We start from the raw sequence: 112495 nt of genomic DNA, 5'->3' as shown, positions 1-112495 counted from the left end.
TCTTGAAGACCAGGCCTTTCAGACCCAGCAGGCCGGCACCGTTATAACTTTCGGGGTTCAGCTTCTTGAGCGACTTGCGCGCCAGCAGAGCACCGAGTTTCGACATGGTGCTTTCCATGAACGTCGTCTTGAAGAAGCGCGACAGGCCCTCGATCGCCTTCAAGGTCACGTTGCCGACGAACCCGTCGCACACAACGACGTCGACCGTGCCCTTGAAGATGTCGTTGCCTTCGACGTTGCCATGGAAATTCAGCACGCCGCGTTCATGGTCGGCCCGCAGCAGGGGCGCGGTGGCCTTGACCACTTCGTTGCCCTTGATCTCTTCCGTGCCGACATTCAGCAGGCCGATGCTCGGGCGGCGGTGCTCCATCGCCTCGAACAGCACGGCGCCCATGATGGCGAACTGGTGCAGGTGGTGCGGTTCGCAATCCACGTTGGCGCCCAGGTCCAGCATGTACGTCGGACCGCCCTTCGAGTTCGGCAGGATCGAGCAGATGGCCGGACGGTCGACGTCGGCCATGGTTTTCAGGACATAACGGGAGATGGCCATGAGCGCGCCCGTATTGCCGGCGGAGACGCAGACGTCGGCGCTGCCATCCTTGACGAGCTCGATGGCGACGCGCATCGACGAATCCTTCTTGCGGCGCAGGGCGACTTCGATGGGATCGTCCATCGCGACCACTTCGGCGGCATGGCGGACGGTCAGGCGCGGGTTCTCGCCCGCATGATGTTTCTTGAGTTCAGCGCGGACCAGCTCTTCCTGACCGACGAGGATCAGCTCGGCGTCGGGTTCGCGCTTGAGGAATGCGAGGGCTGCCGGGATGGTCACGGCGGGGCCGTGGTCGCCGCCCATGCAGTCGATGGAAATTTTGATTGTCATTTGTCGGGATGAACCGCGGGCTCAAGGTCGGCCGGCGGCGGCGTGTTCTCGGCGGGGTACAAAGCGAGCCGAGTCAGCGGGATGGTAAATGACGGGGTTACCGCGAAAGAAAAAGCGGCGCCACGCATTCGACATACGTTGCACCGCTTTCATGGAACAAAACAGCAAGACGTCGATTACTCGTCGTTCTTGGTCTTGAGCACTTTACGGCCACGGTAGAAACCGTTCGGGCTGATGTGGTGACGCAGGTGCGTTTCGCCGGTGGTCGGCTCGACTGCCAGGTTCGGGGCGGTCAGGAAATCGTGCGAACGGTGCATGCCGCGCTTCGACGGGGACTTCTTATTCTGTTGAACTGCCATGATGACTCCTAAACTTAAGTTCTAAAATTCTAACACATTCGACTTGCAAGTACATGCGCATCGAGTATCCCAGCGGCAATAACGTTGGGACTGCCATTGCCGACATGTTTAACGCTGCCTTACAACGATGACTCAATACTCGAGCTGCACGCGTTTGACACGTTTTGACGCTGCGAATCCTACCTGTCAGTAGCACCCACTGCAATTCTTTTATTCAGATTTGAGGCTCTTCAGTGCCGCGAACGGCGATACCTTCTCGGACTTGATGGCGTCCAGCAGCTTGGTATCGGGGCACACCTCGTGCTTCGGTGCCTGCGGCAGGGCCAGCAGGGCTTCATCTTCCAGCAGATCGCGGATGTCGCAGGTGTGGCTGCCGACGATCACATCGATACTTTCATCGTCGAGGATTTCCTCGATCTCGTCCGCTTCCTGGTCGTCCTTGCCCAGCACCAGCACGGTCGACGAATCGAGCTCGTAGCCGAACGGGGTCAGGCAGCGCTGGCAGACCAGTTGCACGGTACCGGAGACGGACAACGTCAGCATCGGATACCCTTGCCGGGTCTGGCCGCCGTCGATGGACCACGCGATCTCGCCGGACTTGTCGGCGCAATCAGCCGCCAGGCGGGGCATTTCCGCCACCGGCGTGACGCCTTCACGATGGCCGTTGTTCCGACAAAATTCAAAGGCGTCGATGACAAAAGCGCTCATTTGGAAAAACATCCCCGGAAAACCTGCGATAATAGCAGGCTTCTGCCCGCGTAGTCAAAGACTTCCTCGCAAAGCGCTATCTTCCTGTTTTATTTACGAAAATCGATGCCGAGCTCCACCCTTCCGCGCCTCATCCTGGCCTCCAGTTCCGCCTACCGCCGCGAGCTTCTGGGTCGCCTGCGCCTGCCATTCGAAGCCATGTCTCCCGACATCGACGAGACGCCGCATCCCGGCGAAACACCGGAAGCGACGGCGCTGCGGCTGGCGCGCGAGAAAGCCGCGGCCGTCGCCCTTGCCAACCCGGGCGCGCTCGTGATCGGCTCGGACCAGGTGGCCACGCTGGACGGCATCCAGATCGGCAAGCCGGGCGACCACGCCCGCGCCCTCGCCCAGTTGCAGATGATGCGCGGCCGCCGCGTCGTGTTTCATACGGCCCTGTGCCTGTGGGACGGGCGGACGGGCACGGCGCAGGTCGAGAATGTCCAGGTGTTCGTGACGTTCCGCGACCTGCCGGATGCGGAGCTGGACGCCTACCTGCGCATCGAACAACCGTACGACTGCGCCGGCAGCGCCAAGAACGAGGGACTCGGCATCGCGCTGCTCGAACGTATCGACAGCAGCGATCCGACCGCCCTTACCGGCCTGCCCCTGATCGCGCTGACCGGCATGCTGCGCCGCGCCGGCATGCCATTCTTTAATCTCCAACAATAACAATCATGCCCGGTACGCTCTACCTGATCCCGAACACCCTCGGCCCGACCGAGGCCGCACCGCACGCGCTGTCCCACATCCTGCCCGAACAGGTGCAGGACATCGCCAGCAAGCTCGACTACTTTGTCGCCGAGAACGCGAAGACGGCGCGCGCCTTCCTGAAACTGGTCGCCATCGACCATCCGCTCGCCCTTCCCTTGCAGGACATCCGGATCGCCGAACTCAATGTGAATACGCCGCCGCAGGCGCTGGCCGCCCTGCTCGCGCCGCTGCTGGAGGGCCGCGACGCGGGTCTCGTGTCGGAAGCGGGCGTGCCGGCCGTCGCGGACCCGGGCGCCGACCTCGTCCGGCTGGCGCACCAGCACGGCGTACCCGTGCGCCCGCTCGTGGGGCCGTCGTCGCTGCTGCTGTCCGTCATGGCGAGTGGGCTGAACGGCCAGAGCTTCGCGTTCAACGGCTATCTGCCGACGGATGCCGCCCAGCGCACCAAGCGCATCCAGCAACTGGAGCAGCGCTCGCGCAGCGAGAAACAGACACAGTTGCTGATCGAGACGCCGTACCGCAACGGCGCAATGCTGGAAGCCCTCGTCGCCACCTGCCAGCCGGGCACGCTGGTGTGCGTGGCGACCGACCTCTCCCTGCCGACGGAAACCGTGCGCACGCAGACGGCCGCGAAGTGGAAGGCGCAACTGGCTGCCGGCAAGGCGCCGGATTTCCACAAGAAGCCGACCGTCTTCCTCTTCCTGGCGCAATAAAGGTCAGTGGACTTCGGCGCCGAGTTCGCGCACCCAGCCGAACGCGGCCAGTTCGATGTCGCGCACCTGCTTCACCGATAGCCCAAGCCGGTCCAGCGCGGCCGCCAGGTTGCGGCCGGGCTCCGCGTGCTCCAGCGCTTCCGCCACGCTCAGCATCGCACCATAGTCGCCGTCGCGCTCCAGCAGGGCGGCGCGGACGTCGCGCGACAGGTCGACTTTATCGAGAATCTCGCGCAACGGCAGGTCGAACAGCGCATCCATCAGCGACATGATCCCGACCGTGAAGGCCGTGTTGGCCCCGGCCACGTCGCCCGGACGCAGGGTCAGGGTCATCAGCTCGAGCAGGCGGCCGCGCGTCGTCGCCATCTGCAGCAGCGGCGAATTCAGTTCGACGTGTCCTTCCGGGCTGCTGTACAGCAGGATCTGCACCCAGCGCTGCAACTGGCTGCGGCCGAGCTGGACGAGCGCTTGCGGGATCGATTCGACCTGCGGCGCGCCCGTGCCCGCCAGGTGACCGTTCACGAGGCGCAGCAGGTTCAGGCTCAGCAACGGGTCGCGCTTGACGGCCGCCTCGATCGCGTCGTTGTCGGCTTGCGAATGAATGAGATCGAACAGACGCAGCAGCACGAGCTCGGACGGCGTGATCTTCTTGCCGGACAGGATCGCGGGGCGCGCAAAATAATAGCCCTGGAAATATTCGAAGCCGAGTTCCAGGCATAACTCGAATTCCTCGATGGTCTCGACCTTTTCCGCGAGCAGCTTCTGGTGCGGCCCGCGCAAGGTGTGGACGAGTTCGGCGAGTTCGTCGCGCCCGACGCCCTGCAGGTCGATCTTGATGACGTCGACGAGGTTCCTCAGCTTGCTTACCTGCTCGGAATGGCCTATAACATCGTCGAGTGCGAACTTAAAGCCGAGCTCTTTCAATTCCCGCACGCGGGCCAGCAGGGCCGTGGTGGGACGGACGGTTTCCAGGATTTCCAGAATAACCTTATCGGGAGGCAGGAAGCGGACGAAATCGCTCATCAGCACGACCTCGTCGACATTGACGAAGGCAACCTGCTCGCCCACCACCTCTCTCATCCCCAGTTGCGACGCATGGGAGATCACGGCGGCGGTGGCGGCGGCATAATCGGTCAGCTGCGCGTCCTCATGCTCCGGCGCGGCGCGAAACAGCAACTCGAACGCCACCAGTTTCTGGTCGCGTCCGAGGATGGGCTGGCGCGCCAGAAAGAATTCGTCGGACGGCGTGGACGTGGCTGCCGTTGCTACCGCATGCATGTAAAAACTCCTGAAACGACGGCACGCACCATGCGTGCCGGGACCGGTCTGGCCGGAATACCGGTCCGACTATACTACAGACGGGAAGTCTTTACATTTCGACATCGTATCAAAACGTTTCAGACATAGATGTGCTTGCCGGAAACGATTGATGCAAACTGGGTCAGGAACGGCCCGATCCGTTGCGTTTGGAAGGGGCGCGCGGTGCCGGTTTGGCTTCCGTGCGCGGGCTGCGCGGAGTACGCTGCTCGGCGCTCTCGCCTTCCTTGCGCGTGCGCGGATCGTCGCCGAACGGCTGCCCCGGCAAACGCAGGCTGCCGCGGCCGGACAGCGGGCTCGCGCGGCGCGCGTTGCCTACCGGCTTGCGCGGACCGCCCTGGGCGGGCACTGTGCCCGTGGCCTGCGTGCCCTTCTCGATACGGAACGTCGCACCGGCATCCTGGCCCAACACCTGTACGAGATACGGCATCGTCTCGCGCAGGGTTGCTTCCAGCGTATACGGCGGATTCAGAATGAACATGCCGCTGCTGTGCAGGCCGTTGCCGTCGGCACGCGGACCCGCCACGCTCAAGGTGACGTGCAGCCATTCCTTGGCCGGCAGGCGCTTCAGGCGATCGGCAAACTCGCGCGATTCCATACGCTGCAGCACCGGATACCAAACGGCATACATACCCGCTGGGAACCGCTTGAGCGCTTCCTCGAGCGCGTCGCGTACGTGTTTGTAGTCGAGCTTGACCTCGTACGGCGGATCGACGAGCACCAGCGCCCGGCGCGACGGCGGCGGCAGCAGTGCCTTCAGGCCGTGGAAGCCGTCCGCGTGGTCGACGAGGATGCGGCGGCCGCGCGCGCGCTCGCCCTGCTCCGCGTGATGCGCTTCCAGCTTGCGCACGTTCTCCGCCAGCACCCTGATGTCGGCCGGGTGCAGTTCGAACAGGCGCAGGCGATCCTCCAGGCGCGCCTCGGCATCGGCCACCCACGGCGAGCCCGGATACCAGCGCAGCTTGCCGCTGGGATTGAGTTTGCCCACGAGGTCCACGTACTCGGCCAGCGCCGGCGGCAGGTCGTCGCGGCCCCACAGGCGCCCGATACCGTCGATGTATTCGCCGCTCTTGACCGCCTGCGCGCTGTCGAGCGCGTACACGCCGGCACCGGCATGGGTGTCGATATACGTGTAGGCCGTGTCTTTCTGGTTCATGTACTTGTGCAACTGAACCTGAATAAAGTGCTTCAGGACATCGGCGTGATTACCCGCGTGGAAGGCGTGGCGGTAGCTGAACATAGAGATTCCAATCTGGTTGATGCGGTGCCCGCGGTGCGATCGCTGAGCGGGCCAACCGTCATTATCCCTCAGATACGCCTTCCACCCAACAAACACCGGGGTCAGAGCCCTTTTTTAGGAAATTGCCCAAAACCGGGCTCTGACCCCGAAGTTTGGAAACAAAAAATGCCGCAGCGGCTTGTGGCCACTGCGGCAGACCATCGCGAGGATGGGTGGAGGAAAGTTAGCGACGGGCTCAGGCGACTTTCTTCTCGTCGAAGAATTGTTCGTCCTCGGTCGAGCCGTGCAGTGCCGTCGTCGAGCTCTGGTGCTGCTGGATGGTCTGGGTCACGGCGTCGAAGTAGCCAGTGCCCACTTCGCGCTGGTGCTTGACGGCCGTGAAGCCCTTGTCGGCTGCGGAGAATTCCGCTTCCTGCAATTCGACGAAGGCCGACATGCCGCGACGCGCATAGCCGTGTGCCAGGTTGAACATGCTGTAGTTCAGCGCGTGGAAGCCGGCCAGCGTGATGAACTGGAACTTGTAGCCCATCGCCCCCAGCTCTTTCTGGAACTTGGCGATCGTCGCGTCGTCCAGGTTCTTCTTCCAGTTGAACGACGGCGAGCAGTTATATGCGAGCATCTTGCCCGGGAATTTCGCGTGGATGGCGTCGGCGAAGCGCTTGGCGAATTCCAGGTCCGGCTTCCCGGTCTCGCACCACACGAGGTCGGCGTACGGCGCATAGGCGAGGCCGCGCGCGATCGCCTGGTCGACGCCCGGCTTGACGCGGAAGAAGCCTTCGACCGTGCGCTCGCCCGTGCAGAACGGCTTGTCGTTCGCGTCGACGTCGGCCGTCAGCAGGTCGGCCGCCTCGGCGTCCGTGCGGGCGACGAGGATCGTCGGCGTGCCCATCACGTCGGCCGCCAGGCGGGCCGCCGTCAGTTTTTCGACGGCTTCGCGCGTCGGCACGAGCACCTTGCCGCCCATGTGGCCGCATTTCTTGACGGAGGCCAGCTGGTCTTCGAAGTGCACGCCGGCCGCGCCCGCTTCGATCATGGATTTCATCAGCTCGAAGGCGTTCAGCACGCCGCCGAAGCCGGCTTCCGCATCGGCCACGATCGGCGCGAAGTAATCGACGTCGTCCTTGCCTTCCGACCACTGGATCTGGTCGGCGCGCTGGAACGTGTTGTTGATGCGCTTGACGACCATCGGCACCGAATTGGCCGGGTACAGCGACTGGTCCGGATACATCTCGCCGGCCAGGTTGGCGTCGCCCGCGACCTGCCAGCCCGACAGGTAGACGGCTTTCAGCCCGGCCTTGACCTGCTGCATGGCCTGGTTGCCCGTCAGCGCGCCCAGGGCGTTCACGTACGGCTCGTTGTTGATCAGGTTCCACAGCTTCTCGGCGCCGCGCCGCGCCAGCGTATGTTCGATCTGCACGGAGCCCCGCAGGCGTACGACATCTTCCGCCGTGTAATTGCGGACGACACCGTTCCAGCGCGGGTTGGACTCCCAGTCTTGTTGCAGGGCGGCGATTTGCTGTTCACGAGTTGCCATGGCGATCTCCTGATGAAAAAACGAGGTTGGACAGTGATTCCGTTAGAAACATGATAGCGCTGGTTGTGCGCAGCACCAACACTCTTATATAAGACATATGACGATTTTTATTTACTTAAAAATCATATGCTTACATTGCATATTCCATGATGCGGGAGCATATTTCTCAAAATGGAAACTGCCGGGCAAGCGCGTGTTGTGCGCTTTTCACATCTGCGAACAAGTTTTCATAATGTGAGATTAGCGACTTTGTTTCCACGAAGTATTTCGTAAATACTGCGCCAAATCTGACAATTTTGTCTGATTAAACAACACTATTTCGGTAATAAATAATCACAAATTGACGATTTGCATCAAATCGAGCGAGAATAATTTCCTAGCACCATCAATACATTCCAAACAGCAACTTTGCCGCATTCCCGAAAGCGATAACCGATGAAACTGCGACTGACCGCACTTGCCGCCCTGCTGGGCGCAATGACGATGACGGCCCACGCCGGCGTCCTGACCCTGGATGGCGTGACCTTCACGTCGAGCTGGAGCGGCAATGTGCTCTCGCTGGAAATCGACGCCGCCAAGCGCAGCGGCGGATGGAGCGGCGCCACGGGACTGGCCGCGCTGGCGATCAAGGGCGTGGGCACTTACAGCAGCGTGAGCGTGAGCGGCGGGCCGGGCGGAACGGATGCGTGGAAACTGTCGACCTCCGAGCTGAAAGCGTCCGGCTGCTCCGGCACCAGCAACGGCGCGGCCGGCAGCCGCATGTGCTTCTACGGCCAGCAGATCGCGCTGGCCGACGACATGGTGTTCAAATTCACGTTCAACGGCGCCAGCGTCGCGACGAACGAGCCGCACGTGAAGGTCGAGTTCGTCAACGCCCAGGGCACCAAGGTGGGCTCGCTGCTGTCGCAGGTCCTGCCGGCATCGCCGACGACCACGACTCCATCGACCCCGGCCGCGCCCGTCACGCCGGTCGTTCCGGTCACGCCGGTCGTTCCGGTGATCCCTGAGACCCCGACCACGTCCACTGGCACGCAAACCAACACGACGGCCGACACCAAAACGCCGACCGGCACGCCCGACATCGCCTCCCCATCCGACACGCCGGCCGCCGTGCCGCCGCAGGAAGACCTGCCGTCGACACTGCCCGTCAAGGGGCCCGACGTCGTGCAAACGCCGTCCGGCAACGCCGCCGCCTCGACGCACGTGCCGGAACCGGAGAGCATCGCCCTGCTGCTGGGCGGCCTGGGCCTGATGGGCTTCGTGCTGCGCCGCCGCCCGCGCTGAACGCAATCCCCCAAACGCCCCGCCCGGCCAAGCGCCCGGCGGGGCGTTGTTGTTACAACCGATGAGTTAGTCGGCTAACAGAGCCATATCGCCCCCCCCTTCTACCCTTGCGGCACGGATCTGATCCGTATGTGCCCGGCGGTCTCGCAGGACGCGAGCCGTCGGGTTCTTGCATTTCGTGGAGAAGGAGAGAACATGACATCACGCATCCGCACTACCCTGCTGGCGGCGCTGCTGGGCGCCGGCGCGCTCGCATCAGCCCAGGCCGGCACGATCGAATTCCAGGGCGTCGACTTTACGTCATCCTGGTCCGGCAACGTGCTGACCCTCGAGGTCGACGCCGCCGCCCCGACCGGCAGCTGGGCCGGTGCCACCTCCCTCGGTGCCCTGCAACTGAAGGACCTCGGCAGCTTCGACAGCGTGTCGCTGACGGCCGCACCGGGCGGCGCGGCGAACTGGACGCTGTCCAGCAAGGAGTTGAACGCAAACGGCTGCACCGGCGGCAGCCATGCCGGCAGCTCGCTGTGCTATTCGGGCGCGCGCCTCGCCCTGACGGACGACATGGTGTTCCAGTTCACCTTCTCCGGCGACAATGTCGACCCGACGTCGCCCCAGCTCAAGCTCACCATGTTCGGCGCGGACGGCAATAAAAAGGTCGGCAGCCTGATGGGCGAACATCTCGTGGTCTCCGCCGTGCCGGAACCGCAGACGTACGCGCTGATGCTCGGCGGCCTGGGCCTGCTCGGCGTCATGGCGCGCCGCAAGCGCGCGTAAAAAAACGCCCTGCCGGCGCTGGCCGACAGGGCGTTTCCATTCCAACGACAGCTTACTTCGCCAGCTCGACGGCCGGCTCTTCGCCGAACACCAGCTGGCCGCCGCGCACGCCGACGCGGATCGTATCCTTCGGTCCGAAGCGGCCCGCCAGGATGTCCTTCGACAGCGGATTCTCGATCTGCTGCTGGATCGCGCGCTTGAGCGGACGCGCGCCATACACCGGATCGAAGCCCGCTTCCGCGATCTTCTGCAAGGCCTCGTCGCTGATGTCGAGCGCCATTTCCATCTTCTCGAGACGCTGCTCCAGGCTCTTCAGCTGGATCTTCGCGATCGCGCCGATGTTCTTCTCGTCCAGCGCATGGAACACGACGATCTCGTCGATGCGGTTGATGAACTCGGGGCGGAAGTGTCCGCGGACCTCGGCCATCACCGCCAGCTTCACGACGGCCGGATCGTCGCTGTCCATCGACTGGATCTTGTGCGAACCCAGGTTCGACGTCATCACGATCACGGTGTTCTTGAAGTCCACCGTGCGGCCCTGGCCGTCCGTCATGCGGCCGTCGTCGAGCACCTGCAGCAGGACGTTGAACACGTCCGGATGCGCCTTCTCGATCTCGTCCAGCAGGATCACGCTGTACGGCTTGCGGCGCACGGCTTCCGTCAGGTAGCCGCCCTCCTCGTAGCCGACATAGCCCGGCGGCGCGCCGATCAGGCGGGCCACGGAATGCTTCTCCATGAACTCGCTCATGTCGATGCGGATCAGCGCGTCTTCCGTATCGAACAGGAAGTTCGCCAGCGCCTTGCACAGCTCGGTCTTGCCGACACCCGTCGGGCCCAGGAACATGAACGAGCCGTACGGACGGTTCGGATCCGCGAGACCCGCACGCGAGCGGCGGATCGCATCGGACACGGCCTCGATCGCCTCGTCCTGCCCCACCACGCGCTCATGCAGCTTCTCTTCGATGTGCAGCAGCTTGTCGCGTTCGCCCTGCATCATGCGGGCGACGGGGATGCCGGTCGCGCGCGACACGACTTCCGCGATTTCCTCGGCACCGACCTGCGTGCGCAGCAGGCGCGGTTTACCGTTCGCATCTTCCGGTTGCTCGCCCGCAGCCTCGGCATCCTTCAGCTGTTTCTCGAGCTCCGGCAGGCGGCCGTACTGCAGCTCCGATACCTTCTGCCAGTTGCTCTGGCGCTTCGCTTCATCCATCTGCAGGCGGATACGCTCGATCTCTTCCTTGATGTGCGTCGTGCCCTGCACGGCCGCCTTCTCGGATTTGAGGATTTCCTCGTAGTCGTTGTACTCGCGCTCCAGGCGGACGATCTCGTCGTTGATCAGCTCCAGGCGGCGCTGCGACGCCTCGTCCGTTTCCTTCTTGACGGCTTCGCGCTCGATCTTCAGCTGGATCAGTCGACGGTCGAGCTTGTCCATCACTTCCGGCTTCGAGTCGATCTCGATCTTGATCTTCGAGGCTGCCTCGTCGATCAGGTCGATGGCCTTGTCCGGCAGGAAGCGGTCGGTGATGTACCGGTGCGACAGCTCGGCCGCGGCGATGATCGCCGGGTCCGTGATCTCCACCTTGTGGTGCAGTTCGTACTTCTCCTGCAGGCCACGGAGGATGGCGATGGTCGCCTCCACGCTCGGCTCGTCGACGATGATCTTCTGGAAGCGGCGCTCCAGCGCGGCATCCTTCTCGACGTACTTGCGGTACTCGTCCAGCGTGGTCGCGCCGATGCAGTGCAGCTCGCCGCGCGCCAGTGCCGGCTTCAGCATGTTGCCCGCATCCATTGCGCCTTCGGCCTTGCCGGCGCCGACCATCGTGTGGATCTCGTCGATGAAGACGATCGTCATGCCCTCGTCCTGCGCCAGTTCCTTCAGCACGGCTTTCAGGCGTTCCTCGAACTCGCCGCGGAACTTGGCGCCCGCGAGCAGCGCGGCCATGTCGAGCGACAGCACGCGCTTGCCTTTCAGCGAATCGGGTACTTCGCCGTTGACGATGCGCTGTGCCAGCCCCTCCACGATCGCCGTCTTGCCGACGCCGGGTTCGCCGATCAGCACGGGGTTGTTCTTGGTACGGCGCTGCAGCACCTGGATGGCGCGGCGGATCTCGTCGTCGCGGCCGATCACCGGGTCGAGCTTGCCGTTGCGGGCCCGTTCCGTCAGGTCGAGCGTGTATTTCTTGAGCGCTTCGCGCTGGCCTTCGGCATCCTGGGAATTCACGGATTCGCCGCCGCGCACGGCCTGGATGGCCGATTCGAGCGCCTTGCGGGCGAGACCGTTTTCGCGGGCCAGGCGGCCGGCTTCGGACTTATCTTCCGTAAAGGCGAGCAGCACCATTTCGCTCGACAGGAACTGGTCGCCACGCTTCTGCGATTCGCGGTCGGCCAGGTTCAGCAGCGCGACGAGCTCGCGGCCGACCTGTACGTCGCCGCCCGTGCCGTGCACTTTCGGCAGGCGGTCGAACGCCGAGCGCAGCGCCGTCTGCAGGCTGCCCACATTGACGCCGGCCCGCTGCAGCAGCGAGCGCGCGCTGCCGTCGCTCTGGCCCAGCAGCGCAGCCAGCAGGTGGACGGGTTCGATGTACTGGTTGTCGTTGCCGACCGCCAGGCTCTGCGCGTCGGCGAGCGCTTCCTGGAGCTTGGTCGTCAATTTATCTTGTCGCATGTTTTGATCCCTGTGGGTTGGATTTTGGATTGACATCAAGTTAGGGATGCCGTAGCGACTTTTCAAGATGTGAATACACGGCTGGGGTGGCAAATCGTGCTGGGATAAAATGTCCACCATGGAACATTCATTCTTGTCCGAGCAACGTCGCCTGCTGCCCTACATGGGGAAATGGCTGCTGCTCGCCCTCGCCGTCGGACTGCTGTCCGGGTCCGCCTCCGCCTTCTTCCTGTTCGCGCTCGAACTGGCGACCGGGACGCGCAACGCTCACCGCTGGCTGATCGCGCTGCTGCCGCTGGCCGGGTTCGCCGTCGGCTGGCTGTACCTGCGCTTCGGCAGCTCGGTCGAGGCCGGCAACAACCTGCTGATCGACGAGATCCACGACCCGAAAAAGGTGATTCCGCTGCGCATGGCGCCGCTCGTGCTGGGCGGCACTGTGATCTCGCACCTGTTCGGCGCCTCGGTCGGGCGCGAGGGCACGGCCGTGCAAATGGGCGGCGCGCTCGCGGACCAGCTCACGCACGTGTTCAGGCTGAAGATGGAAGACCGGCGCATCGTGCTGATGGCCGGCATCAGCGCGGGCTTCGCCTCCGTGTTCGGCACGCCGCTGGCGGGCGCGATCTTCGGCCTGGAAGTGCTGGCCATCGGCCGCCTGCGCTACGACGCCCTGCTGGCCTGCCTGGCGGCCGCCATCGCCGGCGACCAGGTCTGCCTGCTGTGGGGCCATGCGCTGGGCCTCCACCACACGCATTACGCCATCGCGTCCGTACCGGCGCTGGGCCTGTGGCCGCTGGCGGCCGTCGCCGTCGCGGGCGCGCTGTTCGGGCTCGCGGGGAAACTGTTCGCGGATTGCACCCATGCGCTGTCGGGCTGGATGAAGCGGCGCGTGCCTTACGGTCCGCTACGCCCCCTGCTGGGCGGCAGCGTCGTCGCGGCCGTCGTGCTGGTATGCGGTGCGGACCGCTACATCGGCCTCGGCATCCCGACCATCCAGGCCGCGTTCGCACAGCCGCTGGCGCCATGGGACTTCGCCGGCAAGCTGGTGTTCACGGTCGCGTCGCTGGGCTCCGGCTTCAAGGGCGGCGAGGTGACGCCGCTGTTTTACATCGGTGCCACGCTCGGCAATGCGCTGGCGCCGCTGCTGCATCTGCCCTTTTCGCTGTTGGCGGGCGTCGGCTTCGTGGCCGTGTTCGCCGGCGCGGCCAACACGCCGATCGCGTCGACCCTGATGGCCATTGAGCTCTTCGGTGCGGAGGTGGGGGTGTATGCGGCCGTCGGATGCGTGCTGGCCTATCTGTTTTCCGGCCATACGGGGATTTACCGGGCGCAGCGCATCGGCCACGCCAAGCCCGGCAAGTCGTGATCGGCTATGCCTGCTGCGCTTCGGGCACGTCGCCCGCGGCGGCCAGGTCGCGCACGTTCTTTTGCACGGCGATGATGGCGAACAGGGTCAGCACGAACGACATCGCATAAAAGCCTTTTTCGCTGAGCAGCAGCGTCGCATTCCACAGGCCGACCGTCAGCAGCACGACGGCGGCCATCAGCGAGGTCCAGCACAGGCCGACGTACATGCCCGTCACCGGCAGGCCCTCGGCGCGGTCGCGCACCGTCTTTTGCAACGACACGGCGGCAAAGCAGCCGTACAACAGGATCGTCAGGTAATAGCCCTTCTCGTTGAGCTGCATCTGCGCATTCCATAAACCGATGAGGTAGGCAAGGATGCCGACGATCATGGCGCCCCAGGATGCGCCGACGAAGGCAGGGCTCGGGCGTGCGGACGGTTGCTTGGTCATACTGGTCTCCGGTCAATGAAAATTAGAACATTGCCAGATTGCAGTTCCTGCGCATTGCGCGCAAGCGAATGACGCGACGGTATCAGGCGATGGCACGCCAGGTCGCGTATCCCGCGACGCAGCACCCGATCGACCCCAACAGGTGCGCCGCCGAATGGGCCAGCGCCCAGCCGTAATGGCCCCGCTGCAGCAGCACCATGGCTTCGCCGGAAAAGCTGGAAAACGTGGTCAGCCCCCCAAGGAAGCCCGTGATGACGAACAGGCGCCAGGCCGGGGACAGCGCCGGCATGGCGTCGAACAAGCCCAGCGCCAGCCCGATCAGATAGCCGCCGACGAGGTTGGCGACGAGCGTTCCCAGCTGGATGTGTGCGTGCATCTGGCTGAGGAAGACGGTCAAGCCCCAGCGCAGCCAGGCACCGAGGGCCGCCCCGACGGCGACCGCGATCCAGCTCAGCGGCTGGCCCACTTGGCCCGGGCCGTGTCGTCCGTCACGCGCGCATCGACCCAGCGCGCGCCGTTCGGCGTCTGCTCCTTCTTCCAGAACGGGGCGTCGGTCTTGAGGTAGTCCATGATGAATTCGCAGGCCGCGAACGCCTCGCCGCGGTGGGCGGACGTGCAGGCGACGAGGACGATCTGGTCCAGCGGCCGCATCGGCCCGATGCGGTGGATCACGAGGACGCCGTACAGCGGCCAGCGCGCCCGCGCCTGCTCCACGATGTCGTGCAGGGCCTTCTCCGTCATGCCCGGATAATGTTCCAGCTCCAGCTCGGCCACGTCGTCGCCGTCGTTCATGTCGCGCACCGTGCCGACGAAGCTCACGACAGCGCCCACGCGCGCATCGCCCGCGCGCAGGCGCGCGATTTCCGCGCTCAGGTCGAAGTCCGCGGTCTCGACGCGGACTTCCGTCACATCCTTCTTCACTTGCCCTCCTTGGCCACACGCAGCGCGAGCTGCTCGATCCGGGACGCCGTACGCGCATCGACGAGCGCCGGCAGCGCGCACAGGTCGCGCAATTGCGCCGTCGCACCGCCCTGGGCGCCACGGCCTGCGCTTTGTCCTGACTTGAGCGACGATTGCAGCACCTCGACCTGGAGCTTCAACCGCTCGCGCGCGAATTCCGGTCCGCTGTCGATGCCGGCGCCGATTTCCAGGCGCAGCAACTCGTGCAGGAGCTTGCCGCTGTTCTCTTCCAGCTTGCGCTTGTACGCGGCCGTGTCGGCCGGACTGCCGCGCAGCGCGGCCAGTGCGGCGTCGAAACGGGTGCGCAGCGTGCGTTCCATGTCGGCGTCGAGGGGCGGCAAGGCAGACCAACGCGCCTCCCAGTCCGTGTCACCGTTTTGGTCCGCCGCGATGGCCTGCTCCAGTTCCTGCACGAGCCGCAGCTTGTCGCGCAGCACACCCGCCTGGGCGACGCCGGCGGCGCGCTTCGCCTGGTCGGCATGCTGCTGCACGAGCGCCACGGCGGCGTGATAGCGTTTTTCCACGCGGGCTTCATGCGCGCGCGGCACCGGGCCGATCGCCTGCCATTCCGCCTGCGCCTCGCGCAGCAGCTTGCCAACCGTGGCCGGCGTGACGCTGTCCGCCGCCGCTTCCAGTCGCGCGCTGATCGCTTCCTTGGCGGCTTCGTGGGCGCGGCGTTCGATGTCGGCCTCGTGCATCGTTTCCTTGCGGCGCTGGAACACGTCGTCGCACACGGCGCGGAAGCGCTGCCACAGGGCCTGCTCGCTCTTGCGTTCGAGCGGCAGCGCGCGCGCATGCTCCTGCCACCGTTGCTGCAGGGCACGCATCGTATCGATCGCGTGGCGGTCGTGCGGATCGATGGCGGCCGCTTCCTCGATGATGGCTTCGCGCTCGGACATCTCGGCCTTGCGCTGCTCTTCGAGCGGCCCCTGCAGCACGTTCAGCGCATCGGTAAACAATGCGTCGAGGCGCTTCTTTTCCTTGCGGTCGATGGCACCCAGGTGGCTCCATGCGAGACGCAGCCGCTGCACCGTGCCCGCCACGTGCTTCCACTCGACGCTGCCGTCACGCAGGCGCGCGATCTCGGCTTGCGCTTCCTCGACGAGCGCCTGGCCGCGCGCCGCATTCGCATGACGTTCGTCGGCCAGGTGACGGAAGTGGGCCGCGGCCGGCGCATAGGCGGCCGTGCAGGCGGCGTCGAAGCGCTCCCACAGGCTCTTCGGCGCGGCGCCGGACAGGCTGTCGAGCGCCTTCCAGCGGTCGCGCATGCTGCCGACCTTCTTGGCCAGCTCGCTCATCGCCAGGTTTTGCGTGGTCAAGGCCTCGACCGTCTTGATGAGTTCCTCGCGCGAGACGTTGCCGCCCCAGCGCGCCCAGTCGGACAGGCGCTTGAGCTCGGCCCGCAGATGGGCCAGGCGGTCGGATTGCGCGGGCGTCAGTCGCATGCCCTTTTCGCGCGCGTCTTTCAGTGTCTTGTCGTGGTCGGCGGCCGCGCCCAACGAACCCTGCTGCAGGGCGGCTTCCATCGCATCCATCGTGTCGATGAAATGCTGGTCGGCGCCGCGCGGCTTGTTGTCCTTCGCGCCCTCTTTCGCGGGGGCTGTCGTGGCGGTTTTTGCGCCGCCTTCGTGCGCAGGCCTCGGCTCGCGCGGCTCCTTCGCCTTGCGCGGCTCGGGCTGCGGCACCGTGGCCAGCAGGGCGTCGAAGCGGCGCTGCAGTTCGGCCGACTGCTCGTCCTGGGGCAGATGCGGCAGCGCTTTCCATTCGCGCCGCAGCGTCTCGGCATTCAGCTCGGCAACCGGCTTCGCCTGCTGGGCGTCGATGAATGCGGCGCGCGCCGCCAGTGCGGCCTGGCCGGCTTCCTGCACCTGCAGACCGGCGCGCAGCTTTTCCATACCGGCCGCGAATTCGGCCACGAGGGCGCGCGGCAGCGACGGGTGTTCGGGCGAACGCAGGGCCTCGTCCTGTTCCTGGGCCAGCGTGTCCAGGCGCTGGGCCAGTTCCGCCGCCGGCAGGCTGGCGCCACCCAGCTGGCGCAACGCGGCCACGCGGTCGATCATGGCGCGCTGCAGGGCCACCTGCGCTTCCAGGCGCTGGGCCAGCGCGGCGCGCGCGGTCTGGAACGCGGCGTCGAGCTCGGGCGCGGAGATCACGGACCATTTGCGGTCCAGCTCGGCCACGTGGTTCGGGGTCAGCACCGCGTCCTTGAGGAGGGATTCGGCCTGCTCGACGGCGACCTGCGCGCGCCGGTGCTCGGCTTCGCGGTGACGGTGCGCATCGAGGCGCGACTGCATCAGTTTGGCGACGCGGCGATCGGTGTTGCGCATCGCGGTGTGGACACGCTCGAGTTGCTCCGGGCTATGGACGAACTCGGCGGCGGTGAGCCGCAGTTCGGAGAATTCGCACTGGAGGATGAATTCCACCGCGGCGGCTTCATCATCCCCGATCCGGCCCAGCTTTTCAGCCTGGGCCGCACGTTGATGGTTGGACGAATGCGTGGCGGCGGACGCGGACGGTTCCGCTTGCGCCCCCGCCTGTCCTCCCTGCCCGGCCGGCTTGTCGCCGGGCTTGTCGCCCGGCCGCTTGAATAGGAACTCGAACATGATGAAATCGCACTTCCAAAATCGCCATCATAGCAAAGAACCCTGATGGCCTCGTGACACCGGCCTGGCGCGTGCGAGCAACATGTTCGTCATTGCCCACTGACAAGATCGATGCGGTCAGTGGGCAGCGGTCAAGGCCGCATGCCGTCGCCCATGTACATCGTGGCCGGCATGTCCGACCAGCTCGTGACGCAGGCGGCCCGGGTCGCCCCGGCGCTCCTGCGCATAGGCGTCATGGGCGAGCATCTGGTTGGCGATCGCAAACCACGCGTCGCCGCCGACCGCCGTGCGCGCCAGCGGGAACAGCTCCTTTTCCTCGCGCTCCAGCCGGCTGCGCAGGGCCCCGACGCAATACTCGACGGCATGGCAGAACACCTCGCGCGGCACGGGATGGTCCGCCGCGCCGACGCAGGCCTCGGCCGTGCTCATCGCGACGGCCGCCTTGCCGCTGAGGCGTTCGAGTTCTTCCAGCAAACCATCGGCCGCCGCCGTGCTGCGGCGCAGGGCCGGCACGAGGAACTTGTCGAGCTTGCGCCAGTGACAGTTGTCGTACACCTGGCGCAGGGCAGCACACAACTGTGCCGCCCTGCCGGCGGCCAGGGTACTGAAGTCCCCCGGCAGCGCGCGCAGCTCGTCGAGCAGCGACTGCAGGGCCGCGCGCACCGTCGTCTGTTCGACAGACAGGGCGACGAGGGTATAAGTCGATGTCAGCATTCAGTCTCCACCTTTTTCTCACGAGTGAGTTCGACAAATCCGCTCCCCGGCCACATGGCATTCGCGGCGCTATGCAGGGTCCGATGGGAGCGTTGTTGACAGGCCCGGGGCACTCTCGAATCGCGAGTCTCGGATCGCGAGGCGTCCTCTGGTTGGTTTTGGCCTGAAGGAAGGTCTAGTGTAAGGAGCCCGGCCGGGTCAACGTTTGATCTATCACAAACGGTACCCGGCCCTGGGAATGCCGATGCGGGCCCCGGCGTCAGGCCGCGGCCGCCAGTGTCTGGCCCAGGGCGGCGCCCAGCGGCGCGGCGAGCCCGGCCGGCTCGGCATGCGCCAGCACGACCTGCGGACAGCCGTGCCAGCGCGCGCAGCGGGTGAACGCGGCGGCCAGGTCGCGTACGAAACGGTCGCTGATGCGCACACCGGGTTCCAGCACGAGCGACTTCAGCTCGAACACGCCGGTCTTGCGGTGCGCCTTGGCGTCCACGCGGCCGACGAGCGCCCCGCGCCGCAGCAGCGGCAGCGTGAAATAGCCGTAGCGCCGTTTCTCGGCGGGCGTGTAGCACTCGAGGCGGTAGTCAAACCCGAACAGGTCGAGGGCCCGGCGGCGGTCCCAGACGATGGGATCGAACGGCGACAGCACGGTGGTCAGCGTGGCCTGCAGCGCGCCGTCCACGGCCTGCCCGAGCAGCGCCGCGTGATCGGGGTGGACGTACACGGGCTCCTTCCACCCCTCGACGCGGGCGCGCAGCAGCAGGCCCTCGTCGGCCAGCCGCGCCGGATCGAGGTGCGGCGGCTTCGTGCGGTGATAGTCCGGGATCCAGGCCGCCTTCGCCACGCCCAGCGCACGCACCGCATCCAGCACGAAGCGGCGCCGCGTCTCGTCGAGCGACGGCATGCGCGCATCATCCCAGCCGGGCAGCACGCGCTCGGCGAGGTCGTACACGCGGTGGAATTGCTGGCGCCGCGCGATCATCAGCCGCCCCGTCGTGAACAAGACCTCCAGTGCGCGCTTTTCCGGCTTCCATTCCCACCAGCCGCCGGCCTTGCCGTCCGTGCGCTCGAAGTCGGCCGAGCGGGCCGGCCCGCTGGTGCGGATGTGCGCGAGCACGCGCTCGACCTCGTCGCGGTGCGACGCCAGCCACGTCCCCGCGTATTTCCAGCCGAGCGAGCCCGGATCGACCATCCGGTGCCGGTACAGGCCGTAGTCCTCGATCGGGATGAAGCACGCCTCGTGGGCCCAGTACTCGAACAGCTTTCCCTCGGCCAGCAACTGGTCGAGCCACTCCGGGTCGTAGTCGCCCACGCGGCTCCACAACACGAGATAGGGGCTGCGCGCGACGACGCTGATGGTGTCGATCTGCAACACGCCCATGCGGCGGATCGCGGCCAGCACGTCGGCCTTCGTGGCGCGGCCACGCCTTGGCTGCAGCATGCCCTGGGCCGCCAGGTGGAGGTTACGTGCGACAGCGGGAGTCAGAATTGGTTCGCTCATCCGCACATTCTAGTGACATCCCATCAACATTTGTACAGGTCGCTGCGAAAAAGTACTGGTTTTTTTTACAGTATCTCGCTCCATGCGATATAGTTGGCGCCCTGGCTCAACCCCTGTTGCGGATTTCTTAACGACCATGCGGCTGCTGCACACATCGGACTGGCACCTCGGCCAGACCCTGCACAATTTCGACCGGACCTACGAACACCAGTGCTTTCTCGACTGGCTGCTCGACACGATCGTCGCCCAGGAAGCGGACGCCCTGCTGATCGCGGGCGACGTGTTCGACAACTCGAACCCGTCCGCCGCGTCGCAGCGCCAGCTGTACCGATTCCTGCAGCAGGCCCGGGCACGCGCGCCGCAACTGGACATCGTCATCATCGCCGGCAACCATGATTCGCCGGGACGCCTGGAAGCGCCGGGGCCGCTGCTGGAAGCGCACGGCACACGCGTCGTGGGCCATGTCGTGCGCGATGCCGAAGGCGGCATCGACCTGGAACGCTTCATCGTCCCGCTGACCGGCAAGGATGGGAACGTAAAAGCCTGGTGCGTCGCGATCCCGTTCCTGCGGCCGGGCGACGTGCCGCGTGTCGCGTCGCAGGTAGCAGGCGACGATGCGTTCGACGCCTACCTGGCCGGCATCCGCCTGCTCTACCAGCAAGCGTACGACCTGGCGCGCGCCCGGGCCACCGGGGGCCAGGCGATCCTCGCGATGGGCCACTGCCACATGGTCGGCGGCGATGCGTCGCCCGACTCGGAACGCCGCATCGTCATCGGCGGCACCGAGGCCCTGCCCGCGTCGATGTTCGGCCCGGACGTCGCCTACGCCGCGCTGGGCCACCTGCACCTGGCCCAGCGGGTCGGCCAGCAGGAGCACCTGCGCTACAGCGGCAGCCCCCTGCCCCTGTCGTTCGCCGAGGTCGGCTACCGGCACCAGGTGCTGCGCATCGACCTGGACGGCCCGCGCGCGGCCGCCATCGAACCGCTGCACGTGCCGCGCGCCGTCGAACTGCTGCGCGTGCCGGCCAGCCCGGCGCCCGTCAAGCAGGCGATCGCGGAACTGGTCGCCCTCGACCTGCCCGACCTGCCGCGCGACGTCTGGCCCTACCTGGAAGTGCGCGTGCTGCTCGACGCGCCCGAGCCGGGCCTGCGGGCGCAGGTCGAGGCGGCGCTGGAAGGCAAGCCCGTGCGCCTCGCGAAGATCGAACCGACGCGCCGCGTCGTGACGACGGCCGGCGTGGAGCCCGCACTGAGCCTGGACCAGCTCGCCCAGCTGCAGCCGGACGACATCTTCCGCCGCCTGTGGCAGCAGCGTTTCGGCGAGGACGCGCCGGACGACCAGTTGGCCGCGTTCACGGAACTGCTGCTGCCGGCCGACGGTAGCGCGAAGAACCGGGAGGCCGCATGAAGATCCTGCGCATCGGCGGCAAGAACCTGGCCTCGCTGGCCGGCGAATTCGAGGTCGATTTCGAGAGCGAACCGCTCGTCTCCTCCGGCCTGTTCGCGATCAGTGGCCCCACCGGCGCCGGCAAGAGCACCCTGCTGGACGCCCTGTGCCTGGCCCTGTACGACGCCACGCCGCGCCTCATCAAGGGACCGCGCGTGGGCAACTACCTGCCCGACGTCGGCGACGAGACGCTGTCCGTGGCCGACCGCCGCACGCTGATGCGGCGCGGCACGGCGGACGCGTTCGCCGAAGTGGACTTCGTCGGCAACGACGAGCAGCGCTACCGCGCGCGCTGGAGCGTGCGGCGCTCGCGCAACCGCGCGGCCGGCGCGCTGCAGCCGTCGACGATGAGCATGCAGCAACTGCCCGGCCTGCAACCGCTGGGCGGCACGAAGACGGAGGTGCTGGCCGAGATCGAACGCCGCATCGGCCTGTCGTTCGAACAGTTCACGCGTTCCGTGCTGCTGGCGCAGAACGAGTTCTCCGCCTTTCTCCGCACCGACGAGAACGAGCGCGGCGAACTGCTGGAAACGCTGACGGGCAGCGCCGTCTACAGCGACATCTCGCGCCGCGCCTACGAGCGCTGGCGCGTGGAGCAGGAAGCCATGCGCCGCCTGACGTCGCGCCTGCAGGACCACGCTCCGCTCGGTCCGGACGCGCGCGCGCAACTCGACGCCGACCATGCCGCCGCCCAGGCCGCGCTGACGGCGGCCGAGACGCGCCGCGCCGCGCTGGAACGGCAACTGCGCTGGCACCAGGAACTGGACCGCCTGCGCGCGGCCGAAACCCAGGCGGACGGCACGCTGGCGCGGGCCCGGTCGGAGGCCGATGCCGCCTCCGACCGGCGCCGCCGGCTGGCCACGCTGGACGCCGTGCAGCCGGCGCGCGCCCTCGTCGCCGACCTGAACCGACTGGCCGGCGAACAGCGCCAGGTACAGGCGCAGCTGGCCGGCAGCGAACACGAACTGGCACGTGCCCTCGATGCCCAGCAACAGGCCGCGCGCGGCCTGATGGAGGCCGAACGCAAACTGGAAGCGGCCGAGGACGCGCAGCGCGCCGCCGCCCCGCAACTGGACCGTGCGAAAGCCCTCGACGCCACGCTGGACACGCTCGCGCCCGCCCACGCGAAGGCGCGCGCAGCGCAGGGCGACGTGCGCGCGGAATCGACGCAGGCCCAGGCCGCCCTGCGGGCCAAGGCCGAGGAAGTGGAAACGAGCCGTCGCGCCCTGCACGACGCGACGGGCTGGCTCGCCGCGCACGGCACGCGCGAACTGCTCGCCACGCAATGGACGCGCTGGGACCAGCGCCTGGCCCAGGCCGAGCAGGCCGCGCGCCAGGACGCTTCCAGCGCCCAGGCCCTGAACGCGGCTCGCGCCGGTGCCGAACAGGCCGCCGCGATGGCGCAGCGCACGGCACACGCGCTGTCGGCGTCCGTCGAACTGCTGGCCGTGCGCGAGGCCGCGCGCAGGCAGGCGGCCGCGGCGCTCGACGGCATCGACGCCGATGCCCTGCGCGCGGAACGGCGCACGCTCGACAAGCGGCGCGAACACCTCGCCTCGCTCGACCACACGTGGCAGGCGCTGCGCACCCAGCGCGGCCGGATGGCCGACCTCGATGCGCAGACGGCCCAGGCCACCCAAGTGCAAGGCAAAGCCCAGGAAGGGCTCGATGGCGCGCGCGCGGCGGGCATCGCGCTGGACGCGGCCGTCACCCAGGCCGAACGCATGCTGAAGACGGCCCAGCTGGCCTGCGCCGACGGCGTCGAGAAGTTGCGCGCCACGCTCGTGGACGGCGATGCCTGCCCGGTATGCGGCGGCACGGAGCATCCGTACCGGCACCAGGACGACCGGCTGCACGCCGTGCTGGACGAGCTGTCCGCCGAACTGGCCGCGCGCCGCGCCGAACAGCGCGCCAACGTCGACCAGCAGGCCGGCCAGCGCGCCGCCTACGATACGGCCGGCGAACGGCTGGCGGCGCTGGCGCGCGAACGCGACAGCCTCGCCGCCGCGCTTGTCCAGCTGGACGCGGAATGGGCCGACAATCCGCTCGCGGCGGATGCGCCGGACGGCGATGCCGGCACCGACGCCCGCGGCCGCTGGCTGGCGGCGGAACAGGCCGCGCTACGCAAGGCCTACGAAGAACTCGAGACGCGCGACGGCGACCTGCGCCGCGCCGAGCTCGCGCGCGATGCCGCCCAGCAGGCCTGGGACCAGGCCAACCGCGAACACGCGCGCCTGCTCGACGCGGCGCAGACGGCGCAAGGCACGCTCGCGCGCCTGGATGCCGACATCGCCGCGCTGGCCGCCCGGCGCGAGGCGGCCGCGGCCACGCTCGCCGAATTGCTCGCGGAACTGGACCCCGTGCTGGCGGAAGCGTGCGGCGACGGCTGGCAAATGCAGTGGCAACGCGACCCGGCCGGCTGGCGCCAGGCCCGCGCCAACGAGGCGCGCGAATGGAACGACCAGGCGGCACGCCAGGCGCGGCTGCAGGGCGCCATCGGCACCCTTGACGCCGAACACGCCGCGCTGGCCGCGCGCGTGGAGCAATCCGGCCGGCGACTCGTGGAAACGGAGGCCGAGTTCGCGCGCATCGATGCAGACCTGGCCGCGCGCCGCGCCGAGCGTGCGGAACTGTTCGACGGCCGCGCCGCACGCGACGTCGAGCAGGTCCTGACCGGCGCCGTGAACACCGCACGCGAAGCCGTCAACGCCTGCCAGGCGGCGAGCCTGCAGGCCGCGCAGGCGGAAGCGCGGGTGCGGGAAGCGCAGTCGCTGGCGGCGCGCCGCATTACCGACCTGCAGGGCGAACTGGCCGATGCCGGCGAGCGCCTCGCGCAATGGATTCAGGATTTCGACGGCAGCGATCCGGCACTGGAAAGCGTGGCCAATGAACAGCAGTTGGCCAACCTGCTCCAGGTCGGCGCGGCCTGGATCGCCCAGGAACGGACCGCCCTGCAGGAACTGGACACGGCCGTGCGCCAGGCGACGGCCGTGCTGGCCGAACGCCGCGCGCAGCGCGAGCAGCACGAGCGGTTCCGCGAGGACGTGGCGCCGGCGCAGGCGGATATCGAGCAGCCGGACACGCCCGCCGAGGATGGCGCACCCGCCGCGGTGCAGGCACCGGCAACCGCGCCGGCGCAGGACGCCGACGCGGTCGCCGCCGCGCTGCGCCGTGCCCAGTCCGAACGGGAGGCCGCGCACGAAGCGGCGGCCAGCCTCGCCATGCGCATCCGCGAAGACGAGCAGCGGCGCGAGCGCGCCCGCTCGATGATGGCCGAGATCGAGCGCCAGCGCGCCATCGAGGACCGGTGGGCCAGGCTGGCCGAACTCATCGGCTCGGCAGACGGCAAGAAATTCCGCAACTATGCCCAGCAATTCACGCTCGACGTGCTGCTCGGCTATGCCAACACGCACCTGGCCCAGCTGGCGCGGCGCTACCGGCTGGAGCGTGTCGTCAGCACGGCCGGCCCGTCGCTGGCGCTGATGGTGCGCGACCAGGACATGGGCGGCGAAGTGCGCTCCGTGAACTCGCTGTCCGGCGGCGAATCGTTCCTCGTCTCGCTGGCGCTCGCGCTGGGCCTCGCCTCGCTGTCGTCGAACCGTGTCAAAGTGGAATCGCTGTTCATCGACGAAGGATTCGGCAGCCTCGACAGCGATACGCTGGGCGTCGCGATGGATGCGCTGGACGCGCTGCAGTCGCTGGGGCGCAAGGTCGGCGTCATCTCGCACGTGCAGGAGATGACGGAGCGGATCGCCACCAAGGTGCTCGTCCGGCCGGCCGGCGGAGGCAGCAGTGCCGTGACCGTGCAGTGCTAAAATGCGCCCCTTCCATTGATCTGTCATTCGCATTCATCATGACCAAACCCGCCCGTTTCCTGACCTTCAAGTGCGCCAAATGCGCCAAGCCGGTCAAGGTCACCCTGCAAAAAGTGTCCGCCTGCTCGCACATCCAGCCCTACCAGGGCATTTGCGAATGCGGCGAAATCAAGCGCCACGCGACCGGCAACCCGGATGCCGTGAAATCCTTCGTCGAGTCGAACGAACTCAACTGGCACCACCACCACTGATCGGACGCGGCGATGACGACTCCCGACGGCGCGGCGCGCATCCACTGGATCGAACACGGCGAGGAACGCTCGGCGCGCTGGCGCTCGGAAAGCGGCTGGCCGGCGCCGAAGAAGGTCGTGCTCGCGGACGACACGATGTCCGCCGACGCGGCCTGGCGCCACGCGCTGAACGGCACGGCCCTGCTGTGGCGCGGCGACTTCCAGAACGCGCGCCAACTGCTGCAGGCGCTCGTGCGCCGCGTCGACCATAAAGGCCCACGGGCCAAGCGCGCCAGGACGGGCAAGGCCCCGGCGACGCTCACCGAACAATTCCACCGCCACCGCCTCGCGCAACTGCAGCGCGCCCGCACGCTGGCCATGCTCCTGATCCCGTTCGACGCGGAGCACGGCATCCCGCTGCGGCGCGCGCCCGACGTACGCGAAGCGTGCATGGAAGCCTACGGCGCCGCGACGGAACCGTACATTGCCTCGCTGCGCGAACTGCTGGGCGTGATCGGCGCGCACGAATGGCGCCGCAAGGGCGTGTTCATTCCCGCCCTCGACGAGCGCATCCACCCGTGGTACGGCGTGTTCTCGCCCGTGCGCGGCGAATATGTCGAGCTCGTCGCGCAGGCCCCGTTGCCGGCTGGCGCGACACTCGCGTTCGACATCGGCGCGGGTACGGGCGTGCTGTCGGCCGTGCTGGCGCACCGCGGCCTGCAAGGCGTGCTCGCCACCGACGTGGACGAGCGCGCGCTGGGCTGCGCCCGGGCCAACGTCGAGCGGCTGGGCCTTGCCGGGCAGGTCGAAATCGTGCGCGCGGACCTGTATCCCGAAGGCCGCGCCGACCTCGTCGTCTGCAATCCGCCGTGGCTGCCGGGCAAACCGAGTTCCGCCATCGAATACGCCGTCTATGATCCCGACAGCCGCATGTTGAAAGGTTTCCTCGCGGGATTGAAGGATCACCTGCGCGATGGCGGCGAAGGCTGGCTCATCCTGTCCGACCTGGCCGAGCACCTGAGCCTGCGATCGCGCGATCAATTGCTCGGCTGGATCAACAGCGCCGGACTGGACGTTGCGGGCCGCCACGACATCCGCCCCACGCATCCGAAAGCCAGCGATCCCGACGATCCCCTGGCGGCGGCACGCATGGCCGAGGTGACGTCGCTGTGGCGCCTGCAGGTAGCCGGGTAACCCGATTTGCGCTTCCGCGCCGATCGGGTTACAATAGCGTTCTCAGACGCGGGGTGGAGCAGTCTGGCAGCTCGTCGGGCTCATAACCCGAAGGTCACAGGTTCAAATCCTGTCCCCGCAACCAAATACCGTAACAACAAGCCCGACTCTTGTAGCCGGGCTTTTGTTTTCTGGGCCAGCGCAGCGCATGAGAGACAAGAAAGACAACGCGACCTTCGACCTGCCCGGCTTCGAGCCGGCGCCGCCTGACGATGCCGCCGCAGCTTTTTCTCCGTCTCCGTCCTCGGATCCCGCGCCCGCCAAGCGTCCAAGGGCGCGCCGCACGGCACAGAAACAGGAACAGCTGATGCTGATGAACCTGGCAGAAACGGATGCGACCGGCCTGCCGGTCTGGAAACACGATCCCGATCTGGACCTCACCGGCTTGCCTGTCTGGAAGCCGGCACCCTGAAGCACGCGACATGAACGCCGGTTCGTCGCGCCAACGAAACGCCGACACCATGTCCGACACCGCCTTCTCCTCGCTGCAGCTCGCAGCCCCCTTCCTCGCCAACCTCGACCAGCTCGGCTATAAAGACATGACGCCCGTGCAGGCGGCCACCTTGCCGCTCGCACTCGAAGGACGCGACCTCATCGCACAGGCCAAGACGGGCAGCGGCAAGACGGCCGCGTTCGGCATCGGCATGCTGCTGAAGCTGAACCCGACCCTGTTCGCGGTGCAGGGCCTCGTCATGTGCCCCACGCGCGAGCTGGCCGACCAGGTCGCGAACGAGTTGCGCCGCCTGGCGCGCGGCATCGGCAACGTCAAGGTCGTGGTGCTGACGGGCGGCACCTCGATGCGTCCGCAGATCGCGTCCCTGGAATTCGGCGCGCACATCGTCGTCGGCACGCCGGGCCGCATCCGCGACCACCTGCAGCGCCGCACGCTCGACCTCGCGCGCCTGCGCACCCTCGTGCTGGACGAGGCCGACCGCATGACGGACATGGGGTTCTACGACGAGATCGCCGCGATCGTGCGCGAATGCCCGGCCCATCGCCAGACCCTGCTGTTCTCCGCGACGTATCCGGACGACATCCGCGCCGCCACCGCGCGCTTCCTGCGCGATCCGCTCGAGGTCGCCGTCGACACCGCGCACGCGCCGGCCCGCATCGAACAGCGTTTCTACGAGATCGGTTTCGACGGCCGCGTGGACGCCGTCGCGCGTCTGCTGCGCCATTACAGCCCGAGCTCGGCGATCGCATTCTGCAACACGAAGGCGCGCTGCCGCGAAGTCGCGGACGCCCTGCGCGATCAGGGCTTTTCCGCGCTCGCGCTGTACGGCGAGATGGAACAGCGCGAACGCGACGAGACGCTGGTGCGCTTCGCCAACCGCAGTTGCGCGGTGCTCGTCGCCACCGACGTGGCGGCGCGCGGCATCGATATCGCCGGGCTGGAAGCCGTCATCAACGTCGACGTGTCCAAGGATCCGGAAGTGCACGTGCACCGCGTCGGCCGCACGGGACGCGCGGGTGCGAACGGCCTCGCGCTGTCGCTGTGCGCGCCGAACGAAAAGCGCTGGGTCCGGCTGATCGAGGACGCGCAGGGTTTCACGGCCGAGTGGCATGCGCTCGACGAACTGGCCGACGACGACGGCGCGGTCGATCCGGCGCCCATGGTCACGCTGTGCGTATCCGGCGGCAAGAAAGAGAAGCTGCGGCCGGGCGACCTGCTGGGCGCCCTCACCGGCGACGCGGGCCTGACGAAGGAACAGGTCGGCAAGATCGCCATCTTCGAATTCGTCAGCTACGTCGCGCTCGACCGCCGGGTGGCGCAACAGGCGTTCGACCGGCTGAATGGCGGGAATCCGCTGGGCGAGGAATTCGGCACCATCAAGGGACGCAACTTCAAGATGCGTTTCATCGACGACTGAAGTCCAAGCCGCCGCACTTGTAACAGTTGTAACAGGCGCGCACGGTTGAGTTGTGCTCGGGCACCGGTGCTACAAATCTGGCATGATTTTGCCAAGCCCATGCCTTAGCAAAATGACCAGCCTAACTACCATCGGACCGGAGCAGCAGCACCTCGAAGGCCGCACCGTCCGGGACATCGTCGAGTACAGTCCCGAACAGGTCAACGAAGTGTGGTGCCGCAAGATCTTCCGCCAGATCCTGCAGTCGCTCGAACTGCAGTACGCGATGCACATGCCGCATCGCGCCATCACGCCCGACACGATCGTGTTCCACGAGAATGGCGAGCCGCTGCTGATCCCTTCCGACGTCGGCCCGCCGGAAGCGCAGGAGGCCGAGGACCTGAACGCGCTGGCACGCATCATCCACTACGCCATCACGCGAGAGCTCGCACCGACGGGCCCGCTGGCCGGCCGGGCGGAAGGCTACAGCGATTCGCTCGTGGGCGCCGTCGACCGCTGCATGGATCCCGACCCGGCACGCCGTCCGCAAAGCATCGAACAATTGCGCGACCTGCTCGGCATCGTCCCGCTCGGGCCGCCCGTCGGGGCCGCGGTGGCGTCGCACATGACACCGCCGGCGCCTTACGACACGCCCGCCCCCGATTTTGGCCCCGCTCTCGGCCCTGACCTCGCCCCGGCCGCCGCACCGCCTGCCGCCGTGCCGCCCGCGTTCATGCAGACGGACGAACGGCCGCGCCGACGCCTGAATCTGAGCCGCTGGCAACGCTGGGCCGTCGCGGCCGGCGGCGGGGCCGTGCTCATCGCGCTGGCGCTCGCCATGTTCGCGGAAATGCGCGATTCGGGCTCGTTCGACCACATCGTGCTGACCTTGCCGCAACAGGCCGACAAGCCGCACGCCGACATGGCAGCGACCGGCGCCACAGCCGCGGGCGCACTGGACAGCGGCGAGGGTTATGTCGCGCCGGATACGCCGGCATCGAGCCCGGCAGCCGTACCGCAACCGCCCGCCAACCCGTCCGCGCCCATCGCCGCTCCCCAGGCCCAGCCCGCGCCGGACACGCGCCTGCCCGGCGTCGTCGTCACGCCGAACGGCAATGTGTACAGGCTGCAGATCCAGCCATGGGGCGTCGTCTACGTGGACGACGTCGACCGCGGCGTCAGCCCACCCATCAAGCGACTCGTGCTGGCGCCCGGCCGCCACACGATCCGCGTGACGAACCCGAACTTCCACGACCGCGTGCTCGAGGTCGACACGGCGAGCGGCGACGGCCAGATCACCGTCGACTTCAATTCAGAGCCCCGATGACCCACGACCGGAGACCGATGAAGAACCAACGCTTCGCCCAAGCCGTCCTGCTGGCCGCGACTGCTGCCCTGCTCGGCGGTTGCGCCGACTTCCCGCTCTTCGACAAGAAATTGGCACGCAGCCCCAGCCATCCGAAGGCGACGGCGCCAGTGGAGCGGGACACCCCGGCGGTGCGTGAGGCCCCTGCGCGGCCGAAGGAAAAGCCGCGCGACCGCGACGACGCGCCGACGCCCAGCGCCGGCCTGCAGGAAGGCATCCGGCTGTACAACGATGGCGATTACAACGGCGCGATCAAGCGGCTGTCCGCGCGCGACGTGAACAATGGCCCGCTCGCCACGCGCCTTACGGCCCTGAAATACATGGCGTTCAGCTATTGCGTGACGTCGCGGCCGGGACCGTGCCGCCAGGCGTTCGACCGCGCGCTGCGCCTCGACCCGTCGTTCGACCTGGCACCGGGCGAACACGGCCATCCGCTGTGGGGCCCCGTCTTCACGAAGGCCAAGCAGGCGGCCGCGCCGCGCTGACAACGTGAGCGCCGTTCCGGCCCACTGCGACAGCCCGCTGGCCGACAGCACGCCGCCCAGCGGCCACACCGATCATCCTCACCTCGTCCTCGCCACGTCGATCCTCGCGAGCAGTCTCGCGTTCATCGACGGCTCCGTCGTCAACGTGGGCCTGTCCGCGATCGGCCGTGACCTGGGCGGCGCAGGCGCCGACCTGTCGTGGGTCGTGAGCGGCTATCTTTTACCCTTGAGCTCTCTTCTGCTGCTGGGCGGCGCGGCCGGCGACCGCTACGGCCGGCGCCGCATCCTGCTCGCCGGCATCGCGACGTTCGCGCTGGCTTCGCTGCTGTGCGCATGGGCGCCGCGGCTGTGGCTGCTCGTCGGCGGACGCGTGCTGCAGGGCATCGGTGCAGCCTTCCTGCTGCCGAACAGCCTCGCGATCCTCGGCGCCACGTTCGACGGCAAGGCGCGCGGCAAGGCCATCGGGATCTGGGCCGCGGCCGGGGCGGCGGCGGGTGCCGTCGGGCCATTGCTCGGCGGCTGGCTCATCGACACGGTCGGCTGGCGCGCGGTCTTTTATATCAACCTGCCCATCGCGGCGCTGGCGATGTGGCTCGGCTGGCGCTACGTGCGCGTGCCGCGCGGCGAGAAGCCTGTCGCGCTCGATCCGGCCGGCGCACTGCTGGCAAGCGTCGGCCTGGGCTGTTTGACGTGGGGCCTGGCGGCGGCATCGGCGGACAAAGGCGTGACGGCCGCGCCCGGCGGCGCGATGGCGGCCGGCGTGCTCGTGCTGCTCGGGTTCCTGTGGGCGGAGCGGCGCGCGGGCGACAAGGCGATGCTGCCATTGACACTGTTCGGGTCCAGCAGCTTTTCCGGCCTCAATTTGATGACGTTCCTGCTCTACGGCGCCCTCGGCGCGCTGATGCTGCTCGTGCCGTTCGTGCTGATCCAGGCGCTGCACTACTCCGCCAAGCAGGCGGGTGCGGCGCTGCTGCCGTTTCCCATCGTCCTCGCGATCGGCTCGCCGCTGATGGGCAAGGTGGCGGGCAACCACGGCTCCCGGCTGCCGCTGGCGATCGGGGCCCTGGTCGTGGCGGGCGGATTCCTGCTGGGCACGCGCATCGGCGACGGCAACTATGCGACGACCGTGCTGCCCGCCATCCTCGTCATCGCCGTCGGCATGGCGTGTGTCGCCGCGCCGCTGACGACGGCCGTGCTGTCGTCGGTGGACTCCCGCCACACGGGCGTCGCGTCCGGCTTCAACAGTGCCGTCGCGCGCGGCGGCGGGCTCATCGCGACGGCGTTGCTGGGCGTCGTCCTGACGGCGCAAGGCCGCTCGCTGCTGGCACCGTTCCACGCGGCGATGGCCGTGTGCGCCGCGTGCGCGCTGGCGGCGTCGATTTGCGCGTTCGTCTGGGTTAGGCGCGAACGTTGACGGACGCCGGGTAAGTGGGCATGCGGCGCCGCTGGCTCGCCTGCTCGTAGGCATAGGCCATCGCGATCAGCGCCGCTTCGCTCCACGCGCCACCGACGAACGACAGCCCGACAGGCAGCCCGTGCACGAAACCGGCCGGCACCGTCACGTGCGGATAGCCGGCGACGGCCGCGGGCGACGAAAAGCTCGGGCCGTCGTGGTCGCCGTTGATATAGTCCGTCAGCCAGCCCGTCCCGCCCGTCGGCGCGACGAGCGCATCCAGCTTTTCTTCGCGCAGGACCTGGTCGATGCCTTCTTCGCGGCTGTAGCGGCGATTATCGGCGAGCGCGTCGCGGTAGGCCTTGGCATCGAGGCCCGGCCGGGCCGCCGCCGCGATCAGGTGTTCCTGGCCGAAGTGGCGCAGTTCCCGGGCGGCGTGCTTGTCGTTGAACGCGATCACGTCGGCCATCGTCTTCACGGAGGCATGCGGCGCGTAGCCGGCGAGGTACGCTTCCAGGTCGGGACGGAATTCGGACAGCAGCACTTCCAGTTCCGTGTCGCCGTACTTGTCCACGTTGGGCACCTGCACGTCGACGAGCGTCGCCCCTTGCGCGCTCAAGATGGCCAGCTCGGCCTCGATCACGGCGTTCACGGCCGGGATATTGAAGAAATTGCGCGCGACACCGATGCGGCGGCCGCGCAGGCCGTCAGTTCGCAGGGCCGCCGCGAAATCGCCCGGCTTGCCCGGCATGGCGCCCGTGGCGGCGTCGTCCGGGTCGGCACCGGCAATGGCGGCGAGCAGCAGCGCGGCGTCGGCCACGGTGCGCGTCATCGGGCCGGCCGTGTCCTGCGAATGCGCGATCGGGATGATGCCCGCGCGGCTGACGAGGCCCAGCGTGGGCTTGATGCCGACGATGCCGCAGATCGACGACGGCGACACGATCGAGCCATCCGTCTCCGTACCGATGGCCAGTGTGGCGAGCGCGGCCGCCATGGCGGCGCCCGAACCGGAACTGGAGCCGCTCGTATTGCGGTCGAGCGCATACGGGTTGCGCGTCTGGCCGCCGCGTCCGCTCCAGCCGCTGACGGAGTGGGTGGAGCGCATGTTCGCCCATTCCGACAGGTTCGTCTTGCCGAGGATGACGGCGCCGGCCACGCGCAGACGCGCTGCGACGAACGCGTCGCGCGAGGCGCGCACGCCATCCAGCGCGAGCGAGCCGGCGCTCGTGCTCATCCGGTCGCCCGTCGCGATATTGTCCTTCAGCAGGACAGGAATGCCGTGCAGCGGGCCGCGCACCTTGCCGGCCTGGCGTTCGCGGTCGAGATCGGTCGCGATCTTGACGGCGTCGGGATTCAGTTCGATGACGGCATTCAGGCGCGGTCCGGCCTTGTCGACGGCGGCGATGCGCGCGAGATAGCGCTGCACCAGCGTCTTCGACGTCAGCTTGCCGGTTTCCATCAGCGCCTGCTGCTCGCGCACGCCGGCGTCCAGCACGGCATCGAGTTCCTTGCCCGCTGCCGGCGCGGTCACACCGGCGGCGGCGCTCGCCGCCAGCCCCAGTCGAACGAAATCCCTGCGATCCATGCATCCTCCTCGAGAATGCTCCAGCATATCAGCAATCTTGCCGATGTGACATGCATGCGTGTCGGACGTACGGACGAAAAAAAACGCTGCCCGATGGACAGCGTTTTTTCAGAGAGCGGTCGGCTTAGTTGCGGACGACTTTCTTGTACTCGGCGGTACGGGTGTCGATCTCGATGACGTCGTCCTGGTTGACGAACAGCGGCACCTGGATGGTGAACTGCTTGGACTCGATGGCGTTCTCGATCTTGGCTTCCTTCAGGACGTTGCCCGAGGTGTTGCCCTTGACGGCCGGTTCCGTGTAGATGATCTGGCGCGCGATGGTGATCGGCAGTTCGACCGAGATGGCTTTGCCGTCGTAGAACACGGCTTCGCATTCCATGCCGTCTTTCAGGTAGTTGATGGCGTCGCCCAGGTTTTCTTCTTCGATTTCGTACTGGTTGTACTCTTCATCCATGAAGACGTACAGCGGGTCGGCGAAGTACGAGTAGGTCACCGGCTTCTTGTCCAGGACGACGACGTCGAACTTGTCGTCGCCGCGGAACACGTTTTCCAGCGGTGCGTTGGTGAGAAGATTCTTCATCTTCCACTTGTACGTGAAGCCCGTGCGGCTCGAGCCATTGACGTCGGAGCGCAGCACGATGAAAGGCTTGGCATCAACCATGATGATGTTGCCGACACGGATTTCTTTTGCGGGTTTCATAGGAGGGTTTTAACCTAAAAATGAGTTGCAGTAATCAAGCATGATACCATGTTCCTCGCCCGTCGCCTACCGCAGCGACCGGGCGAAATCCAGCAGATTGCTCACCAAGTCGCCATTCGCCAACATCCGCGCCTGCCATTCTGCACTGCGCTTTGTAATCGTTGGCAAACCGGCTTTCAGGGATGTCCACAGCGCCGGCCAATCGGCGGGCACTTCACTTTCCACGCCGTTCCAGCGCAGGGAAAAATCGATCAGGCTGTCCAGGTTCTCCGCGTACGTTTGCAGGAACGCGCGGAGTTTAACATGATGCAAGTTTTCATCTTGCGGATAAATGTGCCAGATGAATGGTCGCCCCGCCCATTGCGCGCGCACCCAGGAATCCTCGCCGCGGACGAAGTTCACGTCGCACGACCACAGCAGACGGTCGTAGTCGTCCTGCGAGAGGAACGGGATCACGCGGACCGTCAGGTTGCCGTGCGTTGCCACTGCGTCCGCGCCGACGAACGCCGCGACCTGCTCGCGCGCGACGCCTTCCGGCACCAGGCATGTCACGGGCGCCCCGCCGTCGCGCCATGCCGCGAACAGCGCCGCCACTGGAGCGGGCGGATAGCAGAACAGGCTGACCGTCAGCGCGGCCATCTCGTCCTGCGTCACGCCAAGACGCGCGAGGAAGCCGGCTCGTGCCGCCGGGTCGGCCTGGAAGCGGTCGCGGGCGTCGAGCAGACCCCGTTCACGCAGCAGGCCACCTGTCTTGCCCGTAAAACCCGGGAAGAAGAAATGCTTCGTCAGCTTCAGGCGCGGATGCATCGACGGCAGCGAATGGCAGCCCTCGACCCATTCCTCCGCACTGAGGCCTTCGTAATTGATCCACACGGGACGCGGCTCACGCTGCGCCATCGCGGCGATATAGCCCGGCGGGATGTCGACGCCGAAGAATTCGATGACGATGTCGGCCACGTCTTCCGGCTGGAAGCTGCCGTCCTGGTCGCGCCAGTGCAGCACGCGCACGCCGTCCACGATCTGTTCAAAGGCATCGACATCGACGGCCGGCCAGATGCGCCGGAAGCTGGCGAGGTCGTCGACCCACAAGGTCACGGCGATGCCATGCTCGCCGTGGAACTGCCGCGCGAGGCGCCAGCAGATGCCGATGTCGCCGAAGTTGTCGACCACCTTGCAAAAGATGGCGAGTGTCGTGGAGCGTTGAACGTTGAGCATGTTGTGCGAACCCAAAGAAAAACCGGAGCACCTTTCCGCATGTGCGGGTGGTCTGCTCCGGTCTTTGACTGGCGTCCCCACGGGGATTCGAACCCCGGTACTCACCGTGAAAGGGTGATGTCCTAGGCCTCTAGACGATGGGGACCTAAAACTGTTTTTTACTGCTTGCCGTAAGTATGCTTGGCGTCCCCACGGGGATTCGAACCCCGGTACTCACCGTGAAAGGGTGATGTCCTAGGCCTCTAGACGATGGGGACCCTGGAACTTTTACCGCTATGCCTGATCGCAGGCATATTACACCAAAACCTTGGCGTCCCCACGGGGATTCGAACCCCGGTACTCACCGTGAAAGGGTGATGTCCTAGGCCTCTAGACGATGGGGACCCGAACTACCGTACTGCTGAAACTTGGTGGAGGTAAGCGGGATCGAACCGCTGACCTCTTGCATGCCATGCAAGCGCTCTCCCAGCTGAGCTATACCCCCCAAAACTTCAATAAAAAAGCCGCTCAAGGCGGCTTTCCTTGCAACTCTTCTTAAAACAAATTCTTGGCGTCCCCACGGGGATTCGAACCCCGGTACTCACCGTGAAAGGGTGATGTCCTAGGCCTCTAGACGATGGGGACCCTGGACTGCAATGTGATACTCTGTTTTTCCCTGCTTGGTGGAGGTAAGCGGGATCGAACCGCTGACCTCTTGCATGCCATGCAAGCGCTCTCCCAGCTGAGCTATACCCCCTACGGGAAAACAGCACTATAACACACTACATTTACTGCTTACGTCGTTTTTCAACGTCGCTGCCGAATCTGGCGTCCCCACGGGGATTCGAACCCCGGTACTCACCGTGAAAGGGTGATGTCCTAGGCCTCTAGACGATGGGGACCTGGACTACGACATACTGCACTTCAGAGTTGGTGGAGGTAAGCGGGATCGAACCGCTGACCTCTTGCATGCCATGCAAGCGCTCTCCCAGCTGAGCTATACCCCCGCAGCGCTGAAGTGCGAGCATTATAGCGGACGCACTTGCATTACGCAAATAGTCACAACCCTTTGTTCACTCGGGCAAGCACCGTGTCGCGGCCGAACAATTCCAGCACCGCGTCGATGGCCGGCGTCTGCAACTGGCCCGTGACGAGCAGGCGCAGCGGCATGGCCAGTTGCGGCATCTTGAGGCCGTGCGCGGCCAGCACTTCCTTCATCGTCGCGGACAGGGCCGGCTTGGTCCATTCCACGTCGCGCAGGCGCTCGGCGAACTGGGCCAGCGCCGGGCGCACGGCGTCTGTCAGGTGCTGGGTCAGCAGTGCCGCGTCCGGCTTCGGTTCGCGGTAGAACAGCATGGCGGCGTCGGCCAGCTCGTTGATGGTGTTGGTGCGCTCCTTCATCAGGCCCAGTACGGCGGCCAACGGCGGCGCGCCGTCGAACTGGGCGCCTTCGCGCTCCATCTTCGGACGCGCGAGGCCCGCCAGGCGTTCGTTGTCCGCCTGCTTGATGTAGTGGTTGTTCAGCCAGCCCAGCTTTTCCGGATTGAACTGCGCGGCCGACGCGGTCAGGTGGTCGAGGTTGAACCACTCGGTGAACTGCTGCATCGAGAAGATCTCGTCGTCGCCGTGGCTCCAGCCCAGGCGCGCCAGGTAGTTCAGCATCGCTTCCGGCAAATAGCCCTGCTCCGGGTATTCCATCACGCTGACGGCGCCGTGGCGCTTCGAGAGCTTCTGGCCGTCCGGACCGAGGATCATCGGCAGGTGGCCATACTGCGGCAGCTCGGCGCCCAGCGCGCGCAGGATGTTGATCTGGCGGGGCGTGTTGTTGACGTGGTCGTCGCCGCGCAGCACGTGCGTGATCTTCATGTCCCAGTCGTCGACGGCGACGCAGAAGTTATAGGTCGGCGTGCCGTCCGGACGGGCGATCACGAGGTCGTCCAGTTCCTTGTTGGCGATGGTGATCGGGCCCTTGACGACGTCGTGCCACGTGACTTCGCCGTCCAGCGGATTCTTGAAGCGCACGACGGGCTTGACGCCTTCCGGCACCGGCGGCAGCGTCTTGCCCGGTTCCGGGCGCCAGGTGCCGTCGTAGCGCGGCTTGTCGCCGGCGGCGCGCATGCGCTCGCGCATCGCTTCCACTTCTTCCGGCGAGCAGTAGCACAGGTAAGCCGTGCCGGCTTCCAGCATGCCCTTCACGACTTCGCGGTAACGGTCCATGCGCTGCATCTGGTAGAACGGGCCTTCGTCGTGCGCGAGGCCCAGCCATTCCATCCCCTGCAGGATCGCCTGCACGGCTTCCGGCGTCGAACGCTCCAGGTCGGTGTCTTCGATGCGCAGGACGAAGGTGCCGCCGAAATGGCGGGCATAGGCCCACGAATACAGCGCGGTGCGCGCGCCACCGAGGTGGAGATAGCCAGTCGGGCTGGGAGCGAAACGGGTACGGACGGTCATGGTCGGATGCGAAGGGAACGCATGAATATTAATGAAGCGGCTATTTTACCGCGTGGCCCGTCAATGAGGGAGCGGGCCATCCTGCAACATGGTTGCCCACGACGACTGAAAATTACTTTACAGAAATTTAAGTTTTGGCTACAGTCTCGTCCGGCTTTTCCACCCCATGCATATATCACCCCACCCATGACGAACGATCCAAGCACCGCTGCCATTGCGCGCCTGCGCGGCGAATTCGTCTGCGCGGCGACCGAAGTCGCATTCCTGCACGAGCAGGCGCCGACGATCCTGCGCGACCTGCGCCGCGCGCTGATCGTATGCTCGCTGTTCTACCTGATGTTCAGCGTGGCCGACGTGCTGGCGCTGGGCCTGCCCGGCGCCATCCCGTCCCTGCTCGCCCGGTCCGTCGTGCCGCTCCTCGCCTGGGCCGGCCTGCGCCATGCGCGCCGGGCCGCGGCGCCCGTCACGGCCGCGTACCGGGTGGCGAGCGTGTTCACCTTGCTGGGGATGCTCACCTATATGTTCGTCGCGTGGCGCCGCCCGGCCGACACGCTGCTGCACGGGACGTCCGTCGGCCTGATGGCCGTCGTGATCCTGATCTTCATCCCGAACCGCCTGCGCACCTCCGTCGCCATCGCACTCGGTTCCAGCCTCGTGTTCGTCGCGCTGGCGTGGATCCAGTACCTCGAATCGACGCGCCACCTCGTGTCGATGACGATGCTGGTCCTGTTCGCCAACGCCTTCGGCGCTGTCGCCGCGAACCGTCATGCACGCCTGTGGCGCGAGCAATATCGCACGCGCCAGGTACTGACGAACCTGTCCGTGCGCGACCCGCTGACCGGCTGCTACAACCGGCGCCACCTGAATGCCGCCCTGCTCGACGGCGAGATCGCCCGCGCGCGGCGCTACCGGTTGAGCCTGTCGCTGATCATGTGCGACCTGGACGGCTTCAAGGCCATCAACGACACGTACGGCCACCACGCGGGCGACGAACTGCTGCGGTGCTTCGCGAACCTGTTGCAGACGATGACGCGCGACGCCATCGACACGGTCGTGCGCTACGGCGGCGAGGAATTCCTGATCATCCTGCCGGAGACGCGGCTGGACGGCGCCGTCGAACTGGCCGAGCGTGTCCGCGCCGCGTTCGCCGCCGAACGCATCCCGTACGGCGACACGGTGCTGGCCACGACCGCCAGCTTCGGCGTCGTCGGCGCGGATTTCGCGGCGAACCAGGCCATCACGCCGCAATCGCTCATCGCCGTCGCGGACGATCTGATGTACGACGCCAAGCGGGGCGGCCGCAACCAGGTGCGCGCACGGCAAATCGAGACGGGCATCGCACGCGTGGCATAGAATCGCCCGGATGAGCGATCTTTCCTTACCCGACCTGCGCGTCCACTACGATGCCATGTGGGACCGCGCCTGGCCGGACGTCTCGCGCGGCGACGTCGACTGCGACCGGCACCTCGCCGGCGGCCTCGATCCGCGCCGGGGCCTCACGCTGATCGCGCGTCCCGGCGCAACGCTGGCGGTCCGCTTCGAAGCCGTGCAGGATGCCTTGCTCGCCGCCGACCCGCAGCAATACCGGCAGCCCCTCTCCGATCTGCACATGACGGTGCTGTCGCTGTTCACGGTGACGGCAGATTACGCACCGCACCTGGCCCGGCGCGCGGATTACGCGGCGGCCGCGCGCGCGGCGCTGGAAGACCTGCCGGCGTTCGACATCGACTTCCAGGGCATCACGATCTCGCGCGGCGCCGTGCTGGCCAAAGGTTTTACGCGCGACGGCACGCTGGAACGGCTGCGCGCGCGCCTGCGCGACGTGCTGCGCGCACGCGGGCTCGATGGGACATTGGATCAGCGCTACCGGCTCGTCACCGCGCATTCGACCTTGCTGCGCTTCATCGCCCCGCCGGACGATCCGGCGCGGCTGGCCGCAGTGCTGGCGGCGATGCGCGACGTGCCGCTCGGGACGATGCGGGTGGACAGCCTGCAGCTCGTGATCAACGACTGGTATATGTCGAGCGCGGCGGTCGAACCGGTCGCGACATTTACGCTGCGGCCGCCGTACGACGCAACGTGACCGTCTGCTCGCCGGTGGCCCGCGCCCGCAACTGGCCACAGCCGCCATCGACGTCCTGCCCCGCCGAATCGCGCAGCTTCGTCAGGATGCCCCGCTCGAACAGCCAGGCCGCGATCGCCCGCGCCTTGTCCCAGTCGGGCCGGCGGAACGGCAAGCCGGGATTCGTGTTGTAGGGGATCATGTTCAGCACGGCATACTTGCCGCGCAAGAGGTCCACGAGCGCCTCGAGTTCGTCCAGCCCGTCGTTGACGCCGTCCAGCAACGTCCACTGGTACTGGATCGGATAGCCGGTCAGGCGCGCATAGCGTTCGCCCTCCTCGACCAGGTCGCGGGCCGTGAAGCGCGGTGCGCGCGGCAGCAGGCGTGCGCGCAGGTCCGTCTTCGTCGTGTGCAGCGACAGCGCCAGCGCCGGTTTCACCCGGCCTTGCGGCAGGCGTTCGAACACGCGCGGATCGCCCACCGTCGAGAACACGAGGTTCTTGTGCGCGATATTGCCTTCGATGCCGAGCAGCTCGATGGCTTCCAATACGTTGTCGAGGTTGTGCGCGGGCTCCCCCATCCCCATGAACACGACCTTCTTGACGGGCCGCAGGCGGCGGGCCAGCACGACCTGGGCGACGATCTCGCCGCTCGTCACCTGCCGGATCAGGCCACTTTGACCCGTCATGCAGAACTGGCAGCCGACCGCACAACCGACCTGGCTCGACACGCACACGCCGTCGCGCGGCAGCAGCACGGATTCCACCGTCTGGCCATCGGCGAGGCCGACCAGCAGGCGGGCCGAGCCGTCATCGGCGGGATGGGTGCTGATGACGCGGGCGAGCGCATCCAGTTCCGCATCCAGCTGCGGCAGCGCCTCCCGGACGGGCTTCGGCAGGAAGTCGTCGGGACGGCGACGGCCGCGGTCGTGGGCCATCACGCGGACCCAGTCGCGCAGGACGCGGTCGGCGTGCAGCGGCTGGGCGCCTAATGCATGCAGGCGGGTGCGGATTGCTTCAATTCTCATGTTGACGCCAAATCGTCATTCCCGCGAACGCGGGAATCCATGCTGAGCCACTTCGATGAGCTCAGTATGGGTCCCCGCTTTCGCGAGGACGACGGGTTAGTCGTTCTTGACGACGATCGTCGGGAACTTCGCCGACATATCCTTCGACTGCTCCGCCACCTTCACGGCCACCTTGCGCGCGATCTCTTTATAGATCGCGGCGACGGCACCGTCCGGCTCCGCCACGACGGTCGGCGTACCGGAATCCGTCTGCTCGCGGATCGACAGCTGCAGCGGCAGCTTGCCGAGGAAGTCCACGTGGAAGTCTTCGCACATCTTCTGGCCGCCGCCTTCGCCGAAGATCGCTTCGACGTGGCCGCAGTTCGAGCAGATGTGGGTGCTCATGTTCTCGACGACGCCGACGATCGGGATGCCGACCTTCTCGAACATCTTGAGGCCCTTGCGCGCGTCCAGCAGGGCGATGTCCTGCGGCGTGGTGACGATCACGGCGCCCGTCACGGGGACCTTCTGCGACAGCGTGAGCTGGATGTCGCCCGTGCCCGGCGGCATGTCGACGATCAGGTAGTCGAGGTTCCGCCAGTTGGTCTGTTCCAGCAACTGCTGCAGGGCCTGCGTGACCATCGGGCCGCGCCACACCATCGGCTCGTCCGGGTCGATCATGAAGCCGATCGACGACACCTGCACACCGTGGTTTTCCAGCGGCTCCATCGTCTTGCCGTCCAGGCTCTGCGGACGGCCGTTCACGCCCAGCATCATCGGCTGCGACGGGCCGTAGATGTCGGCGTCCAGCAGGCCCACCGACGCGCCCTCGGCGGCCAGCGCCAGCGCGAGGTTGACGGCCGTCGTCGACTTGCCGACGCCGCCCTTGCCGGACGCGACGGCAATGATGTTCTTCACGTTCGGCATCACCTTCAGGCCGCGCTGCACGGCGTGCGACAGGATCTTGCTCGTGACGTTGACGCTGGCGTTGTCCACGCCGGGGAGTTTGCGCAGCGCGTCGACGACGGACGCGCGGATGCCCGCGACCTGGCTCTTCGCCGGATAGCCGAGCTCGATGTCGAGGGCGACGTTGCCGCCGTCGACCTGGATGTTCCTGACTGCCTTGGAGGTGACGAAATCTTTATGGGTGTTGGGATCGACGACAGCGGCCAGCGCGGCCTTGACGTCATCTACAGTGATGCTCATTGGGTTCTCCGGATGTGATGCGCAAGTTTAGCGCAAAACAGGGTATCCCCTGTTGTCAGGCCGGCAAATGCGCAAAGTACCCCCTGCGCGCTTGGGGTCATCCGCTGGTAAAATGCCTGTTTTCCTCGACAACCTCGACCTTCGACCATGACACGCAAGCTGTTCGTCACCACCGCCCTGCCCTACGCCAACGCTGCCTTTCACATCGGCCACATGATGGAATACATCCAGGCCGACATCTGGGTCCGCTTCCAGCGAATGCAGCGCGACGCCGGTGCGCAGCGCGTCGTGCACTTCGTCGGCGCCGACGACACGCACGGCACGCCGATCATGATCGCCGCCGAGAAGGAAGGCGTGACGCCGCAGGAATTCGTCGCGAAGATCGCGGCCGGCCGCGCGCAATACCTGGACGGCTTCCACATCGCGTTCGACAACTGGTATTCGACGGATTCGCCGGAAAACGTCGACCTGTCGCAGGGCATCTACCGCCGCCTGCGCGACAACGGCCTCATCTACACGAAGACGGTCGACCGCTTCTACGACACGGCCAAGGGCATGTTCCTGGCCGACCGCAACATCAAGGGCGAGTGCCCGGTCTGCCACGCGAAGGACCAGTACGGCGACAACTGCGAAGTGTGCGGCGCCGCCTACCAGCCGACCGAGCTGATCAACCCGTACTCCGTGTTCACGGGCTCGACGCCGATCCTGAAGCCATCCGAACAGTACTTCTTCAAGCTGTCCGACCCGCGCTGCTTCCAATTCCTGAAGGAGTGGCTGAACACGCCGGGCCGCCTGCAGCCGGAGATGGTCAACAAGGTGTCCGAATGGCTCGGTGAAAACGGCGAGAAGCTGGCCGACTGGGACATCTCGCGCGACGCGCCCTATTTCGGCATCCCGATCCCGGATGCGCCGGGTAAATTCTTCTACGTGTGGCTGGACGCGCCGGTCGGCTATCTCGCCAGCCTGAAGAATTACTTCGAAAAACAGGGCATCGATTACGAAGCATTCCTGAACGATCCGTCCGCCGAGCAAGTGCACTTCATCGGCAAGGACATCGTGTCGTTCCACCTGCTGTTCTGGCCGGCGATGCTGAATTTCTCGGGCCACCCGATCATCGACAAGCTGAAGGTCAATGTCCACGGCCACCTGACCGTGAACAACGAAAAGATGTCGAAGTCGCGCGGCACGGGCATCTCGCCGCTGCGCTACCTGCAGCTGGGCATGAATCCGGAATGGCTGCGCTACTACCTCGCGTTCAAGCTGAACGCCCGGGTCGAAGACCTGGACTTCACGGGCGACGACTTCGTCGCGCGCGTGAACAGCGACCTGATCGGCAAGTACGTGAACATCGCCAGCCGCTGCGCCGGCTTCATCGCCAAGCGTTTCGACGGCAAGCTGGCTTCGACCCTGTCGGACGATGCGAAACAGTGGATCGCCCGCGCCCTGAACGGCGACAACGGTGAGCGCCAGGCCGCGATCGCCGCGAACTTCGAATCGCGCGAATTCGGCAAGGCGCTGCGCGAAATCATGGAAGTGGCCGACGTCGCCAACCGCTACGTCGACGAGAACAAGCCGTGGATCCTGGCCAAGGACGAAACGAAGACGGCCGAGCTGCACGACGTGTGCACGACCGCGCTGATCCTGTTCCGCCAACTGACGATCATGCTGTCGCCGGTGCTGCCGCACGTGGCCGCGCGCGTGCGCGAATTCCTCGGCGACGACGCGTACTCGTGGGAAGACACCCAGGGCGACCGCGTGTACGCCCCGCTGCTGGGCCGCACCATCGGCGCCTACAGCCACCTGATGCAGCGCGTGGATGCCAAGATGGTCGAGGATCTGTTCGACAAGCCGGCACCGGCCGCGGCCGCCCCCGCTGCTGCCGTCGAGACCGCAGCAGCAGCGCCGGCTGCCGCGGTGACGACCGCCGAAGCCTCGGACATCGAGGAACTGGCCCCGGAAATCTCGATCGACGACTTCACCAAGATCGACCTGCGCGTGGCGAAAATCGTCAATTGTGAGCACGTCGAAGGGTCGAGCAAGCTGCTGCGCCTCACGCTGGACGTGGGCGAAGGCCGCTATCGTAATGTGTTCTCGGGTATCAAGTCGGCTTACCAGCCGGAGCAATTGATCGGCAAGCTGACGGTGCTCGTGGCCAACCTGGCGCCGCGCAAGATGAAATTCGGCGTGTCGGAAGGCATGGTGCTGTGCGCGTCCGCGAAAGACGAGAAAACGAATCCGGGCCTGTACCTGCTGGAGCCGGTGAGCGGCGCCCAGCCGGGCATGCGGATCCGCTAAGCGGGCCCCGTCGGTGGCGTCAGTTGCTCTGCAGCGGCGCCATCAGCGAGCTCTTGTTGTCCTTGTAGTCCTTGCCGCCGACCTGGCTGACCATCTTTTCGGTGCGCTTGGCCGGGATGCGGCTGCCGGTAATCACGGCGGCCGTGTCCGTCGACGACGTCGCCGCCGCGCCGAGGGCGGGCATGTCCGGCGTTTCCTGGGTGCTGGCGCATCCGGCCAGGGCGAACGACATAGCGACGGCAAGCAGAGCTTTCATGGATCACCTGTGGGATAGGAGTGGAAAGGGAGCGTCAATACCTTGCCAGAATACCATCAGTTTCCGCGAACAAGTGGCAGTATAATGCGCTGTTTTTAAAAAATAATAGGACGCAGGTAATAGCCCGACGTCCATCCTCCACACTTTTGAGTAGTAGCGACTAATATGACCGAATACAAAGCCCTGAGGCACATCCCGCAAGCGAATCTGTTCCGCCAAGGTGACGTCTTCGTCCTGTTCGGCGAACTGTTCGGCCGCGGCTATGTGAACGGCCTGATCGACGAGGCGCGCGCCGCCGGCATGACGATCCTCGGCATCACCGTCGGCCGCCGCAACGACGATGGCACGCTGCGCGCCCTGACGCCGGAAGAGCATGCGGAAGCGGAAGCCAAGCTGGGCGGCCGCATCATCAATGTGCCCCTGATGGCCGGTTTCGACATGGACGCGCCTCCGGGCGAGCAGAATCCGACCGAGATGCTGTCCGGTATTACCCTCAAGAGCTGGCAAGAAGACAAGCTGGACTGGACCAAGATCGAAGCCTGCCGCACCGCCGGCGTGCAGCGCTTCACCCAGTCCGCCCAGGACGTCATGGCCGAGATCGACAAGCTGATCCCGGACGGCGCCAACGTGTTCTTCGCGCACACGATGGCCGGCGGCATCCCGAAGATCAAGGCCTTCCTCGCCATCGCCAACCGCATTTATAAAGGCCGCGGCGACCGCTTCATGTCGTCGCGCGCCCTGCTGGACAGCGACCTCGGCAAGCTGATCCTGATGAACTTCGACGAAGTGTCGGCGAACACGCTGAAATACCTGATCGACGCCTCCGCCGGCATCCGCGCACGCGTCGAAGCCAAGGGCGGCCAGGTGCGCTACACGGCGTACGGCTACCACGGCACCGAGATCCTGATCGGCGACGAGTACGTGTGGCAGACCTACACGAACTACACGCAGGGCTATGCCAAGATGCGCCTGGAGTCGATCGCCGAGGCCGCATGGGCCCAGGGCGTCACCGCCACCGTGTTCAACTGCCCGGAAATCCGCACGAACTCGTCCGACATCTTCGTCGGCGTCGAACTGTCCCTGTTCCCGCTGCTGCTGGCCCTCAAGAAGGAAGGCGGCGGCGCGTGGGCACAGGAACAGTGGGACATCTGCCAGGCCCTGCTGGGCGAAGGCGTGTCGCTGCAATCGATCCTCGACAAGCTGGAAGCCTATCTGCAGACCGCCACCAGCGCGTCGTTCCGCAACTTCGAGGCCTGGCCGATGGACAACACGCCCGAACTGGCCGACCTGATGATCGGCACCTCGGACGAAATCACGTCGCTGCACACGGACAAGAAGGCGCTGATCACGGACCACCTGTCGGCTCTGGTGCTGGAAGGCACCGGCCCGCTGATGTTCCACGGCGCGGCCGAGAAGATCGCACCGGTGCTGTGGCTCAACCACGACATCATCGCCCGTCAGCTGAATGCGTTGCACCAATAAGCGCTGACTCGCAGTATCATTCCTTGTTTTTATGATGCGGCGGCTCCCGATAAACGGGGCCGCCGTTTGTACGACTTGCCTAGAAAAGCCATGAAACACATCCAGTACGAATCCGAGCACACCAAGTTCATCAAGGAACTGAAGGAAAAGACCCCGGGCATGGAAGAGCGCCAGCAAGCCGGCCGCTCGCTGCTGTGGGACAAAGCCCCGCTGTCGCTGGACGAGCAGCGCCGCGTCAACGAATCGCGCCTCCGCCAGCAGGCGTATCCGTACCAGACCAAGGTCTGACGCTCGACCTGCTGCATTCCGAGGCCGACGACGATGATGCCCGAGCAGGCGCCGCCCGATGGGGGCGCCGATCCCGAAGCGGGCGACGGCATCGCGGCTCATGTGCCCAACCCTCCGCCTGAGTCCGCTGATGCCGACGCCCACGTCGACAGCGCCATCGCGCGCCTGTATGGCGAACCGCTGCTGCACCTGCCCACCGACCTGTACATCCCTCCCGATGCGCTCGAGATCTTTCTCGACGCGTTCGAGGGTCCCCTCGACCTGCTGCTGTACCTGATCCGCAAGCAGAACTTCGACATCCTCGACATCCCGATGGCCCAGGTCACGTTGCAGTACCTGGAATACGTCGAGCAGATTCGCAAGAGCAACCTGGAACTGGCGGCGGAATATCTGCTGATGGCCGCGATGCTCATCGAGATCAAGTCGCGCATGCTGTTGCCCAAGCGCGTCGACACGCTCGTCGAGGAAGCGGAAGATCCGCGCGCGGAACTCGTGCGGCGTCTGCTGGATTACGAGCAGATCAAGGTCGCGGCCCAGCAGCTGGGCGCCCTGCCCCAGGAAGGGCGCGACTTCGTGCGCCCGCAGCTGCACATCGAGCAGGCGCTGGGCCCGGTCTGGCCGCAGGTCGATCCGCACGACCTGCAGCGCGCGTGGATGGACGTGCTGCGCCGCGCCAAGCTGACCCAGCATCACCGCATCGGCCGCGAGGAATTGTCCGTGCGCGAGCACATGTCGGCCATCCTGCGCACCTTGCAGTCGGCCCGCTTCGTCGAGTTCTCGGAACTGTTCGGCGGCCAGGCCAGCGTGCCCGTCGTCGTCGTGCATTTCGTCGCGATGCTCGAACTGGCGAAAGAAACGTTAATCGAAATAACCCAGGCCGAACCTTTCGCCCCCATCTACGTGCGGCTCGCCTATTCCCCGGCGTGACCCATTTCGAATCTGACACTATGAAAATCATCTCCACCATTGACGAACTGCGCGACCAGCTGCGCGGACAACTGCGCACCGCCTTCGTGCCGACGATGGGCAACCTGCACGAAGGCCACCTGTCGCTGATGCGCCTGGCGCGCCGCCACGGCGATCCCGTCGTCGCCTCGATCTTCGTCAACCGCCTGCAGTTCGGCCCGAACGAGGACTTCGACAAATATCCGCGCACGTTCGAGGCGGACGTCGCCAAGCTGGAGAAGGAAGGCGTGTACGTGCTGTTCGCGCCGACCGAGAAAGACCTGTATCCGGAACCGCAGGAATACCGCGTGCAGCCGCCCGATGACCTGGGCAATATCCTGGAAGGCGAATTCCGCCCCGGCTTCTTCAACGGCGTGTGCACCGTCGTGACGAAGCTGTTCTCGTGCGTGCAGCCGCGCGTGGCCGTGTTCGGCAAGAAGGATTACCAGCAGCTGATGATCGTCCGCAACATGGCGCGCCAGTTCGCGCTGCCGACGGAAATCATCGGGGCCGAAACCTTCCGCGCGGAAGATGGCCTCGCGCTGTCGTCACGCAACGGCTACCTGGGCACGGCGGAACGCGCCGAGGCGCCGTTCCTGTACCAGACGCTGCAGTACGTGGCCGAGCAGACCCGCGCCGGCCACGCCGACCTTGCGCTGCTCGAACGCGACGCGATGGAACGCCTGGCCGCGCGTGGCTGGCAGCCCGACTACGTGTCGATCCGCAAGCGCATGAACCTGCAGGCGCCGAGCCGCGAGGAATATGAAGCGGGCGCCCCGCTCGTCGTCCTGACGGCGGCCAAACTTGGTGCGACGCGTCTGATCGATAATCTTGAGATCTGACTCTAATAGTTCCATTGTTGCAAATATGTTGTAGGAATTGGCAACTCTTCTTGCTAGACTCGGAGTTTGGCTTTTTACCCAAACCACGTAAAAAGAAGGAGTAGCGTCTTGACCGACCTCTCAATGGCTATGATGCGCAAAGGTCCGCCCAAACCGGACGACGTCGTCGACCGGATCCACCTGAACACGGGCGCGCACGACATGCGCGAACCGTTCGACATCGGCGACGCGTTGACCACGCTCGCCCTGACCGGCGAAGCCGTGACCGTGTATCCGCGCGGCCAGGATTTCTTCCTGGCGCGCATCGACAGCGTCGATCCCGAGGGCAAGGTCTTCAGCCTCGAGCTCGCTGGTGACCTCGTGCTGGCGGAAGGCCCGGCCACGTTCGTCGCCGCGCTCGGCGGCAACGCCAAGATCCAGTTCGAACTGGATGCCAACTGGGCGGTCGTGCCGGGTCGGCCCGATCTCGTGCAGCTGCCGCTGCCGGACGTCTGCCTCGTGCTGAACCGCCGCGCCGAGCCCAGGCTCGAATCGCCGGTGGGAATGAATTACAGCGCCCGCTTCACCATGATGGGCAAGGTGTTCGAGATGCCGCTGTACGATTTTTCGCGCGGCGGCGTGGGCCTGCGCGCGACGCCGGACCAGGCGCTCGAACTGTACGTGGGCAAGAAACTGGACGGCGTGCTGCTGGAAATGGGAACCACGCTCGTCGTCACGGCCGACCTCGAAGTCCGCCTGCTGCGGCCGTTCCGCACGTTCCTGCTGGGCCAGCAGGTGCAGGTGGGATGCCGCATCTCCAACATCTCGATGCAGATGCGTCAGACGCTCGACCGGGCGGTCGACAAGATACAGAAGCGCAGATAAGAAAACCAGGCAAAACGGCCCGCGATGGGCCGTTTTGCCTGGTGGATCACGCCGCCACGTTTTGCGCCCACGCCAGCGCCGACAGGTGCGCCTTGTTGACGTCGAGCGGGCTGATGTCCAGCGACGCCGCCAGCGACGCGACGAGATCCGAATTCAGCTCGCATGCCTCCGCCAGCGCGAGATAGGGCCCGTAGGTCCCCCGCGTCCCAGCAGCGCCTGCACGACCTGCTCCGGCAACTGGATCGTGTCCAGCACCTCCTTCATCGGCAGTCCCAGCAGGCGGTCCAGCAGCGAGAACATGCCCGCCACGAACAAGTGCTCGCCCTCGCCGCGCGGCAGGCAGGTCTGGCCCAGCAGTTCGCACAGGCGCGCACGCACGACGGCCGTTTCCATCAGCACCGGCGAATAGCCGCTCGTGCTGGCCGTGGCCAGCAGCAGGACGAGCCAGCGGTACAACGGCGCGTAGCCGAGCATCGCGATCGCCTGGCGCAGCGACTGGATCTCGCGGCCCGAGCCGAAACCGGCAGAGTTAATGAAGCGCAGGAGTTTATAGATCAGCGCCGGGTCGCGCTTGAGCACGGCCTCGATCTTGGGCACGTCCTCGTTGTTCTGCACCATCTGCATCAGCTGCAGGATGATCGTCTGGGCCGGGTTCATGCCCTTGACGGGGTTGCCCGGCCGCGGCGTCAGGTGCAGCTTGCCGACGAAGGCGTCCAGGCCCAGCGCCGCGCAGGCGTCGAAGTCCTGCCACGTCGACACGGGACGCCCGACGAGCCGCAACGCCGACTGCTTCGCGGCCGCGTAGGTGCGCGCCTGGGCCGCCACGTCGGCGCCGGCGAAGCGCACTTCGGCGTAGGACGCGTAGGGCGCCAGGTTCTTGCCCAGCAGCGCCAGGTCGGCGCCGCGGATCGAGATGCCGACGCCGCCGGCGCGCAGCGCCTGCACGGCCGCACGGGTGTCGGGGTTCGCGAGCTCGCGCACGGAGAGCGAGAGGACGGTGCGTTCCGGCGGCAGCGCGTGCAGCGCATCCAGCGACAGCATCGCGGGCACGGCGTCGAGAAACAGGATCTTGTCGCGCAGGAGCCAGCCCTGCTCCTCGTCGACCACGTGTTCGGCGACGAAGGCGACGAGGCGTTCGAGGTCGGCGTCGCCGAGTGCCTGGCCGTCGCGCTGTTGCCAGCAGAGCTCGTAACCGATCACGCGCTGCTTCGGGTCGAGCAAGGGTTCACGGACGAGGAAGTGAGTCTGGTGCATGTCTTGTAACGATCGCCGGGTGGAACGAAAAACGGCGGCTTGAAGCCGCCGCGTCGGGATCAGAAGCCCAGGCTGTCCAGCAAGTCGTCGACCTGGCCCTGGTCGGCCACGACGTCGGTATTGCCTTCCGGGTTGATCTGCGGACCGTTCAGCAAGCCATTGTCGAGCTCGCGCTTGATCTCGCTCGGGGCGAAATCGACGAGCACTTGCACCAGCTGCTTTTCCAGGTTCTGGGCGATGCCCGTGATACGCGAGATCACCTGGCCGGTCAGGTCCTGGAAGTCCTGGGCCATCATGATGTCCATCAAATGCGCCTTCGTGGCGCTGGCCGCTTCGCGTGATTCGGCCAGGCTGGCGACGGTCCGTTCGGCCAGCGCACGCCAGTCGCCGTCGGCGCCCGGTGCGGCCAGCAGGGCCTGCCACGACTGGCTCAGTTCGGCGGCACGGTCGTCGATGCCATCCTGCAGCGGATTGGCGGCATCGGTCGCGTCGAGCACACGTTTGGCCGATTGCTCGGACAGCCGGACGACGTAATCGAGACGGTCGCGCGCATCGGGGATGTCGCTGGCGGCCTTCTCGATCAGCTTGTCCAGGCCCAGCCCGCGCAGGCTTTCGTGCAATGCGCGGGTCATGTGCCCGATCCGGCTCAGGACCTCGTCGGACGAGGTCGAGTCGGCGATGTGCTCGCTCATTTACGCGGCCTTTTCCATCTTTTCGAAAATCTTGTTCAGCTTTTCGTCCAGCGTGGCCGCGGTGAACGGCTTCACAACGTAGCCGTTGGCGCCGGCTTGCGCCGCCGCGATGATGTTTTCCTTCTTGGCTTCGGCGGTCACCATCAGCACCGGCAGCTTGGCCAGTGCGGGATCGGCACGGATGTTCTGCAGCATCGTCAGGCCGTCCATGTTCGGCATGTTCCAATCGGACACGACGAAATCGAACTGTTCGCTGCGCAGCTTGGCCAGTGCCTGGACACCGTCTTCCGCCTCGTCGACATTGCTGTAACCCAGTTCTTTCAGCAGATTCTTGACGATGCGGCGCATCGTCGAAAAATCGTCAACAACCAGGAAACGCATCTTAGGGTCAGCCATGAATTACTCCGTTGTTTCTCTTAACTCTGATTATGAGGCCTATTCAACCGGATTCGGTTGTAAACCTCTTGTGTGTTGGTAGATTCGGCACTGCGATACAAGCTGAAGCATAGCATTTTTGTTGCTCTACGGCGATAAAACCGCAGCGAAACCCACCCCTGCGGATCAAACGCGCAACGCCCGGCCCCCATGCGTTGCCAGATGGCCAAGCACGAGGCCCGGCAGTGCGCTCAGGGCGGCCACCTCGTGGGCGGCGCCGATGGCGATCGCTTCGCGCGGCATGCCGAACACGACGCACGACGCTTCATCCTGGGCGAAATTGTAGGCGCCCGCGTTCTTCATCTCCAGCATACCCTGTGCGCCGTCTTTCCCCATGCCCGTCAGGATCACGCCGACGGCGTTCTTGCCGGCCGCCTGCGCCGCCGAGCGGAACAGGACGTCCACAGACGGACGGTGGCGGTTGACGGGCTCGCTCTGCTCGATCTTCGTCATGTAGTTCGCACCGGAGCGCGTCAGCAGCAAATGCGAGTGGCCCGGCGCGATGTACGCGTGGCCCGGCAGCACACGTTCGTTGCCGGCGGACTCGACGACGCTGATCTTGCACAGCGAATCGAGGCGGCGCGCAAACGAACTGGTAAAACCTTCCGGCATGTGCTGGGCGATCAGGATGCCGGGGCAGTCGGACGGCATCTGCATGAGAAATTCGCGGATGGCTTCCGTGCCGCCCGTCGAGGCGCCGATGATGATCAGCTTTTCCGACGACGTCAGCGGATTGCGCAGTTGCGGCAGCGGCGTGGCGCCGCCGGCCGCGGGCGCCTGCAGGGTGCGCGGCTTGATGCGGGCGCGCGACGCGCCACGGATCTTGTCGGCGATCAGTTCGGTGTACTCGCGCATGCCGCTCTGGATCGAGATCTTGGGTTTCGTCACGAAATCGACGGCGCCCAGTTCCAGCGCGCGCATCGTGATCTCGGAACCGCGCTCCGTCAGCGACGACACCATCAGCACGGGCATCGGGCGCAGGCGCATGAGCTTTTCGAGGAAGTCGAGGCCGTCCATCTTCGGCATCTCGACGTCCAGGGTGAGCACGTCCGGATTCGTGCGCTTGATCAGGTCGCGGGCGACGAGCGGATCGGGTGCGACGCCGACGACTTCCATGTCGGGCTGCGAATTGACGATCTCGGTCATCACGCTGCGGATCAGGGCGGAATCGTCCACGATCACCACTTTGATCTTTGTCATTGGTTTTGCCTTTCTCTTCAGAACAGGTCGACGGCGCCGGAGACGGGCGTGACCTTGAGGCGGCTGGCGTAATCGAGCTCGCGCTTCGCCAGCGTGTCGTTATGGGTCTGCATCAGTTTCTTGACGAGCACCTTGCCCGTGCGCGGGAAAAAATACACCTTGCGCGGGTAGATGTCGTTCAGGTCCTCGGCCAGCACGGGAATCCGTTCCGTCTTGAGGAATTGAATGACGAACGCGGCATTGCGCTCGCCGACGTTCATCGCGGAAAAACCGCGCAGCACGGCGCCGCCGCCGAACACCTTCGCTTCCAGGTGCTCGCGCCGGGCGCCGGCCTTGAGCAGGTCGTTGATCAGCACTTCCATCGCATACGTCCCGTAGCGCATCGAGGCCGAGACCGGGTTGCCCGGATCGCCGCCGTCCGGCAGCATGAAGTGGTTCATGCCGCCCAGGCCCTTCACGCGGTCGCGGATGCAGGCCGACACGCACGAGCCAAGCACCGTCACGATCAGCATGTCCTTGCCCGTGTAGTAGTACTCGCCGGGCAGGATCTTGGCCGCGTCGCAGTCGAAGGTGCGGTCGTAGTAGACGTTGGTGGCGAAATGGCTGTTCGTTTCCATGGGCGAGTGTCGTGGGCGTCAGCCGTGGTTCAATTCGTAAACCGTCTTGCCGCGCAGGCGCAGCGAGTCGGAGACGTACAGGAAGTTCTCGGAGTGGCCGGCGAACAGCAGCGCGTCCGGTTTCATCAGGGGCACGAAGCGCGACAGGATCTTGCGCTGCGTGGCCTTGTCGAAATAAATCATCACGTTGCGGCAGAAGATGACGTCGAACGGGCCCTTGACGTCCCAGCCGTCGGCCAGCAGGTTCAATTGCCGGAACGTGATCAGCTGGCGCAGCTCCGGGCGCACGCGCACGAGGCCTTCCTGGGCGCCCTTCCCTTTCAGGAAGAAGCGGCGCAGGCGCGCCTGTTCCATCTTGTCGACGCGCTCGATCGGGTAGACGCCGGCGCTGGCCGTGGCCAGCACGTTCGTGTCGATGTCGGTGGCGATGATCTGCACCGGCGGGGTCAAGGTGTCGAACGCCTCGCACACGGTCATCGCGATCGAATACGGTTCTTCGCCGGTGGAGCTGGCCGAGCACCAGATCGTGAGCGGTCCGCCGTGGCTCGCGCGCGCCTTGAGCGCGTGTTCGGCCAGCAGCGGGAAATGGTGCGCCTCGCGGAAGAACGACGTCAGGTTCGTCGTCAGCGCGTTCGTGAACGATTCCCACTCGGCCGGCATGCGGCCCGCTTCCAGCGCGTCGAGGTAGGACGCGAACGAGGCGATGCCGTTGGCGCGCAGGCGGCGCGCGAGACGGCTGTAGACCATCTCCTGCTTGCTGTCGGCCAGCGAGATGCCGGCGCGCTGGTAGATCAGGCCCCGTACGCGCTCGAAGTCGGCGCGCGTGAAGTCGAACTCCTTGCCGGTCTCCTGTTTTGCCACCGGCTTCGTATTGTGCGGCACGTTGTTTGCCATGGGTTGCATTCGTTCTGCGGACCGCGTGCGGTCCGGGTGTGTCCCTTGCGCCGCGCTGCCTGTCTTATGCTGCCATCCGGTCCATCAGGCCCATCTCGCTGGACGACATCAGCTTGTCGATGTCGATCAGGATGAGCATGCGCTCGTCGACGGTACCGAGGCCGGTGAGGTAGTCGGAGTTGAAGGCGCTGCCCATCTCCGGCGCCGGCTTGATCTGGTCCGGGGTCAGCGTGGTCACGTCCGACACGCTGTCCACGACCATGCCCATGATGCGGCCGCCGATGTTCAGGATGATCACGACCGTGAACTGGTCATAGGTCGGCGTGCCCAGGTTGAACTTGATGCGCATGTCGACCACGGGGATGATGATGCCGCGCAGGTTGATGACGCCCTTGATGAATTCGGGGGCGTTGGCGATGCGGGTCACGGCTTCGTAGCCGCGGATCTCCTGCACCTTCAGGATGTCGATGCCGTATTCCTCGGAGCCGAGGGTGAAGGCCAGGTATTCGCTGCCGTTGCCGTCGTGGGCATCGTTCGGCTTGTTCGTCGGTTGAGTGGACATGTCGGTTCCTTATCGGAGCAAAAGTACGGTTTAAATCAGGAGATGACGGATTCGTCGGACAGTTGGCGCGACGAACGCAGCAGCGCGCCGACGTCCAGGATCAGCGCCACGCCGCCATCGCCGAGGATGGTGGCGCCGGAAATCCCGGCCACCTTGCGGTAGTTCGCTTCCAGGTTCTTCACGACGACCTGCTGCTGGCCGACCAGTTCGTCGACGAACAGCGCGGCCTTGCGCCCTTCCGCCTCGAGGATCACGAGGATGCCCTCGCACGGGTCGGTGATGCGCGGCTCGATGTTGAACATCTGGTACAGCGGGATCAGCGGCAGGTATTCGCCACGAACCTTCACCACGCGGCCCTGGCCGTGGATTTCCTTGACGTCGGCGCGCGCCGGCTGCAGGGACTCCACGACGAAGCCCAGCGGCAGGATGTAGATCTCTTCGCCGCTGCGGATCGACATGCCGTCCAGGATCGCGAGCGTGAGCGGCAGCGAGATCAGGATCGTCGTGCCGAAGCCGCGCGCCGAGCGGATGTCGATCGTGCCGCCGAGCGCCTGGATATTGCGCTTGACGACGTCCATGCCGACGCCGCGGCCGGAGACGTCGGTGACGATTTCCGCCGTCGAGAAGCCCGGTGCGAAGATCAGCTGCCAGACGTCGGCGTCACTCATGTTGTCCGACACCGGCAGGCCGTTCTGCTTTGCCTTGGCCAGGATGCGTTCGCGATTCAGGCCGCCACCGTCGTCGGCGACTTCGATCACGATATTGCCGCCCTGGTGCGCGGCGGACAGGAACAGGCGTCCCGACTCCGACTTGCCGGCGGCCACGCGCGCGGCGGGCAGTTCGATGCCGTGGTCGATCGAATTACGCACCAGGTGCGTGAGCGGATCGACGATGCGCTCGATCAGGCCCTTGTCCAGTTCCGTGGCAGCGCCGTTGGTGATGAAGTCGACCTTCTTGCCCAACTTGCCGGCCAGGTCGCGCACCATGCGCGGGAAGCGCGAGAACACGAAGTCCATCGGCATCATGCGGATCGACATGACGGCTTCCTGCAGGTCGCGCGTATTGCGCGTCAGCTGCGACACGGATGCCAACAGGCGCTGGTGCACCATCGGATCGAGGCCCGAGCTGCGTTGCTCGATCATCGCCTGCGTGATCACCAGCTCGCCGACGAGGTTGATCAGCTGGTCGACCTTTTCGATCGACACGCGGATCGACGACGATTCGGAACCCTGCGCATGGCCACCCTCGGCGGCCTTCTTGGCGGCTTTCTTTTCGGCCGCCACTTCCGTCACTTCAAGCGGTTCCGGCTTCGCGGGCACGGGCGGCGGCACCTCGGCCACGATGCCGACTTCCAGGCGGATCTGCTCGATCGGCTGGAAGAAGCCGTAGCCGAGTTCGTCCTCCGACGAGTCCGTGGTGGCGTCATCGACCGGGTCGGCCGGGTCGAAGAAGCCGTAGCCCTGCTCGTCCTCGATGCGGGCGCGTTCGGCGGCTTCGCGCGCGCGCTGCTCGGGCGTGAGCGGGGGCGCCTCGAAGATCCTGAGGTCGTTCGGATCGAGCACGAAGGAGCAGATGGCGATGATGTCGTCCAGGCCCTCGTGCGTCATGATGATCAGCGCCGTGCGGCCCGCTTCGAGCGGCACGACGGACACGCGACCCAGCAGGCCGAGTTCGTCCACCAGTGCATCGACGTCGCGCTTGGCGAGGTCGGGCAGCTCGATCTTGTAGCGGTGGGCGCCTTCGGTCACCTGCTGCTTCTGTTCCGCGTGCAGGAACGACGGCACGGTCGGCTGGTGCGTCGGCACGATCACGCCTTCGGACAGGTCGTGCAGCATCATGCGCACGTTGGCGACCGCCTCCTGGTCGACCTCCGCGCCGTTGCGGTGGCCGTCGAGCTGCATCTTGAGGATGTCCTTGGCGGCCAGGAAGGCGTCCACGTGCTGGCTGGTCAGTGCCATCTCGCCCTTGCGGATGCGGTCCAGCAGGGACTCGAGCACGTGCGTCACCTCGCTCATGTCGTTCAGGCCGAAGGTCGACGCCCCGCCCTTGATCGAATGGGCGGTGCGGAAGATCGCGTTCAGGTCTTCCGGGTCCGGCGAATCGATATCGACGGCCAGCAGCAGACGCTCCTTTTCGGCGAGCAGCTCTTCCGCCTCGTCGAAAAAGACCTTGTAAAACTGGCTGATGTCGATGGTCATGTCAAATATCCGTCTGGTGCGATCGGCGGGAAACCCATGGGCCCCTTAGCCGATGACTTTCTTGACCACCTCGATCAGGCGCTGCGGGTCGAACGGCTTGACCAGCCAGCCGTTGGCGCCGGCCGCGCGGCCTTTCGTCTTCATGTCTTCGGACGACTCGGTCGTGAGCATGAGGATCGGCGTCTTCTGGTAGCCCGGCAGGCCGCGCAGCGACTTGATGAGGGTGAGCCCGTCCATCTTCGGCATGTTCTGGTCGGTCAGGACCAGGTCGACGGTCTGAAGCTTCGCCTTTTCCAGGCCATCCTGTCCGTCGACGGCTTCCACCACTTGGTAGCCCGCGGCCTTCAGGCTGAAAGCCACCATCTGGCGCAGGGAACTGGAATCGTCGACTGCGAGAATAGTTTTTGCCATCTTTATGCTCCTGCTGTTTTTTCTGTAGTCAGTCGGGGTCAGAGCCCACCCGAGAAATTCGGGCTCTGACCCCGTAAATTAAAACAATTCCACGTCGCCGCTCTCGAGATGCCGCTGCTCCACCGACTTGCGCAGCATACTCCGCAGCTCGAGCGACTGGATCGCCAGCGCCATGCTGACCTTCCCGAGGCGCTCGACGATCTCGTCGCCGTCGCTCTCCGGCAGGATCTCGTCGCCATGCTCGGACAGCGTCGTCAGGAAATCGCGCAGGCCGGTCACGCGGCGCAGCGTGCGGTCCAGCAGCTGGCTCGTCATGTCCTGGAACTGCATGCTCGTCACGGCCGCGTTCACGTGGCCGGCGATCTCGCCCGACATGCCCGTCAGGCATGCACTCTCCTCGGCCGTCGGGGCCTGCCCCGCCAGCAGGCGGTTGATCGCCTCCTGGCGCGAGTCGACCACGTGGTGGATCGCCATGAAGCTGTTCGTCAGCTTCTCGACGGCTTCCTCCAGCAACAACGTCGTCTGCACGAGGTCGGTCTCGACTTCGGACAGGTGGCGCCGGCCATGGTCGGATACACCCGACAGGAGGCGCTTGACGTGTGACCCGAGAATCTTTTTTCTTGTCGTCATAAAATCCTCCAGAACTCCCCGCCCGTTATTTCTTCCCGGCCGGCGCTGCCGCCGGCTGTGCCAGACCGCCACCCGTTGCCTCAGCTACGGCTTTTACCGCCGCATCCGCACTTTCGCCCGGCACGTCCAGCGGCGTACCGTCGTGCAGCACGGCGTTCTCGGTCCGCTTGTTCATCACGAGAATGCTGATGCGGCGGTTGATCGGGTTGAATGGATCCGCGCGGTCGAGATGGACGGCCGAGCCGAGACCCACCACGCGCAGGATCTTGGCGTCGGACAGGCCGCCATGCACCAGTTCGCGGCGCGAAGCATTGGCGCGGTCGGCCGACAATTCCCAGTTCGTATAACCTTCGGCGGTCGAATACGGCGTGGAATCCGTGTGCCCCGACAGCCCGATACGGTTCGGCACGTCGTTCAGCACGAGGCCCAGCACATCGAGGATGTCGCGGGTGTACGGTTGCAACTGCGCACTCGCCGAGGCGAACATGGGGCGATTCTTTTCGTCGACGATCTGGATGCGCAGGCCTTCGCTCGTCACGTCGAGCAGCAGCTGGTTCTTGTACTTGCGCAGCAGCGGATTGGCGTCGATCGTCTGCTGGATGCGTTGCTTCAGCTCTTCCAGGCGCGCCGCCTCGGCCTTCTCGAGGGCTTCGCGCGCGGACTTCAGGTCCATCGATTTCTTGTTGGGCTCGATGTCGCCGTTCTTGACCTGGCCGTTGCGGCGCGTCAGGTCCTTGCCGCCGCCCTGCAGGATCGAATTGCTGTTGCCGGCGCCTGAGCCGCCCTGCATGGCGACCTTCAGCGGCGTCTTGAAGTACTGGGCGATGCCTTCCATGTCGCCCTTGGTCGTCGAGCCGAGCAGCCACATGAGCAGGAAGAATGCCATCATCGCCGTCACGAAGTCGGCGTACGCGATCTTCCAGGCACCGCCATGGTGACCATGGCCGCCCTTCTTGACGCGCTTGACGATGATCGGCTTCTGGCCTTCGTCAGCCATGACGGACTCCCGCGCCGATGTGGTTACCTCGCACCATTACTTGCTCTTGGCCTTCTTGATGTGGTCCTCGAGTTCCGCGAACGTCGGACGCTCGGTCGAGTACAGCACTTTGCGGCCGAATTCGACGGCCAGCGCCGGCGCGTAACCGTTCAGGCTCGCCAGCAGCGTCACCTTCACGGTCTGGAACATCTTGCTCGATTCTTCCAGCTTCTGTTCGAGCAGGCTGGACAGCGGTCCGACGAAGCCATAGGCCAGCAGGATACCGAGGAACGTACCGACGAGCGCGTGCGCGATCAGCATGCCCAGCTCGGCCGGCGGCAGGCCCACGGATTCCATCGTGTGCACCACGCCCATCACGGCCGCCACGATACCGAACGCCGGCAGGCCGTCGCCCAGCTTCGCGATACATTGCGCCGGGACCGCACCTTCATGATGGTGGGTCTCGATCTCGTTGTCCATCAGGTTCTCGATCTGGAACGCGTCCATGTTGCCCGAAACCATCAGTCGCAGGTAATCGGTGATGAATTCGATAATGTGGTGGTCCGCCAGCACCAGCGGGTACTTCGAGAACACGGGGCTCTGCTCGGGGCTCTCGATGTCGCCTTCGATCGACATCAGGCCTTCCTTGCGCACCTTCGACAGCACGTCGAACAGCAGCGACATCAACTCCATGTACATTTCGCGCGTGTATTTGGAACCCTTGAACAGCGTGGGCAGCGCCGCAACGGTCGCCTTCACCGCCTTGGGCGTGTTACCGACGAAGAATGCACCGAAGGCCGCGCCGCCGATCATCAGCAGTTCGAGGGGCTGGAACAATGCTGCCAGGTGACCGCCGGCCATGGCAAAGCCGCCGAAGACGCACGCGCAGACGATTACGTAACCAACAATGACAAACACGGGACTCCCGATGCGTGATTCCGGGGTTCGCCCGGATTGGATCCAAGTTGATGAATCCAAAGAGAAATATTTACGTAGGGAACTAGATTAGCTTGAGAATGGCCCACGGGCAAGTAAAAGTGCCCCGACGACCGTCAAAATTGCCAAAGAAAGAGAATTTTCTTACTGTTAGTCGTCACAATGCGACGGTCGGGCATTCTCCCGGGAATGTCGAATTCGTAACTTAACAGGATGCTACCGGGGCGCATTTCGCTCTCCGCCTTGCGCCACAACCCTGCCATCGCGGCCGGTGACAGATAGGCGAACACGACGTCGTAGTGACTGAAATTCACCGATTCGTAGTCGGCACGCAGGAAGCGCGCCCGGCTGCCGGACAGTTTTGCGCGCACGCGGCTGACGAACCACGGCAGCGGTGCCAGTTCGATGCCGTCCACCCGGGAATCCGGCCGGCGCCGCGCCAGGTCGAGCACGAGGCCGCCCAGGCCGCTGCCCACGTCGGCGATCGCGAGCGGACGGTCGGCGGGCAGCACGTCCGCGACGGCATCCCAGGCCGTACGCCCGGACGGGTAGTACGGCACCTGCGTGCGGAACGTCGACCAATATATTAGAAGGAACAGTACGAACAGCACGAGGAACAGGCCCGGCGGCAGATCGAAGCCGCGCGCCAGCAGCACGCCGGTCGGAAATACGAGTTCGATGGCGCGCCACCAGATGGCGAGCCGGAAGGCCCAGGCCAGCAGCGCGGCGAAGGCACCCTGGATGAGGGCAACGCCCTCCCACGACATGGGCATGCCCGCGCGGGCGAGCAGCCAGACGGCGATCAGGGTAAGCGGGAAAGCGCCGGCCTGGGCCAGCAGCGCGCGGACGGACGGCGCCGCGAATGCGCGGCGCGAGGCAGGCTGGGTCATCGACCTGGAGGGAGGACCGCTCAGGCGGCGGCGAGTGCGGCGGCGTCCTTGGCCTTGCGGGTCTTGCCGGCACGCGAAGGCATGTGGCACAGGCCGCACTGGTAATCGTTGTTCAGGTCGAGGGCGTTGACGACATATTTACCCTGGCACTTGGAGCACGGCGCCAGCTGGAGCATATTGCCCTGGAAGAAGCGCACGAGGGTCCAAGCGCGGGTCAGCGACAGCAGCGGCTCTTCGCCCGCGGCCGGCGGCATTTGTTCCAGGTACAGCTTGTAGGCCTTCATCACGGCTTCGATGCCCGTGGCACCGGCGTACTCGACCAGGAATTTATAGATGTTGATGTACAGCGAAGCGTGGATATTCGGTTGCCAGGTCAGGAACCAGTCGGTCGAGAACGGCAGCATGCCCTTCGGCGGCGACACGCCCTTCAGTTCCTTGTACAGCTTGATCAGGCGCTCGCGCGACAGGGAGACTTCGCTTTCCAGCAGCTGGAGGCGGGCACCGAGCTGGATCAGTTCGATGGCCAGCTGGATTTCCTGGGCTTCCGAGACGACGCTTTTCTTGGTCATGCTGTTCTCCGTGACTTCGCTTGAGTTCGACTTTGATGGGGCTGCAGGCCGGGACACCCGGGTTAGAGCCCTAACTGAAAAACCGGGCTCTGACCCTATGCGATTTCTTCGGCGGGCTGGCCAGCCATCAGGATGGCGGCGTGCGACTGGGCCAGGGCGCGGTCTTTGCTGTGGCTCGTCAGCATGCCGAGGATCGCGGCGTCGTCGAAGCGGAAGCGGGCCAGCATCATGTTGCCGCCGGCGAGTTTCAGGATCTGGGCGTTGCTCATGCCTTCGAGCAGGTCGGCGATGTCGGCCGAGATGCCGAGACGGAAGATTGCGGTGACCTTGTCTGCGCGGATCATCTGCTGTGCCAGCATCAGGTAGCTCAGGTTTGCATCACGAATTTCAGCCATCATGTCGTTCGCAGTCATTTCCATCTCTCCGGTTGATCTATCTGTGAGGCGTTGTGTGTTGCCGTTGAGATAGATTCTGACTGTGAGGAAACTTTTGGAGAATTGGAGAGTGTCTGTATTTTTCGTCCGGCAAAGACGAAGTCGATCCGTAGGAGTTTGTCTGACAAACCCTGCCGAATCGTGGTGGCTCCCCTATGAAAAGGGGGCGGAAGAATGATGTGCAACCGGGGCGTTTTCCTGCCCTTCGACGTCGCCAACAACGTATTGCTGTGTTGGTTTACGTCAACGGTTTCGGGAACTTTAGGGTTCCTCAAAAAAAATTTTTTGTCCCTCAAGCAACCCTACTGACTCGTTATCGGACCGTTTTTGCCGAACTTTAGGGTTTCGACAAACTTTTTTTGATCCAATCCCGGTCATCTGAGAGGGTTATCGGCAGCCTTTTTGAAAACTTTAGGGTTCCTGCAAAAATTTTTTTCGAGACCCTTTCCCGGGTATCTGGATGGGTTATCGGACGCCTTCCGGAGAACTTTAGGGTCCGGACCAAAAATTTTCGAAAAATTTTTTCTGCGCCCGATTGATGTAAAAGTGGCTACACTTCCCGCATGAACCCACCTACGTATGACACCGCCGCCGTCACCACGCGCGCGGCCAGCCTCGCGCTCGACGCCGCCGACCCGGCCGCACCGCTGCGCGACCGATTCGACCTGCCCGAGGGCGTCATCTACCTGGACGGCAATTCGCTGGGCGCCCGCCCGCGCGCCGCCCTCGACCGCGCACGCGACGTCGTCGCCCAGGAGTGGGGCCAGGGATTGATCCGCAGCTGGAACACGGCCGGCTGGTTCGCCCTGCCCGGCCGCCTGGGCGACCGCCTCGCGCCCCTGATCGGCGCCGGGGCCGGCGAAGTGGTCGTCACGGACACGACGTCGCTGAACCTGTTCAAGGCGCTGGCCGCCGCGCTCGCGATCCAGGCCGACCGCGACCCGGCCCGCAAGGTCCTCGTCACGGAACGCAGCAACTTCCCCACCGATATCTATATGGCGGACGGTCTCGCACGCTGGCTGGACCGCGGCTACCGCATCCACCTGGTCGACACGCCGGAAGAACTGGAAGCGGCCGTCGACGCCGACTGCGCCGTACTGATGCTCACGCACGTGAACTACCGCACGGGGCGCATGCACGACATGGCCGCGCTGACCCGTCACGCGCACGCCCGCGGCGCCCTCGTGCTGTGGGACCTCGCCCATTCGGCCGGCGCCGTGCCGGTGGACCTGAATGGGGCCGATGCCGACTTCGCCGTAGGCTGCACGTATAAATACCTGAACGGCGGGCCGGGCGCGCCCGCCTTCATCTGGGTGCCCAAGCGCCACCAGGCCGCGTTCCGCCATCCGCTCACGGGCTGGTGGAGCCATGCGGCGCCGTTCGCGATGTCGCACGGGTTCGAGGCCGCCGACGGCATCGGGCGCGCGCTGTGCGGCACGCAGCCGGTCGTGTCGCTGGCGCTCGTCGAGTGCGGGCTCGAGATCTTCGAGGCCACCACCATGGCCGCCCTGCGCGCCAAATCGCTGGCGCTGACGGACCTGTTCATCGCGCTGGTGGAAAGCCGCTGCGCCGCGCATCCGCTGGGCCTCGTCACGCCGCGCGAGCATGCCGCGCGCGGGAGCCAGGTGAGCTTCACGCATCCGCACGGGTACGCGGTGATGCAGGCGCTGATCGCACGCGGCGTCATCGGCGACTACCGCGAGCCGGCGATCATGCGCTTCGGCTTCACGCCGCTGTACACCAGCTTCGCGGACGTGTGGGACGCCGTCGAGACCCTGCGCGACATCCTCGACCGCGAAGCATACGACACCCGCGCCGAACGCAGCGCCGTGACCTGAGGAGGCACCGTGGACACCGGTAAGGAAGACAAAGCAGACGCGCAGTGGCACGGCGCGCAGATGGATTTCAGCCGCAGCATGAGCTACGGCGACTACCTGGGCCTGGACCAGATCCTGTCGGCCCAGCACCCGCGCTCGCCGAACCACAACGAAATGCTGTTCATCGTCCAGCACCAGACGAGCGAGCTGTGGATCAAGCTGATGCTGCACGAACTGCAGGCCGTGCGCGCCCACATCCGGGCCGACGACCTGCCGCCCGCTTTTAAAATGCTGGCGCGGGTGGCGCGCATCATGGACCAGCTGGTGCACGCGTGGGACGTGCTGGCCACGATGACGCCGCCGGAATACAGCGCGATCCGCCCTTACCTGGCCTCGTCGTCCGGCTTCCAGTCATTTCAATATCGCGAGCTGGAATTCATCCTCGGGAACAAGAACGCCGCTATGCTGGCCGTGCACAAGACGTCGCCCGAGCACCACGCGCTGCTCGAACGCGAACTGCACGCGCCGTCGATCTACGACGAAGCCGTGCGGCTGCTGGCCCGGACCGGCCTCGCCATCGCCCCGGGCCGGCTGGACGCCGACCCGACACAGCCGACCGTCCATGACGACTCCGTGATGGCCGCGTGGCTCGAGGTCTACCGCGACCCGGAGCACCATTGGGCCCTGTACGAACTGGCCGAGAAGCTGGTCGACCTGGAGACGGCGTTCCGCTTCTGGCGCTTCCGCCACGTGTCGACGGTGGAGCGCATCATCGGCTTCAAGACCGGCACGGGCGGCACGGCGGGCGTGAGCTATTTGCGCAAGATGCTGGACGTCGTGCTGTTCCCGGAACTGTTCGCGCTACGCACGGCGCTGTAGCGGCGCGCCATCGTACAATGACCGGCAAGACCACACTGGAGCGAACATGAAGTGCGACATCCTGACCCTGGCCGGCCTTTGGAACTCGGGCCCGCAACACTGGCAGACCCACTGGGAGCGTAAATACCCGGCCTGGACGCGGGTGCCGCATCGCGACTGGAACAACCCGGACCGGGACGAGTGGGTGGCCGAACTGGATGCCGCCATCGCCGAATGCGAAGGCCGGCCGATCCTCGTCGCGCACAGCCTCGCCTGCATGCTGGTGGCGCAATGGGCCCAGTCCGGATCGAAGCTGAAGATCGCCGGCGCCTTCCTCGTCGCGCCGAGCGACGTCGAAGCCACGTCCTACCCGATCGATGCCAACGGCTTCAAGCCGATCCCGCTGGCAAAGCTGCCGTTCCCGTCGATCGTCGTCGCCAGCAGCAACGACGAATACGTGGCGCCGGACCGCGCCCGCACGTTCGCGCAGGCGTGGGGCAGCAAGCTGGTGGAGATCGGGCCGGCGGGCCACATCAACGGCGGCAGCGGCTACGGTCCATGGCCGGAGGGCGAAGCGATGCTCGACGAATTCTGCCGCGACCTGAACCCGTAACGCCGGACGGCACGATGACCCCGGCGCGGGCCGGCGCGCTCGACGCGCGCTTCTCCCTCTACCTCGACCTCGCGCGTGCCTGCGCGGCGCTGGCCGTGGTGGTGGCGCACTTCGGTTATTTCCGCATCTTCGACGACGCCCAGATCGCCCGCATCCCCGACTTCGGGCGCGAGGCGGTCATCGCGTTCTTCGTCCTGTCCGGCTTCGTGATCGCGTACAGCGCCGAGCACAAGAACCTCACGGCGACGAGCTACGTCGTGGCACGCGCCGCACGCCTGTACTCCGTCGTGCTGCCCGTGCTGGCCCTGTCGTTCATCCTGGCGATCGGCGTGCGGGACCTCCTGCAGCTGCCTGTCGAGGACAGCTACGAACTGCGCCGCCCCTGGCTCTACGTGCCGTTCCACCTGGCCTTCCTGGGCGACGCGTGGGGCTTCGTCGAGCGGCCGCCATGGCTGATCCCGTACTGGTCGCTCGATTACGAAGCCTGGTACTACGTGCTGTTCGGCGTCTTTCATTTCACACCCGGCCGGCGCCGCTGGCTCGCCGCCGGCGCCGTGCTGGCCGTCGTCGGCCCGCGCCTGTGGCTGTTGTTGCCCGTCTGGCTGTCCGGCGTCGCGCTGTACCGCCTGCAGGGCCGCCTGACGTTCGGCCCCGCCCTCGCCCGCGCCGGCTGGGTGCTCTCCGTCGTGCTGATCGGCCTGTGGGGCCGGTTCGATCCGGAGCCGTACCTGCGCGGCGTCGCCAATGGCCTGTGGCCCTTCCCCGGCATCCGCATGGGCAGCGCCGACCGCGTGCTGGCCGACTACACCGTCATGCTGCTCGTGCTGCTGAACTTCGCCTGTGCGCGCCAATCGCGGTTCGACGCCCTGCTCCGGCTGGCGCGCCCGATCCGCTTCGTGGCCGGGCACACCTTCACGTTGTACCTGTCGCACGGGATCGTGATCGGGTTGTGGCAAACGCTGCTGCCGATCGAGCGCGGCGCATCGCACGAGATCCTCGCGATCGGCACCGCGATCGCCGTCGTGGCGCTGGCGCTGAATCCGCTCACGGAAGCGCTGCAGCGGCTGTTGCGGCGCGCGATCGATGCCGGGCTGGCGTTCGGGGCGCGGGGCCTCGGCATCTCCTGAATTGTGGAAGTGTGTGTATTTTTAAGGAAACGGCTGCGTTATGCTGTCCCTTTCCGATTGCACATTTATGCATACACTAACGTGAACATCTTTTCCATCGCCCTGGCCTGCGCGCTGGCGTGCGGGATTACCAGCGCACAGGCCGCCGCACCGGAAGGACCCGCCGAGGAATTGCGCGCACAGATGCTGCGCAGCCTGCACGGGGGCGTGGCGCCGGCCTTCGTGCTCGACAAGGACCTGCCGCTGGACCCTGCGCTGCGCGCCGAGGCGGACCGGCTGAGCGCCGAGCACCTGGAACGCGTCGACAAGCTGCTGCCCGCCTGGCTGGACGAGGAACGCACCCGCCAGACCCGCGCAGGCAAGGCGCCCGCGTCGACCGCGGTGTATTACGCCGTCCTCGCGCGACTGCTCAATGAATTGTCGCTGTGGCAGCTCGAACCGGGCGACGCGCACTACGAGAGCACGACGCTGGCCGTGCTGCGCAGCGCGGCCGGGGTCTGCGACCTCAGCGGCGACTACCGCCTGACCGATTTCGCCAGCCGCATCCTCCGCATCCAGGCCTTGCCGGCGGCGGAACGCAAGGCCATGCTGGCCAGCGAACGCGAACTGCTGGCCCATTGGGGCCGGCCTCGCGCCGAACCCCCGCCCTGGCCCGATCCATTGCCGCAACGGGCCGCATTCGCGTTGCTCCAGCGCGGGCCGGCCGATGCCGGGCATCCCCGGCTGGCGCTGCCGCCCCGGCTGGCGGCGGCCACACTCGGCCTGGGCCGCGACTACACGACCATGCACCCGGTGGAGCGGTGCGCCCTGCAGCAATGGTGGTTGCGCGAAAGCATGCGCGCTGGCGTGACGCCGGCCGCCGCGCTGAACGCCTTCCGTTACGGCACCATGCTGACCGCCGTCGACCGCTTCGGCGATGCGTTCGACAAGCCGGGTGCCGCCGAGAAAAAGGATCCTGCAGGCCCGCCACCCTATCCCGGCATCGCGTCGCACTTCGGTGCAACCGGTGTCACGACCGTGAGCGTGCGCGTGGATGCGGCAGGCAAGCCGGTGCAGGCGGCCGTGACGGGTCGCAAGGTCGACGTGCCGGGCATCCATGGCGTGCGGCCGGTAGCATTCGAAAACGTCTTCGACGCCACGATCGAGACTTATGCGGCCCAGGAAGGCCGCCATTATGACAAGGCGTCAGCGAACGTGCCCTATACGTTCCAGATGGTCTGGCGCCTGGATGGCGACAAGAACGCCACGACGGCGAAAGGAGCCAAACCATGACGCCGACCTTGCGCCGCCTCGTGGCCTGGGCCTTGGGCGCGCTCGCCTGCGCGGCCCTGCCGGGCCACGCGCTGGCGGCCAAAAACCCGCTCACGACCGAGACCGAACAGGCCTTCTGGAAAGGCGATTTCGCCGCGCTGGACAAACAGAACGAGTTCCTGAAGCACGGCAAGCATTTCGCCCCCGACGCCGGTTCCGAACTCGAATACTTCCGCCTGGGCCTGGGCAGCGTGATGCGCACGAAGGTCGACCACAGCGAACCGTTTCTGCGCGAACTGGAGGCGCTCACGCTGCAATGGGCGACCGAGCACCCGAAGTCGTCGCTCGCCCATATCCTGCACGCCGAGGTCCTGGTACAGCACGCGTGGTCGTATCGCGGCGGCGGCTATGCCAAGGAGGTGCCACCGGAAGCCTGGGCGGACTTCCACAAATATCTGCAACGCGCCGCCGAGTACCTGAAGGCACACGCGGACGTCGCCCTGGCCGATTCCTCCGCCCATGCCCTGCTGCTGCGGATCGGCACCGGCCTCGAATGGGATAACGGCACGCTCATGGCGATCCAGCAGGAAGGCCTGAAGCGCAATCCGGACGACGTCATGCTGTACTTCGGCATGCTGACGCCGCTGCTGCCGAAATGGGGCGGCGATCCGGAGACCCTGGACCGCTACATTCGTCAGGCCACGAAGCAGACGCAGGCCGACTACGGCATGGGCATGTATGCGCGGCTGTACGCGACGGCGGCCGACCAGGACTTCGGCCACAAACTGTTCGAGAACAGCCTGGTCGACTGGCCGACGATGAAGAAGGGCTACGAGGACATGCAGGCCCGCTTCCCGAACAGCCCGGGGCGCCGCAGCCACTTCGCCCACATGGCCTGCCTGGCCAGGGACCGGCCCACGCTGGTGGCGCTGCTGGCGGAGCTCGGCCCGAAGATCGACGTGTCGCAATGGGGACCGAACCCCCAGCGCAGCCTGGAGTCGTGCCAGCGCTGGGCGCAGGAATCCGCGGGCGCGCGCAAGGACGACACGAAGCCCGAACAAAAAGGCCGGGCGAACCCGGCCTCCCTGTAACGCCGCCGCCGACGCCTTATTTGGCGCTGGTGGCCAGCAGCATCTCGTTCAACCGCTTCACGAACGCCGCCGGATCCGTCAGGCTGCCGCCTTCGGCCAGCATGGCCTGGTCGAACAGGATATGCGCCCAGTCGCCGAAACGCGGGCTCGCGGCATCCTCGTACTTCAGGCGCGTGACGAGCGGGTGGTTCGGGTTGATCTCGAGGATCGGCTTCGACTCCGGCGCGTTCTGGCCGGCCGCCTTCAGCATGCGCACGAGGTTCGCGGACAGTTCGTGTTCGTCCGCCACGAGGCAGGCCGGCGAATCCGTCAGGCGGAACGTGACGCGCACGTCCTTGGCCTTGTCGGCCAGGGCGCCCTTCATCTTCTCGACGAGTTCCTTGTACTGCGACTCGGTCTCTTCGTGCTCCTTCTTCTCGGCTTCGTCCTCGAGCGTGCCCAGGTCCAGGCCGCCCTTCGCGACGGATGCCAGTTCCTTGCCGTCGAAGTCGTTCAGGAACGACAGCATCCACTCGTCCACGCGGTCGGTCAGCAGCAGCACTTCGACGCCCTTCTTGCGGAAGATTTCCAGGTGCGGGCTGTTCTTCGCGGCGTTGTAGTTATCCGCGGTGACGTAATAGATCTTGTCCTGGCCTTCCTTCATGCGGCCGATATAGTCGGCGAACGAGACGGTCTGGTCCGAGGAATCCGTGTGCGTGGACGCGAAGCGCAGCAGCTTGGCGATGCGGTCCTTGTTGGTGGCATCCTCGCCGATGCCTTCCTTCAGCACCTGGCCGAACTCCTTCCAGAAGGTCGCGTACTTGTCCTTGCCTTCCTGCTCGTCGCTGTTGGCCATCTCTTCCAGCATGCCCAGCACGCGCTTGGTCGAGCCTTCGCGGATTACGCGCACGTCGCGCGATTCCTGCAGGATCTCGCGCGAGACGTTCAGCGGCAGGTCGTTCGAATCGATCACGCCCTTCACGAAGCGCAGGTAGACCGGCATCAGCTGCTCGGCGTCGTCCATGATGAAGACGCGCTTCACGTACAGCTTGATGCCGCCGCGCTTGTTACGGTCCCACAGGTCGAACGGGGCGTGGCCCGGCACGTACAGCAGCTGGGTGTACTCGCTGCGGCCTTCGACGCGGTTGTGCGTGTACGCAAGCGGCGGCTGGAAGTCGTGCGAGACGTGTTTATAGAATTCCTCGTACTGTTCCTGCGTGATGTCCGACTTCGAACGGGCCCACAGCGCGGACGCCTGGTTCACGGTCTCGAATTCGTCCTTGACGACGGTTTCCTTCTTTTCCTCGTCCCACTCTTCCTTCTGCATCACGATCGGCAGCGAGATGTGGTCGGAGTACTTGCGGATGATGGACTTCAGCTTCCACGACGACAGCAGCTCGTCCTCGCCTTCGCGCAGGTGCAGGATGATGTCCGTGCCGCGGTTGGTCTTCTCGACCTGCTCGACGGTGTAGTCGCCCTCGCCCGTCGATTCCCAACGGACGCCGTCCGCCGCGTCGGCGCCCGCGCGGCGGGTCTCGACGGTGACGCGGTCGGCCACGATGAAGGCCGAATAGAAGCCCACGCCGAACTGGCCGATCAGCGCGGCGTCGGCCTGCTGGTCGCCCGACAGCTTGCTGAAGAATTCTTTCGTGCCCGACTTGGCGATGGTGCCCAGGTGCGAGATCACCTCGTCGCGGCTCATGCCGATGCCGTTGTCGGAAATGGTGACGGTCTTCGCATCCTTGTCGAACAGGACCTTGATCTTCAGTTCATGGTCGTTGCCGTACAGGCTGTCGTTGTTGATGGCCTCGAAGCGCAGCTTGTCGGCCGCGTCGGACGCATTGGAGATCAGTTCTCGGAGGAAAATCTCCTTGTTCGAATACAAGGAGTGAATCATCAGTTGCAGCAGCTGTTTGACTTCTGCTTGGAACCCAAGGGTTTCTTTTTCGGCGACAGCCATCTTATATCCTCGTTGATAACAGGGTTGGACAGACCGGTCCGATATTGGGATACCAACAAGGATTTCAAGGCCTATTTTTTCCTCGGCTCATTTTCTTATGCATATATCAAGATTCTCGACTTTTTGATCAAGTCGGCATAACGTATCGGTCCGCCGAAATTTTTTTATGCGGGCGTGTCGAAACCACGGAAGCCCGATCGTCGTACGGACAGCAGCACCGAACATTCACCGAACAGGAGATCATCATGACCCAGCAAGTGCGTCCCATCCCCGAAGGCTTCCACACGATCACCCCGCACCTCGTGTGCTGCGGCGCGGCCGACGCGCTGACCTTCTACACACAGGCCTTCGGTGCCGTCGAGACGATGCGCATGCCCGCCCCGGGCGGCAAGCTCATGCACGCCCAGATGCGCATCGGCGATTCCGTTTTCATGCTGGCCGACGCCTTCCCGGAGTCCAACTGCGTCGATCCGCGGGCGCTGAACAACACACCCGTCTACATCCACCTGTACGTGGAAGACGCCGACGCGGTCTGGACCCGTGCCGTGGAAGCGGGCGCCAAGCCGTTGATGCCCGTGACCGACATGTTCTGGGGCGACCGCTACGGCCAGATCGAGGACCCGTTCGGCCACCGCTGGTCGATCGCCACCCACAAGCGCGACATGACGCCCGAGCAGATGCAGGAAGAAATGCAGAAATCGATGGGCCAGGGCTGCGAAGGAGCACAGCAATGAAGTTCATGGTCATCGTAAAGGCCAGCGCGGCCTCGGAAGCCGGCATCATGCCGAGCGAAAAACTGTTTACGGACATGGGCAACTTCAACGAGGAACTCGTCAAGGCCGGCGTCATGCTGGCCGGCGAGGGCCTGCACCCCAGCAGCAAGGGCGCCCGCATCCGGTTCAATGGAAGCCAGCGCACCGTCATCGACGGTCCGTTCGCGGAAACGAAGGAACTCGTGGCCGGCTTCTGGCTGATCGAGGTGGGTTCGAAGGAAGAAGCCATCGAGTGGTTCAAGCGTTGCCCGAACCCGCACGAGGACGGCGAGAGCGAGATCGAGATCCGCCAGATCTTCGGTCCTGACGACTTCGGCACGGACCTCCCGGCCGACGTGCGCGCGCAGGAAGACCGCCTGCGCGAACAAATGGCGGCACGCTAAGGAGACCACCATGCAGTTCATGCTCATCCGTACCGACAACGACACGCGCGCCGCGGCAACCGACCCGCAGGCCGTGCTGGACGACCTGCTGCGCCGCCTGCCCGGCGGCCACGCAGCAGCCGACGGTCCGCGCGCGCCGGCGCTCGCCCTGGCGTTCGCACCGGACGCCGAAGCCCGGCGCCTGACACTGTCGCCCGGTGGCGGCGAGACCGTGACGTCCGGTCCGTTCCCGGCCGGAGAGCGCCTGCCGGCCGGCTTCGCCGTGTTCGAGGCGCCGTCGCGCGCCGCGGCGCTGGCATGGCTGCAGGCCAATGGCGTGATCGCCGCGGGCGGCGACGTCACGGTGGAATTGCGCGAGACGGGCTGCCCCGGCGGCTGCGCGAGCATCCCGCCCGGCGTGGCCGGCGAGGACACCTGCTACGCGATCCTGCTGCGGTCCGACGCCGGCACCGAGCGCGACGCCATCCCGCTGCAGGAGAAGCTGGACCGGCTGAACGCCTTCAACGCGATCCACGCGGCGGCCGGCACCCTGCTCGCCGGCGACGGCCTGAAGTCCACGGCACGCGGCGCACGCGTGCGCGTGGCGAACGGCGGCGCCAGCATCATCGACGGGCCGTTCGCGGAAGCCAAGGAATTGATCGCCGGCTTCTGGATGATCCGCGCACCGTCCATCGACGCCGCCCTCGACTGGGCCCGCACGCTGCCGTATCCGACGGGGCCGGAAGTCGAGGTCGAGATCCGGCCCGTCGCGCTGATCGCGCCGCTCGGCAGGCACGCCCCGGTCGATACCGCGACGGCCCGGCTGCGCGAGGACGCCAGCGTGCGCGCCGAACAGCTCGACGCCGCCCTGCGCGCCGAGCTCGCCCCGCAACCCGCATGGGACCGTCCGTGACATGACGCGCGGCACCCTGCAGTTCGAGATCGGCAAGATCGTCGATGCCGTCTGGCGCATGGAGTCGGCGCGCATCGTCGGCGCGCTGACCCGCATGCTGCGCGACCTCGGCCGGGCCGAGGAACTCGCCCAGGACGCGCTGCTGGAAGCGCTGGAACGCTGGCCCGCGGACGGCGTGCCGGACCGGCCCGGTGCCTGGCTGATGCAGGTGGCCAAACGGCGCGCCCTCGACCACCTGCGCCATCACGCGATGCACGCCAGCAAGGAAGGTGAGCTGAGCTGGGAGATGGACAACCTGCTCGCGGACAGCGGGAGTTTCCGCGACCCGGCCGAACTGGCCGCGCTGACGCAGGAAACGGCCGGCGAGATCGACGACGACGTGCTGCGCCTGATCTTCGTCTGCTGCCACCCCGTGCTGTCGGCCGAGGCGCGCGCGGCGCTGGCGCTGAAGCTGCTGGGCGGCCTCGCCACCGGAGAGATTGCCCGCGCCTTCCTCGTACCCGAGGCCACCGTGGCCCAGCGCATCGTGCGCGCCAAGCGCACCCTGGCGGAAGCGCGCGTGCCGTTCGAGGTGCCGCGCGGGGAAGAACTCAGGCCGCGCCTCGCGTCCGTGCTGCAGGTGATCTACCTGATCTACAACGAAGGCTATTCCGCGAGCGCGGGCAACGAATGGCTGCGGCCGACCCTGTGCCGCGAAGCGCTGCGCCTGGGCCGCGTGCTGGCGGAACTGATGCCCGACGAGGGCGAAGTGCACGGCCTCGTCGCGCTGATGGAGATCCAGTCCTCGCGCGAGCGCGCACGCACTGGCCCGGACGGCGCGCCGATCCTGCTGATGGACCAGGACCGCTCGCGCTGGGACCGCCTGCTGATCGGCCGCGGGCTGGCCGCGCTCGACCGCGCGGGCCGGCTCGGCGCTCTCGGTCCCTACGCGCTGCAGGCCGCCATCGCCGCCTGCCATGCGCGCGCCCTCACGCCGGAAGCGACGGACTGGGCCCGCATCGCCGCGTTGTACGACGCGCTGTCCCAGCTGACGCCGTCGCCCGTCGTGGAACTGAACCGCGCCGTGGCGCTGGGCATGGCCTATGGCCCCGACGCGGGCCTGGCCCTCGCCGACGCCCTGCTGGACGTGCCGGCGCTGCGCAACTATCACCTGCTGCCGAGCGTGCGCGGCGACCTGCTGGCGAAACTGGGCCGGCACGCCGAAGCGAAGGCGGAGTTCGAACGGGCGGCCAGCCTCACGCAGAACGAGCGCGAACAGGCGCTGCTGCTGGAGCGGGCACGGTCGAGCGCACTACTGGAAAAATAGACCCGTGGACAAAATCGACCTCAAGAAAGACCTCAAGCATCTTTACCAGCCGTCCGCGCGCGACGTCGTGCAGGTCGACGTCCCCGCCTTCCGCTACCTGATGATCGACGGCGCGGGCGATCCGAACACGTCGCCGCACTACGCGCGGGCCGTGGAAGCGCTGTTCTCCGTGTCCTATACGGCCAAATTCATGGCCAGGAAGGGACCGGCAGCCATCGACTACGCGGTGATGCCGCTCGAAGGCCTGTGGTGGTCGGACGACATGGCGTCGTTCGTCGCCGACGACCGGACGAAGTGGCAATGGACGATGATGATCCACCAGCCGGCGTTCGTGGACGAGTCGCTGCTGCGCGATGCCATGGCGGAGGTGAAGCGCAAGAAGGGCCTGGAAGCCATCGACATGCTGCGGATCGAGCGTTTTACGGAAGGCCCGTGCGCCCAGACCTTGCACGTCGGCCCGTTCACCGAAGAGGGCCCGACGATCCAGCGGGTTCACGACTTCATCGAGGCGCGCGGCAGCCTCGCCGGCAAGCACCATGAAATCTACCTGAGCGACATCCGCCGCGCCGATCCGGCCCGGTGGAAGACGATCATCCGCCAGCCGATGGCGTGAGCCCCAGCTGCCGCGACAACCCGTCGGACACGAACGCGGTGAACACCCGGATCCGCTGCACGCGCCTGAGATCGGGATGCGTGAGCATCCACACGTCCGTGTCCAGCGCGGGATCCGGATCGGCCAGCCGGACGAGCCCCGGCCGCGCATCCGCCAGCAGGCACAGCAGCATGCCGGCGCCCAGGCCCGCCTCGACGGCGGCCGCCATGCCCAGCAGCGAATCCACGCTGGCGGCGATTTTATCTGCCGGCACGTGCTCGCGCAGCCAGCGGGCCTGGCGCAGGTGCGCGAGGCTGTCGTCGGGCGCGATCCAGTCATGGTCTCCCGATGATCGCTGCGCCAGATAAGCCGTCGACGCATACGGCGCCGTGCGCAGGACACCCAGCTTGCGGCCGACGAGATTGTCCGGCGGCGTGTTCGACGGCCGGATGGCGACGTCCGCATCGCGCTTCGATAGATTCAAAAAACTGTTGTTGACCGTGATCTGCAGCTGGATGCCGGGGTAGCGCGCGCGGAAATCCGCCAGCACCGACAGCAGCACGGTCAGCAACGTGTCGGTCGTCGTGACGCGGATGGTGCCCTGCAGCGCCGCATCCTGTCCGCCCAGTTTGCGCTCGATGTCCTGCATGCCCTCGCCGATCGGGGCCAGCAGGGCCTGCAATTCCTCGCCGCTGGCCGTCAGCACGTAGCCGGTCTGGAAGCGCTCGAACAGGCGGACGTCGAGCGCCGTTTCCAGCTTGTCCAGCCGGCGCAGCACCGTCGAGTGGCTTTGCCCGAGCCGGCGCGCGGCGGCCGAGACGGACCCGCTGCCCGCCACCGCCAGGAAATATTGATAGTCGTCCCAGTCCATGGATGTGCAAAAACAGACAGGAAATGTCTGAATAAATCGAATGTTCATCCATTCTTGCACAAGCTACGCTCTTCCTGTCAAACACAGGAGGACAGTATGTACACCGCTTATGTCGCCGATACGCCGAACGGCAGGAAACTCATCATCGCGCTGGAAGAATTCGGCCTGGACTATCGGGTCCGCCACGTCGACCTGGGCGCCGGCGAGCAGTTCGCGCCCGAATTCCTGCAGATCAGCCCCAACAACAAGATCCCCGCACTCGTCGACGAGCGCACCGGCCAGGGCCTGTTCGAATCGTGCGCGATCCTGGTCCACCTCGGCCGCGCCACGGGCAAGCTGCTCCCGGATGACGACATCGTCCTGCCATGGCTGTTCCTGCAGGCGGCCAGCGTCGGGCCGATGCTGGGGCAGTTGTGGTGGTTCCGCCATGCCGCACCTGAGCGCAACCAGATGGCGCTGGACCGCTACACGCGCGAAACGCAGCGGCTGTACGGCGTGATCGAACGCCGGCTGGCCGTCTCGACCCATGTCGCGGGAGACGAGTACACGGTGGCCGACATCGCCTTCTACCCGTGGCTGGCGACCTACGACGAACTGGGCATCGACATGACCGGCTATCCGCACGTGGCAGCGTGGCTGCGCAGGATCGCCGGGCGCCCCGCCGTCGAGCGGGCCCGGATCAAGATGCGGAAAGCCTGACATGGCCGCATGGGCGCAACTGTTCGCGGCCGGCGTGCTGGAGGTCGTCATGGCCTTCGCACTGAAGGCATCGGCGGGCGTCACCCGGCCCGTGCCCTCGCTGCTGGCCGTGCTCGCCGCGCTGGGCAGCATCTGGCTGCTGGCCGCCGCCGTGCGCACGCTACCGCTCGGGATCGCGTACGCGGTCTGGACGGGCATCGGCGCGCTCGGCGTCAGCCTCGTCGGTGTCGCCGTCTTCGCCGAGCCGCTGTCGCCCGCGCGGATGCTGTGCATGGCGTTCGTCTTCGGCGGCATCGCCGGTCTCAAAGTCCTGGAGCATTCATGAATACGATTTATATTGTTATCGCCTTCCTGGCGGGCTGCGGCCTGCCGTTGCAGGCGGCCGCCAACGCGCGCCTGGGCAAGGCCGTCGCGAGCCCGTTCGCCGCGGCGACCCTGCAACTGTTCGTCGCCACCATCCTGCTGTTCCTGGCCGTCGCCGCCGGCGGCGCCCTGCCCGCACTGGGCCGGCTCGGACTGGTGCCGTGGTGGCAGCTGCTGGGCGGCCTCGCCAGTGCCATGTACGTCGTCGCGGGGATCGTGTTCATCCCGCGCATCGGCGCCGTCACCACGATCGGCCTGTTCATCGCGGGGCAGGCGTTTACGTCGCTGCTGCTGGACGGCGCCGGCCTGCTGGGCGTCGTCCAGCGTGCGCCTGGACCGTTCACGTGGCTGGGCGCCGCGTGCGTCGCCGCCGGCATCCTCCTGATCGTGCGCGGACAGCGTCCCGCCGCGGGCGCCCCGCCGCGCCGGATCGAGCCTGCGTGGGTGGCGGCAGCCGCGTTGTGCGGCGGCGTGCTGCCCGTGCAGGGTGCGCTCAACGCGGCCGTCGCGCGGACGGTCGGTGCGCCGCTGGTCGTGTCGCTCACGAGTTTCGCCGTGGCGACGGCGGGCATGGCGACCGTACTCGCCCTCGTGATGGCGCTGAACCGCAATGAACGCCCGAAGCTCGGCGGACTGTGCGCCGTGCCGTGGTGGGCCTGGCTGGGCGGACCGGTGGGCGTGTGCTACGTCACGACCGTGTTCCTCGCGTTGCCGGTGATCGGCGCGGCCGCGACGGTCGGCTTCACGATCGCCGGGCAGCAGGTCGTGGCGATCCTGACCGACCGGTTCGGCCTGTTCGGCCTGCCGAAAAGCGCTGTCTCCGGCGTCCGGCTCGTGGGCGCGATGGTGCTGCTGGCCGGCGTCGTGTCGATCAAGCTGCCTTGACCATCAGGCCAATGAGCGCTCGAGGAAGCGCCACGCGGTGTCATCTTCCATGGCCGCCACGTTCAGGCGCAGCTTCGTCGATGGCAGCTGGTTCGGCGAGAACAGGCTGCCCGGCGCGAGCAGCAGGCCCTCGTCCATCGCGCGCGCCGCGAGCACGTTGGTGTCGCGGCCGCAGTCGGCCCACGCGAACATGCCGGCCGTCGGCGCCGGCTCCAGGATCATGCCGAGCGACTCGATGCGGCGCAGCACCGACGGGCGGATGGCGTCCAGGCGGGCGCGGATGCGGTCCAGGTGCTTGCGGTACACGCCCTCGGACAGGATTTTATAAACGACCCGCTCGCCCAGGTCGCTCGTGCTCAGGGTCGCCAGCATCTTGCGGTCGGCCAGGCGCTGCGCGATGTCGCTCGAGGCCGCGATGAAGCCCACGCGCAGGTTCGGCGCCAGCGATTTCGAAAAACCGCCCAGGTAGATCACGCGCTGCAGCTGGTCGAGCGCCGCCAGCCGGGTGGCGGGCTGCGAACCGCCCGGGTGCAGGTCGCAATAGATGTCGTCCTCCACCATCGTGATGTCGTGGCGCTCGGCGATGCGCAGGATCTGGAAGGCCTTCGCGGCCGACAGCGACGTCGAACTCGGGTTATGCAGCACCGAATTGATGATGTACAGGCGCGGCTTGTGCAGCGCCGCCAGCGCCTCGAACTCGACCAGGTCCGGGCCGTCCGCCTGGCGCCGGATGCCGACCACTTTCAGGCCCATCGCGGCGAACGAGCCGAACATCAGGAACCACGCCGGGTCGTCGACGAACACGGTGTCGCCGGGGCGGCAGAATTCGCGTGCGACGAGGTCCAGGCCTTGCGTCACGCCGAGCGTCGTCACGAACTGTTCGGGCGCGGCCGCGATTTCCAGTTCCGCCAGCTTGCGCTGCAGCTGTTCGCGCAGCGGCGCATAGCCCTGCGGACCGGCGTAGTTCAAGAGCGCGCTGCCGTTCTGGCGGCTGACCGCGCGCAGCGCGTTGGCGACGCCCTGCCCGTCCAGCCACGCCGTCGGCAAGACGCCGGCCGCGCTCGTCGGCTGGCCCGGCATCTGGCGGAACATGTGGCGGACCAGCCAGACGACGTCCAGCGCGCGTTTCTCCATCACCCCGGCGCTGTCCGGATCGTCGCGGCGCAATGCCGTATTCAGCGGCGCGCGCTCGCGCACGAAGAAGCCGGCGCCGCGGCGCGATTCCAGGTAGCCCTGCGCGACGAGGCGGTCGTAGCTGGCCACGACGGTGAACGGCGACACGCCGTGCGCGGCGGCAAAGCGACGGATCGAGGGCATGCGCGCACCCGCGCGCAGCTGCTTGTCGTCGATGCGCGCGCTGATCATCCGGACGATCTGGTCGGCCAGCGGTTCGCCGGAATCGCGTGACAGCAATGTCGGTATCGTTGTATCGGTCATTTTTGCAATACAGTGCGTAAAGGATATCGGTAAGTGTATAGGGACTGTACTGCTCTTCGGGACTAGCATAACCCTGACCAAAGTTTGCTGCAACGACAACCGGAGAACGTATGCGTCCCACGACACTCACCCCGACCACACCCCTGGTCACGCCGTCCGACGAAGCGCGCGGCATGCTGCTCGGCCTGATCGGCGTCGCCATCTTCAGCCTCACGCTGCCGTTCACGCGGCTCGCGGTGCGCGAGCTCGATCCGCTGTTCCTCACGCTGGCGCGCGCACTGGGCGCGGCCGTGCTGGCGGCCGGCTGGCTGCGCATGCGGCGCGTCGCTTGGCCGGGACGCGCGGCGCTGCGGCCGCTGACCATCGTGGCGCTCGGCTGCGTGCTCGGGTTTCCGCTGCTCAGCTCGATCGCGATGCGCAGCGTACCGGCGTCGCACGGCGCCGTGCTGGCGGGCATGCTGCCGCTGGCGACGGCGCTGTACGCGGCGCTGCGCGGCTACGAGCGGCCGTCGAACGGGTTCTGGCTCGTCGCGCTGCTGGGGTCGAGCCTGGTCGTCGCGTTCGCGCTGGGCCAGGGCGGCGGCGCGTTGCAGGCGGCCGACCTGCTGATGTTCGGCGCGATCGTCTCCGCCGCGGCCGGTTATGCGGAAGGCGGCCGTCTGGCGCGCACGCTGGGCGGGCAGGAAACGATCTGCTGGGCGCTCGTACTGGCCGCCGTTCCGGCCGCCGTCCTGCTGCTGGCGTTGGAGGGCGAGCAGATCGGCCGCCTGGGCGACGTCGGCCCCGCGAGCTGGCTCGGGTTCGGCTACGTCACCGTCTTCTCGATGTTCATCGGCTTCTTTTTCTGGTACCGCGGCCTGGCGCTGGGCGGCGTGGCGCGCGTGGGACAGGTGCAGCTGCTGCAGCCGTTCCTGTCGCTGGCCGGCGCGGCCGCCCTGCTCGGTGAAACGCTCACGCTTGCCAACGTCGGCTTCGCCCTGGCCGTGATCGCAACCGTGGCGCTGGGCCGACGCATGCAGGTGAGGCGATAATGGATATGCGTCCAGCGCTGCCCTCGCCCGCCGGCAAGTCGTACAATAACGGCTTTCTTTTCAAACAACCCTGGGGAATCCATGTCCGTCTACGACAAACTCAACGCACTGAACATCACCCTCTCGGCACCGGCGACGCCGGCGGCCGCCTACGTCATGTATGCGCAGACCGGCAACACGATCTTCCTGTCCGGTCACATCAGCAAGAATGCGGACGGCACGGTGAATACCGGCATCCTGGGCCGCGACAAGACGACGGAACAGGGCAAGGCAGCGGCGCGCGCCGTGGCGGTGGACCTGATCGGCACGCTGCAGGCGGCCGTCGGCGGCGACCTGAACCGTGTGAAGCGCATCGTCAAGGTGATGAGCCTGGTCGCGTCGACGCCGGACTACACGGAACAGCACCTCGTGACGAACGGCTGCTCGGAACTGCTGGGCGAAGTGTTCGGCGACGCCGGCAAGCACGCGCGCTCGGCGTTCGGCGTGTCGTCGCTGCCCCTGGGTGCCTGTGTCGAGATCGAACTGATCGCCGAAGTGGCGTAAGCTATCGTCCAGTTGCAAAAATTTAACCGGAGCATGCTTATCAGGCGTGCTCCTCTATCGAGAGAGCAGCCTACCCGGCGTGCTTTATAATGGCCGACGCACCATCGTGGCCCTTCCTGTGAGACCAGTATGAAAATCGAAAATCCCAATCCCATCCAGTGGCAGTTCTCGGAGCGCGCCCAGCAGCTGCAAAGCTCGGCAATCCGCGAGATCCTGAAGATCACCCAGCGTCCGGAAATCATTTCCTTCGCCGGCGGCCTGCCCTCGCCCGCCACCTTCCCCGTCGAACGCATGAAGGCGGCCTACGACAAAGTACTGTCCGAGAATGGCAAGCAGGCCCTGCAGTACGGCCCGACGGACGGCTACGCGCCGCTGCGCGAATGGGTGGCGAATTACTTGTCCACGGAAGGCAGCAAGATCGTTCCGGAACAGATCCTGATGGTGTCCGGCTCGCAGCAGGCCCTCGACCTGCTGGGTAAAGTCCTGATCGACGAAGGCTCGCGCGTGCTGGTGGAAACCCCCAGCTACCTCGGCGCGCTGCAAGCCTTCTCGGTCTACCGCCCGGAATTCCAGTCGGTGGAGACGGACGACCACGGCCTCGTGCCGTCGTCGATCGAGCCGCTGGCCAAGGGTGCGCGCCTGCTGTATTCGCTGCCGAACTTCCAGAACCCGACCGGCCGCTCGCTGTCGATCGAACGCCGCCGCGAACTGGTGGAAACCTGCGCCCGCCTCGGCCTGCCGCTGATCGAGGACGATCCGTACGGCGCGCTGTCGTACAAGGGCGAGCCGATGCCGCGCATGCTGTCGATGAACCCGGACGGCGTCATCTACATGGGCTCGTTCTCGAAAGTGCTGACGCCAGGCATCCGCCTGGGCTACGTCGTCGCCCCGCTGCCGCTCGTGCGCCGCCTCGAGCTGGCCAAGCAGGCCGCCGACCTGCACACCGCCACCTTGACGCAGATGGTCGTGCACGAAGTCGTCAAGGACGGCTTCCTGAACGAACACATCCCGACCATCCGCAACCTGTACGCGAACCAGTGCCAGGTGATGCTGGACGCGATGGCCGAGCAGTTCCCGGAAGGCGTGACATGGACCCGTCCGGAAGGCGGCATGTTCATCTGGGTCACGCTGCCGAAGCACATCGACGCGATGAAACTGCTGGACCAGGCGATCGCCGCCCGCGTCGCGTTCGTCCCGGGCGCCCCGTTCTATGCGAACAAGCCGGAAACGAACACGCTGCGTCTGTCGTTCGTCACCGTGCCGCCAGAACGCATCCGCGAAGGCATTGCGACGCTCGGCAAGCTGATCAAGGACCAGATGTAAGCGCTTGTGCCAGCCCGGCGGCAGAAATGCCGCCGGGCATCAACAATTGTTGAACAAGCCAAACACTTGTAAGTTGCGCAAAAGTTACAAATTTTTCCAGTTGTAAAAGAACTTATTGCCCTATGTCAGCTCTGCGGGTGTATGATTTTGCACGCAATATCAACGTGCAGTCCCCGCAAAGCACCGTATGACCAACCCAGCGCCCGTGCCGCTTGCCGACCCGCGCAAGCCCGCCATTCTCATCGTCGACGACGCACCCGACAACCTCGGCATGCTGCGTTCGATGATGCTGCGTCAAGGCTACCAGACGTTCGTCGCCACTTCCGGCGACCGCGCGCTGGACATCGCCCAACGCGTCAAGCCGGACCTGATCCTGCTGGACATCGTCATGCCCGGCATCGACGGCCTGGAAACGTGCCGCCGCCTGAAAGCGCATCCGGCCACGACGCGCATCCCCGTGATCTTCATGAGTGCGCGCGGCGAGACGGAAGACATCGTCGCCGGTTTCGACACCGGCGCTGCCGACTACATCCCGAAGCCCCTGCGCCTGGAAGAAGTGTGCGCCCGCGTGCGCGCCCAGCTGCGCCTGCGCAGCAGCACCGAGACCCAGTCCGAACAGACCGACCGCCTGCGCATGATCGTCAACAGCATGGACCAGGGCCTGCTGATCGTGGAGAGCTGCGGCCGCGTGCAGTACGCGAACCCCGCGTGCGACCGCTACCTGGGCTATGCGCCCGAGGAACTGGTCGGGCAGTCGCTGAAGGATCTGCTGGACTGCCATGAACCCGGCTGCTGCGAAGGCCTCGATGCGCTGGCCTACGGCACGCGCGAGGTCAAGATCCGCCACCGCGACGGCGGCCTGCGCGCGATGGACCTGACGATGACGCCGATGCACGCGGCCGACGGCCTGTTCGTCGTCCTGCTGCACGACATCACGCACCACAAGCAGTCCGAGGACGCGCTGCAGCGCGCCGCGATGCTGGACCCGCTGACCAAGATCGCCAACCGCCGCCACTTCGACGCCTTCCTCGACAAGGAATGGCACCGCGCCATCCGCAACGCCCAGCCGCTGTCGCTGGTCGTGCTGGACGTCGACCACTTCAAGCTGTACAACGACACGCTCGGCCACGCGGCGGGCGACGTCTGCCTGCAGAAGGTCGCGCAGACGCTGCAGGACCACGCCGCGCGTCCGACCGATCTCGCGGCCCGCTACGGCGGCGAGGAATTCGTGCTGCTGTTCGCGGAAACGCCCGCGGAAACCGCACAGCGCCTGGCAGAGATGATCCGCGCCGCCGTGCTGGCGCTGGAAATCCTGAACCCGCGTTCGACGACGTCGACCTGGCTCACGGTGTCAGTGGGCGTGGCGACGATCGTGCCGACGCAGCTCGATGCGATCGACAACCTGTTCGTGTGCGCGGACCGGGCCATGTATGCGGCCAAGGCCGGGGGGCGCAATCGGGTGGAGTCGACCATCGTCGGGGCGGCGTGGGACGTGGTGCAGGACGCTGCGGTGTATTGAGAATCGGGACCCGCGCGGTCAGCGGCGTCGACGGCTTCGAACTGCGCCATACCGGCTTCGGCGACGCACGAGGCGAACCCGGGCATTTCAGCCTGGGCTACGCCATCTGGGCCAACTATCGGTCCATCGTCTACCGTGGCAAGGTGTACCGGCGCAGGGGCTCGCCCCGCGCTACATCGTCGAAGAGTCCGCCCTCGACCCCGCACCGACGGCAGGCACGTCTTCCAGACCGAGCTGCACACGCCGGTCGACCAGGCCCCGACGATCGTGCTGAGGCGCTTGCGCCTCAGTAAAACCGCGTCGGGCCACATCGACCTGCAAGTCGACATCCACTACGGGGCGGCCACTGATCGCCCTGGCAAACCCATGTCTGCGTAACGATTTCGGGCGACCATTCAGACAGGGTTGAACTGATCCGCAACCGCCGTTTGGCGGAAGAACCGCTCCACTTCGGCTGCCGGGTAGTGCGAGAACCGGGCCGTGCGCAGATGGGGGCACTGCTCCAGCGGGACGAGCGACTTGTCGGGCGGGCAGATGCCAAGGAGTTCCAGATGGGCGAGCGCCGGCAGTGCCGCCAGCGGTTCGAGCGAGCGGACGGTCGTCGTCTTGCCGGAAGCGTCCCAGCTCGGCAGCGTCGACAAGGATAACGACGTCAGCTGCGTCAGCCCGGCCAATGGTTCGATATCGCTGACCTTTGGCATATGCATGATACGCAGATGGCGCAGCTGTTCGAGCCGTCCGAGGAACTCGAGCGACGCATCGGGAAACGTGGCGATCACGAGTCGTTCCAGGTGGCGCAGCCCGGCCAGCGGTGCGAGACTCGCATACCGGCAATGCCATATCGTTGCCTGGCGCACGGCATCGGGATCGGCAACGGATGGGAATGTGCGGGCCGGGTCCCGCATCAACTCGAGGTGGTCCATCACGACGCAAGCGCTTGTACATAGTTGCGCTTTGTGGTCTCGCACAAGGTGCACAGCATTGCAGCCATTCGATCATTCATGCCAGCGATCGTCCCAGTGAATTCCTCATACGCTGCAATCAGTTTTTCGTACTTTGTCTTTGCGGTAGTCATCATCGCTCAGGATACCCCGTAATCTCCGCAATCTCCCGATACAACGGCTGCAACTGCCGATACATCTTCAGATAGACCTGCCGGTACAGCCGATCGTACACGTCGCGGTGCGCCGGCACGGGCTCGAACACGCGCCCCACCCGCGTCATCGCCCCGATCGCCGTCGCGAAGTCGCGGTGCAGGCCCAGGCCCACCGCCGCGTCGATGGCGGCCCCCAGGCCCGACGTCTCGTAGACGTGCGGCCGCGCCGTCGGCAGGCCGAAGATGTCGGCCGTCAGCTGCATCGCGCAATCGCTCTGCGAACCGCCGCCGGACACGCGCAGTTCCGTGATCGCCACGCCGCTTCTCTTCTCGATGCGCTCCTTCCCTTCGCGCAGCGCGTACGCGAGGCCTTCCAGGATCGCGCGGTACACGTGCGCCCGCGTGTGCACGTCGCCGAAGCCGACGATGGCCCCCTTTGCCTCGCGGCCCGGCACGCGGATGCCGGGCGTCCAGTACGGCTGCAGCATCAGGCCCATCGAACCCGGCGGGACGGAACTCGCCAGCTGGTCGAACAGCTGCTCGGGAGCGACGTCTTCCGCCAGCGCGCGCTGCTGCTCGCGGTGGCCGAACTGCTCCTTGAACCAGTTGACCATCCAGTAGCCGCGGAATACCTGCACCTCGCTGCTGTACGCGCCGGGAATCGCGGCCGGATACGGCGGTAAAAACGGCGTCACCTCGACGTAGCGCGTCCCCGTCGTGTTGATGGTGGCCGTCGTGCCGTAGCTAAGGCACCCCACGTGCGGCTCGCGGCAGCCGGCGCCGATCACTTCGCAGGCTTTGTCGGCCGCCGCGGCCAGCAGCGGCGTGCCGGCCGGGATGCCGGTGGCGTCGGATGCGTCCCGCCCGATCTCGCCCAGGTGGTCGCCCGGCTCGACGAGTTCCGGCAGCATGCGCGGCTCGACGGCCAGCGCCTGCCACTTCCAGTCGCGCGGACCGGCCCAGCGGCGGCGCTTGTAATCGAACGGGATGTAGGCGACCTGCGAGCCGGACGAATCCGCGAAGCGCCCGCACAGCCGCCAGTTCAGGTAGCCGGACAGCAGCAGGAATTTGTCGGTCGCCGCCCACACGTCCGGCTCGTGCGCGCGGATCCAGTTGATCTCCGCTTCGCCGCGAAAATAATCGATGGTGCCGTCCACGCGCGCCAGCTTGAACGCCGTGCGCCACCCCCACGAGATCGGCGGCACGGTGTCCGTGTGACGCTGGTCCAGCCACGTGATCGCGGGCCGCAGCGGCCGGCCGTTGCGGTCCAGGTTGACGACGGTGCCGCGCTGCGTCGTCACGGCCACGCCCGCGATGGAGTCGCGGCGGACGCCCGGCTGCGTCCACAGGCCCTGGCATGCGCGGCACAGCGCCTGCCAGTAATCTTCCGGATCGTGCTCGGCCCAGCCGGGCTGCGTGGAAAAATACGGGTCCAGCATCACCTGCGATTTGGCGACGATGTTTCCGGCGAGGTCGAACAGCAAAGCGCGCACGCTCTGGGTGCCGTTGTCGATGGCGAGGATCGTCGTCGTATCAGTCTTCATGTGGCAAACCGTGGTGAGTGGTCCAGTGCTCGCGATAGGCCGCGTCTTCCCGCGCCCAGCGCGCATCGTCCCAGCCGAGTTCCGGCTGGCAGATGGCGCGGATGCGCTCCATATGCGCCGTGCCGCCGTCGCGCAGCAACAGGCCGAGGCGCGTACGGCGCAGCAGCAGGTCGTCCAGGTGGTGCACCGCTTCGCAGCGCGCGGCCCAGCGCAGCTCGGCCCACGCCGTTTCCGTGCCGGGAATGCGTGCCAGTTCGCCCGGCAGCGCGGCATCCAGCAGGGCAGCCGCACACGCGCCATAACGGCCGTGGAGGCGCCGCGGCGCACCCGCGCCGACCTGCGGCACAGGCGCAAACACGGCGCAGGCATCGAGCGGATCGTCCCAGCCGGGCAGTTGCTCCTTCACGAGCCGCAGCGCGTCGAGCGCGATGGCACGGAACGTCGTCAGCTTGCCGCCGGCAATCGCAACGAGACCGGCCGAACTCCACGCGACATGCTCCCGCCCCTCCTGCGACGGCGCCCCGCCCTCCTTGCCCGCAATGACGGGGCGCACACCCGCGTAAGTCGACACGATGTCCCTGTCGGTTAGTTGCAGGCTGGGGAACTGCGCCTGCAACGCCATCATCAGGTAATCGACTTCCGCGCGCGTGATGCGGGCCGCGCGGTCCATGCTCTCCGCGTGGTCGAGGTCCGTCGTGCCGACCAGCGTCGCACCTTCCCACGGAAACGCGAACACGGGCCGGCCGTCGTGCGGATGCATCAGGCTGACGGCGCGCGCCAGCGGCAACCGCCACGCGGGCAGCACGAGATGGCTGCCGCGCAGCGGACGCAGGCGGGGGCCGCCACCGTGCAGAGGCCCCGACCACGCGCCTGTCGCATCGACGACGACCCGGGCGCGCACCTCGTAGTCCGTACCGTCGCCGGCGAGCAGCGCCCCGCACACGCGGTCGCCGGAGCGGAGCAGCTCGCGCGCGCCAAGATAGTTGACGGCCGCCGCGCCATGATCGAGCGCTTCGCGCAGCACACGGAGCACGAGACGGGCGTCGTCCGTGCGGGCGTCCGTATAGACGATGCCGCCCGCGAGGCCGTCCCGCTTCACGTTCGGCGCCGCCATCAGGAAGTCGTCGGCATCGAGCCAGTGCCGTTCGCGCCGGCCCGCCATCACGTCATAGATCGCGAGGCCGGCCAGGAAGCTGCGCCGGCCGCGCGCGCCATCGTACTGCGCGAACGCGAAGCCCTGCGGTTCGACGAGACCGGGCGCGCAGGCGAGCAGCATCTCGCGCTCGCGCACGGATTCCGCCGTCAGCCGTACGTGGCCATCCTTCAGGTAGCGCAGGCCGCCGTGCACGAGTTTCGACGAACGGCTCGACGTGCCCCACGCGAAATCGCGGCGCTCGACGAGCAGCGCCTTGAGTCCGCGACGCGCAGCTTCCAGCAGCACGCCGGCACCGCTGATGCCGCCGCCGATCACGAGCACGTCCCAGTCGCGCGCCAGCACGTCCCCGAGGCCCGCGCGGCCGCCTTGCCGCCACAGCGCGGAGAACGCGCCGCTCACGGCGTCACCAGCTTGCCCGGGTTCATGCGGCCGTCCGGGTCGAATTCGCGGAACAAGGTGCGCAGCGCGGCCATGCCCAGCGCTCCCTTTTCGTGCGCGAGCCACGGCGCGTGGTCGCGGCCCACGCCGTGCTGGTGGCTGATCGTGCCGCCGCTCGCGACGATCGTCTCGGACACGGCCGTCTTCAACAGCCGCCAGCGCGCGAGGTCGGCGTCGTAATCACCGGCGAGCCGCCAGATGAACGTCGAGTAGACACTCGCGCCCTGCGGATACAGGTGCGAGAGATGCGTGTACGCGTGCACCCTTTCGCCGTCGCGCGCGAGCGCATCGTGCGCGGCCCGTTCGATGGCGTGCATGGCGGGCGTGACGCGGGGCCAGTCCAGCGCCGTCTCCACCGTATCGATCGCATAGCCGTGCGCCCACGCGCTGTTGCGCAGGTAGACGTTGCGGAAGCGGTTGCGCTTCCACCGCTCGCCGAGTCCCCGGCCGACGTGCACGCCGCCATCGCGCCGCGCCAGAGACAACGCGGCCTTCAGGGCGGCGCGCGCCTGCGTTTTTTCTCCGCTCGCGCCCACGAGCAGCATGCATTTATCAGAGCCCGCGCCGCGCAGCTTCAGCCACGCTTCCAGCAGCGCCACCTGGCGGCCATGGCCGGCCAGGGTGAGCATCGTCGCCGTCTCCACGGCGTTCGACAGGCGCAGCATCGACAGGCCCAATCGCGCCTGCACGATGGTGCGCACGGCCTGTTCGGCCGCCGTCCAGTCGGGGAAGAACACCGCGTGGAACGCTTCGTAGTCCGGCAGGCGGCTGATGCGCACCGTGGCTTCCGTCAGGATGCCGAGCCGCCCTTCCGACCCGAGCACCAGCTCGCGCAGGTCCGGGCCGGCGGCGGAGGCGGGAAAGGTCGGGATGGCGAGCGGACCGGCGGGCGTCTCCACGCGGCCGCCGGCGAACAGCTGTTCGATGCGGCCGTAGCGCAGCGATTGCTGGCCGGACGAGCGCGTGACGACCCAGCCGCCCAGGGTCGAATAATCGAACGATTGCGGGAAGTGACCGAGCGTGCAGCCGTGTGCGCGCAGCTGCGCTTCCAGGTCCGGCCCGGCCACGCCGGCTTCGAACACGGCCAGCTGTGCATCCGCATCGATGGACACGAGCGAGCGCATGCGCGCCATGTCGATGCACAGGGTCGGCCGCGCGCCGACGGCGTCCAGGTGCCCGGCGACGCTCGTGCCGCCGCCGTACGGGACGACGGCCGCGTCATGGTCCGCGGCCCAGCGCAGCAAGGTGCGCACGTCGGCACCGCTTTCCGGAAACGCGACGGCATCCGGCGCCGTGCCGATGCGGCCGTAGCGCAGGCGCAACCAGTCCTGCAGGCTCTGGCCCGCCGCGTGCATCAGGCGGGCTGGCGGCGTCGCATCGACCAGCGGATGCGCCGGCAGCCTGCCCGGCGGCAGCGAAGCGCACAGCGTGTCGAACGCCGCGTCGCGCGGGGCCGTACCCGCGCCGATCTGCCCCCGCAGGAAATCCAGCGCGGACTCGCCCAGCGCCACCTCGATCGTATCGTCTCCCCAGCCGTTCCAGCGTCGCATCGATGCTTTCTCCGTATTTATTATGCGGCTATACTGCCTTGCGTCATCACGACCGTATTGCGGATTCATGCCAAGCGCTTGTTCGAACATGCCAGCCACGCCGCCGAGAGTCACCGCGGCCTATCTGCAGCCGCTGCTGGAGACGGCGGCCGCGCGCGGCATCGACGCCGCCGCGCTGGCGTCGGAGGCCGGTCTCGCCGCCATCGCGCCGGATCCGCTGCCGGCCGCCGACTACATCGCCCTGCTCGACGCGGGCAGCCGCCTCGCTGGCGATCCGCATTTCGGCCTGCACGTCGGCGAGCGCGTGCGGCCCGGCACGTACAGCGTGTACGGCCTCGTGCTGCTGGCCTGCCGCGACATCGGCCAGGCGCTCGATCAGACGCAGCGCTACGAACAGCTGGCACACGACCTCGGACGCTCGTGCCTGGAGCCGGGCGGCGCCCTCGCCCGCTACACGTGGACGAGCCACTATCCGCATGCGAGCCGCCACCTGGCGGAAAGCGTGTTCGCGGGCATCCGTACGTTCGGGTCGTGGCTCGCGGGCCGGCCGCTCGCGCCGCACGCCCTCGCCTTCGCGCATGCGCGTCCACTTGACGCCGACCCGGCCGAATACGCGCGCGTGCTCGGCACGATGCCGGACTTCGGCGCGCCCGCGCACACCGCCGACTTCGACGCGGCCCTCCTCGCGCTGCCGCTGCCCGCCGCGGACACCGGCATGTACCCGTTGCTGCAGCAGCACGCCGAACGCCTGCTGCGCGAACGGGCGCAGGCCACCAATGACATCGTCGCGCAGGCGCATGCGGCCATCGTCGAGACTCTTGCGCGCGAGTCGGTGCGGCTGGCCGGCATCGCCGCCGCGCTGGATATGTCGCCGCGCACCCTGCAGCGCAAGCTGGCCGACGCGGGCGCGACGTTCCAGCAGGTGCTCGACGCCGCGCGCTACGCACTTGCGATGGATTACCTGCGCCAGGACGGCCTGTCGCTCGTCGACATCGCCTTCCTCCTCGGCTTCCAGGAACAGAGCGCCTTTACGCACGCGTTCCGCGAATGGTCGGGGATGAATCCCGGCGCGTGGCGCGAGCGCGCGGCCGGTAAAACATAGGGGGCGATCAGCGCTTGCGCGCCCGCGCGCGCAGGTCGTCCAGCGCGGGCACGATGGCGAGGCCGCACAGCAGCAATGCCAGCGGTACCGTCGCCACGTAGCCGAGGATCTTGAAGCCGAGCGCGCCCGCCACGCCGCCGCAGAAGAAGGATCCCAGCAGGCCGCACAGCACCGCGAGACGCTCGTGGTTCGCGGCCACGCGCGGGCGCGCCGCCTCGTCGGCGTTCCAGTACAGGAGTTTTCCCAGCTCGATGCCGATGTCGGTGACGATGCCCGTCATGTGCGTGGTGCGAATCTCCGCGTGCGACAGCTTGGTCACGAGCGCGTTCTGCAGGCCCATCGTGAAGCACAGCAGCATCACGGTCGCCGGCACGAACAGGCCCTGCATGCTGGACAGCTGCGCGCCCAGCACGCCGAACGCGAGCAGCAGCAGCGCTTCGCACAGCAGCGGCAACGCGTATTCGCTGGCCAGCGCGCGGCGCCGGCCGTAGTTGACGAGCAGCGCCGTCGTGGCCGCGCCCAGCAGGAAGCAGACGATGGCGCCGAGCGCGTCGAGCACGAGATCGCCGGCGCCCAGCGCGAGGTTGTCGGCGGCCGACGACACGATGCCCGTCATGTGCGACGTGTACTGGTGCACGGCGAGGAAGCCGCCGGCGTTCATGGCCCCGGCCACGCCGGCCAGCGCGTAGCCGAGATGGCGGTTGGCGCGCGCGCTGCGCGCCTGGGCGGTCAGGGTGCGGACATAGTCGACGGAGCGCTGCATGATGATGGGTCCGGTTAGGATTCCTTACGTCAATACTAACGCAGGCCGGGGCACGTGGCTATAATTGCCCTTCTCATCTCGAATATCGCCAGGAAAACACATCGCCGTGAACCCACATCTCGACCGCCTGCACCCGTACCCGTTCGAAAAGCTGCGCCAGCTGTTCGCCGGCGTCACGCCGAATCCAGACTACAAGCCCATCAGCCTCGGTATCGGCGAGCCGAAACATCCGACGCCCGCGTTCATCCAGAGAGCGCTGACGCATGCGATGGCCGGCCTCGCCACGTATCCGACGACGCATGGCAACGAGCCGCTGCGCACCGCGATCGCCGGCTGGCTGGAGCGCCGCTACGGGATTCCGGCGCTGGATGCGGCCACGATGGTGCTGCCGGTGAACGGGTCGCGCGAGGCGCTGTTCGCGATCGCGCAGACCGTGATCGATCCGCGCAAGCCGGGCGCGCTCGTCGTCAGCCCGAACCCGTTCTACCAGATCTACGAAGGCGCGGCCTACCTGGCGGGCGCCGAGCCGTATTTCGTGAATTCCCAGCCGGCCCGCAACTTCGCCTGCGATTACTCCAGCGTGCCGGACGACGTGTGGGCGCGCGTCCAACTGCTGTACCTCTGCTCCCCGGGCAACCCGACGGGCGCCGTGCTGTCGCTGGACGACTGGCGCGAGCTGTTCGCGCTGTCCGACCGCCACGGCTTCGTCATCGCGGCCGACGAGTGCTATTCCGAGATTTATTTCGGCGCCACCCCGCCGCTGGGCGCGCTGGAAGCGGCGCACCAGCTGGGCCGCAGCGAAGGCGCGCATCCGTACGCGAACCTGATGGTGTTCTCGAGCCTCTCCAAGCGCTCGAACGTGCCGGGCATGCGCTCGGGCTTCGTCGCCGGCGATCCGGAACTGATGAAGAAATTCCTGCTGTACCGCACCTACTGCGGCGGCGCGATGTCGCCGCCGGTGCAGGCCGCGTCGATCGCCGCGTGGAACGACGAAGGCCACGTACAGGAGAACCGCACCCTGTACAAGGAAAAGTTCACTCTCATCACCCCGCTCTTGAAGCAGGTGATGGATGTCGAGCTGCCGGACGCCGGCTTCTACCTGTGGGCCGACGTGCGCCGCACGGGCCTGTCGGACACGGAGTTCGCACGCGGCCTGTACGCCGAATATAATGTGACGGTTTTGCCCGGCAGTTACCTGGCGCGCGACGCGCACGGCAGCAACCCGGGCCGCAACCGCATCCGCATGGCGCTCGTCGCCGAAGTGGACGAAGGACTGGAAGCGGCGAACCGCATCGTCCAGTTCTGCAACGATCTCAAGGCTTCCTGAAACACCACCTGTATAGACCATTATCATGACCCAACAACTCCAGACCATCATCGACACCGCGTGGGAACAGCGCGCAGACATCAGCCCGACCAGCGCCAGCGCCGAAGTGCGCGACGCCGTCGCCCACGTGCTGGCCGGCCTTGACGACGGCAGCATGCGCGTCGCCCAGAAGGACACCGGCAGCTGGGTCGTGAACCAGTGGATCAAGAAGGCCGTCCTGCTGTCGTTCCGCCTCGAGAACAACGTGCCCGTCGAAGGCGGCGGCATGCAGTTCTACGACAAAGTGCCGACCAAGTTCGCCAACTACTCGGCCGAAGACTTCGCCAAGGGCGGCTTCCGCGTCGTCCCGCCGGCTGTCGCCCGCCGCGGCTCGTTCATCGGCAAGAACGTCGTGCTGATGCCGTCGTACGTGAACATCGGCGCCTACGTCGACGAAGGCGCGATGGTCGACACGTGGGCCACCGTCGGTTCCTGCGCCCAGATCGGCAAGAACGTCCACCTGTCGGGCGGCGTGGGCATCGGCGGCGTGCTGGAACCGATGCAGGCCAACCCGACCATCATCGAAGACAACTGCTTCATCGGCGCCCGCTCGGAGATCGTGGAAGGCGTCATCGTCGAAGAGAACTCGGTGATCTCGATGGGCGTGTACATCGGCCAGTCGACGAAGATCTACAACCGCGAGACCGGTGAAGTGAGCTATGGCCGCATCCCGGCCGGTTCCGTCGTCGTGTCGGGCAGCCTGCCGTCGCCGGATGGCAAGTACAGCCTGTACTGCGCGGTGATCGTCAAGCAGGTCGATGCGAAGACCCGTGCGAAGACGGGTATCAACGAGCTGCTGCGCGGCGTTTAATCGTTGCACTAAAAACCGTCATTCCCGCGCAGGCGGGAATCCAAGCTGAGGCACCGAAGCCGCATTCTTCGAACTGTCGCAAACAGCACGACAGTGTGGTTTCTGATACTCAGCATGGGTTCCCGCTTTCGCGGGAACGACGTATCAGGGCCACCGATTGGCGGCCCCTCAGGTTAGAATCCCTTAACCGCAAATAATTACCGCGAAGCAAGGGAGAGACCGCCATGATGATGGAACGCCTGTTCCAATTGATGAAGGAAAAGAACGCGTCCGATATGTTCTTCGCGGTCAATTCCCCAGTCCACATCAAGATCAACGGGAACCTTATCCCGATCAACCAGAACAAGCTCGAGCCCGAGAACATCCGCGTCCTGCTGTCCGAAATCGCGTCGCCGGAGCAAATGGAAGAGCTGGACCGCGACAACGAACTCAACATGGGCATCTCGGTCGCCAACCTGGGCCGCTTCCGCCTGTCCGCCTTTCGCCAGCGCGGCAGCATCTCCGCCGTGTTCCGTTTCGTTCCCGCCACGATTCCGCCGCTGGCCGAACTGGGCCTGCCGTCCGTGCTGTCCGAGCTGATCATGGAGAAGCGCGGCCTGCTGCTGATCGTCGGCGCGACCGGCTCCGGCAAGTCGACGACGATCGCGTCCATGCTCGACCACCGCAACGAGCAGCGCCACGGCCACATCCTCACGCTGGAAGATCCGATCGAGTACCTGTTCAAGAACAAGAAATCGATCGTGAACCAGCGCGAGATCGGCAGCGACGCGAAGAGCTTCGACGTCGCCCTGCGCAATTCGATGCGCCAGGCGCCGGACTGCATCCTGATCGGCGAGATCCGCGACAAGGAAACGATGGCCGCCGCCCTCGCCTACGCCCAGTCCGGCCACCTCGTGCTGGCGACCCTGCACGCGAACAACAGCTACAACGCGCTGAACCGCATCATCAGCTTCTACCCGATCGAGAACCGCCCCGCCCTGCTGCAGGACCTGTCGTCCGCCGTCAAGGCGATCGTGTCGCAGCGCCTCGTGCGCGCCAAGGCCGGCGGGCAACGCCACGCGGCCGTGGAAATCATGGTCAACACGCGCTACGTCGCGGACCTGATCGAAAAGGGCGAGATCGGCCAGATCAAGGAAGCGATGGACAAGAGCCTGTCGCCGGGCTCGCAATCGTTCGAGAAGGCACTCTTGGAGCTCGTGCAGGCGGACCTGATCACGCAGGAGGAGGCGCTCGCCAATGCCGACTCGGCCACGAATTTGCTCTGGCTGATCAACAATGGGCCGGACAGCAAGGCGAAAGAAGAGGAAGCGCCCAAGCCGGCCGAGCCGGATGGGCCGTCGTTCACGGAATTTACGCTGGATAGTTGACTTGACTGACCGCCCTGCCTGTTACGCACGGCCACGATGCATTTCCTTATCGCACTCCTGTTTGGTCTTCTCATATTGTCGTCCTCGAATGCGCATGCCGTGCCCAATTCGCGCTGCGCCAGCGATGACTTCCTGCTGCATCGCGATACCCTCAAGGCTGCCAAGGTGACCTTGCCGGTGTTCGCCCACTTCTGCTATCGCGACAATAGCGGCGACTACGTGGTGTACCTGACCGAAAGCGGCGACCGTCGCTACGATGGCGAAACCTTGTCGAGCAAAATCGGCGCGTACTTGTTCAAAATAAATGCTGGCCCGACCCTGGCGGCCAGGGGCACAGTCAACGATAGCGCACCGGAAGGGATGGCCGGTGTGCAATGGTGGACCAAGCTGACCGAGTTGAACGATATCGACGGCGATGGCCTGGTCGATCCGGTCCTGGTTTACCGCTTCTACGACAGCGACAACGGCAAGATGCTGAGCGACCCCTATGAAGGCCGGCTGAAGATGATCGCTTTTCACCGTGACGCGAAAGTCGCCGTCCGGGCCATCACAGGCGACCTGGACCTGCAACGCTCGACCACTGCCAGCGCATCCTACTTCAAGCTGCCACCCGTTCTGCAAACGCATCTGGTGCGCAAGATGAAGCGGATGTATGACGAAAATCAGTTTGGATTCGACAACAGCCACGCCTTCAAGCCGCAGAAGTAAGTCGCCCTCGCATCCCGCATAACCGAATTCCGCTCACGCGCGCGTCATGCGCAGCTCACACGCCCGGATCGGCCGGCCGCCCACGACCATGTTGCCCTTGCCGACATACGACGTCGCGCCAGGTGCGAACGCACCGCTCACGCCCAATCCCCAGCTGCGCGCCGGGTCGGCGACGCGATTGCCAGTGCCCCGCAGTTCCAGCTGATCGCCCCGCACTTCGCCGGCCAGCGTTTCCTCGACGTCGGCCGTCTTGCGGTGCGCGCGCACCGACGGCCCCTGCACGTCGACGCTGAATTTCGCCTCGTAGGCCGCCGCGTTCGGGCCGCTGTCGTTGCGGGCGCCGCAGGCCATGGTCCCTGTCCAGGCGACGGTCTCCGCGGCCGGTGCCGGTGCCGACGCAGCCGCCGCGACGGCCGACGCAGCCGCCTCGCGCATGGCGAACATGTCGCGCTTGAACTGGGCGGCACACGTCGCGACAGACGCGGCGATCGTCGCCTTCAGCCGCGCCGCGCCGCCTGCCAGCAGCTCGTCGTAGGTCGGCGCGCCGGCATTCGTCCCGGGTTCGACCTTGCACGACGCTTCGGCCAGCACCCTGGCCGTGTCGGCATCGATCAGGCGTGCCACGGCCGCATAGGGTACCTGGTAGTGCGTCCAGTCGGTCGGAAAATAGGTGACGTGCCACATGCGCGTTTCGACGTCGAGCACGAAGCGCGCCTTGCCCTTCGCCTGCGCGGCGATGCGTTCCACGTCGTTCGTCTCGACCGCCACCGGTGCGGCGGACTGCGCCCCCTGGGTGTCGCGCAGGGCGATGACCAGTTCTTGCGCGATGGCATCGGCCGGGTTCGGCAAACCGTTGGCGGTCGCGATCTTGTTGCCCTCGTCTACGCCTGCGAGGCCGCCCAGGGCACCGAACATCATGTTACCGGCCTTGAGCACGGCGAAACCCGGCCGCGGCCGCGACGTGACGGCCACGCTCTGGTTGCGCACAGCCGTCAGGCCGGCCGTATCGAGCGAACGCGGCGCGGGTGTCGTTGCACAACCGGCCAATAGCGCGAGCGAACAGGCGGGAAGGAAAATGCGCATTGGATTTCCATGTATTGACAGAAGCGCATCATCTTACGGAAATGTTAATTCCTTGTCTAACCAATCAACATAACGCCGCCCTGCCGCCGCCATTGCTAAACTAGGCATCGGATAGCCGGCCTGTGCTATCCTTCCCGCCTTCCGAAATCGCAACACCCACCCCGTCATGAAAAAGACCCTCTACGGTATTCCCAACTGCGACACCGTCAAAAAGGCCCGCACCTGGCTCGCCGACAACGGCCAGGAATTCGATTTCCACGACTTCAAGAAACAGGGCCTGGACCGCGCCACCGTCGCGCGCTGGCTCGAGCAGATCGATTGGGAAACGCTGGTCAACCGCAAGGGCACCACGTGGCGCAAGCTGACCGACGAGCGCCGCGCGCAGGTCGTCGACAAGGCCAGCGCCCTCGACCTGATGCTGGAGAATCCGTCCGTCATCAAGCGTCCCGTGCTGGAAGGCGGCGGCCGCGTGTCCGTCGGCTTTTCCGCGGACCAGTACGAACACCTGTTCGGGGACTGGCCGGCATGAAACCGTCCCGCACCCAGTTGCTGACGGAAGAGCTGATTGCGCTCGATTCCGTCACGCCGCAGGATAAAGGCTGCCAGCAGAAGCTGCAGGCCCTGCTGGCGCCGCTCGGCTTCCGCTGCGAGACGATCGAATCGAACGGCGTGACGAACCTGTGGGCCCGCCGCGGCGATGCGTCGCCCGTGTTCGTGTTCGCCGGCCACACGGACGTCGTGCCGACCGGTCCCGCGAACCAGTGGGCGTCGCAACCGTTCGTGCCGACGCGGCGCGACGGCAAGCTGTACGGCCGCGGCGCGTCGGACATGAAGACGTCGATCGCCGCCATGGTCGTCGCCGTCGAGGAATTCGTCGCCGCGCATCCGGACCATATGGGCTCGATCGCATTCCTGCTCACGTCCGACGAGGAAGGTCCCGCCACGGACGGCACCGTCATCGTCTGCGACCTGCTGGAAGAACGGGGCGAGACGATCGATTACTGCCTCGTGGGCGAGCCGACGTCCAGCCACGTGCTGGGCGACATGATCAAGAACGGCCGCCGCGGCTCGCTGTCCGGCTGCCTCGTCGTCAAGGGCGTGCAGGGCCACATCGCCTACCCGCACCTGGCGCGCAACCCGATCCACCAGGCGGCGCCGGCGCTGGCTGAGCTCGCTGCTGAGAAATGGGATGAGGGTAACGAATACTTCCCGCCGACGAGCTGGCAGGTGTCCAATATCGCGGCCGGCACCGGGGCGACGAACGTGATCCCGGGCGAAATGAAGGTCGACTTCAATTTCCGCTTTTCCACCGCCAGCACGGCCGAGAGCCTGCAGGCGCGCGTCCACGCGATCCTCGACCGCCACGGCCTCGACTACGACCTGAAATGGACGCTGTCCGGCCACCCGTTCCTCACGCCGAAAGGCACGCTGTCGGACGCGATCTGCGGCTCGATCAAGCAGGAACTGGGCGTGACGACGGAATTGTCGACCACGGGTGGCACGTCGGACGGCCGCTTCATCGCCCGCATCTGCCCCCAGGTGATAGAATTCGGGCCACCCAACGACAGCATCCACAAGATCGACGAGCACATCGAAGTGCGTTACATCGATCCGCTCAAGAACATCTACCGGCGTACGCTGGAGCGATTGCTGACCATCCCGCCGTCCGCGGCATAACGACGAGACCTGGCCATGACCACGACCCATTTCTGCACGCCCCGCGACCTGCTGCGCTACGCCGTGACCCGTTTCAACGGCGCGAAGCTGTTCTTCGGCCATGGCAGCGCCGAAGCGTTCGACGAGGCCGCCTACCTGATCCTGCACACCCTGAAGCTGCCGCTGGACAAGCTCGAGCCCTTCCTCGACGCCCGCCTGCTGCCGGAAGAAATCCTGCAGGTGATGGCCGTCATCGAGCGCCGCGTCAACGAACGCGTGCCGGCCGCCTACATCACCAATGAGGCTTGGCTGGGCAGCTACAACTTCTACGTCGACGAACGCGTGCTCGTCCCGCGCTCGTTCATCGCCGAGCTGATCCCGAACCTGTTCAGCCCGTGGGTGGCCGATCCGGAAGGCGTCGAGAACGTGCTCGAACTGTGCACCGGTTCCGGCTGCCTGGCGATCATGCTGGCGGACGCGTTCCCGAATGCGGTCGTCGACGCCGTCGACATCTCGAAGGACGCACTGGCCGTGGCCGAGCGCAACATCCGCGACTACAAGCTGGAAGGCCGCGTGAACCCGATCGAGTCCGACCTGTACCAGCACGTGCCGTTCAAGAAGTACGACCTGATCGTGACCAATCCGCCGTACGTGAACAGCGATTCGATGGGCAAGCTGCCGCCGGAGTACCTGCGCGAGCCGCAGATCGCCCTCGCCGGCGGCGAAGACGGCATGGACCTCGTGCGCAAGATCGTCGACGGCGCAGCCGAGCGCCTGAGCCCGGAAGGCGTGCTGATCGTCGAGATCGGCAACGAGCGCGAGTACGCGGAAGCGGCGTTCGGACACCTGGGCCTCACGTGGCTGACCACGAGCCAGGGCGACGATGCGGTGTTTCTGCTGACGGCGGAACAACTCGCCAAATAAGAAAGCACCGTCGTTCCCGGACTAGCCGTCCGCCTTGGCGGGAACCCATACTGAGTCGGCATTTTGATGCTCAGCATGGGTTCCCGCTTCCGCGGGAACGACGTTTTTACGGTAGCTATTGAAATGATCCGATTCTCCAACGTCAGCCTGATGCGCGGCACGAAACCGCTGCTGGAAGACGCCGACCTTACCCTCAATCCCGGCGACAAGATCGGCCTGATCGGCGCGAACGGCGCCGGCAAATCCAGCCTGTTCGCGATGCTGCGCAACGAGCTGCATCCGGACCAGGGGGCGATCGACTTCCCCGCGCGCTGGCGCATGGCCTACGTGGCGCAGGAGACCCCGGCGCTGGACCGTCCCGCCATCGAGTACGCCATCGACGGCGACGCCCACCTGCGCACCCTGCAGGCCGAGCTGGACCGCCTGGAAGCCCTGCCCCACACGACGGAGAACGGCATCGCCATCGGCCACGTCCACTCGGGGCTGGCCGATGCGGACGCGTACACGGTGCAGTCCCGTGCCGAGCAACTGCTGCTGGGCCTGGGATTCTCGCTGGACCAGATGCGCCAGCCCGTCGCCAGCTTCTCGGGCGGCTGGCGCATGCGCCTGAACCTGGCGCAGGCGCTGATGTGCCCGTCCGACCTGCTGCTGCTGGACGAGCCGACCAACCACCTGGACCTCGACGCCATCATCTGGCTCGAGGACTGGCTGAAGCGCTACACGGGCACGCTGATCATCATCTCGCACGACCGCGATTTCCTCGACGAGATCGTGAACGTCATCGTGCACATCGACGAGCGCAAGCTGAAACGCTACTCGGGCAACTACTCGGCGTTCGAGCGCCAGCGCGCCGCGCACCTCGTGCTGGCTGCCGCCGCGTACGAAAAGCAGCAGCGCACGCGCGCCCACCTGCAATCGTTCGTCGACCGCTTCAAGGCCAAGGCGACGAAAGCCCGCCAGGCGCAGAGCCGCATGAAGGCGCTGGCGAAGATGGAAGAACTGGCGCCGCTGCGCGCCGCGGCCGAGTTCTCGTTCGAATTCCGCGACCCGGTCTCGGCGCCGAATCCACTGCTCGTAATGGAAGACGTCGACGCCGGCTATCCGCTGCTCGACGCGCACGGCGACAAGGTCGGCGGCAAGACCATCGTCCACAAGGTGAATTTCTCCCTGCAGACGGGCCAGCGCATCGGCCTCCTCGGCGTGAACGGCGCCGGTAAATCGACGCTGATCAAGACCGTGGCCGGCGACCTCGCGCCGCTGGCCGGCACGGCCACGCTGGGCAAGGGTCTGGTCATCGGCTACTTCGCCCAGCACCAGGTCGAGATGCTGCGCCACGACGAATCGCCGCTGTGGCACCTGCAAAAGATCGCGCCGACCACACGCGAGCAGGAACTGCGCAACTTCCTCGGCGGCTTCAACTTCCCGGGCGATATGGTGACGAGTTCCATCAAGCCGTTCTCCGGCGGCGAGAAGGCACGCCTGGCGCTGGCGCTGATCGTGTGGCAGCGTCCGAACCTGCTGCTGCTGGACGAACCGACCAACCACCTGGACCTGGAAACGCGCGAGGCGCTCACGCTGGCATTGGCGCAGTTCGAAGGCACGCTCGTCGTCGTCTCGCACGACCGCCACCTGCTGCGCGCGACGACCGACCAGTTCATCATCGTGGCCGACGGCCGCCTGCAGCCGTTCGACGGCGACCTGGACGACTACAAGGACTGGCTGTTCCAGACCAAGCTGAAGGCCGATGCCGGCACGAGCGCACCGCTGCCGTCCTCGGCCCCGGCGGCGCCCATCTCCACCGTCGACCGCAAGGAACAGAAGCGCCTGGAAGCGGAAGAGCGCCAGCGCCTGGCCGCGCTGAAGAAGCCGATCGAAAACCGCATCAAGCGGCTGGAAGAGCAGATGGCCAAGCTGAACGCGAAGAAGGCCGACGTCGACGCCCGGCTGCTGGAGCCGGGCATCTACGAAGCGGACAAGAAGGAAGAGCTGAAGAATCTCGTGGCCGACCAGGCGTTCCTGACGCGGGACCTGGGCAATCTCGAGAACGAGTGGCTGGAGCTGCAGGAGCAGCTGGAAAGTTTGGTAGCCTAGGCGACCTGCCGTGCGCCGTCCTTCTTCGGCCGGCGCACCGACATCAGCCGGTCGATATCGACGAGAATCAACCGCCGCGCCCCCAGCTGTCCGAGCCCGATCAGGTAATCGACCTGCGCCTGGTCCGCGCCGGGCACGGGCGACACCTGCTCGGGCGCCAGCGACACGACGCCCGTCACGCCATCCACGACCATCCCCATCGTGCAGGTCGACAGCCTCAGGATGATCACGTCCGTCATCGGGTCGGGCGCGCCGGGCGACGTGCCGCAGGCGGCGCGCATGTCGACGAGCGGCATGATCACGCCGCGCGAGACGGCCACGCCGCCGATGATCTCGCCGGCCGATGTAAACCGCTCGAGTGCTTTGAGCACCCGAAGTTCCTGCACCTTCGCGACGTCGAGCCCGTACTCGAGGCCGCCGAGCGTAAAACTCAGGAATTGGGTGGTGGTCGTCGTAGTCATGTGCATGGCGGATCCTTTCCTCAAGATCGCCATGCTAAGGCGATGACGACCGGAAATTGTTGAGTACAGTCAACAATGAATGAGACATTTCCTACCTTGCGCTCGGCGCTTACGTCCGTACAATGTTCGGAATTGACCTAAGGGGGATGACGATGTTCCGGTGGCTGCATAGCCTGTTTTCCAGCCCGGCCGCTGCGCCGCCGCAGCCGGTTGCCGAACCTGTACCCGTCCCTGCCCCCGCGCCCGTGGCGGCCGCACCGCAACCGGGCACGGCGCCCGTCTCGTTCGAGCAGCTGGAACGGATCAACGGCGCCTGGAACGCGTGGCTGTTCGACCGCGCCGACGGCGGGCTGGAGCTTTCGGATGCGGAAACGCGCGTCCTGGACGCGCTGGCGGCCATCGCCGGCTCGCAGCAGTCCGGCGCGGCGCTCGTGCGGCGCATGCCGGGGCTCGTCCCGCAACTGCTGCAAAGCCTGCGCAGCGAGACGTTTTCCGGCAGCGCGCTATCGCGCACGATCGCGTCCGATCCCGTGCTGGTCGCAGCCGTCGTCCGCCTCGCGAACAGCTGCTACAAAGGGACGGGCCAATCCATCACGAGCGTCGAACAGGCGGTGATCCTGATCGGCCAGGAAGGCTTGCGCCAGCTGATCACGACGGTCGCGTTCCGGCCCATCATCGACGTGCGTTCGGGGTTTTATACGCGCCGATTGGCGCCGCACCTGTGGGCGCATTCGGAGCGCTGCGCGATCGCCGCGCGCCAGATGGCCGGCGCCGGCATCGAACCGTTCGACGCCTTCCTCGCCGGGCTGCTGCAGAACGTGGGGCTGATCGTCAGCCTGCGCATCATGGACCAGGAAGCGAAGGACGGCGAGAGCCTCGGCTCCGACGTGTTCCTGGCCCAGCTGGCCCGCGACACGCGGCGCCTGTGCGCGAGCATCGCGCGCGAGTGGAATTTTCCGGAGACGGTCAGTACTGCGTTGCTGGAACAGGGCGAGCTGCGGCGCGGCGTGATCATGTCGCCGCTGGGGCGCCTGCTCAAGCTGGCGGATTATCTCGGGAAGGTGCGGATGCTCGTCGAGCAAGGGCTCGTCGACGAGGCGGATGAAGCCTTGTTTGCAGGGCTGCCGCCGGAGGCGGCGCCCTGCTATGCGGCCCTGACGGAGGCCGCGTAGATCAGCGTTTCAGCTTCGCGTCTTCGACGGCCAGCTGCCTGTTCTGCTCATCCAGCCAGGTCTTGAGCGGCGCGAAGTATTCCAGCATCGCCGTCGCATCCATCTTGTCCGACCCCGTCACGGCCTTCAGCGCTTCCGGCCACGGCTTGCTCGTGCCCATCTCCAGCATCTGCTGGAACTTGGCGCCCGCCTTCTGGTTGCCGTAGATCGAGCAGCGGTACAGCGGTCCCGTGTCGCCCGCTTCCTTGCACAGCGCGCGGTGGAACTGGAACTGCAGCACGTGGGCCAGGAAGTAGCGCGCATACGGCGTGTCGCTCGCGACGTGGAACTTGGCGCCGGCATCGAAGCCGCCGTCCGCGATCGGTGCCGGACGAGATACGCCCTGGTACTGCTGCGTCAGCGCCCACCAGGCCTTGTCGTAGTCGGCCGGCTTGACCTGGCCGCCGTAGACCTGCCAGCGCCACTTGTCGACCTTGTACGCGAACGGCATGAACGCGATCTTCTGCAGCGCCGTGTACAGCAGCGGGCCGATCTCCTGCTTCGGATCCGGGTCCGTCTTCATCAGGCCGACCTTCTTCAGGTAGGCCGGCGTGATCGACAGCGCGACCGTGTCGCCGATGGCTTCGTGGAAGCCGTCGTTGGCGCCGTTCTTGAACATCGGCGACTGGTTGCTGTACGCGAGGTCGTAGTACAGGTGGCCCAGCTCGTGGTGGATGACGCGGAAGTCCTCGGCCGTCGGCGTGATGCACATTTTCACGCGCACGTCGTCCTTGCCGTCCAGGTCCCAGGCGGACGCATGGCACACGACTTCGCGGTCGCGCGGCTTGGTCAGCAGCGAGCGTTCCCAGAACGTGGCCGGCAGCTTGCGCATGCCCAGCGACGTGTAGAAGCCTTCGGCATAGCGCGTCATCTCGACGGCGCTCGTCTTGCGCTCTTCCAGCAGCGCGGTCAGGTCTTCACCTTTTTCCAAGCCGGCCGGCTTGAGGATCGGGTACAGGTTGTCCCAGCTCTGCGCCCACATATTGCCCAGCAGGTGGGCCGGGATCGGGCCGTCGGCCGGCACCGCGTCCGGACCGTAGGCCTGGCGCAGCTTGTAGCGCGTGTACGTGTGCAGCGAGTCGTACAGCGGCTTCACCTGCTGCCACAGGCGCTCCATCTCGGCCGAGAAGGCATCCGGCGCCATGTCGTAACGCGAGCGCCACAGCGCGCCCGTATCGGCGTAACCCATCGCGCGGGCGCCCTTGTTCGACAGCTCGACGTACTTCGCATAGTCCTGCTTGTAGGCCGGCGACTGGGCGTGCCAGCCGAGCCAGACTTCCTTCAGGCGCGCGGGGTCGTGGCTCGTGGCCAGCACTTTTTCCAGTTGGCCCAGCGGCATGCACTCGGGTTGGGCCGCGCCTGCCGCCGCCGGCGGACAGTATTTCGCCTTGCCGTAAGCGCCGGTCATGCTGGCCGCAAGGCGCGCATACGCGCCGCGGTCGTCGGCGTTTTCCAGCATCAGCGACTGCTGCATCAGCATCAGCTTGCGGGCGCTCGCTTCCGAGACCTTCAGGCCGTTGTAGCGGCGCGCCTTGAGCGCGATGTCGCCGCTCACGGTCAGGTATTGTTCGTTGGCCTGCGCGGTCAGCGTCTCGGTGTCGAGCGTGATGAAGTTCTCGGCCACCCACTCGGCGCGGCCGGCGTCGAGGCCCAGCTGGTCGAGCTTCTTTTCGGATTCGGCGACGAAGCGCTCTGCTTCGGCCACGGTCGGCTTGCCCTTGCTGTTGGCTGCCTTGGTTGCGGAATGGGCCGGAGCGGCGAATAGCGCGCCGGCGCACATTGCGGCGACCAGCGCGCCGATCGGGCGGCGCTGGAGGATGGGACGCATGGTGTTCAAGGTTTCCCCTCTGTCGGATTGGAGTCGTTATGGGTACGGCCTCGCGGCCGCCCACCAGTATAAACTTTACGCCGACGGGACGGTATCGCTGCTCCACGCGACGCTGCCCGCGTCGCCCATGAACAGCAGCTCGCCCGCCTGCGGCCCGCGCAGGCGCGTGCGGATCTCGCGCGGCGGCCAGCGATACGGCGGTCCGCCGGCGGGGCTGTAGCCGAGGATGCGCACCTGCGTCTCGCCCTGCACCGAGGCGATCGCCACGCTGGAAATGCTGGCGGCGTCGCCGCGCTGGGTTTCCAGGTTCGCGAGCATGGCCCCGCCCTTCTGCTGCTCCGCCTCGGCCGCCTTGATCTTCGTGGAGACGTCGCCGATCGCCTTCAGCGCGGGCGCCACGTCCTGCGCCATCTTCTGGAACTGGCGCGCCTGCTCGGGCGTCAGATTGACCTCGCCCTTGCGCACGCGCGCCGCCAGCATCAGGTAGCGGCGCACGTCCGGCTTGGCCGTCATCGCATCCAGCGCGGCCTTCAGCTGCGCGGCCAGGGTGGCGAACTGCGCGACGCGCTGCGTCACCGCCGCGATCACCTCGTCGATCTGCTGGCCTTCCGCGCACAGCACGGCCACGAGCATCTCGCTCTGCTTGCGCGGCACCGTGCATTCCACCGTCACGCGCCGGCCCGCGAGCGCGCAGCCCTCGGCCACGTTCACGACGACTTCGTCGCCGACGATCTCGCAGTTCACGGCATGATTGACCTCGACCCGCGTGCCCGCGATGACGCAGTTCTCCGCGCGCTCGATGACGATCCTGCCGTCTTCCGCGGACAGCATCGAGGCTGACGCAACGCCGCGCACGTGGATGTCGCCGCGCGCATTGCGGGCGCTGCCGCCCACGAGGTTCGCGCGCACATTGACCGTGCCGCCGCGCGAGACGAGGCTGCCGAACACGTCGCCGTGCACGGTGATGCTGTCGGCCTCGATCACGCGCTTTTCCTGGACTTCGCCGAACTCCTCGTAGTCGCCCGTCAGGCTCAGGTTGCCCGTCGTCTTGGCGCTGACGCCGTCGCGGCTGACGACCTTGTCCTCGACCGAGATCCGGCTCGTCTTCGGATCGACCATCAGGAACCCGGCCGCGCTGGACACGAGGAACTCGCCATCCGGTGCGCGCTCGACCTTCGTGCCGGCGCCCGCATATGCCGGCAGGTCGAGGTCGCGTCCCGGTTCGGGCGGCAGCGGCGTGCCGGACATCTCGAAGCCCATCGTGCCGGCCGTGGCCGGGACCTTTTTCAGGAGGCGCACGCCGGCCTGGATCTGCGGGAAGCGGTTCTGGAAGCTGTTCAGGTCGAGGCGGCCGTTGCCCAGTTCGAGCGGCGCATCGCTGCGGTGGAGGTCGTCCGAGACTTCGACGATGTGCGCATCTTCGCCCGGCCTTGCCTCGAGCTGGCGCGCGACCGTGATGCGGTCGGCCTTGCTGGCGTCGATCGCGGCGCGGATGGCAGGCAGGTCGAGGCCGAAGCGGATGCCCTTGATCCACGCGTCGGCGATGAATTCGTCGGGGTCGAGACGGGTCTGGAAGCCCTCGGCGTCGGGGTCGACGGGATTGGGCAGCCAGACGGGCTCGAAGTAGTATTCCGCATACCCGCGCCCGATCTTGACGGCGCGGTACAGCGCGCGGCGCGCCGGATCGAAGGCCTGGATGTCGGCCGCGAAGCGCACGACCGTGGTGCCGTCCGGCCCGCGCGGCAGGTCGGGGCCGTGGCCGAACAGGGCCTTCATCAGCACGGGATAATCGATGCCGGTGAAGTAATTCCCGGCACGGTAGACGTTGTCGATGGCAGCAACCAGCGTGGTGCCGAGCACGGAAGGATCGGCATACACGCCGTCGTCGCGTTTGGCGATGCAATGCTCTGGACCGGTCGCGGCGAATCGAGTCGCCGCGGCAGGAAGGTCTGTGGTCAAGATACGCTCCGTGCGGTTGATGCCACGGCGAGGGCTGGGCCGGGGCGAATCCGGCTAGCGTATCATGTTGTCACTTGAAAATAAACAACAAGCAACTAAGTTGATGCAGGGAAATTTCAGCGACGCTGCGGGTACAGGTCCATGCCCGCTTCGTTGATCTGGCGGCGCAGGTCGCGCCGTTCGTCCGGCGTCATGCGGCTGGGACGGCGCGAATCGTGCTGCTGCTCGCGCTGCTCCTGCTGCTGGGCCCGGCGCTGTTCCTCGTAGGCGCGCATGTCGTCGCGCGGGTCGCGGTCCCGCGAAGGCAGGCGGAAACGCGAGAACTGCGATTGCGATTGCGATTGCTGCATGTCGCCGCGGTCGTCGCGGCGGTCGCCGTTTTGCTGGGCAAACGCGCCGCCGGCTCCCAGCACCAGGGCGCACGCCAGCACAGCGCAGCGGGCCAGGCGGCCGGCCTTTTTCGCTGCGTGGTGGTGTGTGAACGCACTGTTCATGGTGTTCCTCATTCGCGTTGCCGTGTCAGGAGTAAGCTGTGGTTTTGAGCTGTGGTGTAAGCTGCGATTCGATGAGGCCAGTGTATGAGGAATCGACTCCGGGCATAAGGCGAATTGGGTAAAGTTTGTAACACAATGTAATGACTCAACGGTACCCCCTTGGCGTCGAGCCATAAGACGTTACCATAGCGACATTAATCTGACAAATCCGACAGAACGATGAATGCAACGAGCTCGAATGCCGGCACACCCGGCGCGAATAGCGGCCACTCCGCCCGGATCATGGTCGTCGACGACGACGTGCGCCTGCGCGACCTGCTGCGCCGCTACCTGACCGAACAGGGCTTCCAGGTCGTGACGGCCGAAAGCGCGCCCGCGATGAACAAGCTGTGGCTGCGCGAGCGCTACGACCTGCTGGTGCTGGACCTGATGCTGCCTGGCGAAGACGGCCTGTCGATTTGCCGCCGCCTGCGCGGTGCGGGCGACCAGACCCCGATCATCATGCTGACCGCGAAAGGCGAGGACGTCGACCGCATCGTCGGCCTCGAGATGGGCGCGGACGACTACCTGCCGAAGCCGTTCAACCCGCGCGAGCTGGTGGCCCGCATCAATGCCGTCCTGCGCCGCAAGGGGCCGGACGAGATCCCGGGCGCACCGAGCGAGACGCCGCAGACGTTCGAATTCGGCGACTTCGTGCTGGACCTCGGCACGCGCACGCTGAAGAAAAACGGCGAGACCGTGCCGCTGACCACGGGCGAATTCTCGGTGCTCAAAGTGTTCGCGCGCCATGCGCGCCAGCCGCTGTCGCGCGAAAAGCTGATGGAACTGGCGCGCGGCCGCGAGTACGAAGTGTTCGACCGCTCGCTGGACGTGCAGATCTCGCGCCTGCGCAAGCTGATCGAGCCCGATCCTTCGAGCCCGCTGTACATCCAGACCGTGTGGGGCCTGGGCTACGTATTCATCCCTGAAGGCCAGCCGCGCTAGTGTTCGCATCGACCCCGAAGGAACAGGCCATGCCGCGTATTTTCGGCAGGATGAAGAGTGGCCTGTTCTGGCGCACCTTCTTCCTGCTGTCCATGCTCACCGGGCTGTCGATGGCTTCGTGGATCGGCATGCTCAACGTCTTCCAGCGCGGCCCGCAGGTCGAGCAGACGGCCGAGCTGCTCGTCTCCGTCGTCACCATCACGAAGGCCGCGCTGACGCACTCCGCACCCGACCTGCGCCGCGAGCTCCTCTTCGAGCTGGTGTCGAACGAAGGCATCCGCATCTACGACGTGAAGCCGACGGACACGGTCGAACCGCCGCCGCCGAATTCGCTGATGCCGGAAGTGGCAGCCATCGTGCGCGACAAGCTCGGGCCGGACACGCGCTTTTCGCGCATGGTCAACGAGATCCCCGGCTTCTGGGTCAGCTTCGACATCGACGGCGACAAGTACTGGCTCATGCTGGAGCGCGACAAGCTGCCCGGCCTCACGCGCGTGCAGTGGCTCGGCTGGGCCACGGTCGTCGGCGTGCTGTCGCTGCTGGGCGCCGCGCTGATCTCGAGCCTCGTGAACCTGCCGCTCGCACGCCTGACAGCGGCCGCGCGCTCGATCGCCCAGGGCAAGCGCCCCACCCCGCTGCCGGAAAAAGGATCGCGCGAGATCATCGAGGCGAACCGCAGCTTCAACCAGATGGTCGACGACCTGCAGCAGCTCGAGAAGGACCGCGCCATCATCCTGGCCGGCATCTCGCACGACCTGCGCACGCCGCTCGCGCGCATGCAGCTGGAAGTGGAGATGGCGCCGCTGTCGGACGAGGCCCGCACGGGCATGCAGTCCGACATCGCCCAGATGGACGCCATCATCGGCCAGTTCCTCGACTTCGCACGCCCGACCGAAAGCGCGACATTCGTGCCGGTCAACCTCTCGGAACTGCTGGAAGACTGCGCGCACGCGGCCGCCCGCCTGCCGGACGTGCGCACGACGACCGACATTGACGCGGACATCCACGTGATGGGCAACTCGACGGACCTGCGCCGCGTGATCAACAACGTGATCGAGAACGCGCGCCGCTACGGCAAGACGCCGGGCGAAGACGTCACCGAGATCGACATGGCCCTGCACGTGAAGATGACGGGCCATGGCCGCCGCGCCGTCGTCGAGATCAACGACCATGGCACCGGCGTCCCGGACGACCAGATCGAGCAGCTGCTGCGGCCGTTCACCCGCCTGGACAGCGCCCGCGGCCAGGCCAACGGCGCGGGCCTGGGTCTCGCCATCGTCGAGCGCGTGATCACCCGCCATAACGCCGAGCTCACCGTACGCAACCGCGACGGCGGCGGGCTCGTGCTGCAGTTTGCGTTGCCGCTGGCCACCTGAGCATTCCCTTCCGGCATCATCAGTTGCGGCGTTAAGCGAAACGCCGCACGGTCGCGCCCGCAACGCGGCAGTACAGTCGGCCTACACCTACTTATGAGGAGGCCAAGATGAAAAAACTGCTCATTGCTGCCCTGGTCGCGGGTTCGTTCGGCAGCGTCGCGCTGCCGGCCGCCGCCGACGTCGTCATCCGCACCGCCCCGCCGCCGCCGCGCGACGAACGCATCCCCGCTGCACGCCACGGCTACGTGTGGGCGCCGGGCCACTGGGAATATCGCCACGGCCGCTATGTCTGGACGAAAGGCAAATGGCTGCGCGAGCGCCACGGCTACGCCTACCGCGCTCCGACGTGGGTCGAGCGCGACGGCCACTGGGTGATGGAACGGGGCGCCTGGCGCCGCGGCGACCGTGACGGCGACGGCGTGCCGAACCGGCTCGACGACCATCCGAACAATCCGCGCCGCGACTGACGCAGCCGCCGCACCGCGCCCGGACAGGCTGGCCGGGCGCAGAAAAAAGAAACCGCCTGCGCATCGCTGCGCCAGGCGGTAAATCCAAGTTTGCACTTGGAGGAGACAGAGGAGACCTGCGCCCGAAGGCGCTGAATCAGGATGACAAATTGGGACGGCGGCCGCGCCTGCAAGGGGTCACTTGCCTCATATTTTTCCCGTCGACTTGTAGGCCTCGTCGGACAATCACTGATAGACTGCCCGCCATGGATACCGACCTCCACCTGCGCACCTACGGCGCCGACATCGTCGCCGACCGCCACGTATTCGCCCAGCTGGTGCTGCCCGTGAGCGGCGCCGTGCTGCTCGACATCGAAGGCCGCCAGCAACGGCTCGACCCGCTGCGCGCCGCCTGCGTCGCGCCGAACGCCTGGCACGCCCAGTGCGGCATCGGGGCCAACCGGTCGCTGATCCTGGACGTCGAACCGGACGCCATGTCGCACCCGGCCTGGGACCGCATGCTGGACCGCCCGTTCATGACGCTCGGCCCGGGCGCGCGCAAGCTGGTCGAATTCATGGGCATGATGCGCACACAGGCGTTCGACCGAGGCCTGCTGCGGGGCTGGATGCCGCTGCTGCTCGACACCATCGCGCTGGACGCACCCCGCCCCGCTTCCCGCCTCGCCGCGCTCATGGCCCGGGTCGAAGCGGAGCCCGGCCTCGCCTGGACGACGGACTCGATGGCGCGCTGCGCGGGCCTGTCCGTCAGCCGTCTGCATGCCCTGTTCCGCGCCGAGCTGGACACGAGCCCGCACGCGTGGCTGCGCGACGTGCGCCTGGCGCGCGCGCAAGCGTGGCTGGCCGACACGTCGCGCTCCATCGCCGACATCGCGCTGGCGGCCGGGTTTTCGGACCAGAGCGCGTTGACGCGGGCGCTCAGGGATGTGACGGGGATGACGCCTGGGGCGTATCGGCGGGCTCAGCGCAATGACTGAGCGTGTGATGTGTCTCGCGCGGCTCATTGCAGTCGTGGCCGGACTCGGCTGCAGTGCATCCGTCCTCGCGGAGCCGGTGCCTTTTGCCGGACGCTGGCTCGCGGACGATCAGGCGGCATCGCCCTACACGAACCTCACGGTAAAGGGCGACACCATCTCGTGGCACGGGCGGGACAAATCGGTGCCGAAGTGCGTGCGGCAATTCGCGGTACAACAGGAAAGGCCGGGCACGGTGTACACGAATGCGCGCGGCACGAAATTCATCGCCGGGTTCAAAGGCAGCATACCGACGTATCTGCTGCAGCTGGATGGCGGCACCTGCGGCAGCGGCAGCTCGGCCGTGAGGATCAATTACCCGCTGATCTACGACACCCAACATATCGAATTGATCGAGTACGCGGCCGGGAAGCCGGTGGGGGCGCAACGGTTTCACCGCAAGAAATGAAAGCAGCCGGCCGAAGGCTGGCGTTTTGAACACCTATTGAAGCGCCGGCAGAAAAGCAGCGCCGAACCGTTGCGCCAACTGTGCCAGGCGCCTGTCCAGCGACCACAAGCGCGCTCCTGGCGTGAGCAGCGTCGACGCCAGCAGAGCCAGGCCGACCACGCCGCATCCCAGACCATACAACTGCTCGCGCTCGATGAAACCCCGGACCTCTTCCAGCGCCGCCTGACGCGCCTGAGGCAATGTCGCGATATCTGCCAGCGCACGGGACCGCGGCGTCGGCGGCGTGCCGCACGCGAGCTCGGTCACGATCAACGGATGGGACAAGACCCGGTCCAGCGTCAACAGGCTGACCAGATCCTCGTTGCGATTGCGGATGTGGTCTACCCATACCGAGGTATCGACCAGGACATCATTCATTCCTCCGGCCCGCCCGACCGGCGGGGTATGTCCGCCATATCGGGCGCCGTCCCGCCAAGACTGGCAAGTCGCCGCGCGGCCTGGACGCGCACAAAGGTTTTGATTGCTTCCCGAAACAGGTCGGCCTTGTCCATGTCCGGATCCGCCATTTCCAACGCTTTCTCGTACAGCGCGTCGTCAATTGTCACTGTGGTTCGCATCGATCTCCTCCGGGCATCAAAGATGGAGACATTGTGCATCAGAGGCGCATCTTCACAAGCGAGCCTGGACGGGCACGACAGGCCGGAACCGACCCATACCGGACGTTAGCCAATCTTCCTGAGGTTGGAAATCGTTACCTCAACTGATCTGGTTTCTCTATGGACGCGGGCCGAACTGATGACTATCGCATCTTCCGGTCGCGCTCCTGCTACGTAAAGCTCGAAAACGCCATATACATCGTCGAGGCCAGCTCCCAAGGTAAGGCCTGTCTGCCATTCGGCAGGTAGCTGCTGAAATTCCTTAAGTGCCTCGTACGTTGCTACGCGGGCGATTTCTTGTAGCTCATCGAGTTCTTTTCTTTGCCCCATGGGAAACCTTATGTTAGGTCCGCTCCTGGCCGATCTCGGCCGTTCAGCTCAGGATAGCAGGTTGCCGTCAAGGAAAACTCCTTGACTGTCACGACAGGCGGCTTACGCCCCATTGCAGACCTTCACATCACCGTCATCCAGCCGCTGTTGTAAAGCTCGGCAATGAATGCATCAATGCAGTTTGGCACCAAATCGAATCCTGCCTGATACCCACCCTTCCGGTGGGCTTCCAGGGTTGAGATGTTCGCCACACCTGGCGCCTTCTCAAGAAACCGCCGCAACGCATCGATGTTGTCGTCAGCGTCTTGATGCCGACGCATAAATCGTTGGGTTTGATACACAGATTGCGCCTTGAGCTGACAGATTAGACGTCCGGTCTTGGCCGATTGCGAAGTTCGCAGAAGGGCAGGCATGGCACGCATATCACTTGGGGCGGCTGCTGTTCAGTCCTAGGTAGCGCCCTTCCTGGTCGACATGCGTCGGATCAACGTCCATCTCGCTGTCCGGTATGGCAGTCAGCTTGTTAAGGACAATGAACTCCATCGTTGCGTAGCCACCCGACAATGACTCGTCATTGTTGATTGGGTGCTGGGCGAAGCGGTAGACTTTTATGGTCATCGTTGCCTCCGGTTTGGACGTTGTGAATATAGCGTTCTTTAATGAACTCACACCCCAACAATGCGAGCTGCGAGCGGGTAACGTAAGAACGCATCATCTCGCTCCGGCCTGTACCCAGACGCAGAGAACAATACAATTTCCCAGGGTAGCTCATTCTCACCTTCAACAGTCCACTTCTGGCCGACAGCGGGACACCGCTAAGTCGAGTGTACGAAAAATGCTATCCTCGCGACAAGTAA

Annotated in this window: 106 protein-coding genes, 9 tRNA genes and 1 pseudogene (1 of these 116 only partly in view); 56 read left to right on the top strand and 60 right to left on the bottom strand. The window is 66.2% G+C overall.

Annotation, left to right across the window (positions count from 1 at the left end):
- The 3 genes from plsX to P0M04_RS19125 all read right to left on the bottom strand — a co-directional run.
- On the bottom strand, positions 1 to 880 hold the 5' portion of the coding sequence (gene plsX / locus P0M04_RS19135) for a phosphate acyltransferase PlsX (protein ID WP_259447518.1). 161 nt of this gene lie to the left of the window's left edge; the window shows 880 of its 1041 coding nt (coding positions 1-880); its start codon is at positions 878 to 880; its stop codon lies off the left edge, out of view.
- Between the two features lie 176 nt (positions 881 to 1056).
- On the bottom strand, positions 1057 to 1239 hold the full coding sequence (gene rpmF, locus P0M04_RS19130; RefSeq protein WP_005666806.1) for a 50S ribosomal protein L32: 183 nt from the start codon (positions 1237 to 1239) through the stop codon (positions 1057 to 1059).
- A gap of 210 nt (positions 1240 to 1449) precedes the next feature.
- Positions 1450 to 1947 carry a YceD family protein gene (locus tag P0M04_RS19125; RefSeq protein WP_259447519.1) on the bottom strand — a complete coding sequence of 166 codons (498 nt, stop codon included), beginning with the start codon at positions 1945 to 1947 and terminating at the stop codon, positions 1450 to 1452.
- A 105-nt stretch (positions 1948 to 2052) separates the two neighbouring features.
- Here P0M04_RS19125 and P0M04_RS19120 point away from each other — a divergent pair, with 105 nt between their 5' ends.
- Positions 2053 to 2658, top strand: coding sequence for a Maf-like protein (locus P0M04_RS19120; protein WP_259447520.1), 606 nt, complete (start codon positions 2053 to 2055; stop codon positions 2656 to 2658).
- Between the two features lie 5 nt (positions 2659 to 2663).
- A complete protein-coding gene (locus tag P0M04_RS19115; RefSeq protein ID WP_259447521.1) occupies positions 2664 to 3413 on the top strand; it encodes an SAM-dependent methyltransferase in 750 nt (249 codons plus the stop codon).
- Between the two features lie 3 nt (positions 3414 to 3416).
- Here P0M04_RS19115 and P0M04_RS19110 read toward each other — a convergent pair whose 3' ends face one another.
- The 3 genes from P0M04_RS19110 to aceA all read right to left on the bottom strand — a co-directional run bounded on the left by P0M04_RS19110 (position 3417) and on the right by aceA (position 7504).
- Positions 3417 to 4691: an EAL and HDOD domain-containing protein gene (locus P0M04_RS19110; protein WP_259447522.1), complete on the bottom strand. Its 1275-nt coding sequence runs from the start codon at positions 4689 to 4691 to the stop codon at positions 3417 to 3419.
- Positions 4692 to 4854: 163 nt separating this feature from the next.
- On the bottom strand, positions 4855 to 5886 hold the full coding sequence (locus P0M04_RS19105; protein WP_259447523.1) for a 23S rRNA (adenine(2030)-N(6))-methyltransferase RlmJ: 1032 nt from the start codon (positions 5884 to 5886) through the stop codon (positions 4855 to 4857).
- 319 nt (positions 5887 to 6205) lie between these two features.
- Positions 6206 to 7504, bottom strand: coding sequence for an isocitrate lyase (aceA, locus tag P0M04_RS19100; RefSeq protein WP_259447524.1), 1299 nt, complete (start codon positions 7502 to 7504; stop codon positions 6206 to 6208).
- Positions 7505 to 7939: 435 nt separating this feature from the next.
- Between aceA and P0M04_RS19095 the strand changes: the two genes are divergently transcribed.
- Both P0M04_RS19095 and P0M04_RS19090 read left to right on the top strand, forming a co-directional pair.
- Positions 7940 to 8788 carry a PEP-CTERM sorting domain-containing protein gene (locus P0M04_RS19095; RefSeq protein ID WP_281042044.1) on the top strand — a complete coding sequence of 283 codons (849 nt, stop codon included), beginning with the start codon at positions 7940 to 7942 and terminating at the stop codon, positions 8786 to 8788.
- Between the two features lie 195 nt (positions 8789 to 8983).
- On the top strand, positions 8984 to 9562 hold the full coding sequence (locus P0M04_RS19090) for an FxDxF family PEP-CTERM protein (protein WP_259447525.1): 579 nt from the start codon (positions 8984 to 8986) through the stop codon (positions 9560 to 9562).
- Between the two features lie 52 nt (positions 9563 to 9614).
- On the opposite strand, the gene clpB is transcribed toward P0M04_RS19090, so the two are convergent.
- Positions 9615 to 12227, bottom strand: coding sequence for an ATP-dependent chaperone ClpB (gene clpB / locus P0M04_RS19085; RefSeq protein WP_259447526.1), 2613 nt, complete (start codon positions 12225 to 12227; stop codon positions 9615 to 9617).
- 118 nt (positions 12228 to 12345) lie between these two features.
- On the opposite strand from clpB, the gene P0M04_RS19080 reads away from it, so the two are divergent.
- The gene (locus tag P0M04_RS19080; RefSeq protein ID WP_259447527.1) at positions 12346 to 13590 is read left to right on the top strand and encodes a voltage-gated chloride channel family protein; all 1245 of its coding nucleotides are present in this window, start codon (positions 12346 to 12348) and stop codon (positions 13588 to 13590) included.
- A 4-nt stretch (positions 13591 to 13594) separates the two neighbouring features.
- Here P0M04_RS19080 and yiaA read toward each other — a convergent pair whose 3' ends face one another.
- From yiaA to P0M04_RS19050, 6 genes are all read right to left on the bottom strand, one after another.
- A complete protein-coding gene (yiaA, locus tag P0M04_RS19075) occupies positions 13595 to 14020 on the bottom strand; it encodes an inner membrane protein YiaA (protein ID WP_259447528.1) in 426 nt (141 codons plus the stop codon).
- A gap of 82 nt (positions 14021 to 14102) precedes the next feature.
- Positions 14103 to 14486: a fluoride efflux transporter CrcB gene (gene crcB, locus P0M04_RS19070; RefSeq protein ID WP_259447529.1), complete on the bottom strand. Its 384-nt coding sequence runs from the start codon at positions 14484 to 14486 to the stop codon at positions 14103 to 14105.
- Positions 14471 to 14929, bottom strand: coding sequence for a molybdopterin synthase catalytic subunit MoaE (gene moaE / locus P0M04_RS19065; protein WP_259447877.1), 459 nt, complete (start codon positions 14927 to 14929; stop codon positions 14471 to 14473). The genes crcB and moaE overlap by 16 nt, the downstream gene beginning before the upstream one ends.
- An 8-nt stretch (positions 14930 to 14937) precedes the next feature.
- A complete protein-coding gene (locus P0M04_RS19060; RefSeq protein WP_259447530.1) occupies positions 14938 to 17583 on the bottom strand; it encodes a DUF349 domain-containing protein in 2646 nt (881 codons plus the stop codon).
- A 117-nt stretch (positions 17584 to 17700) separates the two neighbouring features.
- Positions 17701 to 18297 carry a hemerythrin domain-containing protein gene (locus P0M04_RS19055; protein ID WP_259447531.1) on the bottom strand — a complete coding sequence of 199 codons (597 nt, stop codon included), beginning with the start codon at positions 18295 to 18297 and terminating at the stop codon, positions 17701 to 17703.
- Between the two features lie 259 nt (positions 18298 to 18556).
- Positions 18557 to 19792, bottom strand: coding sequence for a winged helix-turn-helix domain-containing protein (locus P0M04_RS19050; RefSeq protein WP_259447532.1), 1236 nt, complete (start codon positions 19790 to 19792; stop codon positions 18557 to 18559).
- A 136-nt stretch (positions 19793 to 19928) separates the two neighbouring features.
- On the opposite strand from P0M04_RS19050, the gene P0M04_RS19045 reads away from it, so the two are divergent.
- The 10 genes from P0M04_RS19045 to P0M04_RS19000 all read left to right on the top strand — a co-directional run bounded on the left by P0M04_RS19045 (position 19929) and on the right by P0M04_RS19000 (position 31632).
- A complete protein-coding gene (locus P0M04_RS19045) occupies positions 19929 to 21200 on the top strand; it encodes an exonuclease SbcCD subunit D C-terminal domain-containing protein (protein ID WP_259447533.1) in 1272 nt (423 codons plus the stop codon).
- Positions 21197 to 25054, top strand: a complete 3858-nt coding sequence (locus tag P0M04_RS19040; protein WP_259447534.1) for an AAA family ATPase — start codon at positions 21197 to 21199, stop codon at positions 25052 to 25054. The genes P0M04_RS19045 and P0M04_RS19040 overlap by 4 nt, the downstream gene beginning before the upstream one ends.
- A gap of 38 nt (positions 25055 to 25092) precedes the next feature.
- Complete coding sequence (locus tag P0M04_RS19035; protein WP_259447535.1) at positions 25093 to 25305, top strand: hypothetical protein; 213 nt, start codon at positions 25093 to 25095, stop codon at positions 25303 to 25305.
- 12 nt (positions 25306 to 25317) lie between these two features.
- The gene (locus P0M04_RS19030) at positions 25318 to 26478 is read left to right on the top strand and encodes a methyltransferase (protein WP_259447536.1); all 1161 of its coding nucleotides are present in this window, start codon (positions 25318 to 25320) and stop codon (positions 26476 to 26478) included.
- A 47-nt stretch (positions 26479 to 26525) separates the two neighbouring features.
- Positions 26526 to 26602 (top strand) — tRNA-Met (locus P0M04_RS19025).
- A 63-nt stretch (positions 26603 to 26665) separates the two neighbouring features.
- Positions 26666 to 26929 carry a hypothetical protein gene (locus P0M04_RS19020; protein ID WP_259447537.1) on the top strand — a complete coding sequence of 88 codons (264 nt, stop codon included), beginning with the start codon at positions 26666 to 26668 and terminating at the stop codon, positions 26927 to 26929.
- A gap of 49 nt (positions 26930 to 26978) precedes the next feature.
- Entirely contained in the window at positions 26979 to 28388 is a 1410-nt protein-coding gene (dbpA, locus tag P0M04_RS19015; protein ID WP_259447538.1) for an ATP-dependent RNA helicase DbpA, read from the top strand.
- Between the two features lie 112 nt (positions 28389 to 28500).
- On the top strand, positions 28501 to 29694 hold the full coding sequence (locus tag P0M04_RS19010) for a serine/threonine-protein kinase (protein WP_259447539.1): 1194 nt from the start codon (positions 28501 to 28503) through the stop codon (positions 29692 to 29694).
- Between the two features lie 17 nt (positions 29695 to 29711).
- A complete protein-coding gene (locus P0M04_RS19005; RefSeq protein WP_259447540.1) occupies positions 29712 to 30218 on the top strand; it encodes a TssQ family T6SS-associated lipoprotein in 507 nt (168 codons plus the stop codon).
- A gap of 4 nt (positions 30219 to 30222) precedes the next feature.
- Positions 30223 to 31632 (top strand): MFS transporter, encoded by a 1410-nt coding sequence (locus P0M04_RS19000; RefSeq protein WP_259447541.1) that lies wholly within the window; start codon positions 30223 to 30225, stop codon positions 31630 to 31632.
- Here P0M04_RS19000 and P0M04_RS18995 read toward each other — a convergent pair.
- From P0M04_RS18995 to gltX, 12 genes are all read right to left on the bottom strand, one after another.
- A complete protein-coding gene (locus tag P0M04_RS18995; protein WP_259447542.1) occupies positions 31616 to 33196 on the bottom strand; it encodes an amidase in 1581 nt (526 codons plus the stop codon). The two genes, P0M04_RS19000 and P0M04_RS18995, sit on opposite strands and share 17 nt — an antisense overlap.
- A gap of 124 nt (positions 33197 to 33320) precedes the next feature.
- Complete coding sequence (locus P0M04_RS18990; protein WP_259447543.1) at positions 33321 to 33896, bottom strand: elongation factor P; 576 nt, start codon at positions 33894 to 33896, stop codon at positions 33321 to 33323.
- Positions 33897 to 33962: 66 nt separating this feature from the next.
- Positions 33963 to 35111: an elongation factor P maturation arginine rhamnosyltransferase EarP gene (earP, locus tag P0M04_RS18985; protein WP_259447544.1), complete on the bottom strand. Its 1149-nt coding sequence runs from the start codon at positions 35109 to 35111 to the stop codon at positions 33963 to 33965.
- Between the two features lie 69 nt (positions 35112 to 35180).
- Positions 35181 to 35256 (bottom strand) — tRNA-Glu (locus P0M04_RS18980).
- A gap of 36 nt (positions 35257 to 35292) precedes the next feature.
- Positions 35293 to 35368: transfer RNA gene (locus P0M04_RS18975), tRNA-Glu, on the bottom strand.
- 51 nt (positions 35369 to 35419) lie between these two features.
- Positions 35420 to 35495 (bottom strand) — tRNA-Glu (locus P0M04_RS18970).
- Positions 35496 to 35519: 24 nt separating this feature from the next.
- Positions 35520 to 35595, bottom strand: a tRNA-Ala gene (locus P0M04_RS18965).
- 64 nt (positions 35596 to 35659) lie between these two features.
- Positions 35660 to 35735 (bottom strand) — tRNA-Glu (locus P0M04_RS18960).
- Between the two features lie 36 nt (positions 35736 to 35771).
- A tRNA-Ala gene (locus P0M04_RS18955) sits at positions 35772 to 35847 on the bottom strand.
- 69 nt (positions 35848 to 35916) lie between these two features.
- Positions 35917 to 35992 (bottom strand) — tRNA-Glu (locus tag P0M04_RS18950).
- A gap of 29 nt (positions 35993 to 36021) precedes the next feature.
- Positions 36022 to 36097: transfer RNA gene (locus tag P0M04_RS18945), tRNA-Ala, on the bottom strand.
- Positions 36098 to 36149: 52 nt separating this feature from the next.
- Complete coding sequence (gene gltX, locus P0M04_RS18940; protein ID WP_259447545.1) at positions 36150 to 37541, bottom strand: glutamate--tRNA ligase; 1392 nt, start codon at positions 37539 to 37541, stop codon at positions 36150 to 36152.
- 186 nt (positions 37542 to 37727) lie between these two features.
- On the opposite strand from gltX, the gene P0M04_RS18935 reads away from it, so the two are divergent.
- Together P0M04_RS18935 and P0M04_RS18930 are read left to right on the top strand one after the other, a co-directional pair.
- Complete coding sequence (locus P0M04_RS18935) at positions 37728 to 38894, top strand: GGDEF domain-containing protein (RefSeq protein WP_259447546.1); 1167 nt, start codon at positions 37728 to 37730, stop codon at positions 38892 to 38894.
- Positions 38895 to 38904: 10 nt separating this feature from the next.
- A complete protein-coding gene (locus P0M04_RS18930) occupies positions 38905 to 39624 on the top strand; it encodes a 2'-5' RNA ligase family protein (protein ID WP_259447547.1) in 720 nt (239 codons plus the stop codon).
- Here P0M04_RS18930 and P0M04_RS18925 read toward each other — a convergent pair.
- Both P0M04_RS18925 and apbC read right to left on the bottom strand, forming a co-directional pair.
- A complete protein-coding gene (locus tag P0M04_RS18925) occupies positions 39593 to 40630 on the bottom strand; it encodes an RNA methyltransferase (protein WP_259447548.1) in 1038 nt (345 codons plus the stop codon). The genes P0M04_RS18930 and P0M04_RS18925 overlap by 32 nt on opposite strands.
- A gap of 96 nt (positions 40631 to 40726) precedes the next feature.
- The gene (gene apbC / locus P0M04_RS18920) at positions 40727 to 41815 is read right to left on the bottom strand and encodes an iron-sulfur cluster carrier protein ApbC (RefSeq protein WP_259447549.1); all 1089 of its coding nucleotides are present in this window, start codon (positions 41813 to 41815) and stop codon (positions 40727 to 40729) included.
- A 147-nt stretch (positions 41816 to 41962) separates the two neighbouring features.
- Here apbC and metG point away from each other — a divergent pair, with 147 nt between their 5' ends.
- Positions 41963 to 44110 (top strand): methionine--tRNA ligase, encoded by a 2148-nt coding sequence (gene metG, locus P0M04_RS18915; RefSeq protein WP_259447550.1) that lies wholly within the window; start codon positions 41963 to 41965, stop codon positions 44108 to 44110.
- A gap of 19 nt (positions 44111 to 44129) precedes the next feature.
- Here metG and P0M04_RS18910 read toward each other — a convergent pair whose 3' ends face one another.
- Entirely contained in the window at positions 44130 to 44366 is a 237-nt protein-coding gene (locus P0M04_RS18910; protein ID WP_259447551.1) for a hypothetical protein, read from the bottom strand.
- Between the two features lie 165 nt (positions 44367 to 44531).
- On the opposite strand from P0M04_RS18910, the gene P0M04_RS18905 reads away from it, so the two are divergent.
- The 5 genes from P0M04_RS18905 (at position 44532) to P0M04_RS18885 (ending at position 48787) form a co-directional block, all read left to right on the top strand.
- The gene (locus P0M04_RS18905; protein WP_259447552.1) at positions 44532 to 45848 is read left to right on the top strand and encodes an enoyl ACP reductase FabMG family protein; all 1317 of its coding nucleotides are present in this window, start codon (positions 44532 to 44534) and stop codon (positions 45846 to 45848) included.
- A 90-nt stretch (positions 45849 to 45938) separates the two neighbouring features.
- Positions 45939 to 46136: a DUF3460 family protein gene (locus P0M04_RS18900; RefSeq protein ID WP_259447553.1), complete on the top strand. Its 198-nt coding sequence runs from the start codon at positions 45939 to 45941 to the stop codon at positions 46134 to 46136.
- 33 nt (positions 46137 to 46169) lie between these two features.
- On the top strand, positions 46170 to 47063 hold the full coding sequence (locus P0M04_RS18895) for a segregation and condensation protein A (RefSeq protein WP_371877221.1): 894 nt from the start codon (positions 46170 to 46172) through the stop codon (positions 47061 to 47063).
- 20 nt (positions 47064 to 47083) lie between these two features.
- Positions 47084 to 47923, top strand: coding sequence for a pantoate--beta-alanine ligase (panC, locus tag P0M04_RS18890; RefSeq protein WP_259447554.1), 840 nt, complete (start codon positions 47084 to 47086; stop codon positions 47921 to 47923).
- Between the two features lie 108 nt (positions 47924 to 48031).
- A complete protein-coding gene (locus tag P0M04_RS18885; protein WP_259447555.1) occupies positions 48032 to 48787 on the top strand; it encodes a flagellar brake protein in 756 nt (251 codons plus the stop codon).
- Positions 48788 to 48833: 46 nt separating this feature from the next.
- On the opposite strand, the pseudogene P0M04_RS18880 reads toward P0M04_RS18885, so the two are convergent.
- From P0M04_RS18880 to flhD, 15 genes and pseudogenes are all read right to left on the bottom strand, one after another.
- Positions 48834 to 50041, bottom strand: a pseudogene (locus tag P0M04_RS18880) (EAL and HDOD domain-containing protein).
- 59 nt (positions 50042 to 50100) lie between these two features.
- Complete coding sequence (cheZ, locus tag P0M04_RS18875; RefSeq protein ID WP_259447557.1) at positions 50101 to 50733, bottom strand: protein phosphatase CheZ; 633 nt, start codon at positions 50731 to 50733, stop codon at positions 50101 to 50103.
- Positions 50734 to 51129: a chemotaxis response regulator CheY gene (gene cheY / locus P0M04_RS18870; RefSeq protein ID WP_258819068.1), complete on the bottom strand. Its 396-nt coding sequence runs from the start codon at positions 51127 to 51129 to the stop codon at positions 50734 to 50736.
- A 165-nt stretch (positions 51130 to 51294) separates the two neighbouring features.
- On the bottom strand, positions 51295 to 52368 hold the full coding sequence (locus tag P0M04_RS18865) for a protein-glutamate methylesterase/protein-glutamine glutaminase (RefSeq protein WP_259447558.1): 1074 nt from the start codon (positions 52366 to 52368) through the stop codon (positions 51295 to 51297).
- A gap of 17 nt (positions 52369 to 52385) precedes the next feature.
- A complete protein-coding gene (gene cheD, locus P0M04_RS18860) occupies positions 52386 to 52985 on the bottom strand; it encodes a chemoreceptor glutamine deamidase CheD (RefSeq protein ID WP_259447559.1) in 600 nt (199 codons plus the stop codon).
- Between the two features lie 18 nt (positions 52986 to 53003).
- Positions 53004 to 53888: a CheR family methyltransferase gene (locus tag P0M04_RS18855; protein ID WP_259447560.1), complete on the bottom strand. Its 885-nt coding sequence runs from the start codon at positions 53886 to 53888 to the stop codon at positions 53004 to 53006.
- A gap of 55 nt (positions 53889 to 53943) precedes the next feature.
- Positions 53944 to 54441, bottom strand: coding sequence for a chemotaxis protein CheW (locus P0M04_RS18850; protein WP_259447561.1), 498 nt, complete (start codon positions 54439 to 54441; stop codon positions 53944 to 53946).
- 35 nt (positions 54442 to 54476) lie between these two features.
- The gene (gene cheA, locus P0M04_RS18845) at positions 54477 to 56639 is read right to left on the bottom strand and encodes a chemotaxis protein CheA (protein WP_259447562.1); all 2163 of its coding nucleotides are present in this window, start codon (positions 56637 to 56639) and stop codon (positions 54477 to 54479) included.
- A 45-nt stretch (positions 56640 to 56684) separates the two neighbouring features.
- On the bottom strand, positions 56685 to 57050 hold the full coding sequence (locus tag P0M04_RS18840) for a response regulator (RefSeq protein WP_036230353.1): 366 nt from the start codon (positions 57048 to 57050) through the stop codon (positions 56685 to 56687).
- Positions 57051 to 57128: 78 nt separating this feature from the next.
- Positions 57129 to 57680, bottom strand: coding sequence for a hypothetical protein (locus P0M04_RS18835; protein ID WP_036230355.1), 552 nt, complete (start codon positions 57678 to 57680; stop codon positions 57129 to 57131).
- Between the two features lie 25 nt (positions 57681 to 57705).
- Complete coding sequence (gene motB / locus P0M04_RS18830) at positions 57706 to 58677, bottom strand: flagellar motor protein MotB (protein ID WP_259447563.1); 972 nt, start codon at positions 58675 to 58677, stop codon at positions 57706 to 57708.
- Between the two features lie 36 nt (positions 58678 to 58713).
- Complete coding sequence (gene motA, locus P0M04_RS18825) at positions 58714 to 59574, bottom strand: flagellar motor stator protein MotA (RefSeq protein ID WP_259447564.1); 861 nt, start codon at positions 59572 to 59574, stop codon at positions 58714 to 58716.
- A 134-nt stretch (positions 59575 to 59708) separates the two neighbouring features.
- On the bottom strand, positions 59709 to 60482 hold the full coding sequence (locus P0M04_RS18820; protein ID WP_259447565.1) for a class I SAM-dependent methyltransferase: 774 nt from the start codon (positions 60480 to 60482) through the stop codon (positions 59709 to 59711).
- Positions 60483 to 60502: 20 nt separating this feature from the next.
- Complete coding sequence (flhC, locus tag P0M04_RS18815; protein WP_259447566.1) at positions 60503 to 61051, bottom strand: flagellar transcriptional regulator FlhC; 549 nt, start codon at positions 61049 to 61051, stop codon at positions 60503 to 60505.
- 95 nt (positions 61052 to 61146) lie between these two features.
- Positions 61147 to 61464, bottom strand: coding sequence for a flagellar transcriptional regulator FlhD (flhD, locus tag P0M04_RS18810; RefSeq protein ID WP_259447567.1), 318 nt, complete (start codon positions 61462 to 61464; stop codon positions 61147 to 61149).
- 584 nt (positions 61465 to 62048) lie between these two features.
- Between flhD and kynU the strand changes: the two genes are divergently transcribed.
- The 6 genes from kynU (at position 62049) to P0M04_RS18780 (ending at position 68242) form a co-directional block, all read left to right on the top strand.
- Positions 62049 to 63323: a kynureninase gene (kynU, locus tag P0M04_RS18805; RefSeq protein WP_259447568.1), complete on the top strand. Its 1275-nt coding sequence runs from the start codon at positions 62049 to 62051 to the stop codon at positions 63321 to 63323.
- A gap of 60 nt (positions 63324 to 63383) precedes the next feature.
- Complete coding sequence (kynA, locus tag P0M04_RS18800) at positions 63384 to 64181, top strand: tryptophan 2,3-dioxygenase (protein WP_259447879.1); 798 nt, start codon at positions 63384 to 63386, stop codon at positions 64179 to 64181.
- 46 nt (positions 64182 to 64227) lie between these two features.
- Positions 64228 to 64773: an RBBP9/YdeN family alpha/beta hydrolase gene (locus P0M04_RS18795; RefSeq protein ID WP_259447569.1), complete on the top strand. Its 546-nt coding sequence runs from the start codon at positions 64228 to 64230 to the stop codon at positions 64771 to 64773.
- Between the two features lie 14 nt (positions 64774 to 64787).
- On the top strand, positions 64788 to 65900 hold the full coding sequence (locus tag P0M04_RS18790) for an acyltransferase family protein (protein WP_259447570.1): 1113 nt from the start codon (positions 64788 to 64790) through the stop codon (positions 65898 to 65900).
- 81 nt (positions 65901 to 65981) lie between these two features.
- A complete protein-coding gene (locus P0M04_RS18785; protein WP_259447571.1) occupies positions 65982 to 67172 on the top strand; it encodes a hypothetical protein in 1191 nt (396 codons plus the stop codon).
- Positions 67169 to 68242, top strand: a complete 1074-nt coding sequence (locus P0M04_RS18780; RefSeq protein WP_259447572.1) for a DUF4034 domain-containing protein — start codon at positions 67169 to 67171, stop codon at positions 68240 to 68242. The genes P0M04_RS18785 and P0M04_RS18780 overlap by 4 nt, the downstream gene beginning before the upstream one ends.
- Before the next feature lie 16 nt (positions 68243 to 68258).
- Here the strand turns inward: P0M04_RS18780 and htpG are convergent, their stop codons facing one another.
- Positions 68259 to 70181 carry a molecular chaperone HtpG gene (gene htpG / locus P0M04_RS18775; RefSeq protein ID WP_259447573.1) on the bottom strand — a complete coding sequence of 641 codons (1923 nt, stop codon included), beginning with the start codon at positions 70179 to 70181 and terminating at the stop codon, positions 68259 to 68261.
- Positions 70182 to 70426: 245 nt separating this feature from the next.
- Between htpG and P0M04_RS18770 the strand changes: the two genes are divergently transcribed.
- Genes P0M04_RS18770 through P0M04_RS18750 form a run of 5 tightly spaced genes read left to right on the top strand, consistent with a single transcriptional unit; the run spans position 70427 to position 74148 of the window.
- Positions 70427 to 70915 carry a VOC family protein gene (locus P0M04_RS18770; protein WP_259447574.1) on the top strand — a complete coding sequence of 163 codons (489 nt, stop codon included), beginning with the start codon at positions 70427 to 70429 and terminating at the stop codon, positions 70913 to 70915.
- Positions 70912 to 71337 (top strand): YciI family protein, encoded by a 426-nt coding sequence (locus P0M04_RS18765; protein WP_259447575.1) that lies wholly within the window; start codon positions 70912 to 70914, stop codon positions 71335 to 71337. The genes P0M04_RS18770 and P0M04_RS18765 overlap by 4 nt, the downstream gene beginning before the upstream one ends.
- Before the next feature lie 10 nt (positions 71338 to 71347).
- The gene (locus P0M04_RS18760; protein ID WP_259447576.1) at positions 71348 to 72229 is read left to right on the top strand and encodes a YciI family protein; all 882 of its coding nucleotides are present in this window, start codon (positions 71348 to 71350) and stop codon (positions 72227 to 72229) included.
- Position 72230: 1 nt separating this feature from the next.
- Positions 72231 to 73535: an RNA polymerase sigma factor gene (locus P0M04_RS18755; protein ID WP_259447577.1), complete on the top strand. Its 1305-nt coding sequence runs from the start codon at positions 72231 to 72233 to the stop codon at positions 73533 to 73535.
- A gap of 4 nt (positions 73536 to 73539) precedes the next feature.
- A complete protein-coding gene (locus tag P0M04_RS18750) occupies positions 73540 to 74148 on the top strand; it encodes a GyrI-like domain-containing protein (RefSeq protein WP_259447578.1) in 609 nt (202 codons plus the stop codon).
- Here the strand turns inward: P0M04_RS18750 and P0M04_RS18745 are convergent.
- Positions 74126 to 74998: a LysR family transcriptional regulator gene (locus P0M04_RS18745; RefSeq protein ID WP_259447579.1), complete on the bottom strand. Its 873-nt coding sequence runs from the start codon at positions 74996 to 74998 to the stop codon at positions 74126 to 74128. The two genes, P0M04_RS18750 and P0M04_RS18745, sit on opposite strands and share 23 nt — an antisense overlap.
- 96 nt (positions 74999 to 75094) lie before the next feature.
- Between P0M04_RS18745 and P0M04_RS18740 the strand changes: the two genes are divergently transcribed.
- Genes P0M04_RS18740 through P0M04_RS18730 form a run of 3 tightly spaced genes read left to right on the top strand, consistent with a single transcriptional unit; the run spans position 75095 to position 76945 of the window.
- Complete coding sequence (locus tag P0M04_RS18740; protein ID WP_259447580.1) at positions 75095 to 75697, top strand: glutathione binding-like protein; 603 nt, start codon at positions 75095 to 75097, stop codon at positions 75695 to 75697.
- Between the two features lies 1 nt (position 75698).
- Positions 75699 to 76022: a DMT family transporter gene (locus tag P0M04_RS18735; protein WP_259447581.1), complete on the top strand. Its 324-nt coding sequence runs from the start codon at positions 75699 to 75701 to the stop codon at positions 76020 to 76022.
- A complete protein-coding gene (locus tag P0M04_RS18730; protein WP_259447582.1) occupies positions 76019 to 76945 on the top strand; it encodes a DMT family transporter in 927 nt (308 codons plus the stop codon). The genes P0M04_RS18735 and P0M04_RS18730 overlap by 4 nt, the downstream gene beginning before the upstream one ends.
- Positions 76946 to 76948: 3 nt before the next feature.
- On the opposite strand, the gene P0M04_RS18725 is transcribed toward P0M04_RS18730, so the two are convergent.
- Entirely contained in the window at positions 76949 to 78382 is a 1434-nt protein-coding gene (locus P0M04_RS18725; RefSeq protein ID WP_259447583.1) for an aminotransferase-like domain-containing protein, read from the bottom strand.
- A 110-nt stretch (positions 78383 to 78492) separates the two neighbouring features.
- Here P0M04_RS18725 and P0M04_RS18720 point away from each other — a divergent pair, with 110 nt between their 5' ends.
- From P0M04_RS18720 to P0M04_RS18705, 4 genes are all read left to right on the top strand, one after another.
- Positions 78493 to 79413 (top strand): DMT family transporter, encoded by a 921-nt coding sequence (locus P0M04_RS18720; RefSeq protein ID WP_259447584.1) that lies wholly within the window; start codon positions 78493 to 78495, stop codon positions 79411 to 79413.
- An 81-nt stretch (positions 79414 to 79494) separates the two neighbouring features.
- The gene (locus P0M04_RS18715) at positions 79495 to 79956 is read left to right on the top strand and encodes a RidA family protein (RefSeq protein WP_105375586.1); all 462 of its coding nucleotides are present in this window, start codon (positions 79495 to 79497) and stop codon (positions 79954 to 79956) included.
- A gap of 129 nt (positions 79957 to 80085) precedes the next feature.
- Entirely contained in the window at positions 80086 to 81279 is a 1194-nt protein-coding gene (locus P0M04_RS18710) for an aminotransferase-like domain-containing protein (RefSeq protein WP_259447585.1), read from the top strand.
- 187 nt (positions 81280 to 81466) lie between these two features.
- A complete protein-coding gene (locus P0M04_RS18705; protein ID WP_259447586.1) occupies positions 81467 to 82798 on the top strand; it encodes a diguanylate cyclase in 1332 nt (443 codons plus the stop codon).
- Between the two features lie 395 nt (positions 82799 to 83193).
- Here the strand turns inward: P0M04_RS18705 and P0M04_RS18700 are convergent, their stop codons facing one another.
- The 4 genes from P0M04_RS18700 to P0M04_RS18685 form a co-directional block, all read right to left on the bottom strand.
- A complete protein-coding gene (locus P0M04_RS18700; RefSeq protein ID WP_259447587.1) occupies positions 83194 to 83721 on the bottom strand; it encodes a hypothetical protein in 528 nt (175 codons plus the stop codon).
- Between the two features lie 151 nt (positions 83722 to 83872).
- Positions 83873 to 85438, bottom strand: coding sequence for an FGGY-family carbohydrate kinase (locus P0M04_RS18695; protein ID WP_259447588.1), 1566 nt, complete (start codon positions 85436 to 85438; stop codon positions 83873 to 83875).
- Positions 85428 to 86993 carry a glycerol-3-phosphate dehydrogenase/oxidase gene (locus P0M04_RS18690; protein WP_259447589.1) on the bottom strand — a complete coding sequence of 522 codons (1566 nt, stop codon included), beginning with the start codon at positions 86991 to 86993 and terminating at the stop codon, positions 85428 to 85430. The genes P0M04_RS18695 and P0M04_RS18690 overlap by 11 nt, the downstream gene beginning before the upstream one ends.
- On the bottom strand, positions 86990 to 88582 hold the full coding sequence (locus P0M04_RS18685; RefSeq protein WP_259447590.1) for an FAD-binding oxidoreductase: 1593 nt from the start codon (positions 88580 to 88582) through the stop codon (positions 86990 to 86992). Before P0M04_RS18685 ends, P0M04_RS18690 begins: the two co-directional genes overlap by 4 nt.
- 88 nt (positions 88583 to 88670) lie before the next feature.
- Here P0M04_RS18685 and P0M04_RS18680 point away from each other — a divergent pair, with 88 nt between their 5' ends.
- Entirely contained in the window at positions 88671 to 89684 is a 1014-nt protein-coding gene (locus P0M04_RS18680; protein WP_259447591.1) for an AraC family transcriptional regulator, read from the top strand.
- 7 nt (positions 89685 to 89691) lie between these two features.
- On the opposite strand, the gene P0M04_RS18675 is transcribed toward P0M04_RS18680, so the two are convergent.
- Entirely contained in the window at positions 89692 to 90447 is a 756-nt protein-coding gene (locus tag P0M04_RS18675; RefSeq protein WP_259447592.1) for a YoaK family protein, read from the bottom strand.
- 106 nt (positions 90448 to 90553) lie between these two features.
- Between P0M04_RS18675 and dapC the strand changes: the two genes are divergently transcribed.
- From dapC to P0M04_RS18655, 4 genes are all read left to right on the top strand, one after another.
- A complete protein-coding gene (gene dapC, locus P0M04_RS18670) occupies positions 90554 to 91774 on the top strand; it encodes a succinyldiaminopimelate transaminase (protein ID WP_259447593.1) in 1221 nt (406 codons plus the stop codon).
- Positions 91775 to 91799: 25 nt separating this feature from the next.
- Positions 91800 to 92624, top strand: a complete 825-nt coding sequence (gene dapD, locus P0M04_RS18665) for a 2,3,4,5-tetrahydropyridine-2,6-dicarboxylate N-succinyltransferase (RefSeq protein WP_259447594.1) — start codon at positions 91800 to 91802, stop codon at positions 92622 to 92624.
- A gap of 224 nt (positions 92625 to 92848) precedes the next feature.
- A complete protein-coding gene (locus P0M04_RS18660) occupies positions 92849 to 93991 on the top strand; it encodes a PilT/PilU family type 4a pilus ATPase (protein WP_259447595.1) in 1143 nt (380 codons plus the stop codon).
- 36 nt (positions 93992 to 94027) lie between these two features.
- Complete coding sequence (locus tag P0M04_RS18655) at positions 94028 to 94699, top strand: hypothetical protein (RefSeq protein ID WP_259447596.1); 672 nt, start codon at positions 94028 to 94030, stop codon at positions 94697 to 94699.
- A gap of 33 nt (positions 94700 to 94732) precedes the next feature.
- On the opposite strand, the gene P0M04_RS18650 is transcribed toward P0M04_RS18655, so the two are convergent.
- A complete protein-coding gene (locus P0M04_RS18650) occupies positions 94733 to 95782 on the bottom strand; it encodes a YajG family lipoprotein (RefSeq protein ID WP_259447597.1) in 1050 nt (349 codons plus the stop codon).
- Positions 95783 to 95948: 166 nt separating this feature from the next.
- Here P0M04_RS18650 and P0M04_RS18645 point away from each other — a divergent pair, with 166 nt between their 5' ends.
- From P0M04_RS18645 to P0M04_RS18630, 4 genes are all read left to right on the top strand, one after another.
- Positions 95949 to 96311 carry an ArsC family reductase gene (locus P0M04_RS18645; RefSeq protein WP_259447598.1) on the top strand — a complete coding sequence of 121 codons (363 nt, stop codon included), beginning with the start codon at positions 95949 to 95951 and terminating at the stop codon, positions 96309 to 96311.
- Positions 96308 to 97459: a succinyl-diaminopimelate desuccinylase gene (gene dapE / locus P0M04_RS18640; protein WP_259447599.1), complete on the top strand. Its 1152-nt coding sequence runs from the start codon at positions 96308 to 96310 to the stop codon at positions 97457 to 97459. Before P0M04_RS18645 ends, dapE begins: the two co-directional genes overlap by 4 nt.
- Positions 97460 to 97474: 15 nt before the next feature.
- Positions 97475 to 98362 carry a 50S ribosomal protein L3 N(5)-glutamine methyltransferase gene (gene prmB / locus P0M04_RS18635; RefSeq protein ID WP_259447600.1) on the top strand — a complete coding sequence of 296 codons (888 nt, stop codon included), beginning with the start codon at positions 97475 to 97477 and terminating at the stop codon, positions 98360 to 98362.
- Between the two features lie 123 nt (positions 98363 to 98485).
- Complete coding sequence (locus tag P0M04_RS18630) at positions 98486 to 100453, top strand: ATP-binding cassette domain-containing protein (RefSeq protein ID WP_259447601.1); 1968 nt, start codon at positions 98486 to 98488, stop codon at positions 100451 to 100453.
- Here the strand turns inward: P0M04_RS18630 and P0M04_RS18625 are convergent.
- Positions 100450 to 100914, bottom strand: coding sequence for a chemotaxis protein CheW (locus tag P0M04_RS18625; RefSeq protein WP_259447602.1), 465 nt, complete (start codon positions 100912 to 100914; stop codon positions 100450 to 100452). The genes P0M04_RS18630 and P0M04_RS18625 overlap by 4 nt on opposite strands.
- Positions 100915 to 101066: 152 nt before the next feature.
- Between P0M04_RS18625 and P0M04_RS18620 the strand changes: the two genes are divergently transcribed.
- Positions 101067 to 102086 carry an HDOD domain-containing protein gene (locus P0M04_RS18620; RefSeq protein ID WP_259447603.1) on the top strand — a complete coding sequence of 340 codons (1020 nt, stop codon included), beginning with the start codon at positions 101067 to 101069 and terminating at the stop codon, positions 102084 to 102086.
- Between the two features lies 1 nt (position 102087).
- Here the strand turns inward: P0M04_RS18620 and P0M04_RS18615 are convergent, their stop codons facing one another.
- From P0M04_RS18615 to P0M04_RS18605, 3 genes are all read right to left on the bottom strand, one after another.
- Positions 102088 to 103953, bottom strand: coding sequence for a M2 family metallopeptidase (locus P0M04_RS18615; RefSeq protein ID WP_259447604.1), 1866 nt, complete (start codon positions 103951 to 103953; stop codon positions 102088 to 102090).
- 75 nt (positions 103954 to 104028) lie between these two features.
- Positions 104029 to 105912, bottom strand: a complete 1884-nt coding sequence (locus P0M04_RS18610) for a flagellar assembly protein A (protein ID WP_259447605.1) — start codon at positions 105910 to 105912, stop codon at positions 104029 to 104031.
- Positions 105913 to 106028: 116 nt separating this feature from the next.
- On the bottom strand, positions 106029 to 106406 hold the full coding sequence (locus P0M04_RS18605) for a hypothetical protein (RefSeq protein WP_259447606.1): 378 nt from the start codon (positions 106404 to 106406) through the stop codon (positions 106029 to 106031).
- Between the two features lie 219 nt (positions 106407 to 106625).
- Here P0M04_RS18605 and ompR point away from each other — a divergent pair, with 219 nt between their 5' ends.
- The 5 genes from ompR to P0M04_RS18580 all read left to right on the top strand — a co-directional run bounded on the left by ompR (position 106626) and on the right by P0M04_RS18580 (position 110652).
- Complete coding sequence (gene ompR / locus P0M04_RS18600) at positions 106626 to 107390, top strand: osmolarity response regulator transcription factor OmpR (RefSeq protein WP_259447607.1); 765 nt, start codon at positions 106626 to 106628, stop codon at positions 107388 to 107390.
- A gap of 29 nt (positions 107391 to 107419) precedes the next feature.
- Complete coding sequence (locus P0M04_RS18595; protein WP_259447608.1) at positions 107420 to 108766, top strand: ATP-binding protein; 1347 nt, start codon at positions 107420 to 107422, stop codon at positions 108764 to 108766.
- A 107-nt stretch (positions 108767 to 108873) separates the two neighbouring features.
- Positions 108874 to 109233, top strand: coding sequence for a YXWGXW repeat-containing protein (locus tag P0M04_RS18590; RefSeq protein WP_259447609.1), 360 nt, complete (start codon positions 108874 to 108876; stop codon positions 109231 to 109233).
- Between the two features lie 245 nt (positions 109234 to 109478).
- Entirely contained in the window at positions 109479 to 110207 is a 729-nt protein-coding gene (locus P0M04_RS18585) for a helix-turn-helix transcriptional regulator (protein WP_259447610.1), read from the top strand.
- Positions 110200 to 110652, top strand: coding sequence for a hypothetical protein (locus P0M04_RS18580; RefSeq protein ID WP_259447611.1), 453 nt, complete (start codon positions 110200 to 110202; stop codon positions 110650 to 110652). The genes P0M04_RS18585 and P0M04_RS18580 overlap by 8 nt, the downstream gene beginning before the upstream one ends.
- Positions 110653 to 110685: 33 nt before the next feature.
- Here the strand turns inward: P0M04_RS18580 and P0M04_RS18575 are convergent, their stop codons facing one another.
- The 4 genes from P0M04_RS18575 to P0M04_RS18560 form a co-directional block, all read right to left on the bottom strand.
- Positions 110686 to 111069: a type II toxin-antitoxin system VapC family toxin gene (locus P0M04_RS18575; protein ID WP_259447612.1), complete on the bottom strand. Its 384-nt coding sequence runs from the start codon at positions 111067 to 111069 to the stop codon at positions 110686 to 110688.
- Positions 111066 to 111269 carry a type II toxin-antitoxin system VapB family antitoxin gene (locus P0M04_RS18570; RefSeq protein ID WP_259447613.1) on the bottom strand — a complete coding sequence of 68 codons (204 nt, stop codon included), beginning with the start codon at positions 111267 to 111269 and terminating at the stop codon, positions 111066 to 111068. Before P0M04_RS18570 ends, P0M04_RS18575 begins: the two co-directional genes overlap by 4 nt.
- Before the next feature lie 491 nt (positions 111270 to 111760).
- Entirely contained in the window at positions 111761 to 112051 is a 291-nt protein-coding gene (locus P0M04_RS18565) for a hypothetical protein (RefSeq protein WP_259447614.1), read from the bottom strand.
- 10 nt (positions 112052 to 112061) lie between these two features.
- The gene (locus P0M04_RS18560; protein ID WP_259447615.1) at positions 112062 to 112256 is read right to left on the bottom strand and encodes a hypothetical protein; all 195 of its coding nucleotides are present in this window, start codon (positions 112254 to 112256) and stop codon (positions 112062 to 112064) included.
- Between the last annotated feature and the right edge of the window lie 239 nt (positions 112257 to 112495).

The sequence above is a fragment of the Telluria mixta genome (genome assembly GCF_029223865.1).
Classification (GTDB): Bacteria; Pseudomonadota; Gammaproteobacteria; order Burkholderiales; family Burkholderiaceae_D; genus Telluria; species Telluria mixta.
The sequence above is the reverse complement of the archived record's forward strand: the minus strand, read 5'-3'. Positions and strand labels throughout refer to the sequence as shown.

Coding starts and splice junctions, on each gene's coding strand:
- P0M04_RS18655 (WP_259447596.1), top strand. CDS start 94,028: ATGCATTTCCTTATCGCACTCCTGTTTGGTCTTCTCATATTGTCGTCC.
- P0M04_RS19020 (WP_259447537.1), top strand. CDS start 26,666: ATGAGAGACAAGAAAGACAACGCGACCTTCGACCTGCCCGGCTTCGAG.
- metG (WP_259447550.1), top strand. CDS start 41,963: ATGACACGCAAGCTGTTCGTCACCACCGCCCTGCCCTACGCCAACGCT.
- P0M04_RS18715 (WP_105375586.1), top strand. CDS start 79,495: ATGTCCGTCTACGACAAACTCAACGCACTGAACATCACCCTCTCGGCA.
- panC (WP_259447554.1), top strand. CDS start 47,084: ATGAAAATCATCTCCACCATTGACGAACTGCGCGACCAGCTGCGCGGA.
- P0M04_RS19040 (WP_259447534.1), top strand. CDS start 21,197: ATGAAGATCCTGCGCATCGGCGGCAAGAACCTGGCCTCGCTGGCCGGC.
- P0M04_RS18905 (WP_259447552.1), top strand. CDS start 44,532: ATGACCGAATACAAAGCCCTGAGGCACATCCCGCAAGCGAATCTGTTC.
- P0M04_RS19060 (WP_259447530.1), bottom strand. CDS start 17,583: ATGTTCGAGTTCCTATTCAAGCGGCCGGGCGACAAGCCCGGCGACAAG.
- P0M04_RS18630 (WP_259447601.1), top strand. CDS start 98,486: ATGATCCGATTCTCCAACGTCAGCCTGATGCGCGGCACGAAACCGCTG.
- P0M04_RS19090 (WP_259447525.1), top strand. CDS start 8,984: ATGACATCACGCATCCGCACTACCCTGCTGGCGGCGCTGCTGGGCGCC.
- P0M04_RS18925 (WP_259447548.1), bottom strand. CDS start 40,630: ATGAGAATTGAAGCAATCCGCACCCGCCTGCATGCATTAGGCGCCCAG.
- P0M04_RS18580 (WP_259447611.1), top strand. CDS start 110,200: ATGACTGAGCGTGTGATGTGTCTCGCGCGGCTCATTGCAGTCGTGGCC.
- P0M04_RS18795 (WP_259447569.1), top strand. CDS start 64,228: ATGAAGTGCGACATCCTGACCCTGGCCGGCCTTTGGAACTCGGGCCCG.
- P0M04_RS18855 (WP_259447560.1), bottom strand. CDS start 53,888: ATGCAACCCATGGCAAACAACGTGCCGCACAATACGAAGCCGGTGGCA.
- motB (WP_259447563.1), bottom strand. CDS start 58,677: ATGGCTGACGAAGGCCAGAAGCCGATCATCGTCAAGCGCGTCAAGAAG.
- kynU (WP_259447568.1), top strand. CDS start 62,049: ATGAACCCACCTACGTATGACACCGCCGCCGTCACCACGCGCGCGGCC.
- P0M04_RS18725 (WP_259447583.1), bottom strand. CDS start 78,382: ATGACCGATACAACGATACCGACATTGCTGTCACGCGATTCCGGCGAA.
- P0M04_RS18820 (WP_259447565.1), bottom strand. CDS start 60,482: ATGACCCAGCCTGCCTCGCGCCGCGCATTCGCGGCGCCGTCCGTCCGC.
- dbpA (WP_259447538.1), top strand. CDS start 26,979: ATGTCCGACACCGCCTTCTCCTCGCTGCAGCTCGCAGCCCCCTTCCTC.
- P0M04_RS19105 (WP_259447523.1), bottom strand. CDS start 5,886: ATGAACCAGAAAGACACGGCCTACACGTATATCGACACCCATGCCGGT.
- P0M04_RS18790 (WP_259447570.1), top strand. CDS start 64,788: ATGACCCCGGCGCGGGCCGGCGCGCTCGACGCGCGCTTCTCCCTCTAC.
- prmB (WP_259447600.1), top strand. CDS start 97,475: ATGACCACGACCCATTTCTGCACGCCCCGCGACCTGCTGCGCTACGCC.
- P0M04_RS18685 (WP_259447590.1), bottom strand. CDS start 88,582: ATGCGACGCTGGAACGGCTGGGGAGACGATACGATCGAGGTGGCGCTG.
- flhC (WP_259447566.1), bottom strand. CDS start 61,051: ATGACCAAGAAAAGCGTCGTCTCGGAAGCCCAGGAAATCCAGCTGGCC.
- earP (WP_259447544.1), bottom strand. CDS start 35,111: ATGCTCAACGTTCAACGCTCCACGACACTCGCCATCTTTTGCAAGGTG.
- P0M04_RS18840 (WP_036230353.1), bottom strand. CDS start 57,050: ATGGCAAAAACTATTCTCGCAGTCGACGATTCCAGTTCCCTGCGCCAG.
- dapD (WP_259447594.1), top strand. CDS start 91,800: ATGACCCAACAACTCCAGACCATCATCGACACCGCGTGGGAACAGCGC.
- P0M04_RS19125 (WP_259447519.1), bottom strand. CDS start 1,947: ATGAGCGCTTTTGTCATCGACGCCTTTGAATTTTGTCGGAACAACGGC.
- P0M04_RS18590 (WP_259447609.1), top strand. CDS start 108,874: ATGAAAAAACTGCTCATTGCTGCCCTGGTCGCGGGTTCGTTCGGCAGC.
- flhD (WP_259447567.1), bottom strand. CDS start 61,464: ATGACTGCGAACGACATGATGGCTGAAATTCGTGATGCAAACCTGAGC.
- P0M04_RS19080 (WP_259447527.1), top strand. CDS start 12,346: ATGGAACATTCATTCTTGTCCGAGCAACGTCGCCTGCTGCCCTACATG.
- P0M04_RS19005 (WP_259447540.1), top strand. CDS start 29,712: ATGAAGAACCAACGCTTCGCCCAAGCCGTCCTGCTGGCCGCGACTGCT.
- P0M04_RS18645 (WP_259447598.1), top strand. CDS start 95,949: ATGAAAAAGACCCTCTACGGTATTCCCAACTGCGACACCGTCAAAAAG.
- rpmF (WP_005666806.1), bottom strand. CDS start 1,239: ATGGCAGTTCAACAGAATAAGAAGTCCCCGTCGAAGCGCGGCATGCAC.
- cheA (WP_259447562.1), bottom strand. CDS start 56,639: ATGACCATCGACATCAGCCAGTTTTACAAGGTCTTTTTCGACGAGGCG.
- P0M04_RS18935 (WP_259447546.1), top strand. CDS start 37,728: ATGACGAACGATCCAAGCACCGCTGCCATTGCGCGCCTGCGCGGCGAA.
- P0M04_RS18625 (WP_259447602.1), bottom strand. CDS start 100,914: ATGACTACGACGACCACCACCCAATTCCTGAGTTTTACGCTCGGCGGC.
- P0M04_RS18575 (WP_259447612.1), bottom strand. CDS start 111,069: ATGAATGATGTCCTGGTCGATACCTCGGTATGGGTAGACCACATCCGC.
- P0M04_RS18570 (WP_259447613.1), bottom strand. CDS start 111,269: ATGCGAACCACAGTGACAATTGACGACGCGCTGTACGAGAAAGCGTTG.
- P0M04_RS18995 (WP_259447542.1), bottom strand. CDS start 33,196: ATGGATCGCAGGGATTTCGTTCGACTGGGGCTGGCGGCGAGCGCCGCC.
- P0M04_RS19010 (WP_259447539.1), top strand. CDS start 28,501: ATGACCAGCCTAACTACCATCGGACCGGAGCAGCAGCACCTCGAAGGC.
- P0M04_RS18730 (WP_259447582.1), top strand. CDS start 76,019: ATGAATACGATTTATATTGTTATCGCCTTCCTGGCGGGCTGCGGCCTG.
- P0M04_RS18990 (WP_259447543.1), bottom strand. CDS start 33,896: ATGAAACCCGCAAAAGAAATCCGTGTCGGCAACATCATCATGGTTGAT.
- cheD (WP_259447559.1), bottom strand. CDS start 52,985: ATGGAAACGAACAGCCATTTCGCCACCAACGTCTACTACGACCGCACC.
- P0M04_RS19110 (WP_259447522.1), bottom strand. CDS start 4,691: ATGCATGCGGTAGCAACGGCAGCCACGTCCACGCCGTCCGACGAATTC.
- aceA (WP_259447524.1), bottom strand. CDS start 7,504: ATGGCAACTCGTGAACAGCAAATCGCCGCCCTGCAACAAGACTGGGAG.
- P0M04_RS18720 (WP_259447584.1), top strand. CDS start 78,493: ATGCGTCCCACGACACTCACCCCGACCACACCCCTGGTCACGCCGTCC.
- P0M04_RS18770 (WP_259447574.1), top strand. CDS start 70,427: ATGACCCAGCAAGTGCGTCCCATCCCCGAAGGCTTCCACACGATCACC.
- htpG (WP_259447573.1), bottom strand. CDS start 70,181: ATGGCTGTCGCCGAAAAAGAAACCCTTGGGTTCCAAGCAGAAGTCAAA.
- P0M04_RS18605 (WP_259447606.1), bottom strand. CDS start 106,406: ATGAACAGTGCGTTCACACACCACCACGCAGCGAAAAAGGCCGGCCGC.
- P0M04_RS18745 (WP_259447579.1), bottom strand. CDS start 74,998: ATGGACTGGGACGACTATCAATATTTCCTGGCGGTGGCGGGCAGCGGG.
- cheZ (WP_259447557.1), bottom strand. CDS start 50,733: ATGAGCGAGCACATCGCCGACTCGACCTCGTCCGACGAGGTCCTGAGC.
- P0M04_RS18700 (WP_259447587.1), bottom strand. CDS start 83,721: ATGGACCACCTCGAGTTGATGCGGGACCCGGCCCGCACATTCCCATCC.
- dapE (WP_259447599.1), top strand. CDS start 96,308: ATGAAACCGTCCCGCACCCAGTTGCTGACGGAAGAGCTGATTGCGCTC.
- apbC (WP_259447549.1), bottom strand. CDS start 41,815: ATGAGCATCACTGTAGATGACGTCAAGGCCGCGCTGGCCGCTGTCGTC.
- P0M04_RS18585 (WP_259447610.1), top strand. CDS start 109,479: ATGGATACCGACCTCCACCTGCGCACCTACGGCGCCGACATCGTCGCC.
- P0M04_RS19120 (WP_259447520.1), top strand. CDS start 2,053: ATGCCGAGCTCCACCCTTCCGCGCCTCATCCTGGCCTCCAGTTCCGCC.
- P0M04_RS18595 (WP_259447608.1), top strand. CDS start 107,420: ATGCCGCGTATTTTCGGCAGGATGAAGAGTGGCCTGTTCTGGCGCACC.
- P0M04_RS18865 (WP_259447558.1), bottom strand. CDS start 52,368: ATGACAAAGATCAAAGTGGTGATCGTGGACGATTCCGCCCTGATCCGC.
- yiaA (WP_259447528.1), bottom strand. CDS start 14,020: ATGACCAAGCAACCGTCCGCACGCCCGAGCCCTGCCTTCGTCGGCGCA.
- cheY (WP_258819068.1), bottom strand. CDS start 51,129: ATGGCTGACCCTAAGATGCGTTTCCTGGTTGTTGACGATTTTTCGACG.
- P0M04_RS19055 (WP_259447531.1), bottom strand. CDS start 18,297: ATGCTGACATCGACTTATACCCTCGTCGCCCTGTCTGTCGAACAGACG.
- P0M04_RS18740 (WP_259447580.1), top strand. CDS start 75,095: ATGTACACCGCTTATGTCGCCGATACGCCGAACGGCAGGAAACTCATC.
- P0M04_RS19030 (WP_259447536.1), top strand. CDS start 25,318: ATGACGACTCCCGACGGCGCGGCGCGCATCCACTGGATCGAACACGGC.
- P0M04_RS18930 (WP_259447547.1), top strand. CDS start 38,905: ATGAGCGATCTTTCCTTACCCGACCTGCGCGTCCACTACGATGCCATG.
- P0M04_RS18900 (WP_259447553.1), top strand. CDS start 45,939: ATGAAACACATCCAGTACGAATCCGAGCACACCAAGTTCATCAAGGAA.
- P0M04_RS19115 (WP_259447521.1), top strand. CDS start 2,664: ATGCCCGGTACGCTCTACCTGATCCCGAACACCCTCGGCCCGACCGAG.
- P0M04_RS18895 (WP_371877221.1), top strand. CDS start 46,170: ATGATGCCCGAGCAGGCGCCGCCCGATGGGGGCGCCGATCCCGAAGCG.
- kynA (WP_259447879.1), top strand. CDS start 63,384: ATGGATTTCAGCCGCAGCATGAGCTACGGCGACTACCTGGGCCTGGAC.
- P0M04_RS19050 (WP_259447532.1), bottom strand. CDS start 19,792: ATGAGCGAACCAATTCTGACTCCCGCTGTCGCACGTAACCTCCACCTG.
- P0M04_RS18735 (WP_259447581.1), top strand. CDS start 75,699: ATGGCCGCATGGGCGCAACTGTTCGCGGCCGGCGTGCTGGAGGTCGTC.
- gltX (WP_259447545.1), bottom strand. CDS start 37,541: ATGACCGTCCGTACCCGTTTCGCTCCCAGCCCGACTGGCTATCTCCAC.
- P0M04_RS18695 (WP_259447588.1), bottom strand. CDS start 85,438: ATGAAGACTGATACGACGACGATCCTCGCCATCGACAACGGCACCCAG.
- P0M04_RS18710 (WP_259447585.1), top strand. CDS start 80,086: ATGAAAATCGAAAATCCCAATCCCATCCAGTGGCAGTTCTCGGAGCGC.
- P0M04_RS18615 (WP_259447604.1), bottom strand. CDS start 103,953: ATGCGTCCCATCCTCCAGCGCCGCCCGATCGGCGCGCTGGTCGCCGCA.
- P0M04_RS18850 (WP_259447561.1), bottom strand. CDS start 54,441: ATGTCCACTCAACCGACGAACAAGCCGAACGATGCCCACGACGGCAAC.
- ompR (WP_259447607.1), top strand. CDS start 106,626: ATGAATGCAACGAGCTCGAATGCCGGCACACCCGGCGCGAATAGCGGC.
- P0M04_RS18660 (WP_259447595.1), top strand. CDS start 92,849: ATGATGATGGAACGCCTGTTCCAATTGATGAAGGAAAAGAACGCGTCC.
- P0M04_RS18620 (WP_259447603.1), top strand. CDS start 101,067: ATGTTCCGGTGGCTGCATAGCCTGTTTTCCAGCCCGGCCGCTGCGCCG.
- clpB (WP_259447526.1), bottom strand. CDS start 12,227: ATGCGACAAGATAAATTGACGACCAAGCTCCAGGAAGCGCTCGCCGAC.
- P0M04_RS19035 (WP_259447535.1), top strand. CDS start 25,093: ATGACCAAACCCGCCCGTTTCCTGACCTTCAAGTGCGCCAAATGCGCC.
- P0M04_RS18675 (WP_259447592.1), bottom strand. CDS start 90,447: ATGCAGCGCTCCGTCGACTATGTCCGCACCCTGACCGCCCAGGCGCGC.
- P0M04_RS18755 (WP_259447577.1), top strand. CDS start 72,231: ATGACGCGCGGCACCCTGCAGTTCGAGATCGGCAAGATCGTCGATGCC.
- P0M04_RS19045 (WP_259447533.1), top strand. CDS start 19,929: ATGCGGCTGCTGCACACATCGGACTGGCACCTCGGCCAGACCCTGCAC.
- P0M04_RS18780 (WP_259447572.1), top strand. CDS start 67,169: ATGACGCCGACCTTGCGCCGCCTCGTGGCCTGGGCCTTGGGCGCGCTC.
- P0M04_RS18565 (WP_259447614.1), bottom strand. CDS start 112,051: ATGCCTGCCCTTCTGCGAACTTCGCAATCGGCCAAGACCGGACGTCTA.
- P0M04_RS18560 (WP_259447615.1), bottom strand. CDS start 112,256: ATGACCATAAAAGTCTACCGCTTCGCCCAGCACCCAATCAACAATGAC.
- P0M04_RS18650 (WP_259447597.1), bottom strand. CDS start 95,782: ATGCGCATTTTCCTTCCCGCCTGTTCGCTCGCGCTATTGGCCGGTTGT.
- P0M04_RS18910 (WP_259447551.1), bottom strand. CDS start 44,366: ATGAAAGCTCTGCTTGCCGTCGCTATGTCGTTCGCCCTGGCCGGATGC.
- P0M04_RS18765 (WP_259447575.1), top strand. CDS start 70,912: ATGAAGTTCATGGTCATCGTAAAGGCCAGCGCGGCCTCGGAAGCCGGC.
- P0M04_RS18760 (WP_259447576.1), top strand. CDS start 71,348: ATGCAGTTCATGCTCATCCGTACCGACAACGACACGCGCGCCGCGGCA.
- P0M04_RS18680 (WP_259447591.1), top strand. CDS start 88,671: ATGCCAGCCACGCCGCCGAGAGTCACCGCGGCCTATCTGCAGCCGCTG.
- P0M04_RS19095 (WP_281042044.1), top strand. CDS start 7,940: ATGAAACTGCGACTGACCGCACTTGCCGCCCTGCTGGGCGCAATGACG.
- P0M04_RS18835 (WP_036230355.1), bottom strand. CDS start 57,680: ATGACGACAAGAAAAAAGATTCTCGGGTCACACGTCAAGCGCCTCCTG.
- P0M04_RS18705 (WP_259447586.1), top strand. CDS start 81,467: ATGACCAACCCAGCGCCCGTGCCGCTTGCCGACCCGCGCAAGCCCGCC.